The 113413-nt window shown below is 70.3% G+C and carries 98 protein-coding genes, 1 tRNA gene, 1 rRNA gene and 1 pseudogene (1 of these 101 cut by a window edge); 42 read left to right on the forward strand and 59 right to left on the reverse strand.

Annotated features, from left to right (window positions below):
* Together ACFVXC_RS12500 and ACFVXC_RS12505 are read right to left on the reverse strand one after the other, a co-directional pair.
* Positions 1-292: ribosomal RNA gene (locus ACFVXC_RS12500) — 16S ribosomal RNA — on the reverse strand; the annotation flags it as partial.
* A gap of 591 nt (positions 293-883) precedes the next feature.
* Complete coding sequence (locus ACFVXC_RS12505) at positions 884-1891, reverse strand: stage II sporulation protein M (protein WP_389904480.1); 1008 nt, start codon at positions 1889-1891, stop codon at positions 884-886.
* A gap of 89 nt (positions 1892-1980) precedes the next feature.
* Here ACFVXC_RS12505 and ACFVXC_RS12510 point away from each other — a divergent pair, with 89 nt between their 5' ends.
* Positions 1981-3000 (forward strand): RDD family protein, encoded by a 1020-nt coding sequence (locus ACFVXC_RS12510; protein ID WP_389904481.1) that lies wholly within the window; start codon positions 1981-1983, stop codon positions 2998-3000.
* Positions 3001-3019: 19 nt separating this feature from the next.
* Here ACFVXC_RS12510 and ACFVXC_RS12515 read toward each other — a convergent pair whose 3' ends face one another.
* Together ACFVXC_RS12515 and ahcY are read right to left on the reverse strand one after the other, a co-directional pair.
* The gene (locus ACFVXC_RS12515) at positions 3020-3646 is read right to left on the reverse strand and encodes a hypothetical protein (protein WP_389904483.1); all 627 of its coding nucleotides are present in this window, start codon (positions 3644-3646) and stop codon (positions 3020-3022) included.
* A gap of 776 nt (positions 3647-4422) precedes the next feature.
* Positions 4423-5880: an adenosylhomocysteinase gene (ahcY, locus tag ACFVXC_RS12520; RefSeq protein WP_389904485.1), complete on the reverse strand. Its 1458-nt coding sequence runs from the start codon at positions 5878-5880 to the stop codon at positions 4423-4425.
* A 396-nt stretch (positions 5881-6276) separates the two neighbouring features.
* Here ahcY and ACFVXC_RS12525 point away from each other — a divergent pair, with 396 nt between their 5' ends.
* Positions 6277-8424: a fructose-specific PTS transporter subunit EIIC gene (locus tag ACFVXC_RS12525; protein ID WP_389904486.1), complete on the forward strand. Its 2148-nt coding sequence runs from the start codon at positions 6277-6279 to the stop codon at positions 8422-8424.
* 129 nt (positions 8425-8553) lie between these two features.
* Here ACFVXC_RS12525 and ACFVXC_RS12530 read toward each other — a convergent pair whose 3' ends face one another.
* The 7 genes from ACFVXC_RS12530 to ACFVXC_RS12560 form a co-directional block, all read right to left on the reverse strand.
* Positions 8554-9513 (reverse strand): cation diffusion facilitator family transporter, encoded by a 960-nt coding sequence (locus ACFVXC_RS12530; protein ID WP_389904488.1) that lies wholly within the window; start codon positions 9511-9513, stop codon positions 8554-8556.
* 183 nt (positions 9514-9696) lie between these two features.
* Entirely contained in the window at positions 9697-10851 is a 1155-nt protein-coding gene (gene manA, locus ACFVXC_RS12535; RefSeq protein WP_389904490.1) for a mannose-6-phosphate isomerase, class I, read from the reverse strand.
* A gap of 143 nt (positions 10852-10994) precedes the next feature.
* Complete coding sequence (locus tag ACFVXC_RS12540) at positions 10995-12200, reverse strand: SIS domain-containing protein (RefSeq protein ID WP_389904493.1); 1206 nt, start codon at positions 12198-12200, stop codon at positions 10995-10997.
* Between the two features lie 189 nt (positions 12201-12389).
* A complete protein-coding gene (locus ACFVXC_RS12545) occupies positions 12390-12566 on the reverse strand; it encodes a Trm112 family protein (protein ID WP_389904494.1) in 177 nt (58 codons plus the stop codon).
* 573 nt (positions 12567-13139) lie between these two features.
* Complete coding sequence (locus ACFVXC_RS12550; protein ID WP_389904495.1) at positions 13140-14504, reverse strand: phosphomannomutase/phosphoglucomutase; 1365 nt, start codon at positions 14502-14504, stop codon at positions 13140-13142.
* Positions 14505-14703: 199 nt separating this feature from the next.
* Entirely contained in the window at positions 14704-16320 is a 1617-nt protein-coding gene (locus ACFVXC_RS12555; protein WP_389904496.1) for an L-lactate permease, read from the reverse strand.
* A gap of 200 nt (positions 16321-16520) precedes the next feature.
* The gene (locus ACFVXC_RS12560; RefSeq protein ID WP_389904498.1) at positions 16521-16895 is read right to left on the reverse strand and encodes a DUF3499 domain-containing protein; all 375 of its coding nucleotides are present in this window, start codon (positions 16893-16895) and stop codon (positions 16521-16523) included.
* A 354-nt stretch (positions 16896-17249) separates the two neighbouring features.
* On the opposite strand from ACFVXC_RS12560, the gene ACFVXC_RS12565 reads away from it, so the two are divergent.
* Positions 17250-17723 carry a metallopeptidase family protein gene (locus tag ACFVXC_RS12565; RefSeq protein WP_389904500.1) on the forward strand — a complete coding sequence of 158 codons (474 nt, stop codon included), beginning with the start codon at positions 17250-17252 and terminating at the stop codon, positions 17721-17723.
* A 107-nt stretch (positions 17724-17830) separates the two neighbouring features.
* On the opposite strand, the gene ACFVXC_RS12570 is transcribed toward ACFVXC_RS12565, so the two are convergent.
* The 3 genes from ACFVXC_RS12570 to ACFVXC_RS12580 form a co-directional block, all read right to left on the reverse strand.
* Entirely contained in the window at positions 17831-19330 is a 1500-nt protein-coding gene (locus tag ACFVXC_RS12570; RefSeq protein WP_389904501.1) for a DUF5719 family protein, read from the reverse strand.
* The gene (locus ACFVXC_RS12575) at positions 19327-23007 is read right to left on the reverse strand and encodes a glycosyltransferase family 2 protein (protein ID WP_389904503.1); all 3681 of its coding nucleotides are present in this window, start codon (positions 23005-23007) and stop codon (positions 19327-19329) included. The genes ACFVXC_RS12570 and ACFVXC_RS12575 overlap by 4 nt, the downstream gene beginning before the upstream one ends.
* 248 nt (positions 23008-23255) lie before the next feature.
* Positions 23256-23519: a WhiB family transcriptional regulator gene (locus tag ACFVXC_RS12580; RefSeq protein WP_016642094.1), complete on the reverse strand. Its 264-nt coding sequence runs from the start codon at positions 23517-23519 to the stop codon at positions 23256-23258.
* Between the two features lie 776 nt (positions 23520-24295).
* Between ACFVXC_RS12580 and ACFVXC_RS12585 the strand changes: the two genes are divergently transcribed.
* Genes ACFVXC_RS12585 through ACFVXC_RS12595 form a run of 3 tightly spaced genes read left to right on the forward strand, consistent with a single transcriptional unit; the run spans position 24296 to position 27181 of the window.
* Positions 24296-24811 carry a cysteine dioxygenase gene (locus tag ACFVXC_RS12585; RefSeq protein ID WP_389904505.1) on the forward strand — a complete coding sequence of 172 codons (516 nt, stop codon included), beginning with the start codon at positions 24296-24298 and terminating at the stop codon, positions 24809-24811.
* 34 nt (positions 24812-24845) lie between these two features.
* Positions 24846-25802: a 2-phospho-L-lactate transferase gene (cofD, locus tag ACFVXC_RS12590; RefSeq protein WP_389904508.1), complete on the forward strand. Its 957-nt coding sequence runs from the start codon at positions 24846-24848 to the stop codon at positions 25800-25802.
* A 23-nt stretch (positions 25803-25825) separates the two neighbouring features.
* Complete coding sequence (locus ACFVXC_RS12595) at positions 25826-27181, forward strand: coenzyme F420-0:L-glutamate ligase (protein WP_389905271.1); 1356 nt, start codon at positions 25826-25828, stop codon at positions 27179-27181.
* A gap of 393 nt (positions 27182-27574) precedes the next feature.
* On the opposite strand, the gene ACFVXC_RS12600 is transcribed toward ACFVXC_RS12595, so the two are convergent.
* The 3 genes from ACFVXC_RS12600 to ACFVXC_RS12610 form a co-directional block, all read right to left on the reverse strand.
* Positions 27575-28579: a DNA-3-methyladenine glycosylase family protein gene (locus ACFVXC_RS12600; protein WP_389904509.1), complete on the reverse strand. Its 1005-nt coding sequence runs from the start codon at positions 28577-28579 to the stop codon at positions 27575-27577.
* A 130-nt stretch (positions 28580-28709) separates the two neighbouring features.
* Positions 28710-29792, reverse strand: a complete 1083-nt coding sequence (locus tag ACFVXC_RS12605) for a sugar phosphate nucleotidyltransferase (RefSeq protein WP_389904512.1) — start codon at positions 29790-29792, stop codon at positions 28710-28712.
* Positions 29793-29909: 117 nt separating this feature from the next.
* Positions 29910-31346, reverse strand: coding sequence for a peptidoglycan recognition protein (locus ACFVXC_RS12610; RefSeq protein WP_389904515.1), 1437 nt, complete (start codon positions 31344-31346; stop codon positions 29910-29912).
* Positions 31347-31484: 138 nt separating this feature from the next.
* Here ACFVXC_RS12610 and ACFVXC_RS12615 point away from each other — a divergent pair, with 138 nt between their 5' ends.
* The 4 genes from ACFVXC_RS12615 to ACFVXC_RS12630 all read left to right on the forward strand — a co-directional run bounded on the left by ACFVXC_RS12615 (position 31485) and on the right by ACFVXC_RS12630 (position 37410).
* On the forward strand, positions 31485-32252 hold the full coding sequence (locus tag ACFVXC_RS12615; protein ID WP_389904517.1) for a TIGR03089 family protein: 768 nt from the start codon (positions 31485-31487) through the stop codon (positions 32250-32252).
* A gap of 124 nt (positions 32253-32376) precedes the next feature.
* A complete protein-coding gene (locus tag ACFVXC_RS12620; RefSeq protein ID WP_389904519.1) occupies positions 32377-33711 on the forward strand; it encodes an LCP family protein in 1335 nt (444 codons plus the stop codon).
* Positions 33712-33937: 226 nt separating this feature from the next.
* Positions 33938-35677 (forward strand): LCP family protein, encoded by a 1740-nt coding sequence (locus ACFVXC_RS12625; protein ID WP_389904520.1) that lies wholly within the window; start codon positions 33938-33940, stop codon positions 35675-35677.
* 92 nt (positions 35678-35769) lie between these two features.
* Positions 35770-37410, forward strand: coding sequence for an LCP family protein (locus ACFVXC_RS12630; RefSeq protein ID WP_389904522.1), 1641 nt, complete (start codon positions 35770-35772; stop codon positions 37408-37410).
* A gap of 24 nt (positions 37411-37434) precedes the next feature.
* Here the strand turns inward: ACFVXC_RS12630 and ACFVXC_RS12635 are convergent, their stop codons facing one another.
* Positions 37435-38475: a glycosyltransferase family 2 protein gene (locus ACFVXC_RS12635; protein WP_389904523.1), complete on the reverse strand. Its 1041-nt coding sequence runs from the start codon at positions 38473-38475 to the stop codon at positions 37435-37437.
* A 161-nt stretch (positions 38476-38636) separates the two neighbouring features.
* Here ACFVXC_RS12635 and ACFVXC_RS12640 point away from each other — a divergent pair, with 161 nt between their 5' ends.
* The gene (locus ACFVXC_RS12640; protein ID WP_389904525.1) at positions 38637-40121 is read left to right on the forward strand and encodes an LCP family protein; all 1485 of its coding nucleotides are present in this window, start codon (positions 38637-38639) and stop codon (positions 40119-40121) included.
* Between the two features lie 33 nt (positions 40122-40154).
* Here ACFVXC_RS12640 and ACFVXC_RS12645 read toward each other — a convergent pair whose 3' ends face one another.
* Complete coding sequence (locus tag ACFVXC_RS12645; RefSeq protein WP_389904528.1) at positions 40155-40703, reverse strand: acyl-CoA thioesterase; 549 nt, start codon at positions 40701-40703, stop codon at positions 40155-40157.
* A gap of 129 nt (positions 40704-40832) precedes the next feature.
* Between ACFVXC_RS12645 and ACFVXC_RS12650 the strand changes: the two genes are divergently transcribed.
* Both ACFVXC_RS12650 and ACFVXC_RS12655 read left to right on the forward strand, forming a co-directional pair.
* Positions 40833-42173 (forward strand): LCP family protein, encoded by a 1341-nt coding sequence (locus ACFVXC_RS12650; protein WP_389904530.1) that lies wholly within the window; start codon positions 40833-40835, stop codon positions 42171-42173.
* A gap of 269 nt (positions 42174-42442) precedes the next feature.
* The gene (locus ACFVXC_RS12655; RefSeq protein ID WP_389904532.1) at positions 42443-43585 is read left to right on the forward strand and encodes a dipeptidase; all 1143 of its coding nucleotides are present in this window, start codon (positions 42443-42445) and stop codon (positions 43583-43585) included.
* 153 nt (positions 43586-43738) lie between these two features.
* Here the strand turns inward: ACFVXC_RS12655 and ACFVXC_RS12660 are convergent, their stop codons facing one another.
* Positions 43739-45082, reverse strand: coding sequence for a UDP-glucose dehydrogenase family protein (locus ACFVXC_RS12660; protein WP_389904533.1), 1344 nt, complete (start codon positions 45080-45082; stop codon positions 43739-43741).
* Between the two features lie 211 nt (positions 45083-45293).
* Here ACFVXC_RS12660 and ACFVXC_RS12665 point away from each other — a divergent pair, with 211 nt between their 5' ends.
* Positions 45294-46451: an acyl-CoA dehydrogenase family protein gene (locus ACFVXC_RS12665; RefSeq protein ID WP_389904535.1), complete on the forward strand. Its 1158-nt coding sequence runs from the start codon at positions 45294-45296 to the stop codon at positions 46449-46451.
* 389 nt (positions 46452-46840) lie between these two features.
* On the opposite strand, the gene ACFVXC_RS12670 is transcribed toward ACFVXC_RS12665, so the two are convergent.
* The 8 genes from ACFVXC_RS12670 to ACFVXC_RS12705 all read right to left on the reverse strand — a co-directional run bounded on the left by ACFVXC_RS12670 (position 46841) and on the right by ACFVXC_RS12705 (position 50704).
* Positions 46841-47062, reverse strand: a complete 222-nt coding sequence (locus ACFVXC_RS12670) for a hypothetical protein (RefSeq protein ID WP_389904537.1) — start codon at positions 47060-47062, stop codon at positions 46841-46843.
* Positions 47063-47117: 55 nt separating this feature from the next.
* Positions 47118-47582, reverse strand: a complete 465-nt coding sequence (locus tag ACFVXC_RS12675) for a hypothetical protein (RefSeq protein WP_389904542.1) — start codon at positions 47580-47582, stop codon at positions 47118-47120.
* 96 nt (positions 47583-47678) lie between these two features.
* Positions 47679-47909 carry a DUF397 domain-containing protein gene (locus ACFVXC_RS12680; RefSeq protein ID WP_389904545.1) on the reverse strand — a complete coding sequence of 77 codons (231 nt, stop codon included), beginning with the start codon at positions 47907-47909 and terminating at the stop codon, positions 47679-47681.
* Between the two features lie 38 nt (positions 47910-47947).
* A complete protein-coding gene (locus ACFVXC_RS12685; RefSeq protein WP_389904547.1) occupies positions 47948-48262 on the reverse strand; it encodes a hypothetical protein in 315 nt (104 codons plus the stop codon).
* A gap of 62 nt (positions 48263-48324) precedes the next feature.
* On the reverse strand, positions 48325-49158 hold the full coding sequence (locus tag ACFVXC_RS12690) for a helix-turn-helix domain-containing protein (protein ID WP_389904549.1): 834 nt from the start codon (positions 49156-49158) through the stop codon (positions 48325-48327).
* Entirely contained in the window at positions 49148-49672 is a 525-nt protein-coding gene (locus ACFVXC_RS12695; RefSeq protein ID WP_389904551.1) for a DUF6879 family protein, read from the reverse strand. The genes ACFVXC_RS12690 and ACFVXC_RS12695 overlap by 11 nt, the downstream gene beginning before the upstream one ends.
* A complete protein-coding gene (locus tag ACFVXC_RS12700) occupies positions 49656-49865 on the reverse strand; it encodes a hypothetical protein (protein ID WP_389904553.1) in 210 nt (69 codons plus the stop codon). The genes ACFVXC_RS12695 and ACFVXC_RS12700 overlap by 17 nt, the downstream gene beginning before the upstream one ends.
* Before the next feature lie 371 nt (positions 49866-50236).
* On the reverse strand, positions 50237-50704 hold the full coding sequence (locus tag ACFVXC_RS12705; protein ID WP_389904556.1) for a MarR family winged helix-turn-helix transcriptional regulator: 468 nt from the start codon (positions 50702-50704) through the stop codon (positions 50237-50239).
* Positions 50705-50835: 131 nt separating this feature from the next.
* Here ACFVXC_RS12705 and ACFVXC_RS12710 point away from each other — a divergent pair, with 131 nt between their 5' ends.
* Entirely contained in the window at positions 50836-51393 is a 558-nt protein-coding gene (locus ACFVXC_RS12710) for a quercetin 2,3-dioxygenase (protein ID WP_389904558.1), read from the forward strand.
* Positions 51390-52271 carry an alpha/beta hydrolase fold domain-containing protein gene (locus ACFVXC_RS12715; RefSeq protein WP_389904560.1) on the forward strand — a complete coding sequence of 294 codons (882 nt, stop codon included), beginning with the start codon at positions 51390-51392 and terminating at the stop codon, positions 52269-52271. The genes ACFVXC_RS12710 and ACFVXC_RS12715 overlap by 4 nt, the downstream gene beginning before the upstream one ends.
* A 64-nt stretch (positions 52272-52335) precedes the next feature.
* Here ACFVXC_RS12715 and ACFVXC_RS12720 read toward each other — a convergent pair whose 3' ends face one another.
* Genes ACFVXC_RS12720 through ACFVXC_RS12730 form a run of 3 tightly spaced genes read right to left on the reverse strand, consistent with a single transcriptional unit; the run spans position 52336 to position 55348 of the window.
* On the reverse strand, positions 52336-53520 hold the full coding sequence (locus ACFVXC_RS12720; protein ID WP_389905273.1) for a dipeptidase: 1185 nt from the start codon (positions 53518-53520) through the stop codon (positions 52336-52338).
* 29 nt (positions 53521-53549) lie between these two features.
* On the reverse strand, positions 53550-54101 hold the full coding sequence (gene purE, locus ACFVXC_RS12725; RefSeq protein ID WP_389904562.1) for a 5-(carboxyamino)imidazole ribonucleotide mutase: 552 nt from the start codon (positions 54099-54101) through the stop codon (positions 53550-53552).
* Positions 54098-55348: a 5-(carboxyamino)imidazole ribonucleotide synthase gene (locus ACFVXC_RS12730; RefSeq protein ID WP_389904564.1), complete on the reverse strand. Its 1251-nt coding sequence runs from the start codon at positions 55346-55348 to the stop codon at positions 54098-54100. The genes purE and ACFVXC_RS12730 overlap by 4 nt, the downstream gene beginning before the upstream one ends.
* Before the next feature lie 166 nt (positions 55349-55514).
* On the opposite strand from ACFVXC_RS12730, the gene ACFVXC_RS12735 reads away from it, so the two are divergent.
* Positions 55515-56045, forward strand: coding sequence for a GtrA family protein (locus ACFVXC_RS12735; RefSeq protein WP_389904567.1), 531 nt, complete (start codon positions 55515-55517; stop codon positions 56043-56045).
* A gap of 94 nt (positions 56046-56139) precedes the next feature.
* Here the strand turns inward: ACFVXC_RS12735 and ACFVXC_RS12740 are convergent, their stop codons facing one another.
* Positions 56140-57417 (reverse strand): ATP-binding protein, encoded by a 1278-nt coding sequence (locus ACFVXC_RS12740; protein WP_389904568.1) that lies wholly within the window; start codon positions 57415-57417, stop codon positions 56140-56142.
* Between the two features lie 187 nt (positions 57418-57604).
* On the reverse strand, positions 57605-58282 hold the full coding sequence (locus tag ACFVXC_RS12745; RefSeq protein WP_383284555.1) for a response regulator transcription factor: 678 nt from the start codon (positions 58280-58282) through the stop codon (positions 57605-57607).
* 474 nt (positions 58283-58756) lie between these two features.
* Here ACFVXC_RS12745 and ACFVXC_RS12750 point away from each other — a divergent pair, with 474 nt between their 5' ends.
* Both ACFVXC_RS12750 and ACFVXC_RS12755 read left to right on the forward strand, forming a co-directional pair.
* A complete protein-coding gene (locus ACFVXC_RS12750) occupies positions 58757-60253 on the forward strand; it encodes a peptide MFS transporter (RefSeq protein ID WP_389904571.1) in 1497 nt (498 codons plus the stop codon).
* A gap of 178 nt (positions 60254-60431) precedes the next feature.
* Positions 60432-61301, forward strand: coding sequence for an alpha/beta hydrolase (locus tag ACFVXC_RS12755; protein WP_389904574.1), 870 nt, complete (start codon positions 60432-60434; stop codon positions 61299-61301).
* 80 nt (positions 61302-61381) lie between these two features.
* Here ACFVXC_RS12755 and ACFVXC_RS12760 read toward each other — a convergent pair whose 3' ends face one another.
* The 6 genes from ACFVXC_RS12760 to ACFVXC_RS12785 form a co-directional block, all read right to left on the reverse strand.
* Positions 61382-62731 carry a hypothetical protein gene (locus tag ACFVXC_RS12760; RefSeq protein ID WP_389905275.1) on the reverse strand — a complete coding sequence of 450 codons (1350 nt, stop codon included), beginning with the start codon at positions 62729-62731 and terminating at the stop codon, positions 61382-61384.
* A complete protein-coding gene (locus ACFVXC_RS12765) occupies positions 62731-63903 on the reverse strand; it encodes a hypothetical protein (RefSeq protein ID WP_389905277.1) in 1173 nt (390 codons plus the stop codon). Before ACFVXC_RS12765 ends, ACFVXC_RS12760 begins: the two co-directional genes overlap by 1 nt.
* 80 nt (positions 63904-63983) lie before the next feature.
* Positions 63984-65072, reverse strand: a complete 1089-nt coding sequence (locus ACFVXC_RS12770) for a hypothetical protein (RefSeq protein ID WP_389904575.1) — start codon at positions 65070-65072, stop codon at positions 63984-63986.
* An 8-nt stretch (positions 65073-65080) separates the two neighbouring features.
* Positions 65081-65815 (reverse strand): LPXTG cell wall anchor domain-containing protein, encoded by a 735-nt coding sequence (locus tag ACFVXC_RS12775; protein ID WP_389904577.1) that lies wholly within the window; start codon positions 65813-65815, stop codon positions 65081-65083.
* 189 nt (positions 65816-66004) lie between these two features.
* Positions 66005-66523 carry an ATP-binding protein gene (locus tag ACFVXC_RS12780; protein ID WP_389904578.1) on the reverse strand — a complete coding sequence of 173 codons (519 nt, stop codon included), beginning with the start codon at positions 66521-66523 and terminating at the stop codon, positions 66005-66007.
* Positions 66524-66800: 277 nt separating this feature from the next.
* Complete coding sequence (locus tag ACFVXC_RS12785; RefSeq protein WP_389904580.1) at positions 66801-67169, reverse strand: STAS domain-containing protein; 369 nt, start codon at positions 67167-67169, stop codon at positions 66801-66803.
* Positions 67170-67407: 238 nt separating this feature from the next.
* On the opposite strand from ACFVXC_RS12785, the gene ACFVXC_RS12790 reads away from it, so the two are divergent.
* Positions 67408-68379, forward strand: coding sequence for an RNA polymerase sigma factor SigF (locus ACFVXC_RS12790; protein ID WP_389904582.1), 972 nt, complete (start codon positions 67408-67410; stop codon positions 68377-68379).
* Between the two features lie 138 nt (positions 68380-68517).
* Here the strand turns inward: ACFVXC_RS12790 and ACFVXC_RS12795 are convergent, their stop codons facing one another.
* Genes ACFVXC_RS12795 through ACFVXC_RS12805 form a run of 3 tightly spaced genes read right to left on the reverse strand, consistent with a single transcriptional unit; the run spans position 68518 to position 69965 of the window.
* Complete coding sequence (locus ACFVXC_RS12795) at positions 68518-69207, reverse strand: aspartate/glutamate racemase family protein (RefSeq protein WP_389904583.1); 690 nt, start codon at positions 69205-69207, stop codon at positions 68518-68520.
* Positions 69208-69239: 32 nt separating this feature from the next.
* The gene (locus tag ACFVXC_RS12800; protein ID WP_389904584.1) at positions 69240-69560 is read right to left on the reverse strand and encodes a hypothetical protein; all 321 of its coding nucleotides are present in this window, start codon (positions 69558-69560) and stop codon (positions 69240-69242) included.
* Positions 69561-69965 (reverse strand): ATP-binding protein, encoded by a 405-nt coding sequence (locus ACFVXC_RS12805; protein WP_389904587.1) that lies wholly within the window; start codon positions 69963-69965, stop codon positions 69561-69563.
* A 116-nt stretch (positions 69966-70081) separates the two neighbouring features.
* Here ACFVXC_RS12805 and ACFVXC_RS12810 point away from each other — a divergent pair, with 116 nt between their 5' ends.
* The gene (locus ACFVXC_RS12810; protein WP_389904589.1) at positions 70082-70933 is read left to right on the forward strand and encodes a helix-turn-helix domain-containing protein; all 852 of its coding nucleotides are present in this window, start codon (positions 70082-70084) and stop codon (positions 70931-70933) included.
* Positions 70914-71207 (forward strand): DUF397 domain-containing protein, encoded by a 294-nt coding sequence (locus tag ACFVXC_RS12815; RefSeq protein WP_389904592.1) that lies wholly within the window; start codon positions 70914-70916, stop codon positions 71205-71207. The genes ACFVXC_RS12810 and ACFVXC_RS12815 overlap by 20 nt, the downstream gene beginning before the upstream one ends.
* A 15-nt stretch (positions 71208-71222) precedes the next feature.
* Here the strand turns inward: ACFVXC_RS12815 and ACFVXC_RS12820 are convergent, their stop codons facing one another.
* From ACFVXC_RS12820 to hutU, 7 genes are all read right to left on the reverse strand, one after another.
* Positions 71223-71894: a hypothetical protein gene (locus ACFVXC_RS12820; protein WP_389904594.1), complete on the reverse strand. Its 672-nt coding sequence runs from the start codon at positions 71892-71894 to the stop codon at positions 71223-71225.
* Positions 71895-72086: 192 nt separating this feature from the next.
* Positions 72087-72431, reverse strand: coding sequence for an STAS domain-containing protein (locus ACFVXC_RS12825; RefSeq protein WP_389904596.1), 345 nt, complete (start codon positions 72429-72431; stop codon positions 72087-72089).
* Complete coding sequence (locus ACFVXC_RS12830; protein WP_389904598.1) at positions 72428-76369, reverse strand: SpoIIE family protein phosphatase; 3942 nt, start codon at positions 76367-76369, stop codon at positions 72428-72430. Before ACFVXC_RS12830 ends, ACFVXC_RS12825 begins: the two co-directional genes overlap by 4 nt.
* 72 nt (positions 76370-76441) lie before the next feature.
* Complete coding sequence (gene hutI / locus ACFVXC_RS12835) at positions 76442-77629, reverse strand: imidazolonepropionase (protein ID WP_389904601.1); 1188 nt, start codon at positions 77627-77629, stop codon at positions 76442-76444.
* A gap of 198 nt (positions 77630-77827) precedes the next feature.
* The gene (locus tag ACFVXC_RS12840; protein WP_389905278.1) at positions 77828-79180 is read right to left on the reverse strand and encodes a formimidoylglutamate deiminase; all 1353 of its coding nucleotides are present in this window, start codon (positions 79178-79180) and stop codon (positions 77828-77830) included.
* On the reverse strand, positions 79177-80379 hold the full coding sequence (locus ACFVXC_RS12845) for an allantoate amidohydrolase (protein ID WP_389905280.1): 1203 nt from the start codon (positions 80377-80379) through the stop codon (positions 79177-79179). The genes ACFVXC_RS12840 and ACFVXC_RS12845 overlap by 4 nt, the downstream gene beginning before the upstream one ends.
* A 17-nt stretch (positions 80380-80396) precedes the next feature.
* On the reverse strand, positions 80397-82064 hold the full coding sequence (gene hutU, locus ACFVXC_RS12850; protein ID WP_389904602.1) for a urocanate hydratase: 1668 nt from the start codon (positions 82062-82064) through the stop codon (positions 80397-80399).
* Between the two features lie 146 nt (positions 82065-82210).
* On the opposite strand from hutU, the gene ACFVXC_RS12855 reads away from it, so the two are divergent.
* The 6 genes from ACFVXC_RS12855 to ACFVXC_RS12880 all read left to right on the forward strand — a co-directional run bounded on the left by ACFVXC_RS12855 (position 82211) and on the right by ACFVXC_RS12880 (position 87728).
* Positions 82211-83749 (forward strand): diaminopimelate decarboxylase, encoded by a 1539-nt coding sequence (locus ACFVXC_RS12855; RefSeq protein ID WP_389904604.1) that lies wholly within the window; start codon positions 82211-82213, stop codon positions 83747-83749.
* 170 nt (positions 83750-83919) lie between these two features.
* Positions 83920-85287, forward strand: coding sequence for an APC family permease (locus ACFVXC_RS12860; RefSeq protein WP_389904606.1), 1368 nt, complete (start codon positions 83920-83922; stop codon positions 85285-85287).
* A 326-nt stretch (positions 85288-85613) separates the two neighbouring features.
* Complete coding sequence (locus ACFVXC_RS12865; protein ID WP_389904608.1) at positions 85614-86027, forward strand: hypothetical protein; 414 nt, start codon at positions 85614-85616, stop codon at positions 86025-86027.
* 5 nt (positions 86028-86032) lie between these two features.
* The gene (locus ACFVXC_RS12870) at positions 86033-86803 is read left to right on the forward strand and encodes a transcriptional regulator (protein ID WP_389904610.1); all 771 of its coding nucleotides are present in this window, start codon (positions 86033-86035) and stop codon (positions 86801-86803) included.
* 82 nt (positions 86804-86885) lie between these two features.
* The gene (locus tag ACFVXC_RS12875; protein WP_389904612.1) at positions 86886-87278 is read left to right on the forward strand and encodes a roadblock/LC7 domain-containing protein; all 393 of its coding nucleotides are present in this window, start codon (positions 86886-86888) and stop codon (positions 87276-87278) included.
* Between the two features lie 75 nt (positions 87279-87353).
* Positions 87354-87728 (forward strand): hypothetical protein, encoded by a 375-nt coding sequence (locus ACFVXC_RS12880; protein ID WP_389904613.1) that lies wholly within the window; start codon positions 87354-87356, stop codon positions 87726-87728.
* Positions 87729-87825: 97 nt separating this feature from the next.
* Here the strand turns inward: ACFVXC_RS12880 and ACFVXC_RS12885 are convergent, their stop codons facing one another.
* Both ACFVXC_RS12885 and ACFVXC_RS12890 read right to left on the reverse strand, forming a co-directional pair.
* Entirely contained in the window at positions 87826-88659 is an 834-nt protein-coding gene (locus ACFVXC_RS12885) for a MurR/RpiR family transcriptional regulator (protein ID WP_389904616.1), read from the reverse strand.
* Positions 88656-90227: an aromatic amino acid ammonia-lyase gene (locus tag ACFVXC_RS12890; RefSeq protein ID WP_389904619.1), complete on the reverse strand. Its 1572-nt coding sequence runs from the start codon at positions 90225-90227 to the stop codon at positions 88656-88658. Before ACFVXC_RS12890 ends, ACFVXC_RS12885 begins: the two co-directional genes overlap by 4 nt.
* Positions 90228-90378: 151 nt before the next feature.
* Here ACFVXC_RS12890 and ACFVXC_RS12895 point away from each other — a divergent pair, with 151 nt between their 5' ends.
* The 7 genes from ACFVXC_RS12895 to ACFVXC_RS12925 all read left to right on the forward strand — a co-directional run bounded on the left by ACFVXC_RS12895 (position 90379) and on the right by ACFVXC_RS12925 (position 96530).
* A complete protein-coding gene (locus ACFVXC_RS12895; RefSeq protein ID WP_389904622.1) occupies positions 90379-91521 on the forward strand; it encodes an ABC transporter ATP-binding protein in 1143 nt (380 codons plus the stop codon).
* The gene (locus tag ACFVXC_RS12900) at positions 91518-92165 is read left to right on the forward strand and encodes an ABC transporter permease (protein WP_389904624.1); all 648 of its coding nucleotides are present in this window, start codon (positions 91518-91520) and stop codon (positions 92163-92165) included. The genes ACFVXC_RS12895 and ACFVXC_RS12900 overlap by 4 nt, the downstream gene beginning before the upstream one ends.
* A gap of 1 nt (position 92166) precedes the next feature.
* A complete protein-coding gene (locus ACFVXC_RS12905) occupies positions 92167-92838 on the forward strand; it encodes an ABC transporter permease (protein ID WP_389904625.1) in 672 nt (223 codons plus the stop codon).
* A gap of 21 nt (positions 92839-92859) precedes the next feature.
* Entirely contained in the window at positions 92860-93795 is a 936-nt protein-coding gene (locus ACFVXC_RS12910) for an ABC transporter substrate-binding protein (RefSeq protein WP_389904627.1), read from the forward strand.
* Positions 93796-93861: 66 nt separating this feature from the next.
* The gene (locus tag ACFVXC_RS12915) at positions 93862-95274 is read left to right on the forward strand and encodes a purine-cytosine permease family protein (RefSeq protein ID WP_389904630.1); all 1413 of its coding nucleotides are present in this window, start codon (positions 93862-93864) and stop codon (positions 95272-95274) included.
* Positions 95275-95285: 11 nt separating this feature from the next.
* The gene (locus tag ACFVXC_RS12920) at positions 95286-95708 is read left to right on the forward strand and encodes a hypothetical protein (protein ID WP_389904632.1); all 423 of its coding nucleotides are present in this window, start codon (positions 95286-95288) and stop codon (positions 95706-95708) included.
* 36 nt (positions 95709-95744) lie between these two features.
* On the forward strand, positions 95745-96530 hold the full coding sequence (locus ACFVXC_RS12925; RefSeq protein ID WP_389904633.1) for a phosphodiesterase: 786 nt from the start codon (positions 95745-95747) through the stop codon (positions 96528-96530).
* A 357-nt stretch (positions 96531-96887) separates the two neighbouring features.
* On the opposite strand, the gene ACFVXC_RS12930 is transcribed toward ACFVXC_RS12925, so the two are convergent.
* The gene (locus tag ACFVXC_RS12930; RefSeq protein ID WP_389904634.1) at positions 96888-98279 is read right to left on the reverse strand and encodes a cystathionine beta-synthase; all 1392 of its coding nucleotides are present in this window, start codon (positions 98277-98279) and stop codon (positions 96888-96890) included.
* Between the two features lie 155 nt (positions 98280-98434).
* Between ACFVXC_RS12930 and ACFVXC_RS12935 the strand changes: the two genes are divergently transcribed.
* From ACFVXC_RS12935 to ACFVXC_RS12945, 3 genes are all read left to right on the forward strand, one after another.
* Complete coding sequence (locus ACFVXC_RS12935) at positions 98435-99457, forward strand: SGNH/GDSL hydrolase family protein (protein WP_389904636.1); 1023 nt, start codon at positions 98435-98437, stop codon at positions 99455-99457.
* A gap of 237 nt (positions 99458-99694) precedes the next feature.
* Positions 99695-100915 carry an acetyl-CoA C-acetyltransferase gene (locus ACFVXC_RS12940; RefSeq protein WP_389904638.1) on the forward strand — a complete coding sequence of 407 codons (1221 nt, stop codon included), beginning with the start codon at positions 99695-99697 and terminating at the stop codon, positions 100913-100915.
* Positions 100916-101157: 242 nt separating this feature from the next.
* Complete coding sequence (locus ACFVXC_RS12945; protein ID WP_389904639.1) at positions 101158-101973, forward strand: hypothetical protein; 816 nt, start codon at positions 101158-101160, stop codon at positions 101971-101973.
* Positions 101974-102037: 64 nt separating this feature from the next.
* Here the strand turns inward: ACFVXC_RS12945 and ACFVXC_RS12950 are convergent, their stop codons facing one another.
* Entirely contained in the window at positions 102038-102349 is a 312-nt protein-coding gene (locus tag ACFVXC_RS12950) for a hypothetical protein (RefSeq protein ID WP_389904641.1), read from the reverse strand.
* 102 nt (positions 102350-102451) lie between these two features.
* On the opposite strand from ACFVXC_RS12950, the gene ACFVXC_RS12955 reads away from it, so the two are divergent.
* Positions 102452-102682 (forward strand): DUF4287 domain-containing protein, encoded by a 231-nt coding sequence (locus ACFVXC_RS12955; protein ID WP_389904643.1) that lies wholly within the window; start codon positions 102452-102454, stop codon positions 102680-102682.
* An 87-nt stretch (positions 102683-102769) separates the two neighbouring features.
* Here the strand turns inward: ACFVXC_RS12955 and ACFVXC_RS12960 are convergent, their stop codons facing one another.
* The 4 genes and pseudogenes from ACFVXC_RS12960 to ACFVXC_RS12975 all read right to left on the reverse strand — a co-directional run bounded on the left by ACFVXC_RS12960 (position 102770) and on the right by ACFVXC_RS12975 (position 106409).
* The gene (locus ACFVXC_RS12960) at positions 102770-103687 is read right to left on the reverse strand and encodes a Bax inhibitor-1/YccA family protein (RefSeq protein ID WP_389904645.1); all 918 of its coding nucleotides are present in this window, start codon (positions 103685-103687) and stop codon (positions 102770-102772) included.
* 78 nt (positions 103688-103765) lie between these two features.
* Positions 103766-104788, reverse strand: a complete 1023-nt coding sequence (locus ACFVXC_RS12965) for an MFS transporter (RefSeq protein ID WP_389904647.1) — start codon at positions 104786-104788, stop codon at positions 103766-103768.
* Positions 104789-104876: 88 nt separating this feature from the next.
* Positions 104877-105071, reverse strand: a pseudogene (locus tag ACFVXC_RS12970) (MFS transporter); the annotation flags it as partial.
* Positions 105072-105230: 159 nt separating this feature from the next.
* Positions 105231-106409: a 4-hydroxybenzoate 3-monooxygenase gene (locus tag ACFVXC_RS12975; RefSeq protein WP_389904649.1), complete on the reverse strand. Its 1179-nt coding sequence runs from the start codon at positions 106407-106409 to the stop codon at positions 105231-105233.
* A 174-nt stretch (positions 106410-106583) separates the two neighbouring features.
* On the opposite strand from ACFVXC_RS12975, the gene ACFVXC_RS12980 reads away from it, so the two are divergent.
* On the forward strand, positions 106584-108236 hold the full coding sequence (locus tag ACFVXC_RS12980; RefSeq protein WP_389904650.1) for an IclR family transcriptional regulator C-terminal domain-containing protein: 1653 nt from the start codon (positions 106584-106586) through the stop codon (positions 108234-108236).
* Between the two features lie 111 nt (positions 108237-108347).
* On the opposite strand, the gene ACFVXC_RS12985 is transcribed toward ACFVXC_RS12980, so the two are convergent.
* Positions 108348-108430, reverse strand: a tRNA-Leu gene (locus ACFVXC_RS12985).
* Between the two features lie 388 nt (positions 108431-108818).
* On the opposite strand from ACFVXC_RS12985, the gene ACFVXC_RS12990 reads away from it, so the two are divergent.
* Together ACFVXC_RS12990 and ACFVXC_RS12995 are read left to right on the forward strand one after the other, a co-directional pair.
* Entirely contained in the window at positions 108819-109589 is a 771-nt protein-coding gene (locus ACFVXC_RS12990) for an ABC transporter ATP-binding protein (RefSeq protein ID WP_389904652.1), read from the forward strand.
* 111 nt (positions 109590-109700) lie between these two features.
* A complete protein-coding gene (locus ACFVXC_RS12995) occupies positions 109701-112235 on the forward strand; it encodes an ABC transporter permease (protein ID WP_389904654.1) in 2535 nt (844 codons plus the stop codon).
* A gap of 76 nt (positions 112236-112311) precedes the next feature.
* Here ACFVXC_RS12995 and ACFVXC_RS13000 read toward each other — a convergent pair whose 3' ends face one another.
* A protein-coding gene (locus ACFVXC_RS13000; RefSeq protein WP_389904656.1) for a class I SAM-dependent methyltransferase crosses the window boundary here: on the reverse strand, positions 112312-113413 show its 3' portion. Its footprint extends 203 nt past the window's final position; 1102 of the gene's 1305 nt are visible here — the last part of the coding sequence; its start codon lies beyond the right edge, outside the window; its stop codon occupies positions 112312-112314.

Here is a 113413-nt window from a genome sequence, read left to right on the forward strand (position 1 = left end):
TCTCAGGCCGGCTACCCGTCGTCGCCTTGGTGAGCTTCTACCTCACCAACTAGCTGATAGGCCGCGGGCTCATCCTGCACCGCCGGAGCTTTCAACCCCCTCCCATGCGAGAGGGGATATCATCCGGTATTAGACCCCGTTTCCAGGGCTTGTCCCAGAGTGCAGGGCAGATTGCCCACGTGTTACTCACCCGTTCGCCACTAATCCACCCCGAAGGGCTTCATCGTTCGACTTGCATGTGTTAAGCACGCCGCCAGCGTTCGTCCTGAGCCAGGATCAAACTCTCCGTGAATGTCATCCCGTAATCGGGATCGCATCCGCGTTGAGCGGAACCAGGAAGAGGAATAATCTTCCGGTTCACAGCGTCCTCGCTGATGTTTCTTCAAAGGAACCTCGTCCCGACCAAACGGCCGGAGACGGGGTATCAACATATCTGGCGTTGACTTTTGGCACGCTGTTGAGTTCTCAAGGAACGGACGCTTCCTTTGTACTCACCCTCTCGGGCTTTCCTCCGGGCGCTTCCCTTCGGTGTTTCATTTTGTTCTTGCTGTTCTTGCGTTTCCGACTCTATCAGACTCTTTCGTGTCCGATTTTCCTCGGTGCCTTTCAGGTTTCCGCTCCGGCCTTTCGGCTTTCGCGTTTCCCTTTCCGGCGAGTCCGACTTTATCAGAAGTTTTCGGCCGGTCTTACCGGCCTGGTGTTTCTGATTTATCGGGTGCGGCTTCTTGGCTTATGAGATTCAAGAAGCAGGCAGATATTAACTGCCGCCACTGGACTTGTCCAGTTCTAGGCAACTGTTCGAATCTACCTCCCCGGTCCTGCCGTGTCAACGGTTTTCTTGGGGCGTCGAGGACACTAGCAGGCCAGCGGGGTCCGATGCACATCACGCCGCGGTGGGGACCGTCGCGCTGCGCTCTGTGGGGTCGAGGTCGCCCGTGGCGCCGGCTCGTGCGGCTCTGCCGCCCAGGACGAAGACGTATGCGAGGAAGGCCAGTTCAGCGCCGATCCCGATGCTGATGCGGGCCCAGGTCGGCAGGCCCGAAGGGGTGACGAAGCCTTCGATGGCGCCGGAGATGAACAGGACCAGGGCCAGGCCGACGGCCATGCCGAGGGCGGCTCTGCCCTCTTCGGCGAGGGCTGTTCGGCGTGAGCGCGGGCCCGGATCGATGAGGGTCCAGCCGAGCCGCAGGCCTGTGCCTGCGGCTACGAAGACCGCGGTCAGTTCCAGAAGGCCGTGCGGGAGGACCAGACCGAGGAAGGTGTCGAGGCGGTCGGCTGAGGACATCAGGCCGATGCCCACGCCCAGGTTCAGCATGTTCTGGAAGAGGATCCAGATGACGGGGAAGCAGAGGAAGGCGCCCAGGACCAGGCACATGGCCGCCGCTTGGGCGTTGTTCGTCCATACCTGGGCGGCGAACGAAGCCGCTGGGTGGCTCGAGTAGTACGTCTCGTACTCGCCGCCGGGACGGGTGAGCTCGCGCAGTTCGCCGGGGGCGGCGATGGAGGACTGGACCTCGGGGTGGGTGGCGATCCACCAGCCGATGATCGCCGCGAGGACCGTCGAGAGCAGGGCGGTGGGGACCCACCAGCGGCGGGAGCGGTAGACCGCTGCCGGAAAGCCGTGGGACAGGAAGCGCGTGGCGTCGCGCCAGGAAGCGCGGCGGGTGCCTGTCACCGCACTACGCGCGCGTGCCACGAGGCGCGTGAGGCGGCCGGTGAGCTGCGGGTCCGGGGCGCTGGACTGGATCAGCGAGAGGTGGGTGGCCGTGCGTTGGTAGAGGGCGACGAGTTCGTCTGTCTCGGCTCCGTTGAGGCGGCGCTGGCGGCGCAGCAGAGCGTCGAGTCGGTCCCACTCGGCTCGGTGGGCGGACACGAATACGTCGAGGTCCATCAGGTGGCTGCTCCTCGTACTGCGGCGCGATGCTGCCTCAGCTTGGCAGACTGGCCGTTCCGACGGCAGGGCAGGGAAGGGCGGCTGGCGTGAGTGAGCTTGTGACGGGCGAGGCGGTGGCGCTCGAACTGCGCCCGGCGAAACTGCCGAGCCGGGGGCTCGCCGTACTGATCGACTTGGCGGCGGCCTGGGCGGTCTACCTGGGGGTGACCCTGGGGATCGTGGCCTCCACGTCCTCCTTGGACGACGCGGCGGCCGCGGCGGTCGCCGTCGCCAGCTTCGTACTGATCCTGGTCGGTGGACCGATCGCGGTGGAGACGCTCAGCCACGGGCGCTCGCTCGGCAAGATGGCGTGCGGGCTGCGGGTGGTGCGGGACGACGGGGGGCCTATTCGTTTTCGGCACGCGTTGGTGCGGGGCGCGGTGGGGGTCGTCGAGATTCTGCTGACGTTCGGGGTCGTCGCCTGCATCGCCTCGCTGGTGTCGGCGCGGGGGCGGCGCCTTGGGGATGTGTTCGCGGGGACGCTTGTCGTGCGGGAACGGGTGCCCGTCGGGCAGACGGCTTTCATTCCTCCGCCGCCGCCCTGGCTTGCGGGGCGGTTCTCCGAGCTCGATCTGTCCGGGGTGCCGGAGGCCCTGTGGCTGGCGATCCGGCAGTACCTGACGCGGATGGGGCAGCTGGATCCGCAGGTCGGCTGGGCGATGGCCGAACGGCTTGCCGGGGATCTCGCGGAGCGTACGGGGGCGCCTGCTCCGCAGGGTGTGCCTCCGACGGCGTATCTGGCGGCGGTCGTGCAGGAGCGGCAGGCGCGGGATGCTCGACGGGCGTTCGGTGAGAGTGGGAGTGGGAGTGGAAGCGGGAGTGGAAGTGGGATCGGCGGTGGGAGTGGGGGGTTCGCTGGTTCGCGGTACTCGGTGCCGCCGGGGGCTGGCGCTCTTCCTGCCTACGCTGCCCGTCCGGCTCCGGCTACGGCTCCGGCTCCGGATGGACCTGCGGTCGCGCAGGAGCCTCGTGATGTGTCCCGGCCGCCCGTAGGGCAGAACCGTGCGGACGTCGCGTCTCCCGGCACTGGCACTGGCACTGGCACTGGATTCGTGCCGCCCGCGTAAGGGTCGGGTGGGGGTTGGGTCAGGCGAACGTCGAAGGGAACGTCGAAGGTGGGGATTCGAGGTTCTCGAGCTCGATGCCGGGGGCCGAGAGGACGACGTCGCCGGTGATGTGGATGGCGTGCTGCTCGCCGGTGTCCAGGGCTGTGACCTGGTATTCGTCCACGATGAGCGGGCCGTTGTCAGTGGTGTGTGCTTCGCTTTTCAGCAGGGCCCAGGACTGGTCGAGGGTGCGGGGTGCGAGGACCGGGTCGGTGAAGGCGACGAGGCGGACGCGGGTCGCGGAGGAAGCGGGGGTGAGGCGCAGCAGGCGTGTGGTCGCGATGAGGAATGCGGGGGATGTGCCGGTGAAGGCTTGGGCGGGGGCGTTGTCCTCCGTGGCGTGGGTGCCGGTGGGGTCGGTGCGGACCCAGGTGACGCCGTCGATCGCAGCGGCGCGGATCTGCCAGTCCCTCGCGTGGAGTTCGAGGCGGATGGGGCGGCCGAGTTCGTCGAGGGCGAGGTCGACGGAGCCTGCGGGCTCGCCTGAGGGGGCGTTCCGCTGGGATACGTAGCGCCAGCCGGAGGGGCCGGGGGCGCAGTGGAAGTGTTCCTCACCGAGGGGGGTGTGGTCATGCGGGTCGTGGAGCGAATAGTGGCCGCGGGGCATGGGGGCTCGGTCCTTGTCGAAGGTGGCGGTGGGTCGTAGGCCTGGGGCCGGTTCCTGTCCGCAGGGCGGGTGCCAGGGGCGGACTGTCCACGCGCCAGGGTCGGGGGCAGCTGCGGGCCGGGGGCGCCCGGAGCCAAGGTAGGTCAGCCGTGGGTCCGGGGCGCTCCGGGGGGGCGGGTCATCCGGGGCGGGTCATCTGGGGGGCCGGTCATCGGAGGCGGGGCGACTGTGGGTCGGCTGTGGGTCGGCTGTGGGACTGGATGGCGCTGAGCGAGTCGGCGCTGGGGGGGGCGGACTCGGGCCCCCAAGTCTCGGAGGCAGCTTCCGTCAGCCGTGGGCCTGCGCGGTCCTGGACTGCCCGTCCCGGGGCGGCGCAGACCCAGGTCGCCGCAACGCAGGTGGCATGAGACTGCGCAGACCCAGGCCAGGTCAGGTCGCAGTCGGCTGGAGGCAGGCAGGCAGAGGCGGACAGGCAGGCAGGCAGGCAGGCGAGTGCGACCCGGTGCGGGGGCAGATGGTGCTGACAGCCGGGGAGGGAGCTGACGGCGGCCGGTGTGGAACGTCCGTGGGATCGCCAGCCTCTCAGGGTGCGTTGACCGTGCACCGTGCGCTGATCACAGCGGGCCTCGTCCGGCCTCGCCCGGCCTCGCCCCACCCACCCCCGCTTCTTCGTCAGCGCCCGTCCTCACGGGCGCAGGCCCCCGCCCTGGTGGGCGAGGGCCTGCGGAATGCGATGAGCGAGTGCCGGGGCGGAGAGCCCCATGTGGCCGGCTCGGTCAGTAGCGGTAGTGGTCCGGCTTGTACGGGCCGTCCACCTCGACGCCGATGTACGAGGCCTGCTCGGGACGGAGCGTCGTGAGCTTCACGCCGAGCGAGTCCAGGTGGAGGCGGGCGACCTTCTCGTCGAGGTGCTTGGGGAGCACGTAGACGTCGGTCGGGTACTCCTCCTGCTTGGTGAACAGCTCGATCTGGGCCAGGGTCTGGTCCGCGAAGGAGTTGGACATCACGAAGGACGGGTGGCCCGTCGCGTTGCCCAGGTTCAGCAGGCGGCCCTCGGAGAGAACGATGAGGACCTTGCCGTCGGGGAACGTCCAGGTGTGGACCTGCGGCTTGACCTCGTCCTTGACGATGCCGGGGATCTGCGCGAGACCGGCCATGTCGATCTCGTTGTCGAAGTGGCCGATGTTTCCGACGATCGCCTGGTGCTTCATCTTGGCCATGTCCGAGGCCATGATGATGTCCTTGTTGCCGGTCGTCGTGACGAAGATGTCGATCTTGTCGACGACGTCGTCCAGCGTGGCGACCTGGTAACCGTCCATCGCCGCCTGCAGCGCGCAGATCGGGTCGACCTCGGTGATGATCACGCGGGCGCCCTGGCCGCGCAGCGACTCGGCACAGCCCTTGCCGACATCGCCGTAACCACAGACGAGAGCGGTCTTGCCGCCGATGAGGACGTCCGTGGCGCGGTTGATGCCGTCGATCAGGGAGTGGCGGCAGCCGTACTTGTTGTCGAACTTCGACTTCGTCACGGCGTCGTTCACGTTGATCGCCGGGAAGAGCAGGGTGCCGTCACGGTGCATCTCGTACAGGCGGTGGACGCCCGTCGTGGTCTCCTCCGTCACGCCGCGGATCTCCGAGGCGACCTGGGTCCACTTCTGCGAGCCCTCGGTGATGGTGCGGTTGAGGAGCTGCAGGATGACGCGGTGCTCGTCAGACTCGGCGGTGTCCTCGGACGGGACCTTGCCGGCCTTCTCGTACTCGACGCCCTTGTGGACCAGGAGGGTGGCGTCGCCACCGTCGTCCAGGATCATGTTCGGGCCGCCGGTGGGGGTGTTCGGCCAGGTCAGCGCCTGCTCCGTGCACCACCAGTACTCCTCGAGGGTCTCGCCCTTCCAGGCGAAGACCGGGATGCCCTGGGGGTTGTCCGGGGTGCCGTCCGGGCCGACGGCGACGGCCGCGGCCGCGTGGTCCTGGGTCGAGAAGATGTTGCAGGAGACCCAGCGCACCTCGGCGCCCAGGGCGATCAGGGTCTCGATGAGGACGGCGGTCTGCACGGTCATGTGCAGCGAGCCCATGATGCGGGCGCCGGCCAGCGGCTTGGTGGCCGCGAACTCCTTGCGGATCGACATCAGGCCGGGCATCTCGTGCTCGGCGAGAGTGATCTCCTTGCGGCCGAAGTCGGCCAGGGAGAGATCGGCGACCTTGAAGTCCTGGCCGTTGGTGAGAGTCGTCATTGGCGAGCTGCTCCTCGTGGGGTTGATCGAGGGTGGGTGGACATGGCTGACCTGCGACGACGGCATAGAGAAGCACCGGCGCGCAGCAGCGCAGTCCGTCGGAGGCCCTCTCTCCCTCGGCCGGTGCCCGTGCAGGCACCGCCCGACCGCCATCAGCAGCGACGTCTGGCTCGGTCACAAAGCTACACCGATTGGCCCAGCGAGCCCCAGCCCGCCTCCCCGGCGCGGTGGCGGGCGCCGTGGCGGGCGGGGCTGCTCGGATCGGCCGCAGACAGGGCTACAGACCTGCCCATTAGGGACCTTTGCGCTTTTGAACCTGTCCGCGGGTGTTGCAGGATGCCTTGAGATCGGGAACATTTGCGCGATCTTGTTTGACGAAGGCGTTAGGAGATCCACGTGACCCATCCGGCCGATCCCCCCATAGGCGGGAGCAGCGGCGAGCAGAAGAAGCTCAAGCTGCTCGCGGTGACCGCCTGTCCGACCGGTATCGCCCACACGTATATGGCGGCGGAGAAGCTCTCGCAGGCCGCGGAGAGCCTCGGTATCGACATGAAGGTGGAGACGCAAGGCTCCATCGGCGCCGAGAACGTACTGACTGACAACGATGTCAGGGATGCTGACGGCATCATCATCGCCGCCGACAAGGACGTCGACCGCGGCCGTTTCGTGGGCAAGCGCGTGCTGTCCGTCGGGGTGTCCGACGGCATCAGCCACCCGGAGCGGCTCATCGAGCAGGTGCAGAGCGCGCCGGTGCACGGCGGAGGGGGTGGCGGCGGCTCCGCCGGGCCGGTCTCCAGCGGGGGCGGGAGCGCGAGCGGGGGCGGCAAGGAGCGCAGCCTCGCGTACAAGGCGCTGATGAACGGCGTCTCGTACATGATTCCGTTCGTCGTGGTCGGCGGGCTGCTGATCGCGATCTCGCTGTCGCTCGGCGGGCACACGGACCCCAAGGGCGGGCTCGTCATCCCCGACGACTCGTTCTGGATGCACGTCAACCAGATCGGTGTCATCGGCTTCACGCTGATGGTGCCGATCCTCTCCGGCTATATCGCCTACGCGATCGGCGACCGGCCCGCGCTCGTGCCCGGCATGATCGGCGGCTGGATCGCCAACACCGGTGAGCTGTACGACTCCAAGGCGGGCGCGGGCTTCATCGGGGCCATCGTGACGGGCTTCCTCGCCGGTTATCTGGTGCTGTGGATCAAGAAGGTCAAGGTCCCGAAGTTCGCCCAGCCGATCATGCCGATCATCGTGATCCCCATCGTCGCGACGACGGCACTCGGTCTTTTCTTCATCTACGTCATCGGCAAGCCGATCTCGTGGATCTTCGAGCATCTGACCGACTGGCTCAGCGGCATGACCGGGACCAGCGCGATCCTGCTCGGCGCGATCCTCGGGCTCATGATCGCGTTCGACATGGGCGGTCCCGTCAACAAGACGGCGTTCCTGTTCGGCGCGGGACTCATCGCCACCGGCAACCAGACCGTCATGGGCATGTGCGCCGCCGCGATCCCGGTCATGCCGCTCGGGCAGGGGCTCGCGACGCTGATCCGCAAGCGGCTCTACAACGAGCAGGAACGGGAGACCGGGCTTGCCGCCTTGTTCATGGGCTTCTTCGGGATCTCGGAGGGTGCGATCCCCTTCGCAGCCGCGCGGCCCGCGCAGGTCATTCCCGCGAACATGCTCGGTGGCGCCGTCGCCGGCGCGATCGCCGGTCAGGCGGGAGTCGAGGACGCGGTTCCGCACGGCGGGCCGATCGTGGCCGTTCTGGGTGCCGTCGGTGGCGTACCGATGTTCTTCATCGCTGTCGCCATCGGCGCCGTCGTCACCGCCCTCACCACGGTCACCCTGGTCGACCTCAGCGAGCGGAAGCGGCGCGGGGCGCCGGTCGTCGATGTGCCGGGCGGGCCCGAGCCGGTGCTCGCGGGAGCAGGGGCAGGAGCGGGAGCGGGAGCAGGGGCAGGAGCAGGGGCAGGCGCCGGAGCCGTCGCCTCCGGGGCGTCGACGGCCCCTCAGAAGGCGGCACCCGCGGCCCCCTCCCCCGAGGCCGAGACCGAGACCGAGGTCGAGAATGAGGCCGAGGCCGAGAACGAAGTCCTCTCCGGGTATCTCACCGAGCAGACCGTGAAGGTCCGGCTGGACTCCGCCGACAAGGACTCCGCGATCCGCGAGATGGCGAACCTCCTTGCCGCCACCGGCAAGGTCACCGACGTCGAGGAGCTCGTGCGGACGGCTCTGCGCCGCGAGGCCCAGGGCACCACGGGGCTCGGCGAGGAGATCGCCATCCCGCACGCCAAGACCGATGCGGTGACCTCGCCGGTCGTCGGGTTCGCACGGTCGGCACAAGGCATCGAGTGGGGCGCCATCGACGGTACGAAGGCCAAGCTCATCTTCATGATCTCCGTGCCGGAGGCCGCAGCGGGCGACGAGCACCTGCGGATTCTCGCGCTGCTCTCGCGGAAGCTGATGGACACCGGGTTCCGTGAGCGTCTTGAGGCGGCGCCCGACGAGGCGGCGATCCTCCGGGTGCTGCGCGAGGTTCAGTAGCCGGTGGCCGATTTACGCAGATGGGGCCCCGCACCTGCACGGTGCGGGGCCCCATCTGCGTACGGGCACATCCTGGAATCTGCGAACGTGCACATCCTGGAATCTGCGTACGGGCAGATCCTGGAAAGGTCAGTGACCGCCCGGCGCCTTCGCCGGGTTCGTGCCGTCGGCGGCCGCCGACTCGCTGTAGATGTCCGGCTCCAGGTAGATCACACGGGCGATCGGGACGGCCGCGCGGATGCGCTCCTCGGCGGCGTTTATGGCGGCGGCCACCTCGGCGGCCGTGTCGTCGTGCCGCACGGCGACCTTCGCGGCGACGAGGAGTTCCTCGGGACCGAGGTGCAGCGTGCGCATGTGAATGACGCGGGTGACTGTGTCGCCGTCGACCAGGGCCTTCTCGATCTTCTCGACCTCGTCCGTGCCCGCGGCCTCGCCCAGGAGCAGGGACTTGGTCTCCGCGGCGAGGACGATCGCGATGAGGATGAGCAGGATGCCGATGCAGAGCGTGCCGATGCCGTCCCAGATGCCGTCGCCCGTGCCGATCGCCAGGCCGACGCCGACCAGGGCGAGGACGAGACCGACAAGGGCGCCCAGGTCCTCCAGGAGCACGACCGGCAGCTCGGGGGCCTTCGCACGGCGGACGAACTGCGTCCAGGAGAGGCTGCCGCGCGTCTGGTTCGACTCCTTGATGGCCGTACGGAAGGAGAAGCCCTCGGCGATGATCGCGAACACCAGGACGCCGACCGGCCAGTACCAGTGCTCGATCTCGTGCGGGTGCTTGATCTTCTCGTAGCCCTCGTAGATCGCGAACATGCCGCCGACCGAGAAGAGCACGATGGAGACCAGGAAGGCGTAGATGTAGCGCTCGCGGCCGTACCCGAAGGGGTGTTGCGGGGTCGCCTCGCGCTGCGCCTTCTTGCCGCCGAGGAGCAGCAGCCCCTGGTTGCCGGAGTCCGCGAGCGAGTGCACGCTCTCGGCGAGCATCGACGACGAGCCACTGAAGATGAACGCGACGAACTTCGCCACCGCGATCGCGAGGTTCGCGGCGAGTGCCGCGACAATCGCCTTTGTTCCGCCTGACGCGCTCATGTGTGCCCGTTGTCCCTTCGCCTACGTACTCGCCTGCGCACTTGTCCGCGCACTTGCCTGCGTACTTGCCTGCGCACTTGCCTGCGTACTTGCCTGCGTACGTTCGTCGTCCACCGTCGGCAGCGCTGCTTTGCCCGCCCTTTGCGGTGGGTCATTGTTGCAGCACGCGGCGCTGGTGGTGAGTCAGGCCACCACAGTGGCGCGGAAGACCGTGCCGACTCCGGACACTTCGGCCTTTTCGTCCGCGGGTACGAACACGGACTGTCCGGGCGCGAGTTCCCCTGCGTCGCCCACGTGGACCGAGCCCGCGACGCAGAGCAGGATCTGCGGTGTGGCGGCCGTGAGGTCGTGCGGTGCCGCGCCGTCGGGCAGGACGAAGCGGGAGAGCCGGAACTCGTCGATCGGGGTGGAGTAGATCTCTTCGCCGCCGGGCGTCGCTTCCGGGCGCAGGACACCGGGGTCGGTCGGCTCGAAGCGGACGATGCGCAGGAGTTCGGGTACGTCGACGTGCTTGGGGGTCAGGCCGCAGCGCAGCACGTTGTCCGAGTTCGCCATGATCTCGACGCCGAGGCCGTCGAGGTAGGCGTGCGGAACTCCGGCGCCGAGGAACAGGGCCTCGCCGGGCTGGAGCCGGACGTGGTTGAGGAGCATCGCCGCGATGACGCCCGGGTCGCCGGGGTAGTGGCGTGCGATGCCCGCGTACGGGGCGTAGGCGCCGCCCAGGCGCTCGGCGGCCTCGGTGACCTCGGTGACGGTCGCGGCCATCTCCTCGGGGTCAGCGGTCAGGACGGCCGTCAGGACCTCGCGCAGGGCGCCGTCCTCGGGCTTGGCGTGCAGGAGGTCGACGTACGGCTTCACGGAGTCGACGCCGAGTCCGGCAAGGAGGTCCGCTGCCTCGACGGGGTCGCGGAAGCCGCAGAGGCCGTCGAACTCCGTCAGCGCGCAGATCAGTTCGGGCTTGTGGTTGGCGTCCTTGTAGTTGCGGTGCGGGGCGTCGACCGGGACGCCCCGGCGCTCCTCCTCCTCGTACCCCTCCCTGGCCTCCTCCAGGTTGGGGTGCACCTGGAGGGAGAGCGGGGCGCCCGCGGCGAGGATCTTGAGGAGGAAGGGCAGACGCGGGCCGAACTTGGCGACCGCCGCCCTGCCGAGCTCGCGCCCCGGGTCCTCGTCGATCACCTTGTCGAGCGGGCCGCGCTCGGTGCGCGAGGGCGCGCCGGGGTGGGCGCCCATCCACATCTCGGCCTGCGGCTCACCGGTCGGCTCGACGCCGAGGAGCTCCGCGATGGCGGTGGTGGAACCCCAGGCGTAGGGGCGGATGGTGTTGGTGAGGCGGTCCACGGAGGGGGTCTCCCTTACGTACGTACGCAGTGCGGTCGGTCCGGGGTCATGAGCGGGCCGCGGTCATGTCCCGTCCCTCGGGGCAGTCATGAGCGGGTCGCGGTCATGATCCGTCCCTCGGGGCAGTCATGAACGGGCTGCGGTCATGATCCGTCCCCCGGGGCGAGCGCCAGGTAAACGGCGGCGAAATCCGTGACGGCGATCAGTTCCGCGAGGGTCTCCAGGTCGTCGCCGTCCTCCGGCTCGAGCTCGCTGATCGCGATGTCGTGGCCGTGGGCGAGCTCGCGGGCCGCGGGGGCGGCGCTGAGGCCTCCCGCGTCCACCGGGCGGTCGCGGAGCAGGACGACGCGGGCGCGCAGTCGCTGGGGTTCCTCGACGCGGTCGCGGAAGAAGTCGTCTGCGTCGCCGCCGTCGCCGCTCGGGGCGAGGTTGCCTGAGAGCAGGGCGCCGTGCGCGGGCAGCGACTCGGGCAGTTCGCCCGCGACCGCCGGGTGTCCGGCCAGTTCGGCGAGCGTGGCGGCGAAACGCCGGCCGACGGGGCCCGCGAGCCGCCCCTCGGTCCAGATCACCGGGAGGGCGTCGGCGAGCTCGGCGGCGAGTGTCTTGGCGGGGTTGCTGTACGTCGCGATGACGGGGCCGCAGCGTTCGGCGACGTTGTCGAGGCGGTTGGCGATCTTCTCCAGGGTCTCGGCCGGTGCGGTGATCAGGCCGGTGCGGTCCAGGAGGATGAGGAGCGGGGTGAGCAGTGCCCAGAGGGTGGCGGGGGCGGACGCGGCGGCCTCGTCGCTCACGCGGCGCGCCTCGTACGTTCCTGACGCGCGCTCTCCGTCGTGCGGGGCTTCGTACTCCCCGTACGGCGAGGTGGCCATCGCGACCGTGAGGCCGTGCGTGCCCTCGACGCCCTCGGCCAGCGGGGAGCGGGCGGGGGCGACGGCGACGACCGTGCAGCCGCGGCGGTAGGCCTGCTCGGCGAGGAGTTCGAGGCCTGGTTCCGTGCCGTCCGGGGTGGCGATGAGCAGCAGGTCCAGGGGGCCCGCCCAGCCGGGGAGCGCCCAGCGCAGGGCTCCTGCGGCGGGGGCCACGCCGGTGGGGGCGAGGCGGATCACGGGGCAGCTTGTGCCCGCGAGGGTGCCGAGCAGGTCGGCCACGCAGGTGGCGGCGGTGCCGAGGCCCGCGATCAGGATGGCGCGGGGGCGGCCGTCCGGCTTGAGCTGCGTGAGCCCGGCCTCCGTGGCGTGCCGGACCGCCGTGCGGACGCGGGCGCCCGCCTCTGCGGCGCCGCGGAGCAGGCCTCGGCGGTCGGCCACGGCGAGGGCCTCGGGGGCGTCGAGGAGCGATTCGTCGAGCATGGGGTCGGGCCTCCGATTCGCCTGGCGACGGGGCGGGGCGCCGCCGGTCGCTCATCTTGTCGTTGCGCCGGGCCTTCGCGGGCCTTGCGGTCCGCCTGTCCCGCCTTTCCGCCGGTCCGCCTTGCGGGCGGGGCGTCGCGGGGGCCTTGCGCAGGCCTTGCAAGGGCTTTGCAGGGGCCTTGCGAGGCTTTACGCGGGGCGGCGGGCCTCGTCGACGAGGAGTACGGGGATGTCGTCGCGGACGGGGTAGGCGAGGCCGCATTCCTTGCTGTCCGCGGTGCAGATCAGCTCCGCTTCCGCCTCCTTGAGGGGGGCGTGGCAGGCCGGGCAGGCGAGGATCTCCAGGAGGCCGGCTTCGAGCGGCATGGGGTGGGTCCCTTCGAGTGGGGCGGATAAGGAATGTCGCCTGGTCAGCCTACGCTGGCCCCTGGGTCTTGGGCGTGTACGGCCGGGGCTTCGTCCCAGGGCCGCTGGGCGGGGCTCGGCACTGGTTCTCCCTCTGCGGGCCGGTGGGGCGTTTGCGCCCACCCTTTCCCGAGCTCTCGGCTTCGCTCGAGCGGGGAGACCCCACTCGCCATGCGGAACACCTGCCCGGGAGACGGGGTGGACCCGGTGCGCAGGAGCACCGGAACGGCTGCCCGCGAACGGGGCGGCCCAGGTGGGGTGCGCCGGAACGCCCGCCCTCGAACCGGGCAGACCCCGTAGGCAAGAACGCCAGAACGCCCGCCCGCGAACCAGGCACACCCCGTAGGCAAGGTGCCAGGACCGCTGCCCGTCGGCGCCGCGCCGGCGGAGCGTCAGAGCGGCTGCCTTCCAGCGCGGCGGCAGCCGGTGCGCCAGACGCACTGCCCGCCAGCCCGGCGTAAGTGGGGGCGCCAGATGTGTGGGGGCGCCAGATGTACTGCCGCCCCCGCTCCCACCGCCGCGACACCCCTTCGCTCAGCCCCTGATGATTGCCAGTGCCTCGTCCCTCGCCCTGGCCATGGTGGGCTCGTCCCTTGCCTCTACGTTCAGGCGAAGGAGCGGCTCCGTGTTGGAGGCTCGGACGTTGAACCACCAGTCCGTGGCCGTCACCGTGAGACCGTCCAGGTCGTCGATGGTGACGCCCTCCTCGGCTTCGTACTTCGCCTTGATCGCCGCGAGGCGGGCCGTCTGGTCGTCCACCGTGGAGTTGATCTCGCCGGACGCGGCATAACGGTCGTACTGCGCGACGAGCGCCGACAGCGGGCCGTCCTGGCCGCCGAGCGCGGCGAGGACGTGGAGGGCGGCCAACATGCCCGTGTCCGCGTTCCAGAAATCGCGGAAGTAGTAGTGCGCCGAGTGCTCGCCGCCGAAGATGGCGCCCGTCTTGGCCATCTCCTCCTTGATGAACGAGTGGCCCACACGGGTGCGGACCGGCGTGCCGCCGTTCTCCCGCACGACCTCGGGGACCGACCACGAGGTGATGAGGTTGTGGATGACCGTGCCCTTGCCGCCGTTGCGCGCGAGCTCGCGCGAGGCGACGAGGGCGGTGATCGCCGACGGGGAGACCGGGCCGCCGTCCTGGTCGACGACGAAGCAGCGGTCCGCGTCGCCGTCGAAGGCGATGCCGAGGTCGGCGCCCTCCTCGCGGACCCGCTGCTGCAGGTCCACGATGTTCTTCGGGTCGAGGGGGTTGGCCTCGTGGTTCGGGAACGTGCCGTCCAGCTCGAAGTACATCGGTACGAGCGTCAGCGGCAGGCCTTCGAAGACCGTCGGGACGGTGTGACCGCCCATGCCGTTGCCCGCGTCGACGACGACCTTGAGGGGGCGGATGGAGGTCAGGTCCACCAGGCCGCGCAGGTGCGCCGAGTAGTCCTTGAGGGTGTCCCGCTCCGTGAGCGTGCCGGGCGTGGCCGCGGGCTCCGGAGCACCGGCCTGTGACCACTCCTCCACCAAGGCGCGGATCTCGGCGAGGCCGGTGTCCTGGCCGACCGGGGCGGCGCCCGCGCGGCACATCTTGATGCCGTTGTACTGCGCGGGGTTGTGCGAGGCCGTGAACATCGCGCCCGGCAGGTTCAGCGCACCCGACGCGTAGTAGAGCTGGTCAGTCGAGCAGAGGCCGATCTCCGTGACGTCGACGCCGAGCGCCGCCGCCCCGCGTGCGAAGGCACGGGAGAGGCCGGGCGACGAAGGCCGCATGTCGTGCCCGGTGACGATCGCGTCCGCGCCCGTCACCTTCGCGAAGGCCGCGCCGAACAGTTCCGCCAGCGATTCGTCCCACTGGTCCGGGACCACCCCGCGCACGTCGTACGCCTTCACGATCTGGGACAGATCAGCAGTCACGGCCAACCCTCTCTGCAGGTTCTGCGAGTTCAGCGAAACCGGCGAGTGCTCGCCGGTGACCCCAAACTACCCGCAACAACTGACAAGCAGCTGTGAGTGTCGTCAAGCCCGTGCCAGGACGACGCAAGGTCGACGTCAGGCAGGCGTCGGCAGGCGTCAGGGAGGCGTCAGGGAGGCGTCAGGGAGCCGTCGGCAGGCGTCACGGCAGCATCCAGCCGAGTACCACCGTGCTCTGCCCCACCACGATCAGGCACATCACCAGCAACAGGCCGAGGCTCCAGGGCAGCACCTTGCGCAGCAGATCGCCCTCCTTGCCCGCAAGTCCGACCGCCGCGCACGCGATCGTCAGATTCTGCGGGGAGATCATCTTGCCGAGCACACCGCCCGAACTGTTGGCGGCGGCGAGCAGTTCGGGCGAGAGCCCCGACTGCTGGGCCGCCGTCACCTGGAGCGCGCCGAAGAGCGCGTTGGCCGAGGTGTCCGAGCCGGAGACCGCGACGCCGAACCAGCCGAGCACCGGCGACAGGAAGGCGAGCCCCGCGCCCGCCGCCGCCACGAAGTGGCCGATGGTGGCGGCCTGTCCGGACAGGTTCATCACGTACGCGAGCGCGAGCACGGAGGTCACGGTGAGGATCGCGAACCGCAGTTCGTGCACGGTCGCCAGCCATTCCCGCACCGCCACGCGCGCGTGCACCCCGATGATGGCGGCCGTGGCCACACCCGCGAACAGCACGAGCGTCCCGCCCGTCGCCACGAGCGGCAGCGAGAAGAGGTTGCCCGCGATCGGTTCGCCCTCAGGGTTGGCGACGTTCAGGAAGGGCCAGTCGAAGGTCTGTGTCGCCTTGGCCAACAGGTCTTTCACGGGCGGGATCTGGGCGGTGGAGAAGATGGCGACGATGAGCGCGTACGGGGCGTAGGCACGCAGGATCTCGGGGCGCGGGTCGTCCTGGTCCAGGTCATCACTCCGTACGCCGGTGAGGACCGCGGCGCGTACGGGCTCCGCGGCGGGTCTGCGTGCGCTCGGCACCGCCACAAGGGCGCCCGCGCCCGCCAACGCCGCCCCGATGTCGGCCAGCTGGGCGGAGACGTAGTTGGAGGCGGCGAACTGTACGGCGGCGAAGGCGAATCCGCAGGCGAGGGCGGGCACCCAGGTCTCGCGCAGGCCGCGCCGCCCGTCCACGAGGCCGACCAGGAGCAGCGGCACGACGAGGGCGAGCAGCGGCGTCTGGCGGCCGACGACCGTGGCGACGGTGTCCAGCGGGAGCCCGGTGACCTGGGCGAGCGTCACCACGGGGGTGCCCATGGCGCCGAAGGCGACGGGTGCGGTGTTGGCCACCAGGGCGACGACCGCGGCCTTCACCGGGTCGAAGCCGAGCGCCACCAGCATCACCGCGGAGATCGCGACGGGCGCCCCGAAGCCCGCGAGCGCCTCCAGGAGCGCCCCGAAGCAGAAGGCCACGACGAGTGCCTGGATGCGCGGATCGTCCGAGAGCCGTCCGAAGGAGCGGCGCAGGATGTCGAAGTGCCGGGTGCGGACGGTCATCCGGTACACCCACAGGGCGTTGACGACGATCCACAGGATGGGGAAGAGCCCGAAGAGGGCGCCTTGCGCGGCGCCGGACGCGGTCTGGCCGAGTGGCATCCCGTACGCGACCCATGCGACCAGGGCGGCGACGCCGAGGCCGATGAGGCCCGCGTGGTGGGCCTTCATACGGACGACGCCGAGCAGGACGAGGACGGTGAGGAGGGGCAGGGTCGCGATGAGGGCGGACAGGCCGAGCGAATCGGCCACGGGCTCCAGCTGCTGCACGTACACGGGCGGCTCCCCGGTTTCCGTGATGCGGAAAGTGATCTCTCACGAGTGGGGGAATGGTCATGGCGACGCCTTGGGCACGTCAATGGGTTGCGCGAGAGAACTTGTTAAGCGGTAAACGACAGGGGGCTACGGAGAAGGACGCCACGTCATCCGGAGGCCGAGGCACCAAGCGGATCCCGGGAATCCAGGGAGGGGGGCGCTCAGGAATCCGGTGAGCGCAGGACCCGCAGATGGCCGCGGCGCGCGACCTCCATCGGGTCCGCCCTGCGCGGGCCGCCGCCGGCCTCCGCCGTGCGCTCCTGCGGGCGGGCCGCCTCGCGCACCGCGTTGGCGAGCGCTTCGAGGTCGTCACCGCTGGGGCGGGCCGGGCCTGCGGAGTCGGCGAGGCGGACGACCTCCCAGCCGCGGGGCGCGGTGAGGCGCTCGGAGTGCTCGGCGCACAGGTCGTAACAGTGGGGTTCGGCGTAGGTGGCGAGGGGGCCGAGGACCGCGGTCGAGTCGGCGTAGACGTACGTCAGCGTCGCGACGGCGGGACGGCCGCAAGCGGTGCGCGAACAGCGACGTACAGGGCTCACGATGTTGGACGGTACCGCACTCTTGACCGGGCCGCGACGACTCCCCGCGAGCTCACCCCACCGTGTCGTGCCGTGACCCTCGCCACCACACGTTCGCGTGACGCCTCTCTGACCTGCGGTGACGCAAGAGACCTGAGTGACCAGTGGTGTTGAATCCGGACAGCAGTTGGCTCAAATCCCGTCATTCAACGCGGGATCGACGGCCCCGGAGAGATACGGAATCGGCCCCGAGCCTGGCCGGAACGGTCAGCGCGCGACATGTCGCGCGCCGTACGGAAGTCGTACAGAAGCAGTACGGAAGCCAGGCGGAAGCTGTGCGGAAACAGCGATCTCGAGGACTAGTCTTCGTCAGTGATGGACGACCCCGTAGAGCCCCCCACCACCGACCCGAGGCCCCGCCGCCGCGACCGCCACGGCAGGGGCATGCGCGGGCCCGTCGCGCCGCCCCAGGTGCCGCTCTCCGCCAGCCGCGCCGAGGTCTTCACCGACCTGGTGCAGGACTCCGTGGAACGGCTTGAACGGCGGTGGCCGCAGCTGAGCGAGGTCGATTTCCTCGTGCTCGAGGTTCCCACGCTGGGGCCGGGCGCGGGTTCGGGGCGGGCTTCGGGCGACGACGACTGGAGCGATGACGTCGTGCCGCTGGGCGGCATCGTCGAGGCCTCCGACGAGCGGCCCGCCCGGGTGGTCATCTACCGGCGCCCCGTGGAGATCCGGACCAAGGGGCGCGAGGAGCGGGCCGCGCTCGTCCACGAAGTGGTGGTCGAGCAGGTGGCCGAGCTGCTCGGGCTCTCGCCCGAGTCGGTGGACCCGCGGTACGGGGAGGACTGACCCCTCCCCCACCCCCGCCCGGCCGACCGGCCGACCGGCCGACTGACCGGGCGGCCGACTGACCGGGCGGCCGACTGACCGGGCGGCCGACTGACCGGGCGGCCGGGCTACTTCTGCAGCACCTTCAGGTCCTGTTCCGCCTGCGGCACCGACACCGTTCCCCTGTCGTCCGGCAGGGTCTGGATGGTGAACATGGGGATGCCGTCCTCCGGGTCCTCCAGCATGCGGGAGGCGTGGACATCGCCCCCCGACACCGGTTCCACCGTGAGTGCGTACGTGCCCTTGAGGCCGCTCGGGACGGGGGCCTTGACCCCCAGGGTCGTGCCGCCCTTGACCGTGTACGTCTTGCTCGTCGGCGTGCCGCCCTCGCTGCCCTCCGAGGCCGTGACCCTCACCTTGCCGGTCTTGCCGGGGGCGACGAGGGACAGCGTGGAGCCCTTGGCCCGGTTGTCGGCCACCGTCGCGCGCGTGCCGATCGCCTTCGTGGCCGGGATGAACGCCGTCTCCTGGTCGGCGCCCTTGCCCCGGGTGACGCGCAGGGCCGCCACCACCGGTGCCGCGTCCTCAGTGGGCGTAAGGATCAGGGATCCCGCCTCGCCCTTGGTGACGTCGTCCAGGTCGACCGCGCTCGTCATGCCGGACTTGACGTGCAGGTTCGCGTGTCCGGCCGGGCTGATCGAGCCGTTCGGCGAGGCCAGTTGGACCTTCAGGTCGGCGTCGTCGGCGCCGGGCGCGAAGGCCACGAGGCGTACGGAAGTGGCGTCCTTGGGGATGCCGGGCAGGACCACGCGGCTCGCGGGGTCCGCGGACGCGGGCAGCCAGTCGCCGCCGAGCTTGTCGTCCGATGACTGCACGGCGGCAGCGACCCGGCCGCTGCGCGCGGTCACGTGCATCGTGAGGTTGGTCTGCTCCTTGGGCGAGAGCGTGGAGAGCAGGACCGGCACGCTGGAGTGCGGCTGGACCTGGATCGCCTCGCCCACCTCGGTCTTGAGGGCGCCGTCCTTGCCGTACAGCTCGATGTCGACGACGGCCGCCGAGTCGTCCGGGTTGGTCAGGTGGACGTAGTCGCTGCGGCCCTTGGCGCTGCTCGCGCCCGGGAACCAGAAATCCGTGTCGGGCGCCGTGCAGTTCGCGCCCTGGAGGCCGCGACCGCTGCCCACGGAGTACTTGGTGGTCTGCTGGACGGTCCAGCCGGGGGCGAGCTTGCCGTCGGCTGTGCCCAGGAGCGCGGGTGAACTTCCCCCGGACTCCTCGCCGGTGACGGGCCTGCCCGGCGCCTTCGAGGCCAGGAAGGGCTTGACGGCCTTCTTCGTGTCCTTGCCGCCGCCCTTCGGAGCGTCCGTCAACTCCTTCGTCGCGGGCAGTAGTTCCGCCTTGCCCGCTTCGCCGGATTCCTCACCCTTGGGGGTGAAAGCCGTGTACGAGGTCTCGGCGAGGTCGGAGGAACTGGGCACCGGGCAGAGCAGGCTCGTGCGCTCGACGGGCAGCCGCGCGGCCGCCTTCGCGCCGTCGTCGCCGCTGCCCTCGGGCGCGTTGGCGACGGCGAATCCGGTGACGGCGGCGAGCGCGGCCACCGCGGCGATCAGGGACTGGGTCGAGCGGTTCACTGCTGGCTCCCGTCGGGGCGCTCACTGTCGGTGCCGTGCGGCGGCTGCGGGGGCTGTGGCGGCATCGGGGGCTGCTGCTGCCCGTACACGGGGTCGTACGGCTGGCCGTACTGCTCGCCGCCGCCCTGTACGCCTCCGTAGGCGTACGGGTCGTACTGGCCGCCCTGGTAGGGGTCCTGGTACGCCAACTGGTCGGCCTGGTCGTAGCCACCCGTCGGGTACTGCGCTTCCTGGTACTGCTGCTCGCCCTGGTACGTGCCGTAGTCGGCGCCCGCGTGGGCGGGCGCCTCCCACTCCTCGTACGACTGCTGCTGGGGAACCGCCGCGAAGGCCTCCTCCGGAGGAGGCGGTGGCGGGCCGGCGGCGTCCTGCCCGGCGTCCGCCTGGGTGGCTTGTGCGGCGTCCTGCTCGGCCTGTGCGGCGCGCAGCCTGCGGGCCCTGCGTCCCTCGCCCTCGGCGGGCTGGGCCGGGACGACGGGCTCGTCGGGGAGGTCGTCGTCCACCTGGCGGCGGCGTCCGGGAAGGGCCATGACCACCAGGACCACGGCGAGCGCGCCCTGTGCCCACAGCCATCCCGTGTGGCCCACGGGGGTGTCGTAGGTGACGTCCAGGGTGCCGCCCGACGAGGGCAGTTCGAAGCCCTGCGCCCAGCCGTCCAGCGTGGTCCTGGTCAGCGGGCGGCCGTCCAGGGTCGCCGTCCAGCCCTCGTCGGCCGCGTCGGCGAGCCGCAGGGTGCGCCCCTCGTCGCCCGCCGGGATGTGCGTGTGCAGCTCCACGGGGCCCGCGGCGACCGGCATGGGGTCGCCGGACCCGGGCACGATCGCGGCGCGCGAGACCTGCCGGTCCACGCGCCACAGGGCGCTGCCGTCCTCCTGGCTGAGCCGGGTGAGGCCGGGGGTGGAGTCCAGGGTCCGGCTCATCTGGCGGGGAGCGCCGTCGCGTACGAGGACATAGCGGACGGCGAAGCCACCGAGCTGGTCGGCCTGGTCGGCACCGGAGCCCGCGAGGAGCCGGGCGACGATCTTGTCGAGGCGCTGGTTGGAGCCGCCGGCCTCGGCGAGTTCGGCGTCACCGAGCCGGGCGCCCGAGCCGCGGACGAGGGTGTACGCGACCTGGGCGGGCGAGTCGCTGTCCAGGACGAGCGTGCGGGCCTGGTCCTGCGTGCCGCTCTCCTCGGCGACGAACGCGGGCACCTGCACCGGGTCGCGCCGCTCCATGGGGCCGTCGGCGCCGCGGATCATCCATCCGGCGGCGACGAGCAGCGGCCCCGCGGCCGCCGCGAAGGCGATGAGGACGGCGACCGGCTGGCGCCACCCGAAGCTCTGCTCGGCGACACGCGTGCGTGCGCCGTCGGCGCCGAGCGCGGCAGCGGCAAGGAGCGCGATGCCGTAGGCGAGGGTGGCGGGGCCCGCCCACGCCGAGTCGTTCGAGAGCACCGCGAAGACCAGCGCGACCAGCGCGGCGACCCAGGCGGTGCGGACGGCGAGCTGCCGCTCGGTGCGAAGGAGCGCGGCAAGGGCCGCGAGCACGATGCCGATGAGCAGCAGTCCGTCGACGGTCCCCGGACCGCCGGGGCTGCCCCCGAGCAGGTCGAGGCCGGTCGCGGAGCCGGCGCCGAACTCAAGACCGGCCTCACCGAAGAAGCCGAAGGGCAGCAGCGAGAGCGACCAGGGCGCGAGGATCAGGAGCGGGGTGCCCAGCGCGGCGAGGAAGCGAAGGCCGTACGCCATGATGTCGCGCCTGCGCACCACCAGGAGCGCGAGGCCGAGCACCAGGGCGATCGGCCACACGACCGGTGTGAAGGCGGTGGTGAGCGTCAGGAGCAGGGCGAACGCCCACGAGGCGCGCCAGCTCCCGCGGTTGCCCTCCGAAGAGGTCAGCCCGCTCGCCACGATGCCCGCGCGCGCCATGAGCGGCAGCAGGATCGCGAGGACGGCGGTGCCGATGCGCCCGCCCGCGAGCGCGCCCGTGGCGGCCGGCAGGAAGGCGTACACGACCGAGGCCCAGGCGCGCAGCAGGCGCGACTCGACCAGTGGCCGCGAGGCGAAGTAGGCGGCGAACCCGGCGAGCGGCACGGAGCCGACGAGGAGCACGGTGACCGCGAGCCCGGTGGATCCCAACAGCAGGGTGCTGAGCCCCGCGACGAGCGCGAGATAGGGCGGCGCCGACTGTGTGCCGCCCGTCCCCACGGGGTGCCAGGCATCCAGATAGCGGGCCCAGAGGGCGGAGGAGTCGCCGGGTGCGGGCAGCAGCGCGCCGCCCGCGAGGGCGCCGCCGCCGAGGAGTTCACGGCAGGCGATGAGCGAGGCGAAGAGCAGCACCACGAAGAGCATCGGACCCGGCTTGCGGGCCAGCCGCTTCAGGCGTGCGAACTGCTCGACCTGAAGGAAGTCGGCGTCGTCCCCGCCGGGACCGGATTCGACGGTTCCGTGCCGCCCCGCGCCGGTGACGGCCTCGGGGTCGGAGCGGCCGACGACATTGCCCGCGACCTGTTCGACCGTGGCGCGCACGGTGGCGCCGGGCGGCGGGAAGAGCGGCCGCATCTCGGCGGGTTCGAGCGCCGACTTGCCGCGCTTCTTGCGGGCGGCGGTGATCCGTCCGGGTCGAAGGAGCGTCCCCAGGAGACCGGCGACCTCGTCGACCGCCTGGCCCGGTACCTTGCCGACCAGATACGCGACGGTACGCAGCAGGGTGCCCACCACGAGCCGGATGAGCACCCAGGGCAGCACGGCCGTGCGGGCGTTGACGAGCAGGGTGTAGACCGCGCCCGCCTTGTCCACGCGGTGCGGCGACGTCGACGTACGACCGACGCAGTCGACGGTGCGGCGCTCGCGCGAGGAGGCCTCGGCGTGCCGGACGACGGCTTCGGGGGCGACGAGTACGCGGTGGCCCGCGTTCTGGGCGCGCCAGCACAGGTCGACGTCGTCCCGCATGAGCGGAAGGCGCCGGTCGAACCCGCCGAGCTCGTCGAAGACGTCACGCCGGATCAGCATGCCCGCGGTGGACACCGAGAGGACGGGCCGTACGTGGTCGTGCTGGCCCTGGTCCTGTTCGCGGCGGTCGATGCCGGTCCAGCGGCGGCCGCTGTTGGCGATGGAGACGCCGACTTCCAGGAGTTGGCGGCGGTCGTACCAGCCGCGCAGCTTGGGGCCGACGATCGCGACGTCCTTGCCGATCTCGCGTTCGTTCTCCACGACGCGGAGCAGTTCCAACAGGGCGCCGGGGTCGGGCGCGCTGTCGTCGTGCAGCAGCCAGAGCCACTGCTCGGGTTCGCCGTGCGGCAGCTCCGGCAGGTCGTAGTTGTCGTCGCGCCAGGTCCGGCTGACCGGGTCCCAGCCGCTGGGGCGCTTCAGATAGGGCAGCTCTTGCGGAGTCAGCACACCGGCGATGCGGTTCGCCTCGTCGACGGCGGTGCCGAAGCCGGAGCGCCGGGCCAGGTGCAGGACGCGGTCGGGGCCGAGCGCCTCGGTGACCAGGCGCGCGGAGTCGTCCGCGCTGCCGGTGTCCGCGGCCACGGCGTTCTGCACCGGGCGCTCCTGGCCGAGCAGGCCGGCGAGGGCGTCGGGCAGCCAGCGGGCGCCGTCGTGGGAGACGATCACGGCGGTGACGACGTGCCGCGGGAACTCAGGGGCGGCAGCGTCGTGGTGACTGGCTGCCGTATGGCTGTGCACGGACATCGAGGTACGGGCCCCGGTTCGATGGACTGCGGTGGACGCCTGCGCTTCATGGGGGCGCCGGGGCGTCTCGGACGGGGCCCCACACTAACGGCTGGCATCACGACAGCCCGCCGCCTGTGGATGACCCACGGGCGACGGGCTGTTCCTTACGTAGGGGTGTGTGCCGATTGTTCGGGCGGTACGGGCTCGTGTTCGCGCTCTCCTGTTGGCGCGACAGCGGCTCGTGTTCGCGCGGAACTGGCCCGCGTTCAGACGGCGGCCTTCTTCAGGCGGCGGCGTTCGCGCTCCGAAAGGCCACCCCAGATGCCGAACCGCTCGTCGTTCGCCAATGCGTACTCAAGGCATTCCGAGCGAACCTCGCAGGCGAGGCAGACCTTTTTGGCCTCTCTCGTGGAACCGCCCTTCTCGGGGAAGAAGGACTCGGGATCGGTCTGGGCGCACAGCGCGCGCTCCTGCCAGCCGAGTTCCTCGTCCGCGTCCTCGACCAGCAGTTCCTGAACCAGCTCGGTCATGTGCGCCCCTCGTCTGTCTGTCGTCCCCGTGGTGCTTGCCGTTTCCGGTTTCGGCTGAACGACACGAGTGAAATTACAAGTGTGCCGATCCGCGGCAGTCAAGCCGAGATCTGCTATTGGGTCCCTTATTCACCCTGCGGAACCAAGCTAATGCGGAAAGTGTTCAAATCGGCATAAACACTGACACTTGCCAGTGGCCTGTCCCGGGGCACCCCGCATGCACCCCGCGACCCCCTCACCAGGGAAGGACGCCACGGGGATCGGCCCCGTTGCGATCACCCCGCAGAAGCGAAGCGGATCACATTCGGGTCACAGGATCACAGCGGGGTTTACGAGCCGGTGGAAGCACGATGTGCCGGTGTGTCCCCTGGGTGTCCCGTGCATCCGGTGCACAAACCTTTCACCTGAGAGAACAACCGGATGAGGTGAAACATATCCCACATACCGGACATAGAGTTGACAGGGAAGGTGTGAGCCGATGTCCTAGTGGGCATGCTCGCAAACTTGGCACTCTCGACGACCCGCACCAGCGGGCTCCTCGGTGCTGTCCACGCGCGCTGTCGCTGTTCCTGTTCCAGCTGTTGAGCCATACCGCTTCCAGCTGTTGAGCCCGCTCCGGCGCTTCGTCGCCCGAGCCCCCCTGAAGCAGAGCCTCTTCGGCTTGTTCGAGCTCCTCCGGCTCAGCTCCTCCCCGCTCAGCTCCTCCCCGCTCAGCTCCTCCCCGCTCCACCTTCCCTCGCGACACCCCAGCACTCACGTTGAGGAACCACCGCACCATGAACAGCGACAGCGACCTCCAGATCGCCGGCGACATCCTCGAAGTCACGCACCTCCTGCAGCCCGCCCGCGAGCACCCGGCCACCGTGGCCGAGTTCGTCGGCCTGGCACGCACCATCGCGGCCGACCGCGCGCAGTGGGCCCACCTCGTCGAGTACGACGCGACGAGCCGCTGGTACCACCGCCTGCGCACCGGGCCCGGATACGAGGTCTGGCTGCTCTCCTGGGTGCCCGGGCAGGGCAGCGGCCCGCACGACCACGGCCGCTCCTGCGGCGTACTCACGGTCCTGGAGGGTGAACTGACGGAGCGTACGGAGCGCGGGCAGCGCGCGCTCGGCGCCGGGGTCCAGCGCGTGTTCGCGCCCGGGTACGTGCACGACGTCGGCAACGACTCCCTCGAACCGGCCGTCAGCCTGCACATCTACTACCCCGGCCTGACCGACATGCCGATGCACGCGGCGCAGTGCGGCGTGCGGGCCACCGCTCCGGCCGCCGGAGATGTCGTAACCGCCTGACGCGCTGTCGTACGTGCCTGACATGCTTGGGCCCATGCGCATTGTGGTCCTGGCCGGCGGTATCGGCGGCGCCCGTTTCCTCCGCGGGCTCAAGAAAGCCGCGCCTGACGCGGACATCACTGTCATCGGCAACACCGGTGACGACATTCACCTGTTCGGGCTCAAGGTCTGCCCCGACCTCGACACCGTGATGTACACGCTCGGCGGCGGCATCAACGAGGAGCAGGGCTGGGGGCGTACGGACGAGACGTTCAAGGTCAAGGAAGAACTCGCCGCGTACGGGGTCGGGCCCGAGTGGTTCGGCCTCGGCGACCGGGACTTCGCCACGCACATCGTGCGGACGCAGATGCTCGGCGCCGGGTTCCCGCTCAGCGCGGTGACGGAAGCACTCTGCGAGCGGTGGCAGCCCGGTGTGCGGCTCATCCCGATGTCGGACGACCGCGTCGAGACGCATGTCGCCGTCACGGTCGACGGCGAGCAGAAGGCCGTGCACTTCCAGGAGTACTGGGTGCGGCTCCGGGCGTCCGTGGACGCGCACGCCGTCGTGCCGGTCGGCGCGGACCAGGCCAAGCCCGCGCCCGGCGTCCTGGAGGCGATCGCCGACGCGGACGTCGTGATCTTCCCGCCGTCCAACCCCGTGGTGAGCGTCGGGACGATCCTCGCCGTGCCGGGGATCCGCGAGGCCATCGCCGACGCGGGCGTGCCCGTCGTCGGGCTCTCCCCCATCGTCGGGGACGCTCCGGTGCGGGGCATGGCCGACAAGGTGCTCGCCGCGGTGGGCGTGGAGTCGAGCGCCGCCGCGGTCGCCGAGCACTACGGGAGCGGGCTGCTCGACGGATGGCTCGTCGACACGGTGGACGCGGGGGTCGTGGAGCGGGTCGAGTCGGCGGGGATCCGGTGCCGGGCGATTCCGCTGATGATGAGCGATGTCGACGCGACCGCCGAGATGGCGCGTGCGGCGCTCGCCCTCGCGGAGGAGGTGCGGGCGTGAGTGCTTCATCCGATGCCGTTGGCATCGCCGGTGCCGGGGCTTCACCGTCGTTCCGTGTGTGGGCCGTTCCCGGGCTGCCCGAGGTGCGGCAGGGGGACGATCTCGCCAAGCTGATCGCCGCCGCCGAGCCGGGGCTCGCCGACGGTGACGTACTCCTTGTCACCTCGAAGATCGTCAGCAAGGCCGAGGGGCGGATCGTCGAGGCGAACGACCGCGAGGCGGCCATCGACGCGGAGACGGTGCGGGTCGTCGCGCGGCGCGGGACCCTGCGCATCGTCGAGAACCGCCAGGGCCTGGTGATGGCCGCCGCCGGTGTCGACGCATCGAACACGCCGTCCGGGACCGTGCTGTTGCTGCCCCAGGACGCCGACGCCTCCGCGCGCGCGGTGCGGGACGGGCTGCGGGACGGGCTGGGCGTGGACGTCGGGGTCGTGGTCACGGACACCTTCGGGCGACCCTGGCGCAACGGCCTTACCGATGTCGCCATCGGGGCCGCGGGCGTACGGGTCCTCGATGATCTGCGGGGCGGGGTGGACGCGTACGGCAATCCGCTGAGCGCGACCGTCGTCGCCACCGCGGACGAGTTGGCCGCCGCCGGGGACCTGGTGAAGGGGAAGGCCGCGGGGCTGCCGGTCGCGGTGGTGCGTGGGCTGCCGCATGTCGTCGGCGGGAGCGGCGGGAGCGGGGAGTCCGACGGGAGCGGGGAGTCCGGCGGGCCCGATGAAGGGGCCCGGGTCATGGTGCGGAGCTCGCAGGACGACATGTTCCGGCTCGGGACGTCCGAGGCCGTGCGGGAGGCGGTGACGCAGCGGCGGACCGTCCGGGAGTTCACGGACGAACCGGTGGACCCCGGGGCCGTGCGGCGGGCCGTGGCGGCGGCGGTGACCGCGCCCGCGCCGCACCACACGACGCCGTGGCGGTTCGTCCTCCTTGAGTCCGAGGAGTCGCGGGTGCGGCTGCTCGACGCGATGCGGGACGCCTGGGTCGCGGACCTGGAGCGGGACGGGAAGTCCGCCGACTCCGTCGCCAAGCGGGTGCGGCGGGGGGACGTGCTGCGCAACGCCCCTTACTTGGTGGTGCCTTGTCTTGTCATGGACGGATCCCACACGTACGGGGACGAGCGCCGGGACGCGGCGGAGCGGGAGATGTTCGTGGCCGCCGCGGGGGCCGGGGTGCAGAACTTCCTGGTCGCGCTCGCCGGGGAGCGGCTGGGCTCCGCGTGGGTTTCGTCGACGATGTTCTGCCGGGATGTCGTACGGGACGTGCTCGGGCTTCCGGGGTCGTGGGATCCGATGGGGGCTGTGGCTGTGGGGCATGCGGCGGCTGAGCCTGGCGCTCGGGCCGCGCGGGATGCGGAGGACTTCGTCCAGGTGCGGTAGCTCGCCGGGGGCGTTGGGGGGCTTGGGGGCTGGGGGGGCTGGGGGGCTCAGCTGCGGCTCTGCGCTTGGCTGCGGGCGCGTGGAGGCTTGGCGCGCCGTTCCCCGCGCCCCTGACGGGGGCGCCCGGCTTCGTCGGGTGCGGGTCTGGTGTGGTTGCTCGCGCCGTTCCCCGCGCCCCTTACGGGGCTGGTTGTTCGCGGTGCTCCTCGTGTCCGTTACGGGCCGACCCGCTCCGTCGGCTGCGGGCGCGTGGGGGCTTGGCGCGCCGTTCCTCGCGCCCCTGACGGGGGCGCCCGGCTTCGTCCGGTGCGGGTCTGGTGTGGTTGCTCGCGCCGTTCCCCGCGCCCCTTACGGGGCTGGTTGTTCGTGGGGTTCTTGGCGTCCCTTACGGAGTCAGAGTCTGGCTATGTCCGTCTTTGGCATTTTTGGGGTTCTGCGGGACGGGGTGCGGCCGCTCAGGAGGATGAGGCGGGCCGCTCGGTGGCGTTGGCCCTCGTAGGGGGTGAGGAGGCGCAGCATCTCCTCGTCGTCCGCCTCGCGGTTGCCCGACAGCGCGTAGCCGACGATTCCCGGCAGGTGGAGGTCGCCCACCGTGACCGCGTCCGGTGCGCCGTTGCTCCGCTGGATCGTCTCCGCCGACGTCCACGGGCCGATGCCCGGGATCAGTTCCAGGCGGGCCTGGGCCTTGAGCGGCTCCATCGCCGCCGCCTCCTCCATGCGCCCGGCGACCCGCGTCGCCCGCAGGATCGTCGACGCGCGTTTGTCGTCCACTCCCGCCTTGTGCCACTCCCAGGACGGGATCAGGGTCCAGGTCCTGGGGTCCGGCATGACGTGCATGCGGAGCTGTGCGGGGACCGGGCCCGGGGCCGGTTCGCCGTACTTGCGGACCAGCAGGCGCCACGCGCGGTACGCCTCGTCCGTCGTGACCTTCTGTTCCAGGATCGACGGGATCAGGGACTCAAGGACCAGGCCCGTGCGGATCAGGCGGAGGCCTGGGCGGCGGTGCGCTGTCGCCGCGAGGAGGCGGTGTCGGGGGGTGAAGTCCTCCGGGGTGTCCGCCTCACCGAGAAGGTGCGGGAGCTGGTCCAGGAGCCAGGTGGCTCCAGGGCCCCAGGCCTCCGCCTCCACCGTGTCCGCGCGCAGGGCCACCCTGAGTGTGCCGGGGCCCTGCGGGGTGCGGCTGGCCCGCCAGGCCGAGCCGTCGGGGGTCGCGCGGAACGTGGGATCCGCCGGGCCCCTGCGGAGGGGGCCCAGGGTCAGGCCCAGGTTCAGGGGGTGGGGCGGGGTCCAGGTGCGGGTGCCGGCCGCTGTGGTCTGGCGGGGCTTGCCCCCGGGGATCGCCGTTTCGCCGCCGCGCACTGTGGTGCGGGTGGGGCGTGGGGCGAAACGGGATGACATCTGTACGAGGGTAGGGGCTTTTTTGTCCCCTACCCCGCCCCTTCCCGAAAACCCGCTCCGGCGCGGGAGCCCTGCTTACCGATTCACCGGCTTTACCGAGTTCGGCCTCAAACGCCGGACGGGCTGGATCTCATTGGTCCGACGAGAACCTGACCGCCCCCGCCGGGACCCTCGCCCCGCACCACACCCGTACGCCGTCGCGCAGTTCGTTGTCGGCGCCGACCTCCGCGCCGTCGCCGATCACCGCGCCCGCGAGGACCGTACGTGCGCCCACCCTCGCGCCCGCGCCGACCAGTGAGTCGGTGATCACCGCGTTGGGTTCGACGACCGCGCCCGCCAGGACCGTGCTGCCGTCCACCCGTGCGCCCTCGCCGACCACCGCGTCCTCGCCGACGACCGAGCCGCCGGTGAGCTTGGCGTCCGGGGCGACCGTGGCCGTGGGCAGGATCAGGCGGTCGCCGCAGCGGCCCGGGATCGCGGGGGACGGGGCGCGGCCGAGGACCAGGTCCGCCGAGCCGCGCACGAAGGCCTGGGGCGTGCCCAGGTCCAGCCAGTACGTGGAGTCGACCATGCCCTGGAGGTGGGCCCCGGAGGCGAGGAGGTCCGGGAACGTCTCACGCTCCACGGAGACCGGGCGGCCTGCCGGGATGGTGTCGATGACCGAGCGCCGGAACACGTACGCGCCCGCGTTGATCTGGTCGGTGACGATCTCCTCGGGGGTCTGCGGCTTCTCCAGGAAGGCCTGCACCCTGCCCGTCCCGTCGGTCGGCACGAGGCCGTAGGCGCGGGGGTCGTCGACCTTCGTGAGGTGCAGCGAGACGTCCGCTCCCGACTCCTCGTGCGTGGTGACCAGGGCCCGGATGTCCAGGCCCGTGAGGATGTCGCCGTTGAAGATCAGGACCGGGTCGTCGGGTCCTGATCTCAGGCGTGATGCCACGTTGCGGATCGCGCCGCCCGTGCCCAGGGGCTCGGTCTCCGTGACGTACTCGATGTGGAGGCCGAGCTCCGAGCCGTCACCGAAGTACGGCTCGAAGACCTCGGCGAGGTACGAGGTCGCCAGGACGATGTGCTCCACGCCTGCCGCGCGTGCCCGCGCCAGCTGGTGGGTGAGGAACGGGACGCCTGCCGCCGGAACCATCGGTTTGGGGGTGTGCACCGTGAGCGGACGCAGCCGGGTGCCCTTGCCGCCGACCAGGAGGATCGCTTCTGTCACCTGTCGTCTCTGCTTCCTGCTGGGGCCGGCCGAACTTGAGTCGCGGCCGGCCAGTGTATGCAGATGGCTTTGCAGATCGTGCAGCGTGCTGTGCGGGTCGTGCGGTGTGCCACGGACTCAGCGGCCCTGGTAACGGGCCGAGGCGGACCGGGCCTTGCCCAGCTTCTTGTACAGGCGAATACCGGGGCATTCCGTGGCGAAGCCGTCACGGTGCCCGGAGATCACATGGAGCCGGACGTTCCTGCCTTTCTTGTACAGATTGCCACCCCCGGACTTCAGATATGTCGATCCTCGCGGGTTCGCGCCGTACAGGCCGAGCTTCCAGGCGGTCAGCCTGGCGATCGCGTTCACGACGGCTGCGGGCGGGTTGGAGTAGCCGAAGCTGCCGAGGACGGCGATGCCCGTGCTGTTGGTGTTGAAACCGAGAGTGTGGGCCCCGAGGACGGGCTTGGCCACACCTCCGGCACGCCCTTCGTAGATGTTTCCGCACTTGTCGACGGCGAAGTTGTAGCCGAAGTCACGCCAGCCGAGGCTCTTGACGTGATAGCGGTAGATGCTGCGCAGAACGGATCCCGCCTGCGAGCAGCTGTAGTTGTTGCCGGACGCGCTGTGGTGCACGAAGGCCGCCTTCACCGTCTTCGTGTACGCGAACTTCTTCTCGCGGAGCTTCTCGCTCGCGCCCCAGCCCTTGCGCGTGATGATGCGCGGCCGGGGGCCCACGTAGGGCCTGGCCTTCCCCGCCGCCTCAGGTCCGCCGCGGGACGCGATGAGGTCGGACTCCGTCTTCTTCTTGCTGAGCGCGGGGATGACGTCCGCGCCGAGCGGGGCGAGGTCGGTGTTGACCGCGGAGGCGGCTGCGGTCTCGGCGGTCAGGTTCGTGGCGGCGGCGCCCTTGGGCCGGGAGCCCTGCGGGGGCGGCTCGGCGCCGGGGTCGACGAGTTCGAGGCGCAGGCCCGCAGGAAGGGCCTGCGCCGCGGGAGACTCGGCGGCCGCCCGGTGCTCCACCGTCTCACCCCGCTGCCGCGCCGCCTGTCCCCCCTGCCGCGCCGGCTCACTCCGCTGTTCCGGCGCCTCTCCCCGGACGCGGATCTCGACGCCGTCCGAGGCGCCCACCCACAGGGGCGCCGTGGAGCCGCGGGTCTTGCCCGAAGCCCGTTCCTCGGCGTCCGGGTCGGCCGCGTGCTCGTGGTTGTGCGTCTCCACGGGCTGCCAGGCGGACCAGGTGCCGGTGCCGCTCGCACGTGTGCGGACCTGGACGCTGCCGTGCAGTTCGTCGTCCGGGTCGTCCCAGATGACGCCGACGAGGGAGAAGGGCTTGACCTCTCGCTTGAGCAGGCCCTGTTCGCGGGACGCGCCGCCGCCCTGGGAGCGGTCGGAGCCGAGTGAGGTGAGCGGGAGGGACTGGGTGCCGCCCGGGACCGATTCCGCGGATCGCTGGGACGGCGACTGGGGGGCCGGGGTCACGGCGAGGGCGCCGGACGACGGCAGGGCGAGGGGGAGCGCCAGGGCGGCCGCGCACGTGACGCCGATCGAAGAAGCTACAAATCCACGCATACGTCTGATAGTCCGCGCTCCCGAACATATCTGTCCATTGGGGAATTGACGGACCGTCGGTTCGTGTCCGCCGAACCGGTGGCCCGCGCTCCCCCGCCACGCCCGGGGTCACCAGGGCACGCGCGTACCCTTGCGCCCGTGAACGCCATCGACCGCACCCCTGCCGACCTGCTGCGATCCGCGCTCGCCGCGGACCCGGGCCGCCCACTGATCACCTTCTACGACGACGCCACCGGTGAGCGCGTCGAATTGTCCGTGGCCACCTTCGCCAATTGGGTGGCCAAGACCGCCAACCTGCTCCAGGGAGATCTCGCCGCCGAGCCGGGCGACCGGCTCGCGCTGCTGCTTCCCGCGCACTGGCAGACGGCGGTCTGGCTGCTCGCCTGTTCGTCCGTCGGTGTCGTCGCGGACGTGGGCGGCGACCCGGCCGGTGCCGACCTCGTCGTCAGCGGCCCTGAAACGCTCGACGCGGCGCGGGCCTGCTCCGGGGAGCGGGTCGCGCTCGCGCTCCGGCCGCTCGGCGGGCGCTTCCCGCAGGCTCCCGAGGGCTTCGCCGACTACGCGGTCGAGGTACCGAGCCAGGGCGACCGTTTCGCTCCGTACGCTCCTGTCGGGCCGGACGAGCCCGCCGTCGCCGTCGGCGGTGCCGGCGAGCTGACGGGGGCACAGCTGGTGGAGCGGGCCCGCGCCGACGCCGACGCGCTGGGGCTCGCACCCGGCTCCCGACTGCTCTCGGGCCGGTCGTACGACACCTGGGAGGGCCTGAGCTCCGGCCTGTACGCCCCGCTGGCGGCCGGCGGCTCCGTGGTGCTCTGCCGCCACCTCGGCCGGCTCGCCGACGACGGCCTCGCCAAGCGCGTCGAGGACGAGCGGGTCACCGCCACCGTCCCCGCCCCGGCGAAGTAGCCGCCCCCCTCCGTCCCCCGTTCGGCTCACACGAGCCCCCGGCCCGCAGGCCCCCGGCGTCCCGTCGGTCCATGGTCGTAAGACGCACCATGCACCGACGTCGCTATGAGGGGTGGACGTACACGTGTCCGACACCGCAGGCCCGCCCGCCGGACCGGAGCGCCCGGACCCGGACGGCGCACCGCCTGAGCCGCCGGCCACGTACGCACCCGGCGCGGGGTCGAGCCCCACGGGTGAGGGCGTGGCCCGGCGCAGGCGGCGCTGGCTGCGCTGGACGGCCATGGGAGCGGCCGGGCTCGTGCTGGTCGCCGGGGGCGCCGGGTGGGCGGTCTACAAGAAGCTCGACGGCAACATCACCAAGGACACCGACGCCGCGGCGGAGCTGGCGCGCTACGACAAGGAACGCCCGACGGCGCTGGTGCACGGCGCGCAGAACATCCTGCTCATCGGCTCCGACACCCGGGCCGGGCGGGGCAACAAGAAGTACGGGCGCGATCCGGGGACCCAGCGCTCGGACACCACGATCCTGCTGCACCTCGCGGCCGACCGGAAGAGCGCGACCGCGGTGTCGATCCCGCGGGACGTGATGGTGGACCTCCCCCGCTGCCGCAAGAGCGACGGGTCGCGGACGCGGGCGCAGTTCGCCCAGTTCAACTGGGCCTACGAGTTCGGCGGGACGGCCTGCACCATCCGTACGGTCGAGAAGATGACGAAGATCCGCGTCGACCACCACATGGTCGTGGACTTCGCCGGGTTCAAGGACATGGTCGACGCCGTCGACGGCGTACAGGTCTGTCTCAAGCGGCCCATCAACGACACCGACGCCCATCTGAAGATCGCCGCGGGCAGACAGACCCTCAGCGGCGAGCAGGCGCTCGGCTATGTGCGGGCCCGCAAGAGCATCGGCAACGGCAGTGACACCGACCGGATGGACCGCCAGCAGCAGTTCCTCGCGGCACTCGTCAACAAGGTGCAGAGCAATGACGTCCTGCTCAATCCGGCGAAGCTCTACCCGGTTCTCGACGCGGCGACTTCTTCGTTGACGACCGACCCGGCACTGGCGAGTTTGCGTGGTTTGTACGAACTGGTGCGCGGCATGCGCAACATCCCCACAGAACAAGTGCAGTTCCTCACCGTGCCCCGGCGGTCCTATGTCTACGACGCCAATCGGGATGAACTCGTCGAGCCCGCGGCGGACGAACTTTTCACCCGGCTCCGAACAGACGCGCCCCTTCAAGTGAGCCGCGAAGAACCCAAGACCTCGCCCAGCGAGGAACAGGCGGATGGCGCTCATGACGGGGCCGACACCTACGAGGGCTCGGCCGACCACGAGGACTCGGACGGCTACGACGACTCCGATGCCGACGGGAGCGACGAGAAGCCGGGCGACCCTTCTCAATCGCCGAGTCCCGCCCCCACTTTCCGGGGCAACACGGCTGCCGGAACGACCTGCGAGTAAAGCCATGCTCAAGCGCAAGACCGCCTGCACAAAGAAATAGGGCGGATTGCCCAGTTGTATGGGAGTGGAATGTGTCACCGACGTCGTTCAGCGCTGAACTGGCCGGATAGTGTGAGCGATCCGGTGCGCCCGGCCCTTCAAGCCGCGCACCGTTGAACGACTGACCGAGCGCCTTACTTGAGGGGGGAAAGGCGCCGCGTGGCCCCGACGGAGGACGCAGACAACCGTGGACGCGCAAGGCCGTGGGCGGGCGGAGAACATCGACCCCGCAGACCAGTGGGTACTCAACCCGGACACCGGCGATTACGAACTGCGACTGAGCCCTTCCGGAGGGCAGTCGGCAGTGCCTGGACCCCGCAGATCACAGCGGTCCTCGCCACGCCAGGGAACGCGCGGCCGTGAAGGCCGACGCGACGGGCGCCGTGATGAGCGTGATGAGCAGCGCGATGTGCCGCCGCAGCGCAGACGCCGGGCTCCGCAGCCGGAGGCCGCGGCCGGACGGCGCAAGCAGAAGCCCCGGAAGTCCAAGAGCAAGAAGGTCCTGATGTGGACGGCCGGCTCGCTCGCCCTCGTCCTGGTCGGCGGGGGTGTCAGCGCGTACCTCTACTACGAGCACCTCAACGACAACATCAACTCGATCGCCGACGACGGCGCGAGCACCGGCGGCTTCAGCAAGGACCGCGCCATCAACATCCTGGTGATGGGCACGGACAAGCGCAGCGGCGCGGGCAACGAGAAGTACGGCGACAAGGGAAGTGTCGGTCACGCCGACACGACGATCCTGCTGCACGTCTCCAAGGACCGTACGAACGCCACCGCGTTGAGCATTCCGCGTGACATGATCACGGACATTCCGGACTGCCCGACGACGATGGAGGACGGCAGCAAGAAGACGATCTCCGGCTCTCAGAACGTCCGCTTCAACGAGAGCCTCGGCCAGAGCGACCGCACGCCCAGCTGCACCATGCGTACGGTCACCGAGATCACCGGGATAGTCCCCGACCACTTCATGGTGGCCGACTTCAACGCCGTGAAGACGCTCTCCAGCGCGGTCGGCGGCGTGGACGTCTGTCTGGCCAAGGACATCGACGACCCGGACTCGCACCTGAATCTGCCCGCGGGCAAGCACACCATCGAGGGCGAGGAGGCGCTGGCGTTCGTCCGCACGCGTCACTCCGTGGGCACCGGCGGCGACTTGAGCCGCATCGAGCTGCAACAGCAGTTCCTCAGCTCGCTGATGCGCAAGCTGAAGTCGAACGACACGCTGACCAGCCCGACGAAGATGATAAAGCTGGCCGAGGCGGGCACCGATGCGCTCTCGGTCGACTCCAAGATCGCGGACATCATGAAACTCCGCGACCTGGGCATGGAGCTCGGCAAGCTCGACATGAAGAACCTGACCTTCGCGACCGTGCCCGTGATCGACAACCCGGCGGAGAAGGTCCACACCACCGTCGTCGTGAACGACGCCAAGGCCGACCCGCTCTTCTCCATGATGCGCGCCGACGAGTCGCTGACCGCGGTGAAGAAGAAGGAGAAGAAGGAGAAGGCGGAGGTCGCGGCGCGCCTCAAGGGCAGCAAGTCCGCCGCCTCCGACGTGCGGGTCAACATCTACAACGGCAGCGGCAAGACCGGCGCCGCTCAGGCAACTCTCACGTACTTGCAGAACACTGAGGGCATGTCCAAAGCGAGCCAGCTCGGCAACGCGCCGTCCGACCTCAAGAAGACGACGCTGGAGTACGCCCCCGACCAGGCCGACGAGGCCCGGCGGCTCGCCGACGTCATGGGGCTCTCCGGCTCCGCGATGAAGCCCGGCAAGAGCGAGAAGAACTCGCAGGGGCTCCCCGCCATCAAGCTGACGCTCGGCGGCGACTTCAAGGGGGCCGGGGTTTCGATCAGCGCTCCGTCGAAGGCGCCGGAGGACATCCAGAAGGTTGAAGCCGACAAGACTGTGTGTGCCAAGTGACCTGAAGCGGCCATTCTGCGTCTAACAAGGCGCAGGATGGCCGTAATTCGGGGTGGCGCGGGGAGCGCCGGTAGCGCGGGGAGGGGCAGGGGATGGGGAAGAGCAGCGTGCGTGGGGAGGGAGCGCGAGAACGCGCTCCGCACGCCAGTGATCTTGGCTTGGAAGGGGGCCCGGCACCCGAGGGTGCTGGGCACTCGACGGACGGCGCAGGTCACAGGCATCGCCATGGGGGTGGCGGCCGGGCTCCGCGTCCGAGAAGACGCCGGATACTCCGCTGGTCGGCGACGATTCTCTCGGTGCTGATACTCGGCACGGCCGGCGCCGGGTATCTCTGGTACCAGCACTTGAACAACAATCTGAAGACCGACGATCTGAACCTCGGCGAGGACCGGGCTCCCGAGCCCACGCCGAACGCGGCGGGCCAGACCCCGTTGAACATCCTCCTGATCGGCTCGGACGCGCGGGACTCCAAGGAGAACCAGAAGCTCGGCGGCGCCAAGGAGACCTTCGGCGGCACACCGCTCGCCGATGTGCAGATGCTCCTGCACCTGTCGGCCGACCGCACGAACATGTCGGTCATCAGCATGCCGCGCGACACGCTGCTCTCCATACCCAAGTGCACCGACCCGGACGACGGCAAGGTCTACGAGGCCTCGACGCAGCGGACGATGACGAACCAGACGCTCGGCCGCGGCGGCCCCGGCTGCACGGTCGCCACCTGGGAGAAGCTCACCGACATCCACATCAACCACTTCATGGAAGTGGACTTCTCGGGTGTGGTCGACATGGCCGACGCCATCGGCGGCGTACCGGTCTGTGTGGACGCCAACATCCACTCGCGCGACAGCCAGGGCCACGGATCGGGCCTGAAGCTCGAAAAAGGCACCACCGACGTCAAGGGCAAGCAGGCCCTGCAGTGGCTGCGCACCCGCTACGGCTTCGACGGCGGCACCGACATCAGCCGGGCCAAGGCCCAGCACATGTACATGAACTCACTCGTGCGGGAGCTGCGCGAGAACGCCGGTCTGGGCAGCCCCAACAAGCTGCGCAAGCTCGCCGAGACGGCCACGAGCGCGCTCAAGGTCGACGACGGCCTCGGCACCGTCAAGAAGCTCTTCGACCTGAGCAACGAGCTCAAGAAGGTCTCGCCGGACCGGACCACGATGACGACCATGCCGTTCGAGTACGTGGGCGCGCGCGTGATCCCCAAGCCGGGCGACGCCGAGCAGCTCTTCCGTCTCGTACGCGACGACATCTCACTGGACGGCAAGGGCAAGAAGAAGCCCGCCAAGGAGAAGGTCTCGGACGATCCGGCGGCCGACGACGGCGAGATCGCGGTGCAGGTGCGGAACGGCACCCGCACGGACGTGGAGCCCCCGGTCAGCGGGCGCGCGAGCGCGGTCACCCAGATCCTCGCGGGGAAGGGCTTCACCAAGGCGACGGCCGACATGACGTCGGCTCTCGCGCAGGAGAAGACCGTCATCAGGTTCCCGAGCGCCGACCTGGAGGGCGACGCTCAGAGGGTCGCCAAGTCCCTCGGCATGAAGCTGAGTTCGGTGAAGAAGTCGACGGACGTCTCCGGGGTCACCCTGGTCGTCGGTGCCGACTGGCGGGAGGGGAACGCCCCTCCCAGGTCGAAGCAGGACGACAAGACGCCGGACTCGGCCGAAGCGCTCAACGGCTCGGACAAGAAGGCGTGCATGCACGTCGATCCGAATTTCACCTGGGAGTGAGCGTCCCCGCTCGTCCGGCTGTGCTCAGGCCTCGCTGAGCACAGCCGGACGCCGGGAGGCGATGACCCTCTTGGCGAGCGAGCGCGGGCTGGTCAGGAAGCCCCAGCCCCACGACATGTGCATGGTCGCGAGCGCCACCGGGACCTGGAGCCGCGCCTTCAGCGGAAGCCCCTTGCCCGCGGGCAGCGAGCCCGCCGCGATCGCCGCGAGGTACCCGGCGGGGACGACGAAGCCCCAGGGCGTGACCAGGGCGCCCACCACGACCCCCGCCGCGATCGCGCAGACGGCGGTCGGCGGCGCGAGGTAGCGCAGGTTGATGGAGCCCTCGTGGTAGCGGGCGACGACGTGCCGCCAGCGGCCGTAGTCCTTGTACTGCTTGGCGAGCGCCTTCACGCTCGGCCGCGGGCGGTACTGCACCTTCAGCTCGGGCGAGAACCAGATGAGGCCGCCCGCCTCGCGGATACGGAAGTTCAGCTCCCAGTCCTGGGCGCGGATGAACTCTTCGTTGTAGCCGCCCTGCTGTTCGAGGGCCGCGCGGCGGAAGACACCCAGATACACGGTCTCCGCCCGCTGGGCCTCGCCGCCGGTGTGGAAGGCCGCGTTGCCCACGCCGATCTTCGATGTCATGGCGGCGGCGACCGCGTGCTCCCAGTCGTTCTCGCCCTCGGCGTGCATGATGCCGCCGACGTTCTGCGCGCCGGTCTCCTCCAGGAGGCGTACGGCCGTCGCGATGTAGCCGGGCGACAGGATGCCGTGGCCGTCCACGCGCACCACGATCGGGTGACTCGATGCCTTGATGGCGGCGTTCAGGGCCGCGGGCGTGCGCCCCGTGGGGTTCGGGACGGTCTGCACCCTCGCGCGGTGTCCCGCGGTCTCGGCGACCAGTTCGGCGGCGATCTCGTCCGTGCGGTCCGTGGAGGGACCGAGCGCGACGACGACCTCCATCTCACCGTCGTACTCCTGCTCGAGGATCGCGGAGACGGCAGCACGCAGGTGCCGCTCCTCGTTGAGCACCGGCATGATCACGGATACGGCAGGAAGCTGCACGTCGGGGGTCGCGTTCATCGGCGCCACGTTACCGCGAATGGGGGACACCGGCGCGCGCCGCCCGGCCTGCTGCCCGGGGTCGCAGATCGTATGGGCCTACGGTTCTCGCATTCCCCGGCCCATCGACACTCCCCCCACCCGTCCCGGCCAGGTCCGTCACCGCGGAGGTGTCCCTTCACGTGCCCACACCGCCCCGCCGCTACCCCACCCCGCCATCGCGTGAGCCCCGCCCGCCACGAGCGAGGCAGCCCGCGCAGCAGCCCACGGGCAGGCCGGTCAAGCAGCGCAGGCGGCCACGCTGGGTCACGCGGGCGGCGACGGGGTTCTCCGTGGCGGTGCTCGCGGCGGCCGGGATCGGGCACGGCGTCGTCTCCAGCCTCGACACCGGGATCGACCGGGTGGACGCCTTCAAGGACATGAAGAACCGGCCGAAGGCGGGCAACGGCATGAACGTCCTGCTCGTCGGCACCGACGGCCGGGACAAGATCACCGATGCGGACAAGCAGAAGTACCGCCTCGGCGGAGCGCCCTGCCACTGCACGGACACGATCATGATCGTGCACATCTCGGAGGACCGGGACCGCGCGAGCGTCGTCAGCCTGCCCCGGGACAGCTATGCCGAGATGCCCGAGCACGTCGACCAGAACTCCGGCGACAAGCACAAGTCGCATCCGGTCAAGATGAACGCGGCGTACGCGGAGGGCGGCCCCAACCTCACCGTGCGGACCGTCGAGAACATGACGAAGGTCAAGATCGACCACTATCTGGAGGTCGACTTCACCAGCTTCATGAAGACCGTGGACGTGCTCGGCGGCGTCGAGATCTGCACGGCCCGCCCGCTGAAGGACTCGTACACCGGACTCGATCTGGCCGTCGGCACGCACACGCTGAACGGTGGATCCGCGCTCCAGTACGTCCGCACACGGCACGTCGACGGCACGTCCGACCTGGGGCGGATGCGCCGCCAGCAGCGGTTCCTCGCGGCGCTGATCTCCAAGGCGACCGGCAGCGGGGTGCTCCTGAACCCGCTCAAGTTCCGCGACGTGACCAGGACGCTGCTCAGCTCGGTCCGGGCCGACAGCGGCTTCGGCACGAACGAGATGCTCTCCCTGGGGCGGGCGATGCGCGGCTTCTCGCCGCGTTCGTCGGAGTTCACCACGGTGCCGCTGCTCAGCAAGGGTGTGATGGTGCCGGGCATCGGGTCGACGCTGAAGTGGGATCCGAAGAAGTCCACGAAGCTCTTCGACGCCCTGCGCGCGGACCGTCCCCTCGCCGCGCACCACGCCAAGAAGGCCATCGTCGACGTCTCGCCGCAGCAGATCCGGGTGCAGGTCGAGAACGCCACGGGCACGCCGGGCCTGGGCAAGCGGGTCGACAGCGCGCTGCGGTCCACCGGCTTCCGGACGTCGCGGGACCCGGGCAATTGGCCGGGCGCCGCCCTCAAGCGCACGGTGGTCGCGTACGACCCGCGCTGGGACCGCTCGGCGAAGTCCCTGGCGACGGCGCTGCCCGGCAGCCTGATGAAGGCCGTGAACGGGCAGGGCGCGACCCTGAAGGTGTTCGCGGGCCAGGACTTCAAGCAGGTCAGGGCGGTTCGGGCGGAGGACGCCTATCAGGGCGAGTTCGGGGCCATGACCGGCGACCAGGTGGTGTGCCAGCGGTAGGACGGGCAGCGGCAGGACGGGCGCGCGCGCCGCTCAGTCGTCGAGGCCCTCGGCGGCACGCGCCTGCCGCAGCTCCTTGATGGCCCGGCGCCGCGCCAGACGGTGCGTGCGCCGGATCTGCGCCTCCTGATACCGGCGCCGGTCCCGCCCGGTCTCCGGAAGCACCGGCGGCACGCCCCGCGGCTTGCCGTCCGCGTCGACGGCGGCGAAGACGAGGTACGCGGAGCCCACCTGCTGGGCGGGCGTCGACTCGTTCCAGCGCTCGGCGAGTACCCGCACGCCGACCTCCATGGAGCTGCGCCCCGTCCAGTTGACCTGCGCCTTCACATGGACGAGGTCACCGACCCGCACCGGCTCCAGGAAGGCCATCTCGTCCATGGACGCGGTGACCGCGGGCCCGCCCGAGTGCCGCCCGGCGACGGCCCCCGCCGCGTCGTCCACCAGTTTCATGATCACGCCACCGTGCACCGTTCCGAGGAGGTTGGTGTCGGCGTGGGTCATGATGTGGCTGAGAGTCGTGCGGGACGCCGAGGTCGGCTTGCCCGGAATCTCCGATTCCGCATCAGGGGCCAGGTCTGTCATGGGCTCCACCCTATGTCGGACGTATGTCCGGGCCGCGCCCGACTGCTTTGCATCAGATCTGCAACAGCCCTGAACCGAAATCCCGCCTGCCCTGTGAGGCACGTACGCGGAGACGGCACACTGGTCCACATGAGCGATTGGCCTGATGACCAGGGCAACGGCCGAGGATATGGCCGTGGCAGCGGGAGCACGCAGCCTGAGGGCGCCCGCAGGATGCGGCATGTCCAGCGCGGCGGCCCCTCCGGCCGACCGGGCCAGCAGCCGGGGGGCGGTGTACCGCAGCAGCCGTCGTACGACGACGGGCAGGGCCAGCGGTACGGCGACGCGCGCGACGAGATGTTCGAGCCCCGCGCCTCCCGCCAGGACGGGTACGACAGCGGTTACAACACCGGCCAGGTCTACGGCGGCGCCCCGAACGGCCAGGGCAACGGCGGACAGGGCGGTCAGGGCGGCGGCGACGGGTACGGCACCCGCGCACCCCGCCCCGCCCCGAACTGGCGGCGCCGCATCAAGATCGGCTCGATCACCTTCGTCGTGCTGCTGGTCGTGGTCTCCGTGACCACGTACTTCTGGGCCGACTCCAAGCTCAAGCGCGAGGTCGACCTCTCCAAGGTCATCGAGCGCCCCGACGGCGGCGACGGCACGAACTACCTCATCGTCGGCTCCGACAGCCGCGAGGGCATGACCGCCGAGGACAAGAAGAAGCTCCACACGGGCTCGGCCGAGGGCAAGCGCACGGACTCGATGATGATCCTGCACGTCGCGGACGACGGCGGGAACACGATGATCTCGCTGCCCCGCGACTCGAACGTGACGATCCCCAGCTTCAAGGGCGCCGAGTCCGGCAAGCTCTACCCGAACCAGGGCCGTCAGACGAAGCTGAACGCGGCGTACGCGGAGGACGGCCCCGAATTGCTCGTCCGCACCATCGAGTACAACACCGGCCTGCGGATCGACCACTACGCCGAGATCGGCTTCGGCGGCTTCGCCAAGATCGTGGACGCGGTCGGCGGCGTGGAGCTCGACATTCCCAAGGGCTTCAAGGACGAGAAGTCCGGCGCCGACTTCGAGGCGGGCAAGCAGACCCTCGACGGCCAGCAGGCCCTGGCCTTCGTCCGTACGCGCTACGCCCTGCCGGGCAGCGACCTGGACCGCACGAAGAACCAGCAGAAGTTCCTCGCGGCCCTGGCCAACCAGGCGGCCACGCCGGGGACGGTCCTCAACCCGTTCAAGCTCTACCCCACGATGGGCGCGGGCCTGGACACTCTGGTCGTCGACAAGGACATGGGCCTGTTCGACGTGGCGTCCATGTTCTGGGCGATGAAGGGCGTCACCGGCGGCGACGGCAAGTCCATGAACATGCCGCTCGCGGGCTCGACCGGCGGCAACCTCCTGTGGGACAAGGCCAAGGTCAAGCAGATGGTCTCCGAGCTGAACAACGACGAGAAGGTGACCGTCTCGGGCGGCTGAGCGTTTCGCTCGTACGTCTCGGGCGGCTGAGCGTTTCGCTTGTACGTCTCGGGCGGCTGAGCGTTTCGCTTGTACGTCTCGGGCGCCTCCTACGTTCTACGTCTCCCAGGTTCCTACGTCTCGTACGTCATGAGGGCTCCGCCGGTGCGTCGGCGGGGCCCTCTCGCGTGCCGCGGTCACGGCCTCGTACCCCGAACGCTTCGCCCGCCGCGAAGCCCCGGCTCCTGCGTGTCACGGTGGATCGGACGCACCCTGACGCCGGAGCAGCCATGGCAGATCTACAGGCCGAACTCGACACCACCGCCGAAGCCGGAGACCTGGACCGGCCCTCCGCGCGGCCCCCCGCGCCCCCGCCCATATCCGAGCCCGGACCGGCGTACGAAGCCGAGCCGGCGCCCCCGTCGGCACCCGCGCCGGACCCCCTCCGCAGCGCCCGCGCGCTGCTCGCCGCCCACCCCGTCGCCGACGGCTACAGCGGACTGCCCTGGACGCTGCGCGAACTGCCCTGGTACGACCTGGAGCTGGGCGACAGCGCGGTGGACGCCGATGTGCCGCGGCTGCGGGCGGGCGGCGTGGGGGCGCAGTTCTGGTCCGTGCACGTCCCGGACGGCATCACCGGTGACCGCGTACTCGGCGCGACCCTCGAACAGCTCGACCTCGTCAAGCGCGTCGTCGCCGACCACGCCGACGGGCTGCGCCTGGCCCGCTCGGCGTCCGAGGTGGCCGACGCCCGCCACTGCGGCCGCATCGCCACCCTGATCGGCCCGGCGCGCGCCGAGGCGATCGGCGACTCGCTCGCCACCCTGCGCGCCCTGCACACCCTCGGCCTGTGCTCGCTGACGCTCTCCGGTACGTCCTGGGCGGGCCCGCAGGGGCTGAGCCCGTTCGGCGAGGAGGTCGTGCGCGAGCTGAACCGGCTCGGCGTGCTCGCCGATCTTTCCGGGGCTTCCGAGGCCACGGCACACCGGGTGCTCACCGTCTCCAGGGCGCCGGTGCTCTTCACCCGCTCGGGGGCCCGCGCGCTGCGGGACGCCCCCGCGAACCTCTCGGACGACCTGCTCACCGCGCTCGGCGCCGCCAAGGGCCTGTGCCTGGTGCCGCTGGCGGCCGGGCAGACGGGTTCCTCGATACGTGAGGTGGCGGACCACCTCGATCACGTGCGCCGCCTCGCGGGCCCGGAGTGCGTGGGTCTCTCGGGGACGTACGACACCTCGGCCGCGCACCCCGACGGCCTGGCCGACACATCGCGCTATCCGCACCTCATCGCCGAGCTCATCGAGCGCGACTGGCCGGACGACGACCTCGCGCGCCTGACGTGGGGCAACGTCCAACGCGCGCTGCGCGGGGCGGACTTCGCCGGACGGGCGGCGCGGGAGAGACAGCGCCGGCAGCAGCGGCCGGCGACGGGCTGAGGCTTCATCTCCCGGGCTGGCTCTCGGCCTGGCTCTCGGGTCTCAGCTCCCGGGCCTCAGCTCCCGGGTCTCAGTTCCCGGGGATCCGGCAGAGGCAGAACGGGTGCCCTGCCGGGTCGGCGTAGACGCGGAAGAGACCCCGGCCGCGAAGCCCTAGGCCGACGGCCTGCCCATCGCCCGGTACGTCCAGCCCGCCGCGCGCCAGACCTCCGGGTCGAGCGCGTTGCGGCCGTCCAGGATGAGCCGGTTCGAAACGGCCTCACCAAGGGCCGCCGGGTCGAGCTCGCGGAACTCGCGCCACTCCGTGAGGTGCAGGACCACGTCCGCGCCCCTGACGGCGTCCACGGCGCTCTGCGCGTACGCGAGCGTCGGGAAGAGGCGGCCCGCGTTCACCATCCCCTTGGGGTCGTACACGGTGACCTGGCCGCCCTGGAGGTGGATCTGCCCGGCGACGTTCAGCGCGGGCGAGTCACGTACGTCGTCGGAGTCCGGCTTGAACGTGGCGCCGAGGACCGCGACCCGCTTGCCCAGGAAGGACCCGCCGCCGAGCGCCTCGCGCGCCATCTCCACCATCTGCCCGCGCCGGCGCATGTTGATGGAGTCGATCTCCCGCAGGAAGGTCAGCGCCTGGTCGGCGCCCAGCTCCCCGGCCCGCGCCATGAACGCCCGGATGTCCTTGGGCAGGCAGCCGCCGCCGAAGCCGATCCCGGCCCGCAGGAACTTCTTGCCGATGCGGTCGTCGTACCCGAGTGCCTCGGCCAGCTTCACGACGTCGCCGCCCGCCGCCTCGCACACCTCGGCCATCGCGTTGATGAAGGAGATCTTCGTGGCGAGGAAGGAGTTGGCGGCGGTCTTGACGAGCTCGGAGGTCGGGAAGTCCGTCACGACGAAGGGCGAACCCTCGCCGATCGGACCCGCGTACACCTCGCGAAGCAGCTTCTCGGCGTGCGTGCTGCGTACGCCGACGACGATGCGGTCCGGGTGCAGGGTGTCCTTCACGGCGAAGCCCTCCCGCAGGAACTCCGGGTTCCAGGCCAGCTCGGCCTCCGCGCCCACCGGCGCGTTCGCGGCCAGCTCGCGCGCGAGGCGGTCCGCTGAGCCGACCGGCACGGTCGACTTGCCGACGACGAGCGCGGGGCGCGTCAGATGCGGGGCGAGCTGCGCGAAGGCGCTGTCGACATAGCTCATGTCGCAGGCGTACTCGCCGTGCTTCTGCGGGGTGTTCACGCAGACGAAGTGGACGTCACCGAAGGCCGCGGCCTCCGCGAAGTCCATGGTGAAGCGCAGCCGCCCGCTCGAACCCTCGATGCCGGCGACGTGCTTGCGCAGCAGCTCTTCCAGACCGGGCTCGTACATCGGGACCTCGCCCCGCTGCAGCATCTCGATCTTCTCGGGCACGACGTCGAGGCCGAGCACCTCGAAACCGAGCTCGGCCATGGCCGCGGCATGTGTCGCACCGAGGTAGCCGGTGCCGATCACGGTGATCTTGAGGGCCATGCGGTGCTCCAGGGGTCTACGGCCGTCAGTGCGGTGCCCGAGCATAGTCGGGCACTTGAGCGGGCACGTTCTCGCTATCGCCGACTGCTTGCCGACCGCTGGCTGCCCGCCGGCCGACCGCTGTCGGCAAGCTCACGTATCCGTCACGCGAGCCGCCCTCTAAAATTTGGGTTACTTAACGGTAATTAGCGTCCTTGGAGCGTGAGAAACCTTGGCCGGATCGGCTGATTTCGACCTGTACCGCCCGTCCGAGGAGCACGACATGCTCCGCGACGCGATCCGTTCGCTCTCCGAGGCGAAGATCGCACCGTTCGCCGCGGCGGTCGACGAGGAGGCCCGCTTCCCGCAGGAGGCGCTCGACGCCCTCGTCGCCTCGGACCTGCACGCCGTGCACGTACCGGAGAGCTTCGGCGGCACCGGCGCCGACGCGCTCGCCACGGTCATCGTGATCGAGGAGGTGGCGCGCGTCTGCGCCTCGTCCTCCCTGATCCCGGCCGTGAACAAGCTGGGCTCGCTCCCCGTGATCCTCTCCGGATCCGAGGAGCTGAAGAAGAAGTACATGACGCCGCTCGCCAAGGGCGAGGGCATGTTCTCGTACGCCCTCTCCGAGCCGGACGCGGGTTCGGACGCGGCGGGCATGAAGACGAAGGCCGTCCGTGACGGGGACTCCTGGATCCTCAACGGCGTGAAGCGCTGGATCACGAACGCGGGCGTCTCCGAGTACTACACGGTGATGGCCGTGACCGACCCGGCCAAGCGCTCGAAGGGCATCTCCGCCTTCGTCGTCGAGAAGTCGGACGAGGGCGTCTCCTTCGGCGCCCCCGAGCGCAAGCTCGGCATCAAGGGTTCACCGACCCGCGAGGTCTACTTCGACAACGTTCGCATCCCCGCCGACCGCATGATCGGCGAGGAGGGCACGGGCTTCGCCACGGCGATGAAGACCCTGGACCACACCCGCATCACGATCGCGGCCCAGGCGCTCGGCATCGCACAGGGCGCGCTCGACTACGCCAAGGGGTACGTCAAGGAGCGCAAGCAGTTCGGGAAGCCGATCGCCGACTTCCAGGGTGTGCAGTTCATGCTCGCGGACATGGCGATGAAGATCGAGGCCGCGCGGCAGCTGACGTACGCCGCCGCTGCCAAGTCGGAGCGCGGCGACGCGGACCTCACCTTCCAGGGCGCGGCCGCGAAGTGCTTCGCGTCGGACGTCGCGATGGAGGTCACGACGGACGCGGTCCAGCTGCTCGGCGGCTACGGCTACACCCGCGACTACCCCGTCGAGCGGATGATGCGCGACGCGAAGATCACGCAGATTTATGAGGGCACGAACCAGGTCCAGCGCATCGTGATGGCCAGGAACCTTCCCTAGCAAGGTTTTTGCAGGTCAGGAGCTGTTTCGGCGGCCCGGGGAGGCGGTTACGGGTTCCAGTCCGTTGGGGCCTGTTCTTGCCCGTCCCTGGGTGTCGTGCTGGGGGAATCCTGGGTGGATACCGGACTGCAAACGGCCACTGACCTACACAAACAAAGCAGCCCCCGGCGTGATGCCGGGGGCTGCTGTCGCATGCGGATCAGGCGACCTCTGCCGCCTCCGTGGGGTCGTCGGCGCCTGGGGTCAACATCGTTGCGATCAAAGACACGATGGAACGGGCCTTGAAGAACGGCTCAAGGGTTGTCTTCTGGATGGACCGGTACTGCTTCTTGGTGCTGTTCTCCGAGCCCGGGCCCATTGCGGGCCGGGGCTGTTTCGTTGCTTCGGCCCTACTCGGCCCGTTCGACCAAGGCGACCGATGTGCACAAGCGTCGGAACCGGGTATGGCCCTTCCGGCCGGAGTGGCTCATGCACTCCACGTCCACGGTCGCGCCGTCCGCCGCAGGCGTGGCCTCCCAGCCGCATGTCAGGCACTTGGCCTCGAACGTCACTTCCGTATCCGGCTGCTGAGTGATCCGGTGCTTCGTGTACCGCAGGAGCGAACGGGGCATTCTGCCTCCCCTCATCAGGTGTGACAGGCGTCGGTGGAGTCTGTTTGCCGCACGGCTATGTGGTCGGGCAGGCAAGGTCTGGGGCGGCACGGTTCGGGGAGCACGTCACCAGAGCTACAGACAGAAATACCGGCCTCTCCAGGTAGAAGCCATGGCACAGATCCCCACCCCGGCCAAGCCGGTCAGTAGCGGAGTGGACCAGTAGCGCCAGCCGCGTACTGTCGCGGTCCGACTCGGAGGCGAACCGGGGTGCGTACTCGGCAAGCCGTTGCCCGAGCCATTCCGCAGCCTTCTTCGGCTCGTCCCAGGTGCCGCGCACCAATTTCCTGGGCTTGATCAGCCAGTAGGCCGTTTCCAGCGGTGGCAGGTCCACGATCGAGAACTCCGCCTTCACTTCCTTGTACCGCGCGACTAGCTCCGCCTTATCGGCAGGAGGCGGATCGGGGTGTGCAGGCCGTCTCAGCGCCTCGTCGTCGAACCCCTGCTTGGAGCCGGTCCACAGATACCCATGGTGGTGCAACTGTCGTCCCGTTCAGTGCAGGAAGAATCGGAGGCGTGCCCAACCGGCCCCGGCTCGGGGCATCGGGCCGGGGCCGGAGGACGCCAGGAGTAGCCGTCAGGCGGACAGGCCGAAGCGGAGTGGGTCGATACCGGCCGCCTTCAGTTCTGCGGTGGTGAAGCGCAACGGCTCCGCACCGGGCCGCTTGCTGTCCCCCAACGCCCATACGCCGGGGCCGATCTTCGCGAGAGTCGCGCAAGCCTCGCCGTCGGGGTGGGTGTTGCCTCCGCACGCCTTGAAGAACTCCGCTCCGTCGATAGACAGGCTGTACAGATCGGTTCCGGGCATGGGTGTGCCTTCCTGTGAGGTCAGAGACAGGGCAGGCTTCAGAACTGGTGTTGATCCGGCTTCGACACGTACACAACACCAGGGCCAAGAGCCGTCGCGCTCTCTCGAAAGAGCTCGTGCAGCATCGACCTGGAGTTGTCGCGCATTGCATTGGTCAGGTTGTCGGCCAGCAATGCGGCCTCAGACGGGAGCAGAACCATTTCCGTGTCTGCCACATGCCGACCGTTCCTCGTCAACCACACGGGTACGCGAATGTTCCCGTCACCATCCCGGTACGCCTGACGGCTTGGGATCGGGTCCACCCGCCAACCCTGCGGGGCCTTCTGTTCGCGGTTCTTCGATTCGGTCGGCATGGGCATATCCTCGACCCGTCATCGCCGAGTCTCCAGCAATATGCGCGTTGCGGGGTAGACGATCATGAACGGTAGGAGGTGGCCCAATCTCCGAACAGCGCTCTGGCATCTCCGTCGAACAACGCATGACGCTCGTACAATCCGAACACTTCAAGGTGTTCCGCGATGTCCCGAGCGTCCTGGAAAACCAGGCGGCCGGTGAACGTCTCGACAGTCGCAAAGCGTTGGTCGTAAACCGTGAAGGTATTCATCGGGCCTCGTCCGATCACCGATCCCAACGGGATCACGCCCATGCGCACGTTGGGGAGGTGAGACAGTGAGGCAAGGCGGTCGATCTGTACGGCCATCGCGGCACGGGGGACTACTGCCCACCTGACGGCCTGCTCCGTCATAAGGAATGTGAACCGTTTCCTGTTGTCGTAGAGGACCGCTTGCCGGTCCAGCTTCTTCGCAACAGTCTTAGAGACATCCACTGGTGCATGGCCCAAGCTCGCCCTGATGTACTCCGGTGTGGCAAGGAGCCCTGTCACCATCGCGGGCAGGAAATACCGGAGCGTCACGGCTTCCATTTCGAGGCCCGCCAATTCCGACTGCCGCTTCTCCAGTCCCCGACGCCACGATGCGCGCTTTCCCTGCCACTCCGTATTGGCGAGCCGGGCGAGGGCGGCCACTTCAGCCACCATTTCTGGGGGTGCATTGAGGGCTCTGAGAATCAACTCAACGTCGACAAGACCCGGCGTGATGCGACCGGTCTCAATGTTACTGAGCTTGGTTTGGGACATGCTGCACCGCTGGGCGAGCCAAACCTGTGTACGGCTGGCTCGCCTACGCATCGTGCGGAGTACTTCCGCCAGGTCAGCCTTCGACTGTCCTAGCTGCCCAGGATCAAACGTCAAGACCCTTCACATACTCCTCGAAAGGCACTGCGTGCTCCAGGGCGATTCGCTTCCATTCCCGATACGGAGCGGGGTCACCCTCGTACGTCACGCGACTGATCTGAGTGCCGTCCGACCGGAAGTTCAGGTGCGCAATGCGGATTTCGTCGAACATCCACCAGTCACACCCGGAGAGCGGCAGACCGTAACCCTCCTGCGTCACATCCAAGACGCGGATGTCCTCCCCGGCCGCGAGGTTGCCGGGGATGCCCCATGCGAATTGGTACCGCTGATAGTCGGTGAGCGGCTGGCGCACGATGCGCACACGGCCGATACGCCTGCCGGACTCTACGTATCCCCGTACCCGTTCATGCCAGCGAGCATTGTGGCCGTCGGGCTTGCTCTCGCCCCGCAGGAAGCGGGCGACGTTCTCCTGCTCCTTGGGCATGCTGTAGGTGGGCTGCGCCTCGAACCGCCACGCTTCGCGCTCGAAGGTGTCGAAGAACCTACGCCACTCCTCACCATCCAAGAGCACGGACAGCCTCCTTCAGAACGTGCTCCGGGATCTCCACCAGCGCCTCACCCACGGGCGCAGTGAACGCGTCAGACATCTCCCCCTGGATAACAAACGAACCGCTCTTGGTCCGGTAGACGTTGGGGCAATCGTCGTCGTCGCACTCGGGTCCTCCGGCCTGGCCGGTGAGGCGGGTCAGTTCCTCGCGTGCCATCGTGCCCTCCTTCGTTGCAGGGTCGGTCCGTGGCGCCAAGAGGACGGTAGGTCGGTTGAGCCTGGCAGGTCTACGGCACATCGCGGATATTCGCGTTGTCGGGTAGACGATCATGGGCGGATGAGTGCCCGGCGGCCCGCTCTGCCCTGGCTCGCTCCGCTCCTCATCGTGGACGCCGTGGCGTCCCTGGCCTGACGAACGGCACGAGGTCCGCATCGAGCGCGACCGGGCCTTGCCCCCGCCCGGTCCCGGTCAATGCTCAGCGAGGCGTTGTCCTTGCCCGTCTGCGACCCGTCTGCAACCCGTCTGCAACCCGTCCGCGCGCACAGCCCCGGCGTCCGGCTTCGCGCCTGCCTGGCGCGGCTGAGGGTTCAGCCCTTGGGCGGGGCGAGGACCGGCGGGCTGCCCCACGGGAGTTCGAGGGCCGCCCGCAGTGCGAGCACCGTCTGCTCGCCGATCCGGTCGGCGAGTTCCCGCTCGACGCGGCGCAGGACCAGTTCCGCCCTGCGGTGCGTGCGCGTGCCCTCCGCCGTGCGGCGGATCAGCCGCTGCCGGCCGGAGGAAGGGTCGGGGACCTGTTCCAGGAGGCCCGTCGCGACCAGGCCGTGCACCGCCTGATGCGCGGTCTGGCGGGTGACGCCCATCCGGCGGGCCAGTTCGGAGACCGTCGTGCCCTGCTCGTCCAGGACGGCGAAGAGACCCGCCTGCGTCGGGGACACCGGGGCCTCCCCCGCCTCCTCCAGGGTCGCCAGGAGCGCGTCCTCGAACCAGCGCCGGGCGTCGCCGAGCAGCTGGGGGAGGTTGCGGCCGGTGGGGCCGGTGGGGCCGGTGGCGTGCATGTCGAGAGCCTATGGGTTCGAGGGCGGTGTCTTGCTCCCACCCTAGTCGATATGTCAGGCTGCCTGACGTTCGCCGTTCCGCGGATTCCCCAGACGTCCGCGGATTACCCAGACACCCCCCGGGAGAGCCCATGACGATCGAGTACGCCACCCGCCACCGGCGCTCCTCACGCATCCCCGCCGACCCGGGCAAGCCCTACGTCATCGAGAAGGGCGAGGGTGACCGCGCCCATCTGTTCGGGGACCTGATCACCATCTACGCGGGCGGCGAGCAGACCGAGAACGCGTTCAACTTCTTCACCGTCGAGGGCCCCAGGGGCAACATCATCCCGGCCCACCTGCACCCCGACACCTACGAGGTCTTCTACGTCACCCAGGGCGCCGTCCGCCTCTTCGTCGAGGACCTGGAGGGCGAGCAGCTGGAGAAGCTCCTCACCCCGGGCGACTTCGGCTTCGTACCGAAGAACTGTCCGCACGCCTACCGCATGGAGCGCCACCACAGCCAGGTCGTCGGCGTCGCCGCGGGCCCCGGCGGCACCTTCGAGCGGTTCTTCGAGACTCTCGGCGCCCCCGCCGAGGAACTCGGTCTGCCGCGCGAGCCCGTCGTGCCCACGCCCGACAAGTTCGCCACCGTCCCCCAGCAGTACGACGTGCGCTTCCTGCCCGAGCACGAGTGGCGCACGCGATGAGCCCGGCGAGCGCGTCCCTGCGGGAGCTGATCGCCGCGCCCCATCCGGACATCGCGCCCCTGCCGCCCGCCGCGCGCCCGGCGCCGGAGCTGCGGCTCCTTCGCGGTGTCCCGTACGGCGAGGTCGACGGCGGCCGTCCGCTGGAACTCGACCTCTGGCTGCCGGCCGCCGGGAACGGGCCCGCCCCGCTCGTCCTCTTCGTGCACGGCGGCGCCTGGCGTCGGGGGCGCCGTGACGACATGGGGCCGCGGACCCGGCACTGGGCCCCGGGCCCGCTGGAGCGCATCGCCGCCGCGGGCTTCGCGGTCGCCTGCGCCGACTACCGGCTCAGCGGCGAGGCCCGCTTCCCCGCTCCCCTCGACGACCTGCGCGCCGCACTGCGCTGGCTCGGACTCCGTGCGGCGGAACTCGGCGTCGACACCGCGAGGACCGTGGTGTGGGGCGAGTCCGCGGGCGGGCACCTGGCCTCGCTCCTCGCGCTCGACCCCGCGGTCGCGGCCACCGGCGCCGTGATCTGGTACGCCCCGAGCGACCTGACCGTCCCTCGCGGCCCGTTCGACCCGCACAGCGCCAAGACCCCGGAGGCCCTGCTGCTGGGCGCCGCCCCCGCCGCCGTACCCGAGCGGGCCCGCGCGGCGAGCCCCGTGGCGCGGGTCCACGCCGCCGCCCCGCCCTTCCTCCTGGTCCACGGCGAGCAGGACACGATGGTCCCCGGCTCGCACAGCGAGGATCTCGCGGCGCGGCTGCGGGACGCGGGAGTGCCGGTGGAGCTGCGCACGCTGCCGGGCGCCGACCACGGCTGGTACGGCGCGTCCGACGACGCGGTGGAGGACGTGTTCGCGCGCTCGCTGCGTTTCGCACTGGGGCGCGTGACCTGAGAACAGCGAGAGGGGGTGGGGGGCGGCCGATCGGCTGCCCCCCACCCCCTCCGCCCTTACGTGCTCAGCCGTCCAGCTGCTGAAGCGTCGCGTTCGACGGACCGCGCCGGGACTGCTCGTCGCGTGCCACGTCCTCGGCCGCGCCGAGCACACGGACCGCGTTCTGCCACGTCAGCCTGGCCAGGTCCGCCTTCGACCAGCCGCGGGTCAGGAGCTCCGCGATCAGGTTCGGGTAGCCCGACACGTCGTCGAGGCCGTCCGGCGTGAACGCCGTGCCGTCGTAGTCGCCGCCGATGCCGATGTGGTCGACGCCCGCGACCTCGCGCATGTGGTCGAGGTGGTCGGCGACCGTCGCGGCCGTGGCGACCGGGCGCGGCGTCGACTCCTCGAAGGCCGCGTGGACCTTCATCGCCTCCGGCTTCGTGTCCAGGTGGTGGAAGCCGTGCGCCCGCATGTTCTCGTCGGCCGCCGCCGTCCAGTCGACCGCCGCCTGGAGGACGAACTTCGGTACGAAGGTGACCATCGCGACGCCGCCGTTCGCGGGCAGGCGCTCCAGGACGTCGTCCGGGATGTTGCGCGGGTGGTCGCAGACCGCCAGCGCCGAGGAGTGCGAGAAGATCACCGGCGCCACGGAGGTGTCCAGGGCCGCCCGCATCGTCGTCGCCGCCACGTGGGAGAGGTCCACGAGCATGCCGCTGCGGTTCATCTCGCGTACGACCTCGTGGCCGAAGGCGGAGAGACCGCCGACGCCGGGATCGTCCGTCGCCGAGTCCGCCCACGCGATGTTGTCGTTGTGCGTCAGCGTCATGTAGCGGACGCCGAGCGCGTGCAACGCCCGCAGTGTCGCCAGGGAGTTGTTGATGGAGTGGCCGCCCTCGGCGCCCATCAGGGACGCGATACGACCCTCCGCCCGCGCCGCCTCCATGTCCGCGGCCGTCAGCGCGCGCCGCAGGTCCGCCGGGTAGCGCGTGAGCAACTGGTCGACGCAGTCGATCTGTTCGAGGGTCGCGCTCACCGCCGCATCGCCCGTGAGGTCCGTGCGGACGTAGACGGACCAGAACTGGGCGCCGACCCCGCCCGCCCGCAGGCGTGCGATGTCGGTGTGGAGGCTGCCCGTCTGGTCGGACGCGATGTCCAGGCGGTCGATGTCGTAACCCGCCTTCTCGCGCAGCGCCCAGGGCAGGTCGTTGTGACCGTCGACCACCGGGAAGTCGGCGAGAAGGGCGCGGGCCTCGTCGAGGGAAGTCATGCCACTGCCACTCGTCCCAGTCATGCCGCTCACTTCCCCGAGCCGAAGCCGGAGCCCGAGCCGAAGCCGAAACCGGACCCCGCGCCTTCGACCTTGGCGCGAAGACGCTTCCCCTTCTCCGTGGCCTGCTCGTTCAGCTCCTGCTGGAACTCCCGCATACGGCCGAGGATCTCGGGGTCGTTCGTGGCCAGGATGCGCGCCGCGAGGAGGCCCGCGTTGCGCGCGCCGCCCACCGAGACCGTCGCCACCGGCACGCCCGCGGGCATCTGCACGATGGACAGGAGCGAGTCCATGCCGTCGAGGTACTTGAGCGGGACGGGGACGCCGATCACCGGGAGCGGGGTCACCGACGCCAGCATGCCGGGCAGGTGCGCGGCGCCGCCCGCGCCCGCGATGATCGCCTTGAGGCCGCGGTCCGCCGCTTCCTCGCCGTACGCGACCATCTCGCGCGGCATGCGGTGCGCGGAGACGACGTCGACCTCGTAGGGGATCTCGAACTCGTCGAGGGCCTTGGCCGCGGCCTCCATGACCGGCCAGTCGGAGTCGGATCCCATGACAATGCCAACTACAGGTGCGGTCATTCCGTGATCGTTCCTCTGAGGTAGCCGGCCGCGTGACGCGCGCGTTCGAGCACGTCGTCCAGGTCGTCGCCGTAGGTGTTGACGTGGCCGACCTTGCGTCCCGGCTTCACGTCCTTGCCGTACATGTGGATCTTCAGCTGCGGGTCGCGCGCCATGCAGTGCAGGTACGCCTGGTACATGTCCGGGTAGTCGCCGCCCAGGACATTGACCATGACCGTCCACTTCGGCCGCGGGCGCGGATCTCCGAGGGGCAGGTCGAGCACCGCGCGCACGTGGTTGGCGAACTGGGACGTGATCGCCCCGTCCTGCGTCCAGTGGCCCGAGTTGTGCGGGCGCATAGCGAGCTCGTTCACCAGGATGCGGCCGTCGCGCGTCTCGAAGAGCTCGACCGCCAGGTGGCCGACGACGCCGAGCTCCTTGGCGATGCGCAGCGCCAGCTCCTGCGCCTGGCCCGCGAGGTCCTCCGAGAGGCCGGGGGCGGGCGCGATCACCGTGTCGCAGACGCCGTCGACCTGCCGCGACTCGACGACGGGATAGGCCACGGCCTGGCCGTGCGGCGAGCGGACGACGTTCGCCGCGAGCTCGCGCACGAAGTCGACCTTCTCCTCGGCGAGCACCGGGACACCGGCCCGGAAGGGATCTTCGGCGTCCTCGACGGAACGGACGAACCACACCCCCTTACCGTCATAGCCGCCACGCACCGTCTTGAGGATCACCGGGAAGCCGTCGCCGCCGCCCGAAGAGTCCGTCGAAGATCCCGCCGAAGATCCTTCGGCCGCGAAGGCGGCCACGTCGGCCGGATCGCGCACGATCCGGTGGCGTGGACACGGCACGCCGATCTCCGTGAGCTTCTCGCGCATCACGCCCTTGTCCTGGGCGTGCACCAGCGCGTCGGGCCCCGGACGCACGGGGATGCCGTCCGCCTCCAGGGCCCGTAGATGCTCGGTGGGTACGTGTTCGTGATCAAAAGTGATCACGTCGCAGCCCCTCGCGAACTCGCGCAGCGTGTCGAGGTCGCGATAGTCGCCGATGACGACATCGCTGACGACCTGCGCCGCGGAATCCTGAGGGGTGTCACTGAGGAGCTTGAACCTGATGCCTAGCGGGATGCCCGACTCGTGTGTCATACGAGCGAGCTGCCCCCCGCCGACCATGCCGACTACCGGGAACGTCACACCCCCAGGGTATCGGCCTGTATCAGCCACCCGGGAACGGCCGGTTACGGCCGGTTTCCGGGCACCGGACATGCTCTCCCGTCACAGAGCCGCCACAGTGTGGAGCGGTCCACGCGCCACGCGCGTGAGTCGCTGGTTAGCATGGCTGGGTTGACGCGACCGAAGGACCGATGCCGTCGACGGGACGACACGGCCGGAAAGACCGGAACGAACAGACGACGGGGTTGGGGCGACCACCATGACGGAACGTGGCGCACTACGGGTGCGGATGGAGCAGATCGCCCGCGAAGTGGCCAAGTTCGGGGCCGTGGGGGCGCTGGGCACGCTGGTGAATTTCGGCGTCTCCAACCTCCTGTGGCACATGACGGAACTACAGGCCGTGCGCGCGAACGTGATCGCCACGGTCGTCGCCATCGCCTTCAACTACGTGGGCTTCCGTTACTTCACGTACAAGGACCGCGACAAGAGCTCCCGTACCAAGGAACTCACGCTGTTCCTGATGTTCAGCGCGGTCGGCCTGGTGATCGAGAACGGCGTCCTGTACGCGGCGATCTACGGCCTCGACTGGGACAGCCCGCTTCAGCGCAACATCTTCAAGTTCGTGGGCATCGGCATCGCCACCTGCTTCCGCTTCTGGTCCTACCGCACCTGGGTCTTCAAGACGCTGCCCGCGCGCGACGCCGTCGCCCGTGCGGAATCGTTCCTGGAGGACGGGACGAAGGCCACGGCTGCCGACGAGAAGCGCCCCGCCGCACGCGGCACCCGCTAGCCGCACCCGTCTCCTCGGTCCGGCCTCGGTCCGACCTCGATCCGACCTCGGTCAGCGCACCGTCTCCTCGGTCGGGCCTCGGTCAGACCGTCGGTCAGCGCACCGTCTCCTCGGTCTCCTGGGCCCGCTTCTGCGGGGGCGTACGCGACAGGAACAGGCCGAACACCGGGGGCTTGGTCTGCAGCATCTCCAGGCGGCCGCCGTCGGCCTCGGCCAGGTCCCGGGCGACCGCCAGGCCGATCCCCGTGGAGTTGCGGCCGCTGATGGTCCGCTCGAAGATCCGCGCGCCGAGATCGGCGGGGACGCCGGGGCCGCCGTCCGTGACCTCGACGACCGTCTGGTTTCCCGTGACGCGGGTGCGCAGGGCCACGGTTCCGCCGCCGTGCATGAGGGAGTTCTCGATGAGCGCCGCGAGTACCTGCGCGACCGCGCCCGGCGTGCCCACGGCCCGCAGATGCCGCTTGCCCGAGCTGACGATGGCGCGGCCCGCGCTGCGGTAGGCGGGGCGCCACTCCTCGAGCTGCTGCTTGATGACCTCGTCCAGGTCGAAGGAGACGGCGGACCCGGTGCGCGGGTCCCGTGAGTTCGTGAGCAGCCGCTGCACGACGTCGGTGAGGCGCTCGACCTGCGCGAGCGCGATCGTGGCCTCCTCCTTCACCGTGTCCAGGTCCTCGGTGACGGTGATCTCCTCCAGGCGCATGGAGAGGGCCGTCAGGGGCGTACGCAGTTGGTGCGAGGCATCGGCGGCGAGTCTGCGCTCGGCGGTCAGCATCCGGGCGATCCGCTCGGCGCTGCCGTCGAGGACGTCCGCGACGCGGTCGAGCTCCGGCACCCCGTAGCGCTTGTGCCGGGGCCTGGGGTCGCCCGAGCCGAGACGCTCCGCGGTCTCCGCGAGGTCGGTGAGCGGCGAGGCGAGGCGGTTGGCCTGGCGTACGGCGAGGAGTACGGCGGCGACGATCGCGAGCAGGGCCACGGCGCCGATGATCAGCAGGGTGCGGCCGACCTCCCGGGTGACCGCGGTGCGCGGCTCCTCGACGGTGACCTTCTCGCCCTCCTCGCCCTTGGCCGTGTCGCGGATGACCTCGCCGGTGGGGCGGGTGCCGATCTCGACGGGGGCGCGGCCGGGGATCTCGATGAGGGCGTAGCGGGCGTTGTCGACCGCGGCCACGTCACGCAGGATGTCGGCGTTGATCTGCTCGTCGCTGATGAGCCTGCTGTCGACGATGCTGGCCAGGCGGAACGCCTCGGACGTGACGCGGTCCTGGGCGCTGGTGCTGATCGTTCTCGTCTCTACGATCACCAGACTCACGCCGAAGACCGCGATGACTACGAGGACGACGGCGAGGGTGCTGTTGATCAATCGGCGGCGCATGTCCCCAGTGTCCCGGATACGGGGCGCCTTTCAGGGGCGCGGGGAACTGCGCGAGCCACCACGGCGTGCCTGCGGTGGCCAACGGCGAAAGCCCCGCGGACGGGTCCGCCGTCGATCCGCTTCCCGCGGGTGGAGGTCGTTCTCGGTTGCTCGCGCGGTTCCTCGCGCCCCTACGGGGCGCCGCCCCTCAGCTCTTCTCGAAGCGGAAGCCGACGCCCCGCACAGTGGCGATGTACCGCGGGTTCGCCGCGTCGTCGCCCAGCTTCTTGCGCAGCCAGGAGATGTGCATGTCCAGGGTCTTGGTGGACGACCACCACGTCGTGTCCCAGACCTCGCGCATCAGCTGGTCGCGGGTGACGACCCGGCCCGCGTCGCGCACGAGCACCCGGAGCAGGTCGAACTCCTTGGCCGTGAGCTGGAGCTCCTCCTCGCCCATCCAGGCCCGGTGCGACTCGACGTCGATCCGCACGCCGTGCGTGGCCGGCGCCTGCTGCGGCTCGGTCGCCCCGCGCCGGAGCAGGGCCCGGACCCGGGCGAGCAGTTCGGCGAGGCGGAAGGGTTTGGTCACGTAGTCGTCGGCGCCCGCGTCCAGGCCGACGACGGTGTCCACCTCGTCGGCGCGTGCGGTCAGGATGAGGATCGGCGCCGTGTGCCCCCCGGCACGGAGGCGGCGGGCCACTTCGAGGCCGTCCATTCCTGGCAGCCCCAGGTCGAGTACGACGAGGTCGACGCTGCTCTGCAGCCCGGCGTCGAGGGCGGTCGGGCCGTCCTCACGCACTTCGACCTCGTACCCCTCCCTGCGCAGGGCACGGGCCAGCGGCTCCGAGATGGACGCGTCGTCCTCGGCGAGCAGTACACGGGTCATGGGGTGATGGTAGTCCGCGCCGGACGACCATCGTGGGGTGATCGCCAGCTGACGGTCGACGCCTGCGGCTATGGGGTGCGATCCTGTGGATCACCTTCAAATGTGGGCACCGGTTCCGTCATAACCTGTGATCCATCTCTCAAGTCCTTCCATATGCTCCCTTGACATGGCGTATGGTGACCCAACGCCTGATGCACTACACAAGGACCTTTGGCCCGCTGTGCGGCCTTAGGTCACTTTTATGTGCGGGCCGACCGTGTCGGCCTTGAAAGGAATGACCTGTGGTCGGGCCCTGCGCGTGAGAATGCGCCAGGGCGTGGATCTCGGAGTCGCCGTCCAGCGCTTTCCTCGAAACGGAGCGCGAACTCCCCCCGGGCGTGGGGGTGTGGGCGGAAGGACCCCGGTGCCGACCGCCCCCCACACCGGGCGCGCACACGCTCTTGCCGCGCGTCCCGAACCCACGAGGATCGACCCATGGCGTCCAGCCTGACGAAGGACTCCGCCGGTACCCCTGGCTCTGAGAAGACCTTCTTCGGCCACCCCCGCGGCCTGGCCACACTCTTCATGACCGAGATGTGGGAGCGCTACAGCTTCTACGGCATGAAGGCACTGCTCCCGCTGTACTTGATCGCCCCCGGCGGCATGGGCATGAGCGCCACGACGGCGACAGCGATCTACTCCGTCTACATGTCGATGGTCTACCTGCTCGCCATGCCCGGCGGCTGGGTCGCGGACCGCTTCTGGGGACCGCGCAAGACGGTCGCCATCGGCGCCGGCGTGGTCATCCTCGGCCACATCACGCTCGCGCTGCCGAGCTCGGCCTCCTTCTTCGCCGGTCTCGCGCTGGTCGCGCTCGGCTCGGGCCTGCTGAAGGCGAACATCTCCACGATGGTCGGCCACCTCTACGACGGCCCTGAGGACCCGCGCCGCGACGGTGGCTTCACGCTCTTCTACATCGGCATCAACGTGGGCGCCTTCCTCGCCCCGCTGACGATCGGCACCGTGGGCGAGAACGTCAACTGGCACTTCGGCTTCGCGCTCGCCGCGATCGGCATGGCGCTCGGCCTCGCCCAGTTCATGCTCGGCTCGCGCCACCTGAGCGGCGAGAGCAGCGTGGTCTCCAAGCCCGCGACGGTCGAGCAGCGCAAGTCCGCCCTGCGCACCGGCCTGATCTGGCTGATCGTGGCCGCCGCGCTCTACACGTTCCTCGCCGTGACCGGCAACTTCGCCGACTGGGCGCTGATGCCGCTCACCATCGCCGGTCTGGTCATCCCGGTCACCGTCCTGGTCCGCATGAAGCGCGACAAGGAGCTGACGAACCTCGAACAGTCCAAGCTCTCGGGCTACATCTGGTTCTTCATCGTCGCCGCCGTCTTCTGGATGATCTACGACCAGAACGGCTCGACCCTGTCGATCTTCGGTGAGGGCTCGACGACGAACAACCTGCTCGGGTTCCACTTCCCGACCTCCTGGTACCAGTCGCTGAACCCGATCTTCATCATGGCGCTCGCCCCCGTGGTCGCCTCGGCTTGGCTGTGGCTGAACAAGCGGGGCAAGGAGCCGAGCACGGCCGTCAAGTTCGCCTCCAGCCTCACGCTGATCGGCATCTCCTTCCTCGTCTTCCTCATCCCGCTGATCGACACCGCCAACAACGGCGGCAAGGTCAGCCCGATGTGGCTGGTGGCGATCTACTTCATCCAGACCGTCGGCGAGCTCTGCCTCTCCCCGGTCGGCCTCTCGGTCACGACCAAGATGGCCCCGGCGAAGTACACCGCCCAGATGATGGGTGTCTGGTTCCTCGCGGTCACCGCGGGCGACTCCGTCACCGGCCTGCTGACCTCGCCGCAGCTCGGGGTCAACCTGAACACATCGGGTGCGGTCGCCGTCGAGGCGGTCATCGCGGTCATCGCGGGCTTCGGCATCTATCTGAACCGCAAGAAGGTCAAGGAAATGATGGGTTCCGTCAACTGACCTCCACCGCGCCCCCAGCGGGCCGCTGAACGACGGCGAAGGTCGCCGCGCCCCAGGGTGCGGCGGCCCTCGCGTTCGTTCGTCCACTCGCGCGAACAGGGGATCGTTCCCTAACCCGTGGCGGTGACGGAGAACGTTTCTGCGCCGGTGCCGGGTCCTTGCGGTGCAGCATCTGGCCATGCGCCGTACGTTGCCGGTCCTCGCCCTCTGTCTGGCGTTGCTGTCGTCCAGTGCCGCCGCCGAGGCCGCCCCCGAGCCGTCACAGCCGTCACAGCGGTCGAAGCCGTCACAGCCTTCGCCCGGCCGGACCTTCTCCTACGGGAAACACGCCCGCCAGAACGTCACCGTGTACGGCTCCGTGGCGGCCCGGCGCCCCGCCCTGGTGATCCTGCACGGCGGTTCCTGGGTGCGGGACACCGACTGGAGCGGGTGGGCACGGTGGTTCGCGGCGCGCGGGTTCACCGTGTACGACACCGACTACCGCCTCGCGTCCGACGCCGCATGGCCCGCGCAGCGCGACGACGTGCTCGCGGCCCTGCGGTGGATCAAGCGGCGGGGCGGCGGTACTCCCCTGGTGCTCGGGTCGTCCGCGGGCGGGCATCTCGCCGTCAGCGCCGGGGCGTACGGCGCCGGGCGCAAGCGGGTACGGGCCGTGGCGGCCCTCTCCCCCGTCGCCTCGCCCTTACGCGCCTGGACGGACGGCGGGACGCGCGCCGCGTCCCCTGCCCAGCGCAGGCTGCGCAGGTCGGCGGAACGGCTCGCGGGGTGCGCGCCGGACCGCGGCGGGCCGCGCTGCCCGAGGCAGTGGGAGGACCTCGCCGCCAAGTCGCACGCCTCGGGGACGAACGACCCGCCGATGCTCCTGACGCACTCGGCGGCGGACTTCGTACCCGTGGCGCACTCCACCGAACTCGCCCACGCGCAGACGGTGGCGGGCCTGCGCGACGTCACCGTGCGCATCGAGCCCGGGAGCGCGCACGGGGGCGAACTCCTGAGAAACCCGGCCGTCGCCCAGTCCGTACTGCGCTGGCTGCGAAAGCACGCCTGAGGGGCGCCCCTTCAGGGGCGCGAGGAACCGCGCGATCAGCCACGACGGCGCCGCGGCCGAGATCCCCGCGCCCCGAGACGTCAGCGCAGACCGCCCCGCCGCCTGGGCAGGAACGTGAAGACCGCGCCGCCGAGCAGAATCACCGTGCCCGCGACGAGGCCGAGCGCCCGCAGTGCGCCGTTGTTGTCGGCGCCGGTCTCCGCGAGGTCGCCGCCTCCGCCCGTGGCGGAGCCACCCGCGGAACCGGAACCGCCCGCGGAGCCGGAGCCACCGCCCGCCGAACCCGAACCGCCCGCCGCGCCACCGGGCTGCGCCGCTGTGTCGATCTCCAGGGACACCTCGGACTTGGACGGCGTGCAGGTCGTCGTCGTACCGAGCGCCTTGACCGTGAGGACACCCGGCGAGAGCGTCGACTTGCCGTCGGCGCCCGGCTTGTACGTGCCGGTCAGGTCAGGGATGGTCATCGGGTCGCCGGACTTGATGGGCTCCTTGTTCGTGGGCCCCTCCACCGCCACCGTGCCCTTGTCCGCGCCGCCCAGCTTGACCGCCATCGACGGCTTCACGGAGTCCGCGGGGATGTCGGCCGGGCTGTCCATGACCGACTTCTTGAACTTCACCGTGAGGGCGTAGTTCCCGCCGTCCTTCTTGGCGTTGATCTGGACGGGCGATGTGGCGTCCTTGTCGCCGATGGGCGTCTTGCACTTGTAGGGGGTCTGGACCTCCTTCCCGGGGAAGTCGCTCTTGCCGCCGTCGTCACCACCTGTGGAGCCTCCACCCGTGGAACCACCGCCGCTGGTCCCGGCCGTGTCGCCGCCGGTGTTGCCACCCGTGTTGCCGCCCGACGTCGAGCCACCGGACGCCGTACCGCCGCCCGAGCCACCCCCGCCGTCCGTCACCTTGATGGTCGCGCCCGCCTTCACCTGCTCCTTCGGCGTGCACTTGGTGTCGGTCGACATCGGCTTGCTGACGTTGATGTTGTACGCGTCCGGGGTGAGCGTGATGTCGCCCGCCTTGGTCAGCTTCAGCTTGCCCTTCATGTCGGACAGGATCATCGGGCTGTTCTTCTTGATCGGCGGATTGACCCGCTCGCCCGCCACCGCCAGGTCACCGCTCTGGCCGCCGCCCACCTTGATGGTGCCGGTCGGCTTCACCGTGTCCTTGTCCAGGTCCAGGATGTCCGGGTTCTTGGACGCGGCCTCCGTGGTCTTCCATACGACGTCGACCTCGTCGCCCACCTTCGCGGTGGCCGGCGCGGTGATCTCCACCTTCGTGGTGCCCTGCACCGGTGGCAGGCCCGAGATCGACGGCGGTATGCACTCCGTCTTGTACGCGGTCCCGGCCGCCTGCGCGGAACCCGCGCCCAGCAGGATGCCCGCCCCGCCGAGCAGCAGCGAGACCGAGGCCGCGCCCGCTCTCCGTCGTGTGCTGATCACGTGTTTCCCTTCGTCGTCGGGCTGTTGTCTGACGGTGCGGAGAGCTGTCCGGCGGGATCGGTCCCGGCGCCGGGGTCTGTGTCAGGGGTGAACCACGGCAGTGTGGCCGTGTTGTTCGTGGCTGTGTCCTTGCCGGACTCGCCGGACTCGCGGGGCGGCTTCGTACGTGACGTACGTGATGTACGTGGCGTACGGGCCGCCTCGTCCGCCGCGACCGCACCCTGGGGCAGCCGCAACTTCGGGATTCGTTCGGTGAGTTCGGAGAGCCTGCCGGTGCGGTGGCGGCCCGCCGGACGGCTGCGTCCGCCACGGCGGCGATGGGGGCGGAGCTTGTCCACCACCGCCATGCCGACGCGGAAGACGGCGGCCGGTACGACGACGCAGAGCAGGACCCAGAAGACGGTGACACCCCAGGGGCGGCCGACGCCCCAGGGCTGCTCAGCGAGGACCTTGCCGCCGAACTTCAGGGAGACCAGGTAGTCGCCGTGCGCTCCGGCCGAGAGTTCGACCGGGAGCTTGATCTGGGCCTTCTTGCCCGGCGCGATGGTGCCGCGCCACTGCTGTTCCTCCCACTGCGGGGCGAACACGCCGTGGGAGGTGCCCACTTGGAAGACCGGGTTCTTGACCGGGGCCGAGCCGACGTTGCCCACGGTGAAGGTGAACTTGCGGGACGGCGGGGCACCGAACCAGGTCAGTACGCCGCCCGATCCTTCCAGCCGGGTGTCGGTGAGCACGGAGAGTCTCCCGCCGCCCTGCTGCTTGGGCAGGGGTTCCACGGGGTGGCCCGCGACCTTGAAGGCCGCGTCCGCCTGGGCCTTCTCCCCCGTGACCGTGGCGACGTGCACCACACAGGGGCAGGGCTTCGGGGGCTCGGCCACGGGGAGCTTCTTGCTGAAGGTGCCCTCGCTGTCCGTGGTGACGGCGCGGCCGGTGTCGTTGGCGCAGGAGTTCGTGCCGCCCGGTACACCCCTGGCCGGGGTGGACTGACCGCAGACGAGCATCATCAGGAGGGCCTTCGGCCGCCACCCCTCGCCCTTGACGGTGATGTCGCCGCCTTTTCCCGCCTGGGACTGGGAGAGTGCGACCGTTGGCTTGTCCGCCGCTGCGACTTGGCCCGCCGGGAGCAGCAGCGCCGCGAAGAGCGCCGCCAGCGCGGCGGCCGCGGCCATGTACCTCTTGCCGTTTCGTCTGCCGGTGCCGGGCCGTGGGCGGGTGTGCCCACCCACCCACGACGTGGGCCGCTCGACGTTCACAGTTGCTCGCCCCTTCCCGTACCTGCTCCCGCCAACTCCAGCTCCGTACCGCCCTGTTCAGGTTCATCCGGTGGCAGACCCCCGGCCGCCCCGCTGCGTCTGCGCACGAACCAGACGCCGGCCGCGGCCAGGCCGAGCACCCCGGCCCCCACTCCCGCCACCGCTCCCCACGGCACGAGGCGCACCGACGCGGACGCCGTGCCGTGGGCTCCGCCCGATGCCGTGACCGTGAGGGTGACCTCGACGGAGTCGAGTGCGGGGGCGTCGGTCCACGGTTCCGTGAGGGTGACCCGGCGGCCGGGGAGGAGCTCCACCGGAAGCGTGCGGGGCCCCCGGTCGAGCAGCGGGCCGAAGACGCCCTCCGCATGGACCTTGAGCCTGGGGGTCAGGACCGTGTTGCCCCGGTTGACGACGTCGTACGAGATGCGCCCGTCCCGGGGCTTCACGTGCTCGACCGTCAGCGCGGACAGCGTCGGTCCGCTCACCCGCAGGTGCACGCGCACCCCGGCGTCACGGCCGCCCTCCCGCGCGACGATCGCGCCGGGGTGGTCGCCCGGCACCGCCCCCTCGGGGACGCTCACGCTGAACGGCACCTCGGCGCGGGTGCGCGGCGGCACCTTCACCTTGCGTTCGGCGAAGGTGATCCAGGAGCCGGTGTCGGTCGGCCCGCCCCGCTCCAGCGAGAACGCGCCGTCCCGCGTGTTGTCCGCGTCCGCACCGCTCAGCTCCACCGTGCGCGGTCTCGATCCCGGATTGGTGACCGTCACCGTGTCCTCCAGGACCGATCCGGGCGTGCCCTCCACGTAGAAGTAGGGCCGCCCGTCCTTCGCGGGCCGCGTCCCTCCTCCCGCGGAGGGCGCGAGGGACCACGCTCCGGAGTCGTCGGCGAACACCGGGGCCGACTGCGCCGCACCCGTCCCCAGTAGGACCACGGCCACGGTGAGTGCACGGACAGCGGACAGCAGCGACGGCATCGGCGGCTCCTGGATCTTCGTACTCGTCGTACGCGTCGTGCGCGTCGTGCGCGTCGTGCGCGTCGTGCGCGTCGTGCGCGTCGTGCGTGATGTACGTGCCTGGCGCGACATGCACGTGCCTAGCGCGAGCGGGCCGCCTGGTTCCTGCGGGTCAGCCAGAGCGCGCCTGCCGCGCCCGCGAGCAGCACCGTGCCGCCGAGGGTGCCGAGCGCGATCGCGGAGTCCGCGGGTCCGGTCTGCGGGAGTTCGTCGCCGCCGGAGGGAGTGCCGGCCGAGCCGCCGGAGCCGCCGTCGTCACTCGATCCTCCGGAGCCGCCGCCACCCGTGGTGCCACCGCCGCCCGATCCCTTCACGTCGAGCGAGAGCGAGGGCTTGGGGCTGTTGGACGGGGTGCACGTCGTCGTCGTACCGAGCGCCTTGATGGTCAGGACACCCGCGGTGAAGGTGACCTTGCCGCTCTTCTTCGGTGTGTACGTCCCCGACAGGTCGCTGATCTTGATGGGGGTGTTGGCCGGGATCGCCTTGTCGTTGGGAGCTCCGGAGACCGGCACGGTGCCGCTCTCCGCGCCGCCCAGTTTGACGAGCGCACTCGGCTTCATCGCGCCCTTGCCGAGCTCCACAGGGCTTGAGGAGACGCCCTTCTGGAAGGACATGGTGAGTTTGTAGCCGCTGCCGCTCTTCACGCTCTTGATATCGATCGGCGATACGGCGCCCTTGTTCCCGATGGGCGTCTTGCACTGGTAGTTGACGTCCTGGACATCGGCCTGCGCGGCGGGGGCGGCCATCAGCACCGCCGAGCCGCCGGCCAAGGCCGTGGCAAGCGCGAGCGCGGCCCTACGTTTTTGGTACGACACCTCGAGTTCCCCTCATGCCGGTCGTGGCGTGCCGCGGTGCGGATTTCCTGACGGCACATCAGATTGGGCGCTCAAGGTACGCCCGGGGCCTTGTCGAGGGAAGACAAAGAACGCGCCGGATCTCAGTGATCCGGCGCGTGTGCGAACCGTGGGTAACCCAAGGGGGAACTGAGCGGGCTCCGAGGGGAACTACGCGGGCGCGCTCAGCTCCGCCCACACCGTCTTGCCCGTGGCCCCCGGGGTGCGGACGACACCCCAGTCCAGGCAGAGCCGCTGCACGATGAACATCCCGTGCCCGCCCGGCCGACCGGCGCGGTGCGGGGTACGGGGTGCGGGCTGCCCCGCGCCGCGGTCGGACACCTCTATCCGCAGCACCTTGTTGTCGGAGGAGAGCCAGAGCTCGTCGGGACCCTCGGCGTGCAGGCACGCGTTGGTCACCAGCTCGGACACGACGAGGAGGACGTCTTCGGCGGCCGCACGCTGGTCGGCGCCCGCCGCGGGCAGCCAGCCCCACGCCTGGAGCGCCTGGCGCGCGAAGTCCCGGGCGAGCGGCACTATGCCGCTCGCGCCGTTCAGGCTCAGCCTGCGGACCTGGCGCCCCTGACGGACCGTGGCCGCCGTAGCGACCTGGTCCGCAGGAGCGTCCGCGACAACGGTCTCGGACTCCGGACCGCGGTCGCCCGGCGAGCAAGGCCGGGTGGTGCTCATCAGCGCTTCACCTCACCGACAAGAGGACTCTGGACAAGGAACGGGACAAGTAGCGGCAACCCAAGAGAGATCATCGACTGCTCGACCGTTCCTGCTGTTGATTTGGCAACGATTTATTTCCGGACCGCTGTAGACGCATCCAGGGTGTCTCCTGCCCGGCCGAACCGTGAGAACACCCACTTATTCGACGCGACCTGTGTGACGCTGGTAACGCGATGATCACATAGAGACAACTGGCGCGTAACTCTTGCGTACGCTCCGTCAACAGGCCGCCCGATCAGCTGGCCAACGCCGTTTCGAGCGTCTCGTGGACAGTGAAGACCGCATCGGCTCCGGTGATCTCGAAGACGCGGGCCACCACCGGCTGCATCGCGACCAGATGCACTCCGCCCCCCGCGGCCTCGGCCTTGAGCCGGGCCCCCAGGAGGACATTGAGTCCGGTGGAGTCCATGAATTCCAGGCGCGAACAGTCGACGACAAGTCGCGAGAACCCGTCATTGAGGCAGGTCTCAAGTGGTTCACGCAACACATCGGCGGTGTGGTGATCCAACTCACCCGCCGGAGTCACGACGACGCTCGGGCCCTCGGCCCGGACTTCAACCAGAAGCCGGCCACCCTGCGCGCTACCGACTGTCCCGCGGTCCATTCCGTCACTCACTTCCGACCGTCGTGGCTGTTGATGACGCCCCTGAACATTACGCCTTCCGAACGGTCTCGGGTACCCGAACAAGCTCCAGAATTCGGACATTTCACACCAGAGCGCACTTGCGACCAGGCTGTGGAAACGGGTAGGGGTAGAAGAGACAGTAATCAACACTGACGGCTTTGGAGGCGCCGCACACCGCAGTGCACGTATTGGCATCGGCAGCCATATGCCGAGAACGATGGAGGACACCATGTCACCCCGGCTCGACGAATCGCGCACTGACCTAGCGACGTCGACACTCTCACCGAACCGTATAGAGACCGAGATCCCGGGTCCCCGCACGGAAGCCACGCCGGACGAACCGGACCTGACGACCGCAGCGGAGACGGAAGCCCTTCCCGAGGGGCTCGCCGATCTGCCCGAGATCCCGCCGTACGCAGAGGTGGGGCCGCTGGATGCGAGGGCGCTGTCCAAGACCCTCTTCGAACGCCTCGAGACGCTCGAGGAAGGCACGCACGAGTATGCCTACGTACGCAACACTCTCGTCGAACTCAATCTCGCTCTGGTCAAGTTCGCCGCCTCCCGGTTCCGCTCCCGCAGCGAACCCATGGAGGACATCATCCAGGTCGGCACCATCGGCCTGATCAAGGCGATCGACCGCTTCGAGCTCAGCCGAGGCGTCGAGTTCCCCACCTTCGCGATGCCGACCATCGTCGGCGAGATCAAGCGCTTCTTCCGTGACACGAGTTGGTCGGTGCGCGTCCCGCGCCGCCTCCAGGAACTCCGTCTGGACCTCGCCAAGGCGGGCGACGAACTCGCCCAGCAGTTCGATCGCGCCCCCACGGTGGGCGAGCTCGCCGAGCGCCTGGGCATCTCCAACGACGAGGTCGTCGAAGGCATGGCGGCGTCCAACGCCTACACGGCGAGCTCCCTGGACGCCCAGCCCGAGGAGGACGACTCCGAAGGCGCGCTCGCGGACCGCATCGGCTACGAGGACCACGGACTCGAAGGCATCGAGTACGTCGAGTCGTTGAAGCCGCTGATCGCCGAACTTCCCTCGCGTGACCGCAAGATCCTCTCGCTCCGCTTCGTCGCCAACATGACGCAGTCGGAGATAGGCGAGGAACTCGGCATCTCGCAGATGCACGTCTCGCGACTGCTCTCGCGGACGCTCGTCAAGCTCCGCAAGGGACTGACCGTCGACGAGTGAGGGTTCGCGCCGCTCGGCGTTTTTTCGGGTCACTGAGTCGCCGCTTCGCGGCGGATGTCTCCCACCCACCCACCCGTTTGCCCCGCATGGATTGTGCGCGAGGGCGGCGGGTGGGTTGTTTTCTGCACCTCGGCCCGGCTACGAGGTCGCTGCCGCCACCGCCGCTTCCGCGTGCAGCCTCGTCGTCGGGAAGAGCGGCACCCGGCTGTGCTCCTGCCCGATGAGCAGCTCGATCTCGGTGCACCCCAGAATGACCCCCTCCGCTCCGTTCCGTACGAGATCGCCGATGACCTTCTGGTACCCGACTCGGGACTCCTCACGCACCACACCTAGACACAATTCCTCGTAGATCACCCGGTGCACCAGCGCACGCCCCTCCGCGTCCGGAACCAGCACGTCGAGCCCGCGCGCGGCAAGGCGGTCCCGGTAGAAGTCCTGCTCCATGGTGAACGCCGTCCCGAGCAGCCCTACGCGCCGCAGACCGCCTCGCAGCACCGCGTCGGCCGTCGAGTCCGCGAGGTGCAGAAACGGCACGGAGAGAGCCTCCTGGACCTGTTCGGCGACCTTGTGCATGGTGTTGGTGCAGAGCAGCACGAGCTCGGCACCGGCCGCCTCCACCCCCTCGGCCGCCCTCGCGAGGACCTCACCCGCCTGCTCCCACTCCCCCGCCGCCTGAAGCCGCTCGATCTCGGCGAAGTCGACGGAGTACAGCACGCAGCGGGCCGAATGCAGGCCGCCCAGGCGTTCGCGTACGAGTTCGTTGAGCAGCCGGTAGTACTCCGCGCTGGACTCCCAGCTCATGCCGCCGATGAGGCCGATGGTCTTCATGGGGCCAGGGTCGCACCCGTAGAACAGACCCTTCAGACGGGCAGCGCCACGCCGTGGACGACTGTCGGCCCGTAATCCACGCCCTCCAGCGCGAGGGCCAGGGCCAGCCGCCGTTCCGCCTGGAGCAGGCGGCGTTCGGCCGCGCGGTAGTAGGGCCGCGCGAGGGGGATGCCGCTGACGTCGACGGGGCGGTCCTCGGCGGCCTCACGTGCGTATGGGCTGCGGGGGCGCGGCCGGGGTCGGACGCGGGACTCGGGGCTCGGCGGCCTCCGCGTCGGCGGCTCTTCCGTGGCGGCGCGGGCACGGCGCGTGCCCGTGCCTGGCAGGAGCCTGGCGAGGAGACGTCGCAGCATCTATCCCTCCCCCAGTTCGCACCAGACGGTCTTGCTGTCGGGCCCCTGCTCCACGCCCCAGCGCAGCGAGACCGCGTCAAGGAGGGCCAGTCCACGGCCCGTCTCGTCGTCACTGCCCGCCCTTCGGAGCAGGGGCCAGGCGCGGGGGTCGGGATCCGTGACGGCCACGCGGATCCGGCCCTGCGCACCGGTGAGGCGGACGGTGACGGGGGTCCCCTCACCGAGGTGCCGGATCACGTTGCTGAGCAGTTCGCTCACACAGAGTTGCACGTCGGGGTGCGGGCTGCCGTGCGGATGGCTGCTGAGGGTGCGGCGGAGTTCGGGGACTGCCTTGGGGACCGCGAGCAGGGACAGTTCGAAGTCCGGGGTGGCGGCATGGGTGGAGGTGGGGGCGGGGTCTGGCATGGGGGGTACGCCTTCCGTGCACTGTGTGATGTTTCGGTCACACAGTGCTGTGGCTCGGCGTAACGTAACAGGGGTTTGGGTTGCGCACGGTAACTGGCAAATGGCGGTGGTGGGTTGTGCCTTCTCGTAAGGATCCTGACGCGTCGACGAGCGTTCCGGCCTTCTACGGCGCGGAGTTGCGCTTCAAGAGGGAAGCAGCGGGCCTCACGCTCGAACGGCTGGCCGAGGGCAGCTACCGGGGCGTGCCCTTCCTCAGCCAGATCGAGCGCGGCGAGCGCCGCATGCCGCTCGATCTCGCCCAGCACGTCGACGAGAAGCTTGAGACGGACGGCTTTTTCCAACGCCGTTGTGAAGATGCACGCAGGGCCCGCCAGGGCGGTCACGCCGAGTACTTCGCGGACGTCGCTGAGATGGAGCGGTACGCGGAGAGCATCGAGGACTGGGCGCCAATGATCGTCCCAGGCCTGTTGCAGACGTCGGCGTACACACGCGCGATCGTACGGGCGGCAATGCCCCGGGCTTCGGCCGATGAGGTCGAGGAAAAGGTGACCGCTCGAATGGAGCGGGCCGATCTCTTCGAGCGGGAGCGTCCTCCAACCTTCTGGGCGATCCTGGACGAGTCGGTGATCCGCCGCCGGGTCCTCTCACCGGAGCAGATGGCCGAACTACTGGAGCACATCGGGGAAGTGGTCCAGTCCACCCGGTCCATTTTGCAGATCGTTCCGGAAACCACCGCTGCCCACCCATTCATGATGGGCATGACCAGGGCCATGACCTTCGCGGATGCGCCTCCACTGGTGTACACCGAGAGTCTTCACAGCGGCCAACTAATCGACTATCCGCCGCTCGTGAAGCAGTACAGGGGGTCGTACGATCTGCTCAGGGCCGCCGCACTACCGCCTGAGGCGTCCCTCGCCATGATCGAGACAGCGGCAGAGGATTATCGAAATGGCCAGCAGCCAGATTGACTTGAGCTCGGCGCTCTGGCGCAAGAGCAGCTACAGCAACGGAACCGGCGGAGAGTGCGTCGAGGTGGCCGAACACTTCCCCGGCGCCGCCCACTGGCGCAAGAGCAGTTACAGCAACGGCTCCGGCGGGCTCTGCGTCGAGGTGGCCGACGGCCTCCCCGGCATCGTCCCCGTCCGGGACTCCAAGGCGCCGCACGGGCCCGCCCTCGTGATCCCCGCATCCGCGTGGGCCCCCTTCGTCGCCGCCGTCACGAAGGGCGAGCTGGGCGCCTGAGTTCATTCGCTCCGGTCAGCGGCGCCCACTGGGCACGAGGGCAGGCGGCGTCAGTTGCCGGTCCGGGGCCTCGTACTGGTCGACGGAGCGATAAGCGCGCTCCTGCGATCGGTCGGGGAAGCGGGCGCAGGGACTGCTGCCGAGGCCGGTGACCTCCTTGAGGTCCGCATCCCAGTGGATTGACAGCTGGTAACCGTCTTTGCGGGCGACCACGCCGAAGTTCCGCTTGTTGATGGATTCGCTCCAGTCGACTTCCCAGCCGTTGGCCGCGAGGTGGTCCTCCAGGCGGCCGAAGGCGGCCCGCACCCCGGAGGCGTCCTTCCTGACGACGGTCCAGCTGTGCCGGACGTTGTAGACACCGTCAAGAGGCTCGTCCTCCATGGCTTCCAGGCCATCGGGGTAACACTCGCCCGTCGAAGCGGAGTTGCTGGAGTGGTGTTCGGCGGGGTCCTCCGGACCGGACCGCGGCTTCAGCACGGGGCCGAGATCCAGTACGCGGTAGGCGTCCTGATTGTCGGCCGCGATACGCCGCAGCATCTCCGGCGGCGGCTCCCTGTCGTGCTGCTCCGGCCAGCCGAACATCACGTACCAGGCGCCGCAGAGCAGCACCACCACGGGCGTGACCAAGAGGACGATGATCCCGCGCCGTCTACGGCTGGGTACGGATACGGACTCGGGTGCGGACATAAACGCCACCGTAAGCACCCCCACGCCAACACGAATCCGCACGAATACTCAAATCGCCCCCCCCACACCTGAGTACCCCGGCCATTCTCAATTTCGTCCCACTCGCGTCCGCGACGACCTGCGGCTTTACCGAGACCACCTGGGATTTTTCTGCAGTGCCCCCCCAACCAGCAGGCCCCAGGGGGACGGTGCTCAGGGGCGTCCCTCGGCCGCGGCCATCGCCGCGTCGATGCAGGCGTGGTGCGGCATGCCCAGCAGTATCGCCGCCGTGTGGGTCCGGCTTCCGGGGGCGATGACGAGACAGGCCGTCCGCTCCGAGATGAGGCGGTCCAGGACGGCGAAGCCCGCGCTGTCGAGATAGAGCACGTTGCTCAGGTCGAGCACGAGGGGGCGTGGGCCGGGCAGCGCGCCGACCTCCGTCCCGAAGTCGCCGGCGTTGGTGATGTCGATCTCGCCGGTGACCTTGACGACGGGGATGCCCTCGCCGCCTGGATGCCCTACGTGGGCGGTGCGCAAGGCGTACATGGACGCGGTCATGGGGTTGCTCCCCTGGATGTGGCATGCGCCCCCGGAGCGGGACTTCGCCGGTGGTGCATGGTGACGCGTGTTCCTCTGCTCGAACGGACGGTCTGGACGTGTTCGCTGAGGCCGTTGATCAGGGTCAGGCCGCGACCGCGCGTGGCCTCCCGGCGGCTCGCCGATGAGTCACCGCTCCAGCTGCCGGGGTCCGAGACGGTCGTCGAGACCATCTCCTCGTCGGCGAAGGCCTCGACGGAGATGGTGTTCGCCGAGTTCGGTGCGCTGCCGTGCTCGATGGCGTTGCCCACCGCCTCACCGACCGCGAGCAGCACGTCGTGCTGGAGCATCTCGGGCATGCCCAGGCCGGTGAGCCACGCACGCAGGCGGTGGCGCAGGTCGGGCACGTGCGTGGTGGCCGCGGGGATCGCGGTCACGAAGCTGCTCGGGGTGGTTCCCGACGGTCGCAGTGCGAGCACGGCGACATCATCGGTGTAACCGCCCCGGGGTGCCAGGGCCCCGAGCAGTTCGGCGCAGATCGAATCGACGGGCAGGTCGCGGTATCGGCCGGCCGCGGCGGCGAGTCGCGCGAACCCGTCGTCCAGCGCCTCCCCCCGCCGTTCGATGAGCCCGTCGGTGTACATGATGAGCAGGGAGCCCGGTGGGAACTCGGCGAGGTCCGGGGGACAGGATTCACGGGATGTGAACGCCGCCAGCGGCGGGCACCTGCCCTGATCGAGATAGCGGGGGGCGCCGGTGGGCGGGACGAGGAGTGGGTAGGGGTGACCGGCGCAGGCGTAACTGACGGTGCGCGCCCGGGAGTCGACCACGGCATAGCCGACGGTGGAGCAGGCCGCGCCCGGCACGGTTGACGCGTACTTCTGCAGGAGTCCCAGCACGGAGTGGGGGTCCGCCGCGGACAGGGCCGACACGGTGGTCGCGCTGCGCAGCTTGCTCATCACGGTCGCGGCGGAGAGGCCGTGGCCGACGACATCTCCCACGGACACCGCGACACGCGCCGGGTCGTCGAGGGGCGTGACGAGGTACCAGTCCCCGCCCACCCGCATGGCTTCGGCCGCGGGCTCGTACAGCGCCGACACCACGGCGGCGGGAGAGCGTCGGTCCAGGTCGAGGAGCTGGTCCTGGAAGTCGGTGGCGATACGGCGCTCGCGCTCCGCGCCGCGCACGCGGTCGACCGCCGCCCAGGCCGTTGCCGCGAGTGCGGTGAACGTCGCCACGTCGGCGGGGCCGAAGGAACGCGGTTCGGGCCAGAGGAACGCCACCGCTCCCTGGACGGATCCGGCCGCGTCCTTCAACGGGTGGACGAGCGCGGCGCCGACACTGCTTTCCGCGTCGCGGGCGAGAACCCGGTAGCGCGCGTCGGCCGCCGCGGTGTCGGTGATGATCATCGGCTCGCCCGAGCGGATCACGTCGGTGAGCGGGATCGGCGCGTCCAGGGCGACCGTGTGGTAGCGATCACGCAGCTCGGCCGGGACCGCACCGGCGTAGTGGATGCGGATCTGGCCGAGCTCATGGTCCGGCAGGGCGAGCGCGGCGGCACCGGCCCGCGACGAGCTGCCCGGGGCGGCGAGCAGCGCACGGAGGATGTCCTCGATCGAGGTGGCCGCGCTCAGCCTCCCGGAGGTCTCGGCCCGCGCCGTGGCCCGGCGCGTCCGGTCCTCGCTCCGCTCCCGCTCGACGCGCTCGCGGTCGGCGGCGGTGATGCGCGCGGCGACCCGGTCGACGAGGTCCGCGGAGCGGAACGGCTTGGGGAGGTAGTCGTCCACACCGCTGGCGAAGCCCTCGCCCGCGGCTTCCTCGCCCGCCCTGGCGGAGAGCATCAGGACGGGAATCGACGCCAGTTGCGGATCGGCACGGACCGCGGTGACGAACGCGAACCCGTCCAGGGCGGGCATCATCACGTCGGTCACGATGACATCGGGACGGTGCTCCCGGGCGCCGCGAAGTGCGGCTGCCCCGTCACCGAAGGCGACGGTGTCCCACCGGGCCGACAGGATGCGTCTGAGGTGTGCGCGCATATCGGCGTTGTCGTCGGCGATGAGGACCAGGCCGCGCGTCGGCACGTCCGTGCCGGGGCCGGTGCGGCCATCCAGGCTTTCCGGTGTGTCCTCGTCGTGGCCGAGCCACTGCGACGCCTCCGCGACGAAGGGGTTGTCGCTGTCGGATCGCGGTGCCGGAAGCGCGGTGACGCCGCGAACCATGCGGTCGTCCTCCGTGACCGGCGGGAGGCGGACGGTCACGGTGGTGCCGACGCCGAGCTCGCTGGTGAGCTCAACCGTCCCCTCATGCAGTTCCACGAGGCCGCGTACGAGGGAGAGGCCGATCCCGCTGCCCTCGACGCTGCGACCGAGGCTGTTGCCCGCGCGGTAGAACCTGTCGAACAGTTTGCCGATGTCCGCTCCGTCGATTCCCGTACCGGTGTCGCTGACGCTGAGGCTGACGGCCTTGTCCTCGACCTCCGCGACCCGCACCGTGATGGTGCCCGCGAAGGTGAACTTGACGGCGTTGGACAGCAGGTTGAGCACCACCGTCTCCCACATTCCGACGTCGACGTCCGCGATCACGTGGTCGCACCTGATGACCAGTTCGACCCCGGCCTGAGCGCACAGCTCGGTGAAGGACGAGGCGATCTGCGCGGTCAGCGAGCCGAGGTCGACCAGGGTGCGCGCCGGGGCGGCCTGCCCGGCCTCGGCGCGCGCGAAGTCCAGGAGGGAGTTGACGAGGCGCAGCAGCCGTTGTGCGTTCCGGCGAGCGGTGCGCAGACGGTCCGCCTGTACCGACTCGCCGGGAATCTGTTCCAGAGCGTCATCGAGCGGTCCGAGGAGCAGCGTCAGGGGTGTTCGGAACTCGTGACTGACGTTGGTCAGGAACACCGTCTTCGACCGGTCGAGCTCGGCGAGGAGGTCGGCGCGTTCCCGTTCGCGCTGGTACGAGGCCGCCGTGGCGAACGCCGCCGACAGCTGATCGGCGAGCAACCGGCAGAACCCGCGGTACTGGTCGTCAAGAGGTTGGCGCGGATTGAGGCCGATCACCACGGACCCCACCGGCACACCGTCGCCCTGCGCCGAATCGGAGACGGGGAGCACCAGGGCGCGCTCCGGGCACGACCCGGCGTCGAAGACCGACGCCAGCGAAGGCAGCGCCGTCCCCAGGCCCTCCACCAGCGGCATTCCCGAACCGGACGCCTCCGCCGGTGCGGGAGGCAGCAGGTCTTCCAGGGAGGGGGGCAACAGTCCGGCCACCAGTGGCGTGCACCGGCTGAGGCGGCTGACGCGCGCGTCAGGATCCTCCACGTACACGGCGAGGAACGGCAGGTCCCTGTCGTGCGCCGCGCAGGCCTCCACCACGGCACGGGCGGCGTCCTGCGCCGTACGGGCCTCCATCAGCGCCGTACCCACGGTGTTCAGGATGTGCAGCCGCCGCTGCCCGAGCACACGCTCCGTGGTCTCGGTGACCGCGCAGAACACGCCGTCCACATCGCCCGCCGCGGTGACGATCGGGCCGTAGCTGAAGGTGAAGTACCGCTCCTGAGGCCGGCCCGCGGTGACGATCGGCAGCAGCAGGTCGCTGGACCAGGTCGCCTCTCCCGTCTCGATGACCCCGGCGAGCATGGGCTCGATGGAACCCCAGATGTCCCACCAGACGTCACGCCCCCGCCTGCCCAGAGCAGCAGGGTGCTTCTCTCCCAGCGGGGCGATGTTGGCGTCGTTGTAGACGAGGAACAGGTCCTCGGCGCCCAGACACAGCACGATCGGGAACCGCGACGTCAGCCCCACCGCGACCACGGCGCGCAGTTCGTCGGACCATGTGGACGGCGGCCCGAGTGGATGGGAACTCCAGTCGTAGGCGGCGAAGAGCCTGCCCGTCTCACCGCCGAGCAGAGCCGCCGTGGCCAGATCAGGTGGAAGCCCAGGGAACTCCGTAAGCTCAGGGTCCATCACACAGCACCTCCGAGCGAGCACCTCCAACTCACCCGATTCTGCCCGGACATCGGCCCCTCAGACAGAGATTCAGCGCACACGTTTCGGTGAAACGTGCGCTCCCCGCTGCCATACCTCGCTGACCAGCGGCACTCCTGGCCGGTAGGCCAGGTGGACGTGGCTCGGGGCGTCCAGGAGTGCGAGGTCGGCGCGCGCCCCTTCGCGTACGACACCGATGTCCGTGCGGCGCAGGGCCGCCGCGCCGCCCGCCGTGGCCGACCAGATCGCCTCGTCCGGGGTCATGCCCATGTCCCGCACGGCGAGGGCGATGCAGAAGGGGACGGAGGATGTGAACGAGGAACCCGGGTTGCAGTCCGTGGAGAGCGCCACCGTCGCGCCCGCGTCCAGGAGGCGGCGGGCGTCGGGCCACTCGGCGCGGGTGGAGAACTCGGCGCCGGGGAGGAGGGTCGCGACGGTCGCGCTGTTCGCCAGTGCGTCCACGTCCTCGTCCGTGAGGTGCGTGCAGTGGTCCGCCGACGCCGCGTCCAGCTCCACCGCCAGTTGGACCCCGGGGCCGTACGAGAGCTGGTTGGCGTGGATGCGGGGGTGCAGGCCCTTCGCCCTGCCCGCCGTCAGGATCGCGCGGGCCTGGTCGCCGTCGAACGCGCCCTTCTCACAGAAGACGTCGATCCAGCGGGCGTGCGGCGCGCAGGCGTCCAGCATCTCGCCGGTGACGAGGTCCACGTACGCCGCCGGGTCCTCGGCGTAGTCGGGGGAGACGATGTGGGCGCCGAGGAAGGTGACTTCGTCGGTGTGGCGGGCCGCGATGCGCAGGGCCCTCGCCTCGTCCTCCGTGTTGAGGCCGTAGCCCGACTTCGTCTCGAAGGTGGTCGTGCCTTGGCGGAGGGCTTCGCGGAGGTAGTGGGTGAGGTTCGCTTCGAGTGTCTCGTCGGTGGCGGCGCGGGTCGCTGCGACCGTCGTGCGGATGCCTCCCGCGGAGTAGGCGCGGCCCGACATGCGGGCGTTGAACTCCTGGGTGCGGTCGCCCGCGAAGACGAGGTGGGAGTGGGAGTCGACGAAGCCGGGGATGGCCGCGCGGCCCTGTGCGTCGTGGGTCTCGTCCGCCGCGGGGGCCTTGGCGGCCGGGCCTACCCAGGCGATCTTTTCGCCGTCCAGGACTACGGCGGCGTCCGTGAGGAGGCCCAAGGGGCTTCCGTCCCCCTGGGCGGGGTCGTTGGTGACGAGGCCGGCGATGTTGGTGATGAGGGTGGTGGGCATGGGGGTCTCCAGGGTGCGCCGGGGTCTGGGCAACTTCTCTTTCCCCAACCCCGCCCCTTCCCGAAAACCCGCTCGGCGCGGGGGCCTTGTGCCTTGTGCGTACCGTCATCGCCGGCTGCGCCGAGCTCGTCCTCAAACGCCGGACGGGCCGGATACTGGGACCGAGCCCCGATGGGAAGGGTGGGGTTGGGGAAACTTTCAATCTCTCAGCGCCGCCACCGCCTCGGTCAACGCCCCCGCCACATCGGGAACGAGCTCGTGCTCCCCGTCCCGTACGACATGGCGGCCCCCGACCACCGTGTGGCGGACGTCCGCCGCCGTGGCCGCGAACACCGCCGTCTCGGCGGCGAGGCGCGGCAGCGGGCCCGCCGTGCGGACGGAGTCCAGCGCGACCGTCGCGAAGTCGGCGAGCGCGCCCGTCTCGATGGCGCCCGCATCCGCCCAGCCAAGGGCCGCGTGCCCATCAGCCGTAGCCGCCCGAAGGAGCGCCGCCGCCGTCCAGTGGCCCCGCGTGTGCGAGCGCAGGCGCTCGTTCAGTTCCATCGCGCGTGCCTCTTCGAGGATGTCGATGACGGCGTGGCTGTCGCTGCCCAGGGAGAGGGGGCTGCCCGCTCGTTGCAGGCGGACCGCGGGGCCGATGCCGTCCGCCAGGTCGCGCTCCGTCGTCGGGCACATGCACGTGCCCGTCGTCGTGCGGCCCAGGAGCGCGATGTCCTCGTCCGTGAGGTGCGTGTTGTGCACGCCTGTCGTACGGGGGCCCAGAACCCCGTGGTCCGCCAGGAGGCGCGTCGGAGTGCGGCCATGGACCGCAAGGCACGCCTCGTTCTCCGCCGTCTGCTCGGAGAGGTGCACGTGGAGGGGCGCCTGACGGGACGACGCCCACTGCGCCACCGCTGCCAACTGCCGTGCCGGTACCGCTCGTACGGAGTGGATCGCCGCGCCGATCCGGGCGTGGTCGCGGTCCTTGAGTGCCGAGGCCCGTTCCGCCCACGCCTGGGTCGTGCCGTCGGAGAAGCGCAGCTGGTGGCGGTTCGGGGTCTTGCCCCGGGTCTCCGAAAGCAGCCCCGACGCCACGTACGCCGTGTCCAGGAGCGTGATGCGGATCCCCGCGTCCGCCGCCGCCTGGATCAGCGCCTCGCCCATCGCGTTGGGATCGGCGTAGGCGGTGCCGCCCGGCGCGTGGTGCAGGTAGTGGAACTCGCCCACCGTCGTGATGCCCGCCAGGGCCATCTCCGCGTACACCGCGCGGGCAAGCGCGTGGTACGTCTCCGGTGTCAGGCGGTCCGCCACCGAGTACATGACCTCGCGCCATGTCCAGAACGTGCCCGAGCCCACCTGGACCGTGCCGCGCAGGGCCCGGTGGAAGGCGTGCGAGTGGGTGTTGGCGAGGCCGGGGAGCGTCAGTCCGCGCAGGACCGTCGCGCCGGGCGGGGGCGCCTCGACGCCCTTGCGGACGGCCGTGATCCGGTCGCCCGTCACCTCCACCGCCACGCCCGGCTCGACATTCGTGTCGAGCCAGGCGTGCTCCAGCCAGTACGTGTCCGTCTTCACCTGCACGCCAGCCCTTCCAGTACGTCAGCCAGTGCGGTCACCCCTGCGACGCAGTCGTCCTCGGCGGCGAACTCGGCCGGGGAGTGCGAGACGCCCGTGGGGTTCCGTACGAACAGCATGGCGGTGGGGATCGACCCGGACAAAATACCCGCGTCGTGTCCGGCGCCCGTGCCGAGGACGGGGAGGCTCTTGCCGGCGGTGGCGCCCAGGATCGCGCCCAGCTCGTCCCGAAGGGCGTGCTCGAACTCGACCACCGGCGTGAAGGACTCGCGGACGACGTCCAGGTCGATGCCGTGCCGGTCCGCGTACTCGCGGGCCGCCTTCTCGATCCCCGTCACGACCGTGTCAAGCGTCGACTGGTCCGCGGCGCGCGAGTCCAGCCAGCCCCTGACCAGGGACGGGATCGCGTTGACGCCGTTCGGCTCGACCGCGATCTTGCCGAAGGTGGCCACCGCGCCCGCCAGTTCGGCCTCCCGGCGAGCCGCCAGGACCGTCTCCGCGTACGACAGCATCGGGTCGCGGCGGTCCACCAGGCGGGTGGTGCCCGCGTGGTTGGCCTCGCCCTTGAAGTCGAAGCGCCAGCGGCCGTGCGGCCAGATGGCGGACGCGATGCCGACCGGGTCGCCGGTGAGGTCGAGGGCGCGGCCCTGCTCGACGTGCAGCTCCACGAACGCGCCGATGCGGGCCAGGCGTTCGGGGTCGGGGCCGATCGCCGCCGGGTCGTACCCGGCCGTCTCCATCGCCTGCGGGAGCGTGATCCCGGACGCGTCGTGAAGCTCGTACGCCTTCTCGCGCGTGAGCTGTCCGGCGGTCAGCCGTGAGCCCACGCACGCCAGACCGAAGCGGGCACCCTCCTCGTCGCCGAAGTTGGTGATGGCCAGGGGGCGGCTGAACGACACCTTCCGTGCGCGCAGTTCGTCGAGCGCCGCGAAGGAGGAGACGACTCCCAGCGGGCCGTCGAAGGCGCCGCCGTCCGGGACGGAGTCAAGGTGCGAGCCGGTGACGACCGCGTCGCCCCGGGCCGGATCGCCGAGCCAGGCCCACTGGTTGCCGTTGCGGTCGACCTCGTAGTCGAGGCGTCGCGCCTCGGCCTGCGCCTGGAACCACAGGCGGCACTCGGCGTCGGCGCCGGTCCAGGCGTAGCGGCGGTAGCCGCCCGAGGCGTCGCTGCGGCCGATGGGCCGCAGCGAGCGCCACATGGCGTGGAAGGTGTCGCTCACGCGGTGCCGTCCTCCTCGCGCATCGGGATCCGTACGCCCTTCTCGTCCGCCACCGACTCCGCGATGTCGTAGCCCGCGTCCACGTGCCGGATGACGCCCATGCCGGGGTCGTTGGTGAGGACGCGGCGGATCTTCTCGCCCGCCAGCTTCGTGCCGTCGGCCACCGAGACCTGGCCCGCGTGGATGGAGCGGCCCATGCCGACGCCGCCGCCGTGGTGGATGGAGACCCAGGAGGCGCCCGACGCGACGTTCACCATGGCGTTCAGGAGCGGCCAGTCGGCGATCGCGTCGGAGCCGTCGAGCATGGCTTCCGTCTCGCGGTACGGCGATGCCACCGAGCCGCAGTCCAGGTGGTCGCGGCCGATGGCGAGGGGGGCGGCGAGGGTGCCGTTGCCGACCATGTCGTTGAACATGTCGCCCGCCTTGTCGCGCTCGCCCTGGCCGAGCCAGCAGATGCGCGCGGGCAGGCCCTGGAAGTGGACCCGCTCCCCCGCCATCTTGATCCAGCGGTGCAGCGACTCGTTCTCCGGGAAGAGGTCAAGGAGCGCCTTGTCCGTCTTGTGGATGTCCGATGCCTCGCCCGAGAGGGCCGCCCAGCGGAACGGGCCCTTGCCCTCGCAGAAGAGGGGACGGATGTAGGCGGGGACGAAGCCCGGGAACGCGAACGCTCGCTCGTAGCCCGCGAGTTGAGCCTCGCCGCGGATCGAGTTCCCGTAGTCGAAGACCTCCGCGCCGGCGTCCATGAAGCCGACCATCGCCTCGACGTGCGTGGCCATCGACTCACGCGCGCGGGTGGTGAAGCCCGCCGGGTCCTTCGCCGCGTACGCCGCCATGTCGTCGAAGTCGACGCCTACGGGGAGGTACGCGAGCGGGTCGTGGGCCGATGTCTGGTCCGTGACGATGTCGATGGGCGCGCTCTCGGCGAGCATGCGCGGGAGCAGCTCCGCGGCGTTGCCGAGCAGGCCGATGGAGAGGGGGCGCCGGGCGTCGCGTGCCTCGACGGCCAGCTGGAGCGCGTGCTCCAGGGAGTCGGCCCGCACGTCCAGGTACTTGTGCTCGATGCGGCGCTCGATCGCGCGCGGGTCGACGTCGATACAGATCGCGACGCCGTCGTTCATCGTCACGGCGAGGGGCTGGGCGCCGCCCATGCCGCCGAGTCCGGCGGTGAGGGTGATCGTGCCCGCCAGGGTCCCGTTGAATTTCTTGGCGGCGACGGCGGCGAACGTCTCGTACGTGCCCTGGAGGATGCCCTGCGTGCCGATGTAGATCCACGAACCGGCGGTCATCTGGCCGTACATCGTGAGGCCGAGGGCCTCCAGGCGCCGGAACTCCTCCCAGTTCGCCCAGTCGCCCACGAGGTTCGAGTTGGCGATCAGGACGCGCGGGGCCCACTCGTGGGTCTGCATGACGCCGACCGGGCGGCCGGACTGGACGAGCATCGTCTCGTCCTGCTTGAGAGTCCTGAGCGTGCGCACCATCGCGTCGAAGGAGCGCCAGTCGCGGGCGGCCTTGCCCGTGCCGCCGTAGACGACGAGCTTGTCGGGGTGCTCGGCGACCTCGGGGTCGAGGTTGTTCTGCAGCATGCGCAGGGCGGCTTCCTGCTGCCATCCCAGGGCGCTCAGTTCACTGCCGCGCGGTGCCCGTACGGGGCGGGGTCCTGACATGGCGATGCCTCCTCGCGTGAAGCTCTGCTTGTGAGCTCGTGATGGACTGCTGTGAGCTTGTTATTCACATCCTGCGATTTTGAATAGAACTAGTCAATACGTTGACGGTGCAGCGGGACCGCGTCACGGATGATTGTCTGGAACGCATGAGCGATCAGGGAGCGGAGACCGCACGCGCGTCCGAGGCGAACGCAGACTCGGGCAGAGGTCCGGACGGAGCCCCGGGCAGCCACCCGGAAGCCCCCACGCAACGCCTCACGACGGCGGATCCCGCAGCGCGGCCCCCGGCGCCGCGACCCCTGGCGCCGCGACCCCAAGACCCGCAGCCCCAAGACCCGCAGCCCCCGGCACACTCGGCCGCGGATTCCGCGTCACGCCGCGACCGGGCCGTCCGCGCCGCCGTCGAGCAGGGCCTCGCCGACCCCGCGTCGCCCATCGTCGGCCTCCTGGACGTCACCGGCATCCGCGCGGCCGCCGCCCGTCTGCACGCCGCCTTCGAAGCGGTCACACCGCCCGGCACTCCCGTCCTGCACGCCTTCGCGGTGAAGGCGTCGCCCCTGGTCCCGGTCCTGCGCCTCCTTCGCGACGCGGGCATCGGCGCCGAAGTGGCGAGCCCCGGCGAACTCGCCCTGGCGCGGGCCGCCGGAGTGCCGCCCACGCACACCGTCCTGGACTCGCCCGCGAAGACCCCGGCCGAACTGCGCGAGGCCCTGGCCCTGGGCATCGCGGTGAACGCGGACAATCCGCAGGAGCTCGCCCGCATCGACGCCATGACCCGCTCGGCGCCCACCCGCTCCCCCGTCGGCCTGCGCGTGAACCCGCAGATCGGCGGCGGCTCCATCGGCGCCCTGTCCACCGCGACGGCGACCTCCAAGTTCGGGATCGCGCTGCTCGACGAGGGTGCCCGCGAGTGGGTCGTCCAGGCGTATCTCGACCGGCCTTGGCTGACCCGCCTGCACGCCCACTCCGGGTCGCAGGGCATGCCGCTCGAAATGATGGTGCGGGGCGTGTCGGCGACGTACGAACTGGCCGAGGAGATCAACGGACGGGCCGGGCGGCAGCAGATCGACACCATCGACATCGGCGGCGGCCTGCCCGTCAACTTCGGCTCGGACGAGGAGACCCCGACGCACGCGCAGTACGCGCGCCGCCTGAAGTCCCGCGTGCCGGGGCTGCTCGACGGGCGGTACGGCATCGTCACCGAGTTCGGCCGCTCGCTGCTCGCCAAGCACGGCACGATCCTGGCCCGCGTCGAGTACGCCAAGACGGCGGGCACCCGGCCCATCGCGGTGACGCACGCGGGCGTCCAGGTGGCGGCGCGCACGGTGTACGCGCCCGCGTCCTGGCCGCTGCGGATCGCCGCGTTCGACGCGAAGGGCCGCGCCAAGAGCGGGCCGAACGTCGGGCAGGACATCGCGGGCCCGGCCTGCTTCGCGGGCGACCTGCTCGCGGAGAACCGTCCGCTTCCGCTGCTCGAACAGGGCGACTACGCGGCGGTGCTCGACACGGGCGCGTACTACTTCGCCCACCACTACTCGTACAACAGCCTCGCCCGGCCCGGGATCTACGGCTTCGCGACAGCGGGTGAGCAGGTCACCTTCGCCACCGTGCGGGAGCCGCAGACCCTGGAGGAGATCGTCGCCGAGTCGGGAGGCGCGGGGCGGGACGCGCTGCGGGACCTCTGAGGTTCCTCGGGGGCCGCCCCCGAGGTGCCCCCCAGGTAACTCCGGAGCGCCCCTGAAGTTCCTCCGAGGTTCCTCAACTCCCGCATCCCTGCCGCGCTTACGGGGCAGATCCTCCCTCCAGGCACCTAGGCAACCAGGCGCCCAGGCACGCTCTCGGGGGAGATGATCGTGTGACGACGTCCAAGGCGACCACCCAAGCACCGCCGCCCGCCGAAGAACCCGCGCTCGTCCGCGCGATCGGCCCCAAGCTCCTGATCCTCTTCGTGATCGGCGACATCCTCGGCACCGGCATCTACGCCACCACCGGCAAGGTCGCCGGAAAGGTCGGCGGCGCGCTGTGGCTGCCGTTCGCGATCGGCTTCGTCGTGGCGCTCCTGACGGCGGCGTCGTACGTCGAACTGGTCGGCAAGTATCCGAAGGCGGCGGGCGCCGCGCTCTATACGCAGAAGGCGTTCAAGGTCCCGTTCTTCACCTTCATCATCGCCTTCATGGTGATGTGCTCGGGCCTGTCGTCGGCGAGCGCCGCGGCCCGCGCCTTCAGCGGCGACTACCTCGGGGAGCTGACGAACGACGCGCTGCCGCCGACGCTGATCGCCATCCTCTTCATCCTCGCGCTCGCGGCGCTGAATCTGCGGGGCGTCTCGGAGTCGGTGAAGGCGAACGTGGTCCTCACGCTCGTCGAGGTGACGGGCCTTGCCATCATCCTGGCGATCGGCGCCTACGCGGTACTGAGCGGGGACGGCGAACCGTACCGCCTGACGGACTTCGAGGGCGGTGGCGGCACGGGCTACGCCCTGATGACGGGCATCCTCGGCGCGACGGCGCTCGGCTTCTTCGCGTTCGTCGGCTTCGAGGACTCGGTGAACATGGCCGAGGAGACGAAAGATCCCGCACGCACGTTCCCGCGGGCCATCTTCATCGGCGTCGCGGTGACGGGCACGATCTACGTCCTGGTGGCGCTGGTGTCGTCGCTGCTCGTCGACTACAAGGTGCTCGAAGGATCGAGCGGGCCGCTCCTTGAGGTCGTGAAGGCGGGCGGCATCGACTTCCCGCACAAACTCTTCGCGCTCATCGCCCTGTTCGCGGTCACCAACTCGGCCCTGATCAACATCATGATGGCCTCGCGGCTCTGTTACGGCATGGCCAACGAACGCATCCTGCCGCGCGCGATGGGCCGCGTCCTCTCACGCCGCCGCACACCCGTGGTCGGCATCGTCTTCGTGTCGCTGCTCGCGATCGGCCTGGTGTCGACGGGCGAGATCGAGGGGCTCGGCGACACGACCGCGTTCCTGCTCCTGTGCGTGTTCGCGGTGGTCAACGTGGCGGTCCTCGTCCTGCGCCGCGACCCCGTCGAGCACAAGCACTTCCGCGCGCCGACGGTCCTTCCGGTGCTCGGCGCCGTCACGGCCCTGATCCTGGCGAGCCCCCTCGCGGACCGCCCCGCGGAGGTCTACATCCGGGCCGGGGTCCTTGTCGCCATCGGCATCGGCCTCTGGGCCGTGAACAAGGTGGTGCTCAAGGCTCGCGGCGAGGAGTGAGACCGCAGGGCTGACACGGGAGGGCTGAGACAGGAGGGCTGACGCGGGAGGGCTGAGACAGGAGGGCTGAGACGGGAGGGCTGACACGGGCGTCCCAGGGATGACACGGGGGCGGCCCGGTCGCTAGGTCGATACTTTCGGTCAGGCTCGGGCCTTCCCTGACCGCTCGTCGCGCGGATCCCGTCGAGGTCGGGCATGTTCCCCTGGAAAGTGCCTACTTGCCTGGAAACTCCACGACTTCTGCGTACCTTCCTCACACCGGGCGGCGATGAGCCCCCGGTCGGGTGGTAGGGGCCACCCGGTTCAACCCTGGGGAAGGGGACCGCGTGCCCGGAATCGACGAGTGTCTGCTCGAAGCCATGACACTGCCCGGTGCGCGCGGAGCGGCGATCGTCGACTGGACCAGCGGGCTCGCCCTCGGTTCGGTCGGCGATCCCCCGGGCGGCGACCACGAGTCCACCGCCGTGGAGACCGCGGAGGTGGCGCGATCGGCGGCCGAGTACCAGGCGTTCGCCCCGAAGGACGACGCACTGGACGCGGCGCGGGACACCGGCCCCGAGGAACTCCCCGTCGAGGACCTCATGCTCACCACGAGGACCGGATTCCATCTGATCCGCTTCGTCGAGACGACCTTCGACAGCAGCGTGTTCCTCTACCTCTGGCTCGACCGGCACACCGGCAACCTCGCCCTCGCGCGCATACGGCTGCGGGATCTCTCCGAGCGCCTGGTGCTGGTGTGAACGCCATGCGCATCACCGCGTCCACCACATCGCCCATGCTGATGCGTCTGGCCGGTGAGCGGGCGACCGGAGCCCTGCTGCGCGACCAGGGAACCCTCTACCTCGTCGACGGCCGCGTCGTGCACGCGGAGAGCCCCGCGGCACCCGGCATCGACGTCCTGCTCACGGCCGGCGGGGCGCTGCCCGCGCAGGGCTGGCAGGAGGCCCTCTCACTGGCCGGGACCCGGCACGAGGTGGGGCGGCACCTGATAGACAGCGGCCGGATAACCGCCGGCGAGCTGGAGATGTGCCACATCGGCGCACTGTTCGACGCCGCGTTCTTCGTCCTGGGCCCGGCGAGCGGACCCACCCGCTTCCGCTACGGCGTCGCGCACTGGCTCGGCCGGGTGCGCCCGGTGACGGCCGAGACCCTGGAACGCGAGACCCGGCGGCGCCGGGCCCTCCTCGACAGCGTCTGGCCCTGCCCGGAACTGGACACGTCGCCCGTCGTGCCGAGGCCGCCAGCGCCCGGCCACAAGCTCACCGGACGCCAGATCTCCCTGCTGCGGCTCGCCGACGGCGTCCGCACACCGACGGCCATCGCCTGGGCGCTCGGCCGACCGTCGTTCCACACCCTCATCGAGGTCAGGCGGCTCGCCGCGGCCGGGCTCGTGGAACCCCCGCGGACGGCCGAACCGGCCCTGGCGATACTCCCCGCCCCGCCCCCCGACGATCCCCCCGAACCGGACGTCGCCCTGCTGCGCCGGGTCCTCGACGCGCTGGAGGCAAGTCTGTGAATCTCCGTACGCGGCGCAGGACTTGGCCCCCGACCTCATGAAGTTCTTCGCGCTCTTCAAGCGCGCCGGGAGGAGAGAGCCGATGGTTGCCGAAGCCGACGTACTGGTCGAACTGAAACGGCTGCGTACCAGGATTCCTCAGCTCAGGGGCGCTCTGACGGCCAGCGTCGACGGACTCCTGCTCGCGCAGGACGCGACGGACGTCGAGGCGGAGGGCGTCTGCGCGCTGACCGCGGCGGCGCTCGGAGTCGCCCTGCGGCTGTCCGACGCCACGCACCAGGGCCGCTTCCGAGAACTCCTCATCCGCGGCGAGGACGGCTACGTAGCCACGTACACGGCCGGTTCGTCCGCCGTGCTCACGCTGCTCGCCGAGCCCCGCGTCAACGTGGGCCGGCTCCATCTGGAGGGCCGCCGTTCCAGCGCGCTCATCGGAGAGCTGGTCGACGCCGCCGTCGAACGAGCGGAGGAAACCTGACCCATGTCCCCCACCACACCCTCATCGTCCTCCTCACCACGGACTCCCGGCAGACGGAAAGGAAGTGCGAAATTCATGGCCAACACAGAGACATCGCTGAAGGAAACGACCACCTCGATCGAGGGGGTCATCGGCGCCGCCCTGGTCGACTACACCAGCGGCATGGCCCTGGGCACGATCGGCGGCGGCAAGGACCTGGACCTGTCCGTCGCCGCGGCCGGCAACACGGACGTGGTGCGCGCCAAGCTGCGCACGATGGAGCTACTGGACCTCAAGGACGAGATCGAGGACATCCTGATCTCGCTCAGCACCCAGTACCACCTGATCCGGCTGATCAAGGGCCGCAACAACAACGGCCTCTTCCTCTACGTGGCCCTCGACAAGGACCGGGCCAACCTGGCCATGGCCCGCCACCAGCTCAAGCGCATCGAGGCGAACCTCGACGTCTGAGCCCGAGCGGCACACGCGGCGGGCCGGGCCTTCGGGTCCGGCCCGCCGTGCGTTCGCCGCCACTCCACGAAGAGACCGCTGCTCCCCGAAGAGACCCCTACTCCACGAACAGTCCCCGCGCCGCGGCCCCCGCGTCGAACTCCTCCAACCGCGCCTGCGCGTCCGGAAGGCCGTCGCACATGGCCTCAAGGAGCACCCGGCCGAGCAGCATCGGCGCGCACGCCGTGTCGAAGGCGAGGCCCGTGCCGACCGCCGCCGGGAGGAGGAGGTCCGAGTGGGCCGCCACGGGGGCGAACGCCGAGTCGGCCACCGTCACCACCGAGAGACCCGCCGACTGCGCGTGGGCGAGCGCGTCCACCACCTCCCGCGGATGCCGGGGCAGCGCGAAGCACATGAGCGCCGACGCCCCCGCCCGTACCGCCGCGTCGATCCGGTCGGCCAGCATCGTGCCGCCCTCGTGGAGGAGGCGTACGTCGGGGTGGACCTTCGCCGCGAAGTACGAGAAGCCGTACGCCTGTGACGCGGCGGCCCGCAGGCCCAGGACCGGGAGCGGCCGGGAGGAGGCGAGGAGCTGCCCGGCGCGCTCGACCGGTGAGGGGTCGGCGAGCACCTCCGCCAGGTGCCGGAGGTTCTCGATCTCCGCCTCGACCGCCTGTTGGTACTCGTTCAGGGAGGCCTCGCCCGCCGCCTCCGCGGGCGCGAGCTCCCGCAGGTGCCTGCGCAGCGCCGGGTAGCCGTCGAAGCCGAGCGCCACGGCGAACCGGGTCACCGAGGGCTGGCTCACCCCGGCCAGCTCGGCCAGTTCGACGCTGGAGAGGAAGGGGACGTCCGCCGCCCGCCGCACCATGCAGTGCGCGATGCGCCGCTGCGTGGGCGTGAGGCGGTGGCCCTCGAAGAGCACCTGAAGCCGCGCCGCGGGACTGTCACTCATACCGTTCCCCTCACAACACCCTGGCTCTCGAAGCCCGTCCCGTTCCCGGACCCGAGGTCCAGCCACAGCTCGGTGAACCGGTCGAGCAGCCCGGCCGCCACCGTCACATCATCCGTCAACGGCCGGTCGGCGAGCTCCGGGTCGAGTACCGAGTCCGCGAGGTCGAAGGCCCGGCCGACGGGCAGGTCCGGATCGAGGCGCATGTCCCGCTGCCTCAACACGCGGACGGCCGCCACGAGTTCGCATCCCACGACCAGGCGGTACGCCGCACACGCCCGCAGTGTCTGCCGCGCCGCGAGCGAGGCGAAGCTGGCCTGTTCCTCGACGCCTCGGGAGAGCACCGCGTGGCCGAGCGAGGCCGGTGCGGAGAAGGCGCTCAGGTCGCCGAGGGCCGCCCCGGCCGCGTACTCAAGGATCATCACGCCCGACGAAGCCGGTTCGCCGTCCGCGAGGAAGGGGCGCAGGCGGGTGAAGCCGGGTTCGTTCAGCGTGGAGAGGCGGGATGTCGAAAGACGTGCCGCCTGCGTCACCGCCAGCCTGAAGTGGTCCAGGGACAGGGCGAGTTGGGCCAGATAGAAGCCGCCGTGGTGGTACGCCGCCATATCCTCCGCCGAGATCAGCGGGTTCTCCGCCGCCGCGTTGATCTCGACCGTGAGGACGTCTTCGAGCGCGTCGGCCGCGTCGTGCGCGGGGCCGTGGATCTGCGGCAGACAGCGCAGTCCGTAGGGGTCCTGAATGCGGCCGAGCGGTGGCGTGGGGCGGTCGGGCGCGCCGAGGATCTGCCGCATCCGTTCCGCGACGGCGTACGAGCCCGCGTGCCGCCGAGCCTCGTGGACGGGCAGCGCGTACGCCTCGTACGAACCGTCGACGGCCATCAGGGTCAGCGCCGCCACCAGCTGCGTGGCCGCGACGAGGCCGCGCAGTTCGTGCAGGGCGAGCGCGGACTGGCCGAGGGTGAGGGCGTTGCTGCTGATCAGGGCGAGGGCGTCGTTGTTGTCGAGGGGCTGCGGGTCGGGGGCGGCGCCCGTTCCCTGCCAGGGGTGTTCACCCGCGAGCGCGAGGCCCATCTGGGCGAGCGCGGCGATGTCGCCCGTGCCGACCGAGCCGAATTCGTTGACCTGGGGGTACGCGCCCGTCGTCAGTGCCTCGCAGAGCGCCGTGACGACGGTCGGGCGCAGGCCCGCGCCGCCCGCGAGCAGCTGGTTGGCGCGGACCGCGAGCATCGCGCGCACCTGCCGCGCCGGAAGCTCGTCGCCGATCGCTCCGGCGTGGCTGCGCAGCAGGCGCAGACCGTGGTCGGCGGCCGCCTCGGTCGGCACGGACTCATTCCGGTTGGCGCCCACTCCGGTGGAGCGGCCGTAGACGCGACCCCAGGAGGCGATCTCACGAGCGGCGTTCCACGAGCTCTCCACGCGCTTCATGCCGTCCGTTCCGGGAACTGGCTTAGCGGTAGATTCGGCCATACGTACGACATCTGCGACCATCAGTCCGCGGCCGTCCAGGACGACGACCGAGCCGCTGTCGTCGGTCGCCCTGCCGGTCGCCCTGTCCGCGATACGAGACGACATCACTCGCAATTCCTCCTCAACCGGACGCTTCGTCTTGCCCTGCGACCACTTGTAACCAGCGATTTACACCTGGGCTGCGACTAACTATTGACAATCTATTCAGTCACAAAGAACTCTGCATGAAGATATACAGCCGGGCAAGGGACTCCTCATGATCCAATTCGATACGGTCCACAAGCGCTTCCCGAACGGCACAACCGCGGTCCACGACCTCACCCTTGAGATGCCGGAAGGGGGCGTGACCGTCCTCGTCGGATCTTCCGGTTGCGGCAAGACGACGACGCTCCGCATGATCAACCGGATGGTCGATCCGACCTCCGGGACGATCCGGGTCAACGGCAAGGACGTCCTGGAGCAGGACGCGGCCGAGCTGCGCCGTTCGATCGGTTACGTGATCCAGCAGTCCGGGCTCTTCCCGCACCGCACGGTCCTGGACAACGTCGCGACCGTGCCGCTGCTGCTCGGCTGGGGCCGCAAGAAGGCGCGGGCGCGGGCGGCGGAGCTCCTGGAGACGGTCGGTCTCGCCGCCGACTCCGGGAAGCGCTACCCGCACCAGCTCTCCGGCGGCCAGCAGCAGCGCGTCGGCGTGGCCCGCGCGCTCGCCGCCGACCCGCCGGTGCTCCTCATGGACGAGCCGTTCGGCGCGGTCGACCCCGTGGTCCGCACCCAGCTCCAGGACGAACTCCTGCGCCTCCAGCGGGAGTTGAACAAGACCATCGTCTTCGTCACGCACGACATCGACGAGGCCGTACGGCTCGGCGACCGCATAGCCGTCTTCCGCACCGGCGGCCACCTCGTGCAGTGCGCGAGCCCCGCCGAGCTCCTGGCCCGCCCCGCGGACGGCTTCGTCGCCGACTTCCTGGGCGCCGAGCGCGGCCTGAAGCTGCTCTCCCTGACGACGCTGTCCGAGGTCCCCAGGGCCCCGGCTCCCGAGGGCGGCGCCTGGACCCTGCGTCTCGACTCCGCGGGCGCCCCGCTGGCCTGGCGGCACAAGGACGCGCAGGCCGCGGACGTCCCCGTACGCCCCCTGCGGGACACGGACTCGCTCCTGTCGGCCCTGAACGAGTCCATAGCCGCCCCCAGCGGCCTGGTCGCCCGCGTCGACGCCGAGGGCATCCTGACCGGCGTCACGTCCCGCGACGACATCCACGAGCACGCGGGGACGGCCCACGAGAACGGCCGCGTGGGCGCCCCTTCAGGGGCGCGGGGAACTGCGCGAGCAACCCAGGACGGCGCGGGCGACACGGACGCGGCGACCGCCCCCGGCCCCACCGCAGCGGAGCGTCCCGCATGAGTGTCGACTGGTCGTGGATAGCCGACCACACCGACGATCTCACCAGCCTCACCCTGTCCCACCTCCAGGCCGCCCTCACCGCCGTACTCCTCGGCCTGCTCATCTCGCTCCCCCTGGCCGTCGTCGCCCACCGCGTGCGCCCCCTGCGCGGGCTGCTCCTCGGCCTGTCGAACGTCCTGTTCACCATCCCGTCCATCGCCGTCTTCGTCCTGCTCCTGCCGGTCAGCGGACTCACCCGCACCACGACCGTCATCGGCCTGACGATCTACACGCTCGTCGTGCTCCTGCGGAACACCGTCGAGGGTCTGGACTCCGTCCCCGCGAAGACGAAGGAAGCGGCCAAGGCCATGGGTACCCGGCCCCTGCGCACCCTCCTCACCGTCGAACTCCCCCTCGCCCTGCCGGTGATCATGGCCGGCGTACGGATCGCGACGGTCATGGCGATCTCCCTCGTCTCCGTGGCGACGTACATCGGCGACGGCGGCCTCGGACAGCTCTTCACGGACGGGTTCCAGCGCAACTTCCCCACCCCCGTCATCGTCGGCGTCGTCCTGACCCTGCTCCTCGCGCTCGTCGCGGACGCGCTGCTCGTCACCCTCCAGTACGTCCTGACCCCCTGGGCCCGCCGCAAGAGGAGCGCGTGACATGTACGAACTCTTCAAGGACCTCGGCGCCTGGCTGGTCGGCGGCGAGCAGTGGGCCGGGTCCGACGGCATCGGGCACCGCCTCATCGAGCACCTCCAGTACTCGCTGCTCGCGACCCTCATCGCCGCCGCCATCGCGCTGCCGATCGGCCTGCTCATCGGGCACACCGGGCGCGGCGCCTTCGTCGCGATCAACCTCTCAAGCTTCGGACGCGCGCTGCCCACGGTCGGCCTCGTCGTCCTCGTCTTCCTGGCGAGCGGGCTCTCCATGTGGCCCATCTACATCGCGCTCGTCGCCCTCGCCGTGCCGTCCATCGTCACCAACACGTACGCCGGGATGACCGCGGTCGACCCGGAGGTGCGGGACGCCGCGCGCGGCCAGGGCATGCGCTGGCATCAGGTCCTCTTCCAGGTCGAACTGCCGCTCGCGCTCCCCCTGATCATGACCGGCCTGAGGCTCGCGCTCATCCAGGTCGTCGCGACCGCCACCATCGCCGCGTACGTCTCCTTCGGCGGGCTCGGCCGGTACGTCTTCGACGGGCTCGCCCAGCGTGACCTCGTACAGGTGCTCGGCGGTGCCGTGCTCGTGGCCGTCGTCGCCGTCGTACTCGATCTCGCGCTCTCCGCACTGCAGCGTGCCCTCTTCCGCCACCGCCCCGCCAAGTCGGCCTAGGAGCAAAGCCAGATGGCCCCCATGAACCGCAGAAACGTCCTCGGCGGACTCTTCGCCGCCGCGTCCGTCCCCGCGCTCGCCTCCTGCAGCGGCGGCATCACCTCCCTCAACGGGGACGGCTCCGGCGGCTCGGGCGGTGGCTCCAGCAAGAACGGCGTCACCATCGGCACCGCCAACTTCACCGAGAACCAGGTCCTCGGCCACCTCTACGCCGCGGCCCTCCAGGCGGAGGGCGTGAAGACGTCCGTCCGCCCCAACCTCGGCACCCGCGAGATCCTCATCCCGGCCCTCAAGGGCGGCGACATCGACCTCCTGCCCGAGTACCAGGGCGCGCTCCTGCACTACCTCGACGCGAAGGCGAAGGCCACCGAGGAGGGCGAGATGCAGAACGCCCTCGCCATGGTCCTGCCGCGCGGCCTGCAGATCCTGCCCTACGGCAAGGCCGAGGACTCCGACGCGTTCGTCGTCACCCAGGAGACCGCCGACAAGTACGGCCTCAAATCTCTCGCGGACCTCGCGAAGCACAACGGCAAGCTCGTCATCGGCGCGGCGCCCGAGGTCAAGAAGCGCACGGTGGGCTCGGTCGGCCTCAAGGACGTCTACGGAGTCGAGTTCAAGGAGTTCAAGTCCCTCGACTCCTCGGGGCCGTTGGTGAAGGGCGCCCTGAAGAAGGGCGACGTCGACGTGGCGAACCTCTTCACCACCGACACCGACATCGTCGCCGAGAAGTGGGTCGTGCTCACCGACCCCAAGAACCTGATCCCCGGCCAGCACGTCGTCCCGCTCGTCGCCGACCGCAAGGCCGACTCGACGGTCCGCAAGGCGCTCGGCCGCCTGGGCAACGCCCTGACGACCAAGGACCTCACCGAGCTCAACCGCCTGGTGGACAAGGACAAGAAGGACCCCGAGGACGTAGCGAACGACTGGGCGGCGAAGCACGGGATCAGCAAGAAGTAGCCCGGTCAGAAACCACCAGGAACCGCCAAGAGGCAGCTCGTACAGCAGCAGGGAGTTCAGCGGATCATGGCAGAGAGTCTCGTGGAGCGGCGCTCCATCGACGTCGTCCCGGACGACGAACGGCACGGCACCGCGTTCAGCCAGTTCACCCTCTGGCTCGGCGCCAACCTCCAGATCACCGCGGTCGTTACCGGCGCGCTCGCCGTCGTCTTCGGCGGCGACGTGGTCTGGTCGCTGACCGGCCTGCTGCTCGGCAATCTGCTCGGGGGCGCGGTGATGGCCCTGCACTCGGCGCAGGGGCCGAAGCTCGGTCTGCCGCAGATGATCCAGTCCCGGGCGCAGTTCGGGGTGCGCGGCGCCGTCGTACCGCTGCTCCTCGTCATCCTCATGTACGTCGGCTTCTTCGCGTCCGGCAGCGTCCTGGCCGGACAGGCGACGGCCCGGCTGACGCACACGAACGACACCACCGGCATCATCGTCTTCGCGGTGATCACCGCGGTGGTGGCGGCGGTCGGCTACCGCGTGATCCACGTCCTTGGCCGGGTGGCGAGCGTGATCTGCGCGCTGGCCTTCATCTACCTGGGCATCCGCCTCCTGGACCGCGTCGACCTCTCGGCCCTCCTGAGCGACGCGCACTTCGACCTGCCGATGTTCCTGCTCGCGGTCTCGCTCTCGGCGTCGTGGCAGCTCGCCTTCGGTCCGTACGTCGCGGACTACTCGCGCTATCTGCCGCGTACGACATCGGGGCGGGCCACGTTCTGGTGGACCCTGTCCGGTTCGGCGCTCGGCTCGCAGTGGTCGATGACGTTCGGTGTCCTGGTGGCGGCGAGCGCGGGGGACGCGTTCCTCGACAACCAGGTCGGATACGTGGTGGGCCTGGGCGGTACGGGCCTGATCGCGTCGCTCCTGTACTTCGTGATCGCGCTGGGCAAGCTGACCATCAACGTGCTCAACACCTACGGCGGCTTCATGTCGATGGTGACGAGCATCAGCGGATTCCGGGGCCAGAAGACGCTCTCGCCGCGCGGCAGGGCGGCGTACATCGCCCTGATCATGGTGGCGGGCACGGTGGTGGCGCTGCTCGGCAAGGACAGCTTCCTCACGTCCTTCAAGGACTTCCTTCTCTTCCTCCTGACGTTCTTCACGCCGTGGTCGGCGATCAACCTGGTCGACTACTACCTGATCTCCAAGGAGCGCTACGACATCCCGGCGCTCTCGGACCCCGACGGCCGTTACGGAGCCTGGCGCTGGGACGCGCTCACGGTCTACGGGGTGGGTGTCCTGACCCAGCTCCCGTTCCTGGCGACGCACTTCTACACGGGTCCGCTGGTGGAGCCGCTGGGCGGCGCGGACATCTCCTGGATCGTGGGTCTGGTGGTCCCGGCGGCCCTGTACTGGCTCCTGGCCCGCCGCGACACCTCGCACATCCCCACGGAAAGGGGGGATAGCCCCACTGTCACGCCCGCGTCGGCTGCGTAACGTAACGGCCCATGGAAGCCCGTGACGCCGAACTCAAAAAGGAACTCGACGCCACTCTGCACGCGCGCAGAGAGCTAGGCGAAGAGTACGAGTCCGCGCTGGTCGACTCGTTCCTCGGGAAGGTCGAGCAGCGCCTGGACGGCACCATCGACCGGCGCATGCGCCGGCACATGGCCGAGCAGCAGATGGTCGTCGCCCGCGGATCCCGCGCGCCCACCAATCCCGTGGACTCCTGGGGCGAGCGCTTCGGCTTCGGCATCGTCTCGCTGATCCTCGCGATCCCGCTCTCGGCGATCGGCGTGGTCAACGCGGACCTGCCCGGCCTCTTCGTCACCTGGGGCGGCATCGTCGGCGTGAACGCGGTGCATTCGATGCGGGGCATGAACTTCGGGCGCGGCAAGGACCGCGAGCGCACGTCGGAGTGGGACGACTGAGGCCTGAGGCCACGGCTCAGGGGGGATCCTCCCCTGATGACCACATCCGTCGCGCACCTCAGTGACCCGCACCTCACCACCGGCGCCCTGGCCGCCGCTCCGGCGGCCGGCCTGCGCCACGCGCTCACCCGGGTCCTCGCCCTGGAGCCCCGGCCCACCTGCGTCGTGATCACCGGCGACCTGACGGACCACGGCAGCCCCGCCGAGTACGAGCAGCTGCGCGAACTCGTCACGGGTTTCCCGCTGCCCCTGCACCTGACGACCGGCAACCACGACGACCCGGTGGCCCTGGCCAAGGCGTTCGGCGGTACGGCACACCTCGGCGGCGCCCACTCCACGCACTACGCCGTCGAGTACGCGGACCTGACGCTGATCGCCCTGGACTCGCACGTGCCGGGCGCCGGACACGGCCGCCTCGGCGAAGACCAACTCACGTGGCTGGACGCCCGGCTGACGGCGCGCCCCGGCATCCCCGCCCTGGTCTGTGTGCACCACCCCCCGGCGGACATCGGCATCCCGTTCCTGGACGGCATGCGCCTCACGGACGGCGACGCCCTGGCGCGGCTCCTGATCCGCCACCCCCAGGTCGCCCGGGTGCTCGCGGGCCACGTCCACCGCCCGATCACCGGCGCCTACGCGGGCACGACCCTCTCGACCGCCCCGTCGACGTACCTCCAGAGCTCCCTGACGCTGAACGCGAAGGGCGCCATGGGCTACGTGCCCGAACCGACCGCCTTCCAGCTCCACCAGCGCACGGCCACGGGCTGGGTGACGCACACGGTGCCGGTGAGCCACGCGGCGGCGCCGATCCAGGGGTTCTGAGGGGCGCCAGGGGTTCTGGGGGTCGTACGAAGTTCATGCGCGGGGACCGCCGCACCCCCGGGGTAACCAGGGGGCGGGACGACGGCGGTCCCCGCGAGGGACGCGGGCCGGGTCAGGACCGGGTCCGCGTCCAGGCGTTCAGAGGTCCGGGAGCCGCTCCGGAGTTCCTGTACGCCGACAACGACCAATGTGCCGGAGCCGTGTTAAGCGTGTGCTGCGCGGACGTGACGTGCTCGTACCACTTCCGCGAAGTTCGAACCACGGCTCACGGCACACCCCCTTGGTCACTGGTTCCTGCGGCTACCGGACCTGCTGCTGCCGGACCTGCTGTTACCGGGCCTGCTGCTGCCGGACCTGCTACTGGCCCTGCTGCGCCGCGAGGAAGGCCAGCAGGTCCTGGCGGCTCACCACGCCGGTCGGTTTGCCCTCGACCAGGACGATCGCCGCGTCGGCACGGCCGAGCACCGACATCAGGTCGGCGACGGGTTCGCCGGAGCCGACCTGCGGCAGCGGGTCCGACATGTGCTTCTCCAGCGGGTCGGAGAGCGAGGCGCGCTGCGCGAACAGGGCGTCGAGGAGCTCGCGTTCGACGACGGAGCCGATGACCTCGGCCGCCATCACGTCCGGGTGGCCCGCGCCCGGCTTGACGATGGGCATCTGCGAGACGCCGTACTCCCGCAGTACGTCGATGGCCTCACCGACCGTCTCCTCCGGGTGCATGTGGACGAGTGAGGGCAGTCGGCCGCCTTCCTTGCGGCTCAGTACGTCACCCACGCGAGGCTGGTCGCCCGCCTGCTCCAGGAATCCGTAGTCGTTCATCCACTCGTCGCTGAAGATCTTGCTCATGTAGCCGCGCCCGGAGTCGGGCAGGAGTACGACCACGACATCGTCGGGGCCGAGCCGTTCCGCGACCCGCAGCGCCGCCACGACCGCCATGCCGCAGGAACCGCCGACGAGCAGCCCCTCCTCCTTGGCGAGGCGCCGCGTCATCTGGAAGGAGTCCTTGTCGGACACCGCGATGATCTCGTCGGTCACGGTCCGGTCGTACGCCGTCGGCCAGAAGTCCTCACCGACGCCCTCGACGAGGTAGGGCCGCCCGGAGCCGCCGGAGTACACGGACCCCTCGGGGTCGGCGCCGACGACCGTGACCCCGCCCTTCGAGATCTCCTTCAGATATCCGCCCGTCCCGGAGATCGTGCCTCCGGTCCCGATACCCGTCACGAAGTGGGTGATCTTCCCTTCCGTCTGCTCCCACAGCTCGGGGCCGGTGGAGTGGTAGTGGGAGAGGGGGTTGTTCGGGTTGCTGTACTGGTCGGGCTTCCAGGCGCCGGGGGTCTCGCGCACGAGGCGGTCCGAGACGTTGTAGTACGAGTCCGGGTGATCGGGGTCGACGGCCGTGGGGCAGACGACCACGTCCGCGCCGTACGCGCGCAGCACATTGATCTTGTCGAGCGACACCTTGTCGGGGCAGACGAAGATGCATTTGTAGCCCTTCTGCTGGGCCACGATGGCGAGTCCGACGCCGGTGTTGCCGGACGTCGGCTCGACGATCGTGCCGCCGGGCTTGAGCTCACCGCTCTGCTCGGCCGCCTCGATCATGCGCAGCGCGATGCGGTCCTTCACGGAACCGCCGGGGTTGAAGTACTCGACCTTGGCCAGGACGGTCGCCTGAATGCCCGTGGTCACGTTGTTGAGCCTCACCAGCGGGGTGTTGCCGACGAGGCTGATCATCGAGTCGTGGAATTGCACCGTTGTCTCCGGGCTGCGATGTAGTGCGACGAATGGGTGTCGTCAGCGTAAGGGTCCCGTTCAGTCGTTCACCTCCGCTTGCGATTGGCCGACCGTCCTTACGGGGCAATTAGTTGATGTAGGGCGGATTGGCTACGAGGAGGTGGCTGCAGGGCATGTCGAGGGCGAGGGTGGCGCGGCGGATCGCTGCGGGCGCGGCGTACGGCGGCGGAGGCATCGGGCTGCTCGGGGCGGCGGCCGTGGGCGTGGTGCTCGCCGAGGTGCAACTGGCGAAGCGGACCGTGGGAAACAGCGGGGAGCATCCGGCTCCACCGCGGGCGGACGGACGGTACGGATGGGGGTTCGCGGATCGGCCCGAGGGCGCGGAGCCCTTGCGGTTCGCGATGCTCGGCGATTCGACCGCCGCGGGGCAGGGGGTGCACCGGGCCCGGCAGACCCCGGCGGCGCTCCTGGCGGCGGGGCTCGCCGCGGTGGCCGAGCGGCCGGTGGAACTGCGGAACGTGGCGCTGCCCGGCGCCCAGTCGGACGACCTGGACCGCCAGGTGACGCTGCTCCTTTCCGAGCTCTCGTCCTGGGCACCCGACGTCTGCGTCGTGATGATCGGCGCGAACGACGTGACGCACCGGATGCCCGCGACGCGTTCCGTGCGCTGCCTGTCGGCGGCGGTGCGCAGGCTGCGTACGGCCGGGGCGGAGGTGGTGGTGGGGACCTGTCCCGATCTGGGGACGGTCGAGAACGTCTATCAGCCGCTGCGGTGGATGGCGCGGCGCGTGTCACGGCAGCTGGCCGCCGCGCAGACGATCGGCGTGGTCGAGCAGGGCGGGCGGACGGTGTCGCTGGGGGATCTGCTCGGCCCCGAGTTCCTCGCGAACCCGCGGGAGCTGTTCGGACCCGACAACTACCACCCCTCCGCGGAGGGGTACGCGACCGCCGCGATGGCGGTGCTTCCGACGCTGTGCGCGGCGCTTGGGCTCTGGCCGGAGGAGGAGCGCCCCGACGTGTCGCGTCGCGAGGGGTTCCTGCCGGTGGCACGGGCCGCGGCGCAGGCCGCGTCGGAGGGCGGCACGGAGGTCGCGGCCGCGATGCCCACGGGGCCGCGTGGTCCCTGGGCCCTCCTCAAGCGCCGTCGGCGGCGGCGCATCCATCACGCCCCGGATCCCTCGCCGCTGCCGAGGTAGCCGGCCCCCTGCGGGGCGCCTCGGGGCCGTCGCTTCACGACGGATTCTTTCCCGCCCACCCACCCGATTGCCCGGCGATGGTCAGGTGGGGGGTAGGGAAAGCTGGCCCCCGCCACCCTGAGCAAGCGCTTAGAAAAATGCGGTCCGCATCACAGTCCCGCACCGGTGACCTTCTCGGTACGTACGGGTAACTTCCGAAGCGGTCCGCCTTTCGCGAAGCAACCTCTGGAGCCCCGCATGCCCGAAGCCGTGATCGTCTCCGCCGCCCGCACCCCGATCGGCCGCGCCTTCAAGGGCTCCCTGAAGGATCTGCGGCCGGACGACCTGACCGCCACGATCATCGAGGCCGCCCTCGCCAAGGTCCCCGGGCTCGACCCGAAGCTCATCGACGACCTGATGCTCGGCTGTGGACTGCCCGGCGGCGAGCAGGGGCACAACCTCGGCCGCGTCGTCGCCGTACAGATGGGCATGGACCACCTGCCGGGCTGCACCATCACCCGGTACTGCTCCTCCTCCCTGCAGACCTCCCGCATGGCCCTGCACGCCATCAAGGCCGGGGAGGGCGACGTCTTCATCTCCGCCGGTGTGGAGATGGTGTCCCGCAGCGTCAAGGGGTCAAGCGACGGGCTCCCCGACACCCACAACCCCCTCTTCGCCGACGCCGAGGCCCGCACCGAGGCGGTGAGCAAGACCGAGGGCTCCAGCTGGCACGACCCCCGCGAGGACGGTCTGATCCCGGACGCGTACATCGCGATGGGGCAGACCGCCGAGAACCTGGCCCGCGCCAAGGGCGTCACCCGTCAGGACATGGACGAGTTCGGCGTCAGGTCCCAGAACCTCGCCGAGGAAGCCCTGAAGAACGGGTTCTGGGAGCGCGAGATCACCCCGGTGACGACCCCCGACGGCACCGTCGTCAGCAAGGACGACGGGCCCCGCGCCGGCGTCACCCTCGAAGGCGTCGGAGGCCTCAAGCCCGTCTTCCGCCCCGACGGCCTGGTCACCGCCGCCAACTGCTGCCCGCTCAACGACGGCGCCGCCGCCCTCGTGATCATGAGCGACACAAAGGCCCGCGAGCTCGGCCTGACCCCGCTGGCCCGCATCGTCTCCACCGGCGTCACCGGCCTCTCCCCCGAGATCATGGGCCTCGGCCCGGTCGAGGCGAGCAAGCAGGCCCTCTCCCGCGCCGGTCTCACCGTCGACGACATCGACCTCTTCGAGATCAACGAGGCCTTCGCCGCCCAGGTCATCCCCTCCTACCGCGACCTGAACATCCCGATCGACAAGCTGAACGTCAACGGCGGCGCCATCGCCGTCGGCCACCCCTTCGGCATGACCGGCGCCCGCATCACCGGCACGCTCATCAACAGCCTCCAGTTCCACGACAAGCAGTTCGGCCTGGAGACGATGTGCGTCGGCGGCGGACAGGGCATGGCGATGGTCATCGAGCGCCTCAGCTGACGCTCCGGGCCCCACGAATCCCGCACGTCTCCATTGATTCGTGACTCAATCTCCCCCAGGATGTGACCTATCTCCTGGGGGAGATGCATATCCCCAGCTCAGAGCCCATCTGTGGATAAACACCGGGCCGAAAGACCTGTCCAATTCGTGACGTAATGCACTGACAGGTGGATCGTGCAGGCTTCAAGCTGATGTAGGAAGTCGGGGGTCGACTTGAAACCGGGAGTACGTCAGTGAGCGCCATGCCTATTGCCTTGCTGCTCTCCACAGCCGCTGCCACGGCCGTGGGTGCCGCCGCCCTGCACGCCGTACACGGCCTGCGGAAGCAGCTCGCAGAGATCACCGCCCTGCGCGCCGAGCTGGCCCAGAGCCACTCGGCGAACGCACACGCCAACGTGCCCGCGGCCCGCACCGCGGACACCGACGAGATACGCACGGCCGTCGCCGAGGCACTCGCCGAGGAACGGGAGCGCGAGCTGGCCGAGGCGCGCGCCTTCTGGGCCGCCCAGGAAGCCCGTGACGCCTCGGACGCGCCCTCGCTCCTCAGTGGACTGCCGGGCCTCTCCGACATGGCCGACGAGCTGTTCCTGCCCCGCCAGGCGGACTTCTCGGGCCTGGAGTCGGAGAGCCTGGAGCCGGTCATCGAGCCGTACGCCGAACCGGTGGACGAGTTCGCGAGCGACTCCCCTGAGCTGGCCGCGGCCCGCCGCCGCCACCCCTCGCACCCGGACTTCGTCCCGGTCCAGTCCCCCGTCAACGGCGACCACGAGCGCACCGTCGCCTGTCTCGAAGAACTGGCCGACGCCCGTACGGCACTCGCCGACGTCCGCCCCGGACCGCTCGGCACCCTGGACGTCTACGTCTTCACGGACGGCACGACGCTCTGCATGACCCCGGGCCACCGCGAGACCGCGGAGCTGCTCGCCGACGCCCTGCGCGACGGGCACGCCCCGGTCCTGCTCGGCGGATCCGGCGTCTCCGGCGCCTACGCCCTGACCTTCGAGTGCGGCACCGAGAACGTCTACATCCTGGCCGACCGCGTCATCGCCTCGGTCTGACCGGAGCGACCCCGGCGCCCGCCGGGGTCGGACCACACCCCCGCCGCACCCCTCTCACGCCCCGTCACACACCGGCGCGCTTCTGCGCCTTCTCCACGAGCGTCAGTGCCTCACCGAGCTGACCCGCATCATCGAGCACAAGGGCCAAATCCCGCCCCGCGACCGTGATCTGATCGGCCGCCGCGAACATCCCCTCGTCCGGCATCTGTCTCGGCTCCTCCTGCGGCACCTCGATCCGCTGCGCCCACGCCGCCAGTTCCCTGGCCAGAGCGAGCGCCTCGGTCGCCGCCCCCCGCTGCAGGCGACTCTGCGGGGCTGCCCGCAACCGGTCGGCGAATTGGTCCACTGCGTCCGTCAAAGGCGTCGTATCAAGCACCCGGTGACCTTATGCGCCTGGGCGGGACTGTTGCCAACGTCTCAACGCTGAGGCACGGTGGCGTGAAGGACGGAACACATCGCGACGCGTCCGGAGGCGCCGATGTCCCAAGTCTTCTCCGAGGAGACCCACCGCAATCTGATCGCCCGTATCCCCCACTGCACCGGTCGTGAGATCTCCGACTGGCTCCGCGCCGTTGACGAAGGCCCTTCTCTCTTCCGCTTCGAGGAGAAGGTCAGCTGGCTTCGCGCGGAGCACAACCTGGCGTACGGGCACGCCAAGGCAATCATTCACGAGCACGACTTGCGGCGGGCCGCGCGCAAGCTGCTTTGACTCCCCTGTCCCCCTCGACTCACCTCACACGGCGAAGGGCCCCACGGAACAGATGTTCCGTGGGGCCCTTCGCGTTGATCAGCCGCGTCAGTCGTTGCCCTGCAAGATGGCGATCAGACGCAGGAACTCCATGTAGATCCAGACGAGCGTCATCGTCAGACCGAACGCCGCGAGCCAGGCCTCTTCCTTCGGAGCGCCGTACGCGATGCCGTCCTCGACCTGCTTGAAGTCCAGGGCCAGGAAGCACGCGCCGAGCAGAATGCCCACGATGCCGAAGATGATGCCGAGGCCGCCGCTGCGGAAGCCGAGACCGTCACCGCCGCCGAAGACCATGAACAGCAGGTTCACCGCGGTCAGCAGCAGGAAGCCCATCGCCGCGGCCATCACGAAGCCGTAGAAGCGACGGTTGACGCGAATCCAGCCCGCCTTGTAGGCGATCAGGACACCGGCGAAGACCGCCATCGTGCCGATCACGGCCTGCATGGCCGCGCCGTCCGCGATGCGGTTGTCGACGACGCTGGAGACGACGCCGAGGAAGACACCCTCCAGGGCGGCGTACGTCAGGATCAGCGCGGGCGATGCCTTGCGCTTGAAGGCCTGCACGAGGCCGAGCACCATCGCGACGAGGCCCGCGCCGATCGCGATGCCGTACGACTTGCCGATGTTGGCGTCGTCCACCGGCAGCAGCGCCCAGGCGAGTGCCGCCGTGACGAGGAGCGTGCCGAGCGTGGTGGCCGTACGCAGGACGACGTCGTCCATCGTCATGCGGCCGGCGGTGGTTACGGGCGCCTGGGGGGCGCCGTGCTGCAGGTCCTGCTGGGCGTACGGGTTGGTCGCGTACGGATTGGCGGGGGCCTGCTGGCCCGCGCTCGCGTACGGATTGCCCTGTTGGGTCTGTGTCCCGCCCGCGGGTCCCCCGGCCTGCGGCTGCTGCGTGCCGAAGCCCGCGTAGCCGTTGTCGCGGCTGAACCCCCGTCGCGAGAAGACCGGGTTACTGCTCCTCATCTCACTCCTCCATGGCCACCGTCATGGCCACCGTGTGTGGCTTTGGCTCAAGAGTAATGCGTAGGCAAAAGGAAGACCCTAGTGCTTGGGGAGGATCTTTCCCTCCTTGTGACCAAGAACGCTCGGCCCGGTGCTCTCTGTTCCCGGTGAGAGGGCGGATACACCCTCGTCGGCGGGGGTACGGCGGCTGCGCCGGACGAGTGGCACCAGCGAGATCGCGACGGCTCCGAGCACGGCGGCGACGGCGAACGTGGTGAATCCCAGTGACGCGTCGCCGCCGGAGACCACAGCGCCTCCCAGCCACGGTCCGACGACCGCGCCGGTGCGCCCGACGCCGGTGATCCAGCCGAGGCCCGTGGCGCGCTGGGCTGGCGGGTAGACGGAAGGGGCGGAGGCGTAGACCATCACCTGCGCCGAGAAGAGCCAGATGCCGGTGACGAAGACGATCACGTACGCGACACCCAGCGGCAGCTCGGCCTTGAGCAGGAAGGCGCCGCAGGCGGTGAGCAGGAACCAGATCGCGGAGATCCGCACGGCGCCGAACTTGTCGGCTGCCCGCCCCGCGACGAGCATGCCGACGATCCCGCCCGCGTTGATCACCATGAGGAAGGTCACAGAGGAGGAGAGCGAGTAGCCGGATGCGCGCATCAGCTCGGGGAGCCAGGTGGAGACCCCGTAGACGAGGAGAAGCCCGGCGAAGGACGCGATCCACAGGAGCGGGGTCGCGAGCCGCCGACCGGGGTCGAAGAGCGAGGCGACGGCGGCGAAGCGGCCCCTGGCGCCCGCCTCCGGGGCCTCGGCGAGCGTCGGTGAGGGCAGCGCGAAGCGGGCGGCGACGGCCTGCGCCTCGCTCGCGCGGCCCTTGCCGAGCAGCACGCCGGGCGATTCGGGCAGCCACTTCAGTACGAGGGGGATGGCGACGGCGGCGGGGATCACGCCTGCCCAGAAGACGACGCGCCAGCCGTGGTCGGGTCCGAGCGCCAGCCCGAGGCCCGTGGCCGCCATGCCGCCCGCGTGGTACGAGGTCATCATCAGGCCGGTGGCGAGCGCGGCCCTGCGCGGCGGCGCGAACTCGGCGACGATCGCGAGGCTGATCGGCATCAGACCCCCGAGCCCGAGCCCGGCGATGAAACGCCCGCCCCCCGAAGACGGCGGCGGTCGGCGCGAGCGCGCAGACCGCGGAGCCGAGCGAGAACAGCGCGACGCTCCCCGTCACCATCGGCCTGCGCCCGATCCAGTCGGTGAGCGTGCCGCAGCCCAGGGCGCCGATGAGCATGCCGAAGGTGGTCCAGGAGCCGATGGTGCCCGCGGTCGACGCGGTGAAGCCGAAGCCCTCGTCGTCGATGAGGTGCGGCATCACGGCGCCGTAGATGTTGACGTCCATGCCGTCGAAGAAGACGACGAGCCAGCACAGGGCTATGACGGGGGCCACTGATCTGAAGGTCCGCTGGGGCGCGGCGCTTTGGGGAGCGGTCACGGGGCTCTCACTTCGTTGTGGGACCTGGTGTGGGGACGGAGGTCTGGTGGGGGGCAGAGGTGGGGCTCAGTCGAGCGGGAAGCCCGTGTAGCTCTCCGCGAGATCGGCCTCCGCCGAGCGCACGGTGGCGACGCGGTCCAGCTGGGCGAGCTGGATGCGGTCGTCGAATCCGGTGGCCCCGGGGGCGCGGTGCAGCATCGTGGTCATCGCGTACGAGAAGCGCTCGGCCTGCCAGACGCGGCGCAGGCAGGTCGCGGAGTACGCCTCAAGGCGGGCCTCGGAGCCCGTCTCGCGGAGTTCGACGAGCGCGCGGGCGAAGGTGACGACGTCGCCGACGGCGAGGTTGAGGCCCTTGGCGCCGGTGGGCGGGACGATGTGGGCGGCGTCCCCGGCGAGGAAGACGCGTCCGTGCCGCATGGGTTCGTGGACGTAACTGCGCATGGGGGTGACGGACTTGGAGGTGATGGGTCCGCGCTTCAGCGTCCAGCCGGGGTCGTCGGTCTCCAGGCGGCGGTCGAGCTCGTCCCAGATCTCCTCGTCGCCCCAGTCGGCGGCGTCGGTGTCCGCCGGGACCTGGAGGTACGCGCGCGTGACGGTCGGCGATCTCATGGAGAGGAGTGCGAAGCCCCGGTCGTGGCGGGCGTAGACCAACTCGTCGTGCGAGGGCGGCACGTCGGCCAGGACGCCGAGCCAGCCGAAGGGGTACGTCCGCTCGAAGAGCCGTGAGACATCGGCGGGCACGGCCTTGCGGGCCACGCCCCAGGAGCCGTCGCAGCCGACCACGTAGTCGCACTCCAGGACGTCCTCGCGGCCCTGGTGGTGGAAGCGGACGCGAGGGCTCCGGGTCTCGGCGCCCTCGACGGCGAGCGCCTCCGCCTCGAAGAGCAACGGGCCCCCGGCGGCGAGCTGGAGGGCTATGAGGTCCTTGCAGACCTCGGTCTGGGCGTAGACCATCACGGACCGGCCGCCGGTCAGGGCGGGGAAGTCGACGCGGTGCCTGCGGCGGTCGAAGCGCAGTTCGATGCCGTCGTGCGGGATGCCCATGCGGTCCATGCGCGCGGCGGCGCCCGCCTCGCGCAGGACGTCGACGGTGCCCTGTTCCAGGATCCCGGCGCGCTGGCGCTGCTCCACGTAGGCGCGGTCCCGGGTCTCCAGGACGACGGAATCGATACCGGCGTTGTGCAGCAGGCGGGCGAGGAGCAGCCCCGCCGGTCCGGCCCCGATGATTCCGACGGTGGTGCGCATCGATGGATCCCCTTCGCTCCCGAACGACGACCACCCACCGGCCGCTTGTTCGCCTGGTGAACTTTCGTTCATAATGTGCTGACGGGAGTCTCCGACCGGACCCAGCGACTGTCAACGGGTGCGGGGCATCCACTTTCGAGGCACCCGTTCTCCACCCGTGCGAGGAGCGGCGCCATGTCCGAAGAGTCCGTACGCCCCCTGGAGCGCGGCCTCGCGGTGCTTCGCGCCCTCGCGGTCGGCGACCAGGTCAGGGCGGGCGACCTCGTCCGCGCCACCGGCCTGGCCCGCTCGACGGTGGACCGGGTCGTGGCGACCCTGGTCCACCTCGGCTACGTACGCGAGCACGGCCAGGAACTCCGCCTCACGCCCCGCCTGATGGAGCTCGGCAACGCCTATCTCGCGGCGAGCGGGCTGAGCGGCGAGGTCGCGGCGCGCACGGCCCGGCTCGCGGACGATCTCGACGAGTCGGTGTCCCTCGCGGTGCCGGACGGCGACGGCGTCCGCTTCGTCACGCAGGCCGCCCGGCGCCGCGCGATGTCGGTGGCCTTCCACATCGGGGACCTGCTGCCGCCCGAACGCTGCGCCCCGGGCGCGCTGTTCGCGGACGCCTGGGACGAGGAGCGGTGGGCCGCCTGGCGGGCACGTGTGGCCTCGGGACCCGCGCGGAGCAGCTTCCCCGCGCTGCCTCCGGGGCCCGCGCCCGCGGACATCCCGGACCTCGCCGCCCGGGTGGCCCGCTCACGGCAGACGGGCTGGGCCCTCGACGACCAGCTGATCGAGCCCGGCCTGATCGCGGTCGCGGTCCCCGTACGGGACACCGCGGGCAGGACGCGCTACGCCCTGTCCGCGGTGAGCCACACCAGCAGGCACACGGCACAGGGCCTGGCCCAGGCGATGCTGCCGCGCCTGCGCGCGGAGGCCGGGGAGCTGGAGGGCCTGGCGGCCGGGGCCCCCGAGCCCCCCGCCGACGTCGCACCCACGCCCGGCCACGCGTTCGAGACCGAGCGCGCGACCGACCCGGTGGCCGCCAAGGCCGAGCTCGGCTCCGGCTTCCTTCAGTCGCTTGCGCGGGGCCTCGCCGTCCTGCGCGCGCTCGGCGACGCCCGCGGCGACGGTCTGCCGCTGACCGCGCTCGCCGCGGCCACGGGCCTGTCGAGGGCCACCGCACGGCGCTGCCTGCACACGCTGGAACTCGCGGGGTACGCGGCCCACGACGGGCGCCTGTACCGCCCGCTGCCGCGCGTCCTGGAGCTCGGGCACGCGGCGCTGTCCCGGCTCACCTTCGCCGAGATCGCCGAGCCGCACGTGCGGGAGCTGACCGAGCGGGTGCACCAGTCGGCTTCGGTGACGGTCCTGGACGGCGCGGACATCCTCTATGTGGCACGGGCGGCCACCGTCCGCGTGATGAGCGTCCGCATCACCCTCGGCACCCGCTTCCCCGCGTACGCCACCGCCATGGGCCGGGTCCTCCTCGCCGGGCTTCCGGAACAGGAGCGGGAGCGTCTGCTGCGCCAGGCTCCGCCGCGCGCCCTGACCCGGCGGACCGTGACGGACCAGGGCGAGCTGGCGCGGATCCTGGAGCGCACGGCCGCCGACGGCTACGCCACCGCCGACCAGGAGCTGGAAGAGGGGCTGCGCTCGGTGGCGGTGCCCGTCAGGGACGCCTCGGGCCAGGTGGTCGCCGCCCTCAATATCGCCCGGCACGCGGGCACGGGCCCGCTGGCCGAGACCCGCGACGCCCTGCTGCCCGCGCTGCGCGGGACGGCGGCGGCGATCGAGGCCGACCTGCACATCGCGGCCCGCTTCCAAGCGGTGCGGCTGCCCTGAACCCCGTCGGGCCAAAGCCGTTGCGGGGCACTAGAACTGATGTTCCATCAGGCGGGTACGCCGGGAGACGTGGGGACGCGATCGTCGCTGTACGGCGAGCGATGGCGGATGTGCCCGGAGCCGGACTTGAACCGGCACGCCCGCTAGGGGCAGCGAGGTTTAAGCTCGCCGTGTCTGCATTCCACCATCCGGGCAGGCCATGGGCTCCGCATCAAGTGATTCGACCCTATCGGGAGGCGTCCCCCGAACAGCGGAACAACAGCCCGATGTTGTCTTATTTTATTGACGTCTGAGGGTGCATCAGCCACCGGTATGGCCCATCGGTACATGCCGCAGGCCCTTCCACCCCTGTACGGCCTCCGGGACGGATTGACGGAATTTAGACGCACCCGCGACGTCCACGGCCGCCCAGACGGGTGGTACTCGTCTCCGGGGCCGGGGTCATCCCCAGGTATGACTCCGGCGCCCCGGGTCCGACTCGAGAGGGCCATGGGAACCGGAACAGCGGCTGACTACACGGCGCGAATCCGCAGCGACGATGGAATCAGTCCCCACTCGTCGTCCCGACAGGAGCACCGCCCCGTGACCACCACCCACTTCGCCGCCCGCACCACCGCAGTGGCCGCCCGCGCCACGGACCTCTCCAAGGTGTACGGACAGGGCGAGACCCAGGTGGTCGCCCTGGACCATGTCTCCGTCGACTTCCGGCAGGGCGAGTTCACCGCGATCATGGGCCCGTCGGGCTCCGGCAAGTCGACCCTGATGCACTGCGTCGCGGGGCTCGACAGCTTCAGCGGCGGCTCCGTGCGGATCGGCGAGACCGAGCTGTCCACCCTCAAGGACAAGCAGCTCACCAAGCTCCGTCGGGACAAGATCGGCTTCATCTTCCAGGCCTTCAACCTCCTTCCGACGCTGACGGCCCTGGAGAACATCACGCTGCCGATGGACATCGCGGGCCGTAAGCCCGACAAGGCGTGGCTGGAGCAGGTCATCTCCATGGTCGGCCTGGCCGGGCGCCTCTCCCACCGGCCCACCGAGCTCTCCGGCGGCCAGCAGCAGCGCGTCGCCGTGGCCCGCGCGCTCGCCTCGCAGCCCGACATCATCTTCGGCGACGAGCCGACCGGAAACCTGGACTCGCGCTCGGGCGCCGAGGTCCTGGGCTTCCTGCGCAACTCCGTACGCGAGCTCGGCCAGACCGTCGTCATGGTCACCCACGACCCGGTGGCCGCGGCCTACGCGGACCGCGTGATCTTCCTCGCCGACGGGCGGATCGTCGACGAGATGCTCGACCCGACCGCCGACGGTGTCCTCGACCGGATGAAGGACTTCGACGCCAAGGGCCGTACGAGCTAGCGCTCCGAACGGCGTCGGCGGGTACACGCCCGCGGGTACGCCGTGGCTGATCGCGCAGTTCCCCGCGCCCCTTCGGCGCTCTCCCTCTCTCCCCCACCAGGACTCACACCCATGTTCCGTACCGCCCTGCGCAACGTGCTCGCGCACAAGGCCAGGCTGCTGATGACCGTGCTCGCCGTCATGCTCGGCGTCGCCTTCGTCTCCGGCACCCTGGTCTTCACCGACACCTTCGGCAACGCCTACAAGAACAAGTCTGCGAAGAGCTTCGACCACGTCTCGGTCGCCATCCAGGGCGACGGGGGCTCCTCCTCCTTCTCCGGGCCGAGCAGCGACGAAGAAGACGCCAAGAAGCCGCCGCGCCTGACCGACGCCCTCCTGAAGAAGACCCAGAACCTGCCCGGCGCCGACTCGGCGATCGGCGGAGTCAGCGGCTTCACCGCGGTCGCCGACAAGGACGGCAAGCTCGTCGGCGGGGACTGGGGCACCACCGGCGCCAACTACTACCCCGGCAAGGGCGGCAAGGACCCCCGGTACGACTTCACCGACGGCGCGGCCCCCAAGTCCGCCGGTGACATCGCCCTGGACTCGAAGACGGCTGAGCGCACCGGCTACAAGGTCGGCGACTCCCTGCGCTACTCCACCGACGGACCGGTGAGGACGGCGAAGATCAGCGGCGTCTTCGACACCGAGGACGGCAGCGTCCTGGCGGGCGGCAGCCTGGTGGTGTTCGACAACGGCACCGCGCACAAGGTCCTCGGCAAGAGCGAGTACGACGAGATCGACGTGAAGGCCGCGGCGGGCACCTCCGAGGCGGCACTGAAGAGCTCGGTCGACAAGATCCTGCCGAAGGACACGGACGCCGTCACCGGCGGGCAGCTCTCCGACGACCAGGCGGAGATGATCGAGCGCGAGACCAGCTCGATGAGCCAGGTCCTGCTGATCTTCGCCGGTATCGCGCTGTTCGTCGGCATCTTCATCATCGCCAACACCTTCACCATGCTGGTCGCCCAGCGCACCAAGGAACTGGCCCTGATGCGCGCCGTCGGCGCCTCGCGCCGTCAGGTGACGCGCTCCGTCCTCATCGAGGCGTTCATCGTGGGCCTGGTGGCCGCCGTGACCGGCTTCGCGCTCGGCATCGGCGTGGCCGTGGGACTTGAGTCCGTGATGAACACCGCGGGCGCCTCGCTGCCCGACGGGCCGATCGTCATCGCCCCGACCACCATCGTCGTCGCCCTGGTCATCGGCGTGTTCGTGACCATGCTGGCCGCCTGGCTGCCGGGCCGCCGCGCCGCGAAGATCCCGCCGGTCGCCGCGATGAACAGCGTCCACGCGACGCCGACGACGCGCGGGCTCGTCGTCCGCAACACCATCGGCTCGATCATCGTCGCACTCGGCACGGTCCTGCTCTTCATGGACGACAACTACGTGATGGCCGCCGGTGCCGCCGTGATCCTGGTCGGCGTCATCGTCCTCACGCCGCTCCTGTCGCGCCCGTTCATCGCCGCGTCGGCCCCGCTCCTGAAGCCGTTCGGCGTCACGGGCAAGCTGTCCCGCCTCAACGCGGTGCGCAACCCGCGCCGCACGGCCTCCACGGCCTCGGCCCTGATGATCGGCCTGACCCTGATCACCGCGATGACGGTGATCGCGACCTCCATGAGCAGTGCCATCGACAAGATGGCCGCGGGCTCCCTGAAGGCCGACTACACGGTCTCCATGGCGAACTACCAGGCGCTGGCCCCCGAGGTCGGCGAGAAGCTGGCCAAGCTCCCGGACGTCGAGGCGAGCAGCCCGCTGCGCACGGCCTACGGCGAGGTGGACGGCTCGTACACCCAGGTGTCCGGCGTCGACGAGAAGGCCTTCGGCAAGGTCGCGAGCCTCGACTTCACCAGCGGTTCGCTCGCGGACCTCAAGGGCGACTCCACCCTGGTCGACAAGGAGACCGCGGACAAGCAGGGCCTCAAGGCGGGCGACACCGTCCCGGTGAAGTTCGACGACGAGAAGACGGCGAAGCTGAAGGTCGCCGGTGTCTACCAGCAGAACGAGATGATCAACGGTCTGTTCACGCCGCTCGCCGTCGTGAACCCGCACCTGTCCAAGATCACCGACGAGCAGGTCCTGGTGAAGATGAAGGGCGGCGCCTCCGCCAAGGGCGAGGAAGCCATCGTCAAGGCCCTCGGCGACAACCCGGCGCTGAAGATCCAGGACAAGGACGCGATCAGCAACGAGTTCGGGGGCGCCATCAACATGGTCCTGAACATGCTCTACGGCCTCCTGGGGATGGCCATCCTGATCGCGGTGCTCGGTGTCATCAACACCCTGGCCATGTCGGTCTTCGAGCGGAAGCACGAGATCGGCATGATGCGGGCCATCGGCCTCGACCGGGCGAAGGTCAAGCAGATGGTGCGCCTGGAGGCGATCCTCATCTCCCTGTTCGGCGCGGTGCTCGGCATCGGGCTCGGCCTCTTCATGGGCTGGGCCGTGGGCAACAGCGTCGCCGACTCGGTGGCGAACTACACCATGGAGATCCCGGCGGGACGCATCGTGATCTTCCTCGCGATCGCGGGCCTGGTCGGTGTCCTCGCGGCCATGTGGCCGGCCCGCAGCGCGGCCAGGCTGAATCCGCTGATGGCGATCAAGGCCGAGTAGCACTCGGCGGTACGCGCACATGGACAGGGCCCCGGACGATCACCGTCCGGGGCCCTGTCCATGCGCGGCCTGCCGCTTACCGCCAGGTGCGCGCCCGCAGCGGCATTCCGGAGGTGCCGGCCTCCGGGGTCTTCACCGCGAGCACCTGGTTGACGCCGATGTGGTTGCGCTCGAAGGCGAGCGCGGACGCCGCCATGTAGAGGCGCCAGATGCGGGCGCGGCCCGGCGACGTGAGCCGCTGGCCCTCCTTCCAGCGGGCCTCCAGGTTGGCGACCCAGCGGCGCAGCGTGAGGGCGTAGTGCTCGCGGATCGCCTCCACGTCGCGCACCTCGAACCCGGCGCGCTCCAGGAGCCCGACGGTCGAGCCGACGGGAGCGAGCTCGCCGCCGGGGAAGACATAGGCGTCGATGAATTCGTCCACCGTGTACGTCGACTCGTCGGCCTGTGGCCGGCGGGCGATCTGGTGGTTGAGGAGCCTGCCGCCCGGCTCAAGGAGGGCGTGCAGGGCGTGTGCGTACTCCAAGTACTGCTCGGCGCCGACATGTTCGGCCATGCCGATGGAGGATATGGCGTCGTACGGGCCGTCACGCACGTCACGGTAGTCCTGGACGCGGATCTCGACCCGGTCGGTCAGGCCCTCCTCCGCGATGCGCTTCCTGGCGTACGCGGCCTGCTCCTGGGAGAGCGTGACGCCGACGACGGTGACGCCGTGCTCGCGCGCCGCGTGGATGGCCATGGAGCCCCAGCCGCAGCCGACGTCGAGCAGCCGCATGCCGGGCTTCAGGGCGAGCTTGCGGGCGATGAGCTCCAGCTTGTCGCGCTGGGCGTCCTCCAGGGTGAAGGCCGCCTCTTCATCGGCCCCCCAGTAGGCGCACGAGTAGACCATCGAGGGGCCGAGCACCAGCTCGTAGAAGTCGTTGCCCACGTCGTAGTGGTGGCTGATGGCCTGCCGGTCGCTGCCCTTGGTGTGCAGATGGAGCCTGCCCCGCCCGCGCATCTCCTCCTGCGGCGGGGGCGGCGGCAGGAAGGGCGCGGCGAGGCCGATCAGGGAGCGGGCCGCGGCGCGGAACTTCGGGTCGCGCAGGGACTCCCTGAGGTTCTTCGCGTCCTCGTCGCGCTCCCAGATGAACTCGGCGAGCCGGTCGAGCACCGCGTACAGATCGCCCTCGACGTCCAGG

Origin of the sequence: Streptomyces sp. NPDC058257 (genome assembly GCF_042881845.1) — a bacterium.
Taxonomy (GTDB): domain Bacteria; phylum Actinomycetota; class Actinomycetes; order Streptomycetales; family Streptomycetaceae; genus Streptomyces.

Excerpts from the sequence above, each read along its gene's own strand:
- ACFVXC_RS12505 (WP_389904480.1), bottom strand. The coding sequence starts at position 1,891 with ATGGACCTCGACGTATTCGTGTCCGCCCACCGAGCCGAGTGGGACCGA.
- ACFVXC_RS12515 (WP_389904483.1), bottom strand. The coding sequence starts at position 3,646 with ATGCCCCGCGGCCACTATTCGCTCCACGACCCGCATGACCACACCCCC.
- ahcY (WP_389904485.1), bottom strand. The coding sequence starts at position 5,880 with ATGACGACTCTCACCAACGGCCAGGACTTCAAGGTCGCCGATCTCTCC.
- ACFVXC_RS12530 (WP_389904488.1), bottom strand. The coding sequence starts at position 9,513 with ATGAGCGCGTCAGGCGGAACAAAGGCGATTGTCGCGGCACTCGCCGCG.
- ACFVXC_RS12540 (WP_389904493.1), bottom strand. The coding sequence starts at position 12,200 with ATGCTCGACGAATCGCTCCTCGACGCCCCCGAGGCCCTCGCCGTGGCC.
- ACFVXC_RS12545 (WP_389904494.1), bottom strand. The coding sequence starts at position 12,566 with ATGCCGCTCGAAGCCGGCCTCCTGGAGATCCTCGCCTGCCCGGCCTGC.
- ACFVXC_RS12565 (WP_389904500.1), top strand. The coding sequence starts at position 17,250 with ATGGACGACCCCGTAGAGCCCCCCACCACCGACCCGAGGCCCCGCCGC.
- ACFVXC_RS12575 (WP_389904503.1), bottom strand. The coding sequence starts at position 23,007 with ATGTCCGTGCACAGCCATACGGCAGCCAGTCACCACGACGCTGCCGCC.
- ACFVXC_RS12580 (WP_016642094.1), bottom strand. The coding sequence starts at position 23,519 with ATGACCGAGCTGGTTCAGGAACTGCTGGTCGAGGACGCGGACGAGGAA.
- ACFVXC_RS12585 (WP_389904505.1), top strand. The coding sequence starts at position 24,296 with ATGAACAGCGACAGCGACCTCCAGATCGCCGGCGACATCCTCGAAGTC.
- cofD (WP_389904508.1), top strand. The coding sequence starts at position 24,846 with ATGCGCATTGTGGTCCTGGCCGGCGGTATCGGCGGCGCCCGTTTCCTC.
- ACFVXC_RS12600 (WP_389904509.1), bottom strand. The coding sequence starts at position 28,579 with ATGTCATCCCGTTTCGCCCCACGCCCCACCCGCACCACAGTGCGCGGC.
- ACFVXC_RS12610 (WP_389904515.1), bottom strand. The coding sequence starts at position 31,346 with ATGCGTGGATTTGTAGCTTCTTCGATCGGCGTCACGTGCGCGGCCGCC.
- ACFVXC_RS12630 (WP_389904522.1), top strand. The coding sequence starts at position 35,770 with ATGGGGAAGAGCAGCGTGCGTGGGGAGGGAGCGCGAGAACGCGCTCCG.
- ACFVXC_RS12635 (WP_389904523.1), bottom strand. The coding sequence starts at position 38,475 with ATGAACGCGACCCCCGACGTGCAGCTTCCTGCCGTATCCGTGATCATG.
- ACFVXC_RS12645 (WP_389904528.1), bottom strand. The coding sequence starts at position 40,703 with ATGACAGACCTGGCCCCTGATGCGGAATCGGAGATTCCGGGCAAGCCG.
- ACFVXC_RS12650 (WP_389904530.1), top strand. The coding sequence starts at position 40,833 with ATGAGCGATTGGCCTGATGACCAGGGCAACGGCCGAGGATATGGCCGT.
- ACFVXC_RS12655 (WP_389904532.1), top strand. The coding sequence starts at position 42,443 with ATGGCAGATCTACAGGCCGAACTCGACACCACCGCCGAAGCCGGAGAC.
- ACFVXC_RS12660 (WP_389904533.1), bottom strand. The coding sequence starts at position 45,082 with ATGGCCCTCAAGATCACCGTGATCGGCACCGGCTACCTCGGTGCGACA.
- ACFVXC_RS12670 (WP_389904537.1), bottom strand. The coding sequence starts at position 47,062 with ATGCCCCGTTCGCTCCTGCGGTACACGAAGCACCGGATCACTCAGCAG.
- ACFVXC_RS12680 (WP_389904545.1), bottom strand. The coding sequence starts at position 47,909 with ATGCCCGGAACCGATCTGTACAGCCTGTCTATCGACGGAGCGGAGTTC.
- ACFVXC_RS12685 (WP_389904547.1), bottom strand. The coding sequence starts at position 48,262 with ATGCCGACCGAATCGAAGAACCGCGAACAGAAGGCCCCGCAGGGTTGG.
- ACFVXC_RS12700 (WP_389904553.1), bottom strand. The coding sequence starts at position 49,865 with ATGGCACGCGAGGAACTGACCCGCCTCACCGGCCAGGCCGGAGGACCC.
- ACFVXC_RS12705 (WP_389904556.1), bottom strand. The coding sequence starts at position 50,704 with ATGCACGCCACCGGCCCCACCGGCCCCACCGGCCGCAACCTCCCCCAG.
- ACFVXC_RS12710 (WP_389904558.1), top strand. The coding sequence starts at position 50,836 with ATGACGATCGAGTACGCCACCCGCCACCGGCGCTCCTCACGCATCCCC.
- ACFVXC_RS12715 (WP_389904560.1), top strand. The coding sequence starts at position 51,390 with ATGAGCCCGGCGAGCGCGTCCCTGCGGGAGCTGATCGCCGCGCCCCAT.
- ACFVXC_RS12720 (WP_389905273.1), bottom strand. The coding sequence starts at position 53,520 with ATGACTTCCCTCGACGAGGCCCGCGCCCTTCTCGCCGACTTCCCGGTG.
- purE (WP_389904562.1), bottom strand. The coding sequence starts at position 54,101 with ATGACCGCACCTGTAGTTGGCATTGTCATGGGATCCGACTCCGACTGG.
- ACFVXC_RS12730 (WP_389904564.1), bottom strand. The coding sequence starts at position 55,348 with ATGTCCGGTGCCCGGAAACCGGCCGTAACCGGCCGTTCCCGGGTGGCT.
- ACFVXC_RS12735 (WP_389904567.1), top strand. The coding sequence starts at position 55,515 with ATGACGGAACGTGGCGCACTACGGGTGCGGATGGAGCAGATCGCCCGC.
- ACFVXC_RS12740 (WP_389904568.1), bottom strand. The coding sequence starts at position 57,417 with ATGCGCCGCCGATTGATCAACAGCACCCTCGCCGTCGTCCTCGTAGTC.
- ACFVXC_RS12745 (WP_383284555.1), bottom strand. The coding sequence starts at position 58,282 with ATGACCCGTGTACTGCTCGCCGAGGACGACGCGTCCATCTCGGAGCCG.
- ACFVXC_RS12750 (WP_389904571.1), top strand. The coding sequence starts at position 58,757 with ATGGCGTCCAGCCTGACGAAGGACTCCGCCGGTACCCCTGGCTCTGAG.
- ACFVXC_RS12755 (WP_389904574.1), top strand. The coding sequence starts at position 60,432 with ATGCGCCGTACGTTGCCGGTCCTCGCCCTCTGTCTGGCGTTGCTGTCG.
- ACFVXC_RS12765 (WP_389905277.1), bottom strand. The coding sequence starts at position 63,903 with ATGGCCGCGGCCGCCGCGCTGGCGGCGCTCTTCGCGGCGCTGCTGCTC.
- ACFVXC_RS12770 (WP_389904575.1), bottom strand. The coding sequence starts at position 65,072 with ATGTCGCGCCAGGCACGTACATCACGCACGACGCGCACGACGCGCACG.
- ACFVXC_RS12780 (WP_389904578.1), bottom strand. The coding sequence starts at position 66,523 with ATGAGCACCACCCGGCCTTGCTCGCCGGGCGACCGCGGTCCGGAGTCC.
- ACFVXC_RS12785 (WP_389904580.1), bottom strand. The coding sequence starts at position 67,169 with ATGGACCGCGGGACAGTCGGTAGCGCGCAGGGTGGCCGGCTTCTGGTT.
- ACFVXC_RS12790 (WP_389904582.1), top strand. The coding sequence starts at position 67,408 with ATGGAGGACACCATGTCACCCCGGCTCGACGAATCGCGCACTGACCTA.
- ACFVXC_RS12795 (WP_389904583.1), bottom strand. The coding sequence starts at position 69,207 with ATGAAGACCATCGGCCTCATCGGCGGCATGAGCTGGGAGTCCAGCGCG.
- ACFVXC_RS12800 (WP_389904584.1), bottom strand. The coding sequence starts at position 69,560 with ATGCTGCGACGTCTCCTCGCCAGGCTCCTGCCAGGCACGGGCACGCGC.
- ACFVXC_RS12805 (WP_389904587.1), bottom strand. The coding sequence starts at position 69,965 with ATGCCAGACCCCGCCCCCACCTCCACCCATGCCGCCACCCCGGACTTC.
- ACFVXC_RS12815 (WP_389904592.1), top strand. The coding sequence starts at position 70,914 with ATGGCCAGCAGCCAGATTGACTTGAGCTCGGCGCTCTGGCGCAAGAGC.
- ACFVXC_RS12820 (WP_389904594.1), bottom strand. The coding sequence starts at position 71,894 with ATGTCCGCACCCGAGTCCGTATCCGTACCCAGCCGTAGACGGCGCGGG.
- ACFVXC_RS12825 (WP_389904596.1), bottom strand. The coding sequence starts at position 72,431 with ATGACCGCGTCCATGTACGCCTTGCGCACCGCCCACGTAGGGCATCCA.
- ACFVXC_RS12830 (WP_389904598.1), bottom strand. The coding sequence starts at position 76,369 with ATGGACCCTGAGCTTACGGAGTTCCCTGGGCTTCCACCTGATCTGGCC.
- hutI (WP_389904601.1), bottom strand. The coding sequence starts at position 77,629 with ATGCCCACCACCCTCATCACCAACATCGCCGGCCTCGTCACCAACGAC.
- ACFVXC_RS12845 (WP_389905280.1), bottom strand. The coding sequence starts at position 80,379 with ATGTGGCGCTCGCTGCGGCCCATCGGCCGCAGCGACGCCTCGGGCGGC.
- hutU (WP_389904602.1), bottom strand. The coding sequence starts at position 82,064 with ATGTCAGGACCCCGCCCCGTACGGGCACCGCGCGGCAGTGAACTGAGC.
- ACFVXC_RS12855 (WP_389904604.1), top strand. The coding sequence starts at position 82,211 with ATGAGCGATCAGGGAGCGGAGACCGCACGCGCGTCCGAGGCGAACGCA.
- ACFVXC_RS12870 (WP_389904610.1), top strand. The coding sequence starts at position 86,033 with ATGCGCATCACCGCGTCCACCACATCGCCCATGCTGATGCGTCTGGCC.
- ACFVXC_RS12875 (WP_389904612.1), top strand. The coding sequence starts at position 86,886 with ATGGTTGCCGAAGCCGACGTACTGGTCGAACTGAAACGGCTGCGTACC.
- ACFVXC_RS12880 (WP_389904613.1), top strand. The coding sequence starts at position 87,354 with ATGGCCAACACAGAGACATCGCTGAAGGAAACGACCACCTCGATCGAG.
- ACFVXC_RS12885 (WP_389904616.1), bottom strand. The coding sequence starts at position 88,659 with ATGAGTGACAGTCCCGCGGCGCGGCTTCAGGTGCTCTTCGAGGGCCAC.
- ACFVXC_RS12890 (WP_389904619.1), bottom strand. The coding sequence starts at position 90,227 with ATGTCGTCTCGTATCGCGGACAGGGCGACCGGCAGGGCGACCGACGAC.
- ACFVXC_RS12895 (WP_389904622.1), top strand. The coding sequence starts at position 90,379 with ATGATCCAATTCGATACGGTCCACAAGCGCTTCCCGAACGGCACAACC.
- ACFVXC_RS12900 (WP_389904624.1), top strand. The coding sequence starts at position 91,518 with ATGAGTGTCGACTGGTCGTGGATAGCCGACCACACCGACGATCTCACC.
- ACFVXC_RS12905 (WP_389904625.1), top strand. The coding sequence starts at position 92,167 with ATGTACGAACTCTTCAAGGACCTCGGCGCCTGGCTGGTCGGCGGCGAG.
- ACFVXC_RS12910 (WP_389904627.1), top strand. The coding sequence starts at position 92,860 with ATGAACCGCAGAAACGTCCTCGGCGGACTCTTCGCCGCCGCGTCCGTC.
- ACFVXC_RS12915 (WP_389904630.1), top strand. The coding sequence starts at position 93,862 with ATGGCAGAGAGTCTCGTGGAGCGGCGCTCCATCGACGTCGTCCCGGAC.
- ACFVXC_RS12920 (WP_389904632.1), top strand. The coding sequence starts at position 95,286 with ATGGAAGCCCGTGACGCCGAACTCAAAAAGGAACTCGACGCCACTCTG.
- ACFVXC_RS12925 (WP_389904633.1), top strand. The coding sequence starts at position 95,745 with ATGACCACATCCGTCGCGCACCTCAGTGACCCGCACCTCACCACCGGC.
- ACFVXC_RS12935 (WP_389904636.1), top strand. The coding sequence starts at position 98,435 with ATGTCGAGGGCGAGGGTGGCGCGGCGGATCGCTGCGGGCGCGGCGTAC.
- ACFVXC_RS12940 (WP_389904638.1), top strand. The coding sequence starts at position 99,695 with ATGCCCGAAGCCGTGATCGTCTCCGCCGCCCGCACCCCGATCGGCCGC.
- ACFVXC_RS12945 (WP_389904639.1), top strand. The coding sequence starts at position 101,158 with ATGCCTATTGCCTTGCTGCTCTCCACAGCCGCTGCCACGGCCGTGGGT.
- ACFVXC_RS12955 (WP_389904643.1), top strand. The coding sequence starts at position 102,452 with ATGTCCCAAGTCTTCTCCGAGGAGACCCACCGCAATCTGATCGCCCGT.
- ACFVXC_RS12960 (WP_389904645.1), bottom strand. The coding sequence starts at position 103,687 with ATGAGGAGCAGTAACCCGGTCTTCTCGCGACGGGGGTTCAGCCGCGAC.
- ACFVXC_RS12965 (WP_389904647.1), bottom strand. The coding sequence starts at position 104,788 with ATGCCGATCAGCCTCGCGATCGTCGCCGAGTTCGCGCCGCCGCGCAGG.
- ACFVXC_RS12975 (WP_389904649.1), bottom strand. The coding sequence starts at position 106,409 with ATGCGCACCACCGTCGGAATCATCGGGGCCGGACCGGCGGGGCTGCTC.
- ACFVXC_RS12980 (WP_389904650.1), top strand. The coding sequence starts at position 106,584 with ATGTCCGAAGAGTCCGTACGCCCCCTGGAGCGCGGCCTCGCGGTGCTT.
- ACFVXC_RS12995 (WP_389904654.1), top strand. The coding sequence starts at position 109,701 with ATGTTCCGTACCGCCCTGCGCAACGTGCTCGCGCACAAGGCCAGGCTG.